Here is an 88182-nt window from a genome sequence, read left to right as displayed (position 1 = left end):
GGTTTCACTTCTGGCTCCTTCGGCTCTTTCGGATCTTTCGGATCTTCTGGTATCTTAAAATCTTCTTTTGTTTTCGGTAAAATTGTAACTGTAGGCTCAAGTGGCGGATTTATTTTATCGTCCACTACTGCTTTATTTGTTATCCCTTTACTCGGCGCTTCTTTTACCTTCGCTTTAAAAATAATACTACGTTCTTTCGTATCTGTAATTTCTAGATACTTGGCGATTACTTTTCCAAACTCCATTTTTAACTCTATTGGATTTGGCTCAGCCCCTTCAAATCTAATACTACCTTGCACGTATTCTAAACCGGCTGGAATTTCATCTTCTATTGTAACTACATCTAGTTTTCCGTTTTCCACCGTATTTTTGAAGCTAATTCGGTATTCTACTTCTTCTCCTAGCTTTGGCTCTTTATTACTTACTGTCTTCGCTGCTGTTAACTTACCATCTTTATATTCTGGCTTTATTTTCGCTGTCGGTTCTATAACTGGATGTTTCGGATCATCCACTTCAATAATCGCTTTATTTGTTATTTCTCCTCCAACTTTTGCTGTTTCTTTTACCTTTACTTTAAAGATGACACTTCTTTCTTTCGTATCCGTAATTTCTGGATACTTCACTGTTACTTTTCCATTCTCTACTTTAAGTTCTGTAGGCACAGGCTTATCACCTACGGCCTCCAGACTATCTTTCACATACTCTAAACCAGACGGAATTTCATCTTCAATCTTTACATCAACTAACTTCCCGCCATCTACTGTGCCGTTAAAAGTAATTCGATATTCAATTTCTTCCCCTAGCTTTGGTCCATGATTACTTACTTCTTTCCTTGCCTCTAGTTTCCCATCTTTATATTGCGGTGTGATTGGTATAAGTGACTCAACTGGCGGAGTCGTCGGATTATTATCATCAACAATCGCCTTGTTTACAATCTCTTTTCCTACTTGTACCGTCTCTTGTACTCTCACTTTAAAGATGATACTTCTTTTTTTCGTATCCGTAATTTCTGGATACTTTGCTGTTACTTTTCCATTCTCTACTTTAAGTTCCACCGGATATGGTTCCGGCCCATCAGACTTTATACTATCTTGTACGTATTCTAAACCGGCTGGAATTTCATCTTCTACCTTTACCTCAGTTAGTTTTCCGTTCTCTACCGTATTTTCAAAGCTAATTCGATATTCTACTTCTTCTCCTAACTTTGGTTCATGATTACTTACTGTTTTTTCTGCTTGTAATGCACCATCTTTATATTGAGGCTGAATAGAGATATTCGGTTGCTCTGGTGGATTTATTGTATCTTCCACAATCGCCTTGTTCACAATCTCTTCGCCTACTTTAGCTTTTTCTTTCACTTTCACTTTAAAGACGATACTTCTTTCTTTCATATCCGTAATTTCTGGATATTCCGCAAGGACGATTCCGTTTTTCACTTTCACATACAACGGTTTCGGATTCTCTCCCTCGGCTCTTTCACTACCTTCTACAAACTCTAAGCCAGTTGGTAATTCATCCTTAATCTTCACCTTCGCTACTTTTCCATGCTCTACTACGTTACGGAAAGTAATTCGATACTCTACTTCTTCTCCTAATTTTGGAGCTGGATTATTTACTGTTTTCTCAGCTTTTAGTTTTCCGTCCTTATACTCCGGCGTAATAATCGCTTCTGGTTTTTGCGGCGGATTCTTCGGATTGTCATCATCCACAATTGCCGTATTCACGATTTTCTTACCGACTTTTGCTACTTCCGTTACTTTCACTTTAAAGATAATACTACGCTCAGCTGTATCAGTAATATTTTCATACTTCGCTGTAATTTTCCCAGCTTCTTCTTTTAACTCTACTGGCGCTGGCTCATTACCTTCTGATTTTAAACTATCCTTCACATACTCTAAACCAGTTGGTAATTGATCCTCAATTTTCACTTCTGCTAGTTTTCCGTTTTCTACCGTATTTTTAAAACTAATTCGGTACTCTACTTCTTCTCCTAGCTTTGGATCTTTTTTATTTACCTTTTTATCAGCTTTAACTTTACCGTCTTTATGCTGCGGGGTAATTTCTACTTCTGGTCGCTCTGGTGGATTTTTTGTATCATCAACAATTGCTTTATTTACAATTGCTTTGTCCACTTCAACAGAATCTTTCACCTTCACTTTAAAGATAATGCTTCTTTCTTTCATGTCAGTGATATTTTCATACTTCGCACTAACCTTACCAGCTTCTTCTTTCAACTCTACTGGTGCTGGCTTATCACCTTCTGCTTTTAGACTATCTTTCACATACTCTAAACCAGACGGAATTTCATCCTCAATTTTCACCTCTGCCAGTTTTCCATCTTTCACCGTATTATTAAATGAAATTCGGTATTCGATTTCTTCCCCTAGCTTCGGTTTATGATTATTCACCTTTTTATGAGTAGCAATTTTACCGTCTTTATATTGCGGTGTAATTTTTGCTGTCGGATCAATTACTGGATGGTTCGGATCATCAACATGGATAATCGCTTTATTTGTGATGTCTTTACCTATTGCAACTGAATCTTTCACCTTCACTTTAAAGACGATACTTCTTTCTTTCGTATCCATAATCTCTGAATACTTTGCCATTACCTTACCATTTTCTACTTTCAACTCCACTGGTTTTGGCTCTTCACCTTCAGCCTTTTCGCTTCCTTCTACAAACTCTAATCCAGCTGGAATTTCATCTTCTATTTTTACCTCTGCTAGTTTTCCATCTTTCACCGTATTATTAAAAATAATTCGATATTCGATTTCCTCACCTAACTTCGGTTCATGATTACTTACTTCTTTTCTTGCCTCAATTTTTCCATCTTTATATTGTGGTGTAATCGGTACATAAGGCTCTTCTGGCAGATTCTTTGTATCATCTATAATTGCCTCATTTACGATTTCTTCTCCCACTTTTACGCTTTCTTTTACCTTCGCTTTAAAGACAATACTTCTTTCCTCTGTATCTGTAATTTCTGGATACTTTGCCATTACCTTATTATTTTTCACCTGTAGCTCTACTGGTTTCGGTTTAGAACCTTCTGCTGTGATGCTGCCTTCTACATACTCTAAACCATTTGGTAATGTATCCTTTATATTTACCTCTACTAGTTTTCCGTTTTCTACCGTGTTTTTAAAACTAATTCGGTATTCTACTTCTTCTCCTAGTTTCGGTTTATGATTATTTGCTACTTTCTGCGCAGCAATTTTACCATCTTTATATTGCGGAGTAATTTCCACACGAGGCTCTTCTGGCTCATTTTTTGTATCTACTACGATTGCTTTATTAACAATCTCCTTGCCTATTTCTGCCTCTTCTTTTACTTTCACTTTAAAAATAATACTTCTTTCTTTTGTATCCGCAATTTCTAGATACTTTGCCATTACCTTGCCGTTTTCAAATTTCAATTCTACCGGACTTGGTTTAGAACCTTCTGCTTGTAAACTGTTCTCCACGTACTCTAATCCAGCTGGAATTTCATCTTCTACTGTAACCTCTACTAGTTTTCCGTTTTCTACCGTGTTTTTAAAACTAATTCGGTATTCTACTTCTTCTCCTAATTTCGGTTTTTTATTGTTTACAAATTTCTCTGCTTTAAGCTTACCGTCTTTATATTCTGGCGTAATTGTTACTTCTGAAGTTGTTGGATCTTTTGTATCATCAACAACTACTTTATTGACAATGCCTTCACCAACCTTAAATTCTTCTTTTACTCTCGCTTTAAAGACGATACTTCTTTCTTCTGTATCCATAATTTCTGGATATTTTGCGATTACTTTTCCATCTTTCACTTTCAGTTCTACCGGATCTGGCTTAGAACCTTCTGCTCGTAGACTATCTTTCACATACTCTAATCCATTTGGTAAATCATCTTTTATTGTCACCTCTGCTAGCTTTCCGTTTTCTACCGTATTTTTAAAGCTAATTCGGTATTCCACTTCTTCTCCTAACTTCGGTGTTTCATTATTTACCGTTTTCTTCGCTTCCACTTTTCCGTCTTTATGCTGTGGAGTAATTTCTGCCGTCGGTGTTTCTGGCTCATTTTTCGTATCATCAATAATTGCTTTATTGACGATTTTTTTACCGATTTTCACTTCATCTTTTACTTTCACTTTAAAAGTGATACTTCTTTCTTCTGTATCCGTAATCTTTGGATACTTCGCCATTACCTTACCATTTTCAAATTTCAATTCTACTGGATCCGGCTTAGAACCTTCTGCTTTCACACTGTTTTCTACGTACTCTAAACCTTCTGGTAAAGTATCTTCTATTTTCACCTCTGCTAGTTTTCCGTCTTCTACCGTGTTTTTAAAACTAATTCGGTATTCTACTTCTTCTCCTAACTTCGGCGTTTCATTATTTACCGTCTTCTTCGCTTTCACTTTTCCGTCTTTATGTTGCGGAATAATTTCTGCTGTCGGTGTTTCTGGCGGATGTTTCGTATCGCTCACAATCGCTTCATTAACAATTGAATCGCTCACTTTACCTTTTACTTTCACTTTAAAGGTAATACTTCTCTCTTTTGTATCTGTAATCTCAGGATACTTTGCCATTACCTTACCGTTTTCAAATTTCAATTCCACTGGATCTGGCTTAGAACCTTCTGCTTTTACACTATCTTTCACATACTCTAATCCATTTGGTAAATCATCTTCTATCTTTACCTCTGTTAGCTTTCCATGTTCTACCGTATTTTTAAAGCTGATTCGGTATTCCACTTCTTCTCCTAACTTCGGCGTTTCATTATTTACCATCTTTTTCGCTTCAATTTTTCCATCTTTATACTGAGGAATAATTTCCGCTGTCGGATTAACTGGCTTATTTTGCGAATCATCAATAGTTGCTTTATTAATGATTTTTTTACCGACTGTTACTCCTTCTTTTACTTTCACTTTAAAAACGATACTTCTTTCTTCTGTATCCATAATTTCTGGATATTTTGCCATTACCTTACCATTTTCAAATTTCAGCTCTACTGAATCTGTTCCGGCACCTTCTGCTTTCAAACTATTTTCTACATACTCTAAACCTTCTGGTAGAGTATCCTCTATTATCACCTCTGTTAGCTTTCCGTACTTAACCGTATTTTTCATACTAATTCGGTATTCTACTTCTTCTCCTAACTTCGGTGTTTCATTATTTACGCTTTTCTTTGCTTTAATTTTTCCATCTTTGTGTAATGGTGTGATTTTTGCTTCTGGTTCTTTCGGATGTTTCATATCATCCACAATTGCCTTATTGATGATTTCCTTACCTACTTCCGCTTCTTCCTTCACCTTTACCTTAAAGACAATACTTCTTTCTTTCATATCCGTAATATTTTCGTATTCAGCAATGACTTTTCCATCTTTCACACTTAACTTTAATGGAGCTGGTTTATCACCTTCAGCCTTTTCACTGCCTTTTACATACTCTAAACCGTTAGGAATTGTATCCTCTATTATTACCTTTTCTAGTTTTCCGTTTTCTACCGTGTTCTTAAAGCTAATTCGGTATTCTACTTCTTCTCCTAGTTTTGGTGATGGATTATCTACTGTCTTCTTCGAATCAATTATTCCATCCTTATGTTGCGGAGTAATTCTTTCCTCCGGCTCAATCGGTGGATTTTTCGTATCATCAACAATTGCTTTATTGACAATCTCTTTATCTACTTTTGCTTCTTCCTTCACCTTTACTTTAAAGACGATACTTCTTTCTTTCATATCCATAATATCGATATACTTAGCTTTGACTATTCCATTTTCAACAGCTAATTCTACTGGTCCAGGTGCTTCTCCTTCGGCCTTGATGCTATTTTCTACATATTCAAGACCTTTTGGAATTGTATCTTCCACTCGCACCTCTTCAAGTTTTCCGTTCTCAACCGTATTATGAAAACTAATGCGGTACTCGATTTCTTCGCCTAACTTTGGCTTCTTATTATTAACTACCTTTGTAGCAGCAATTTCACCTTTTTTACTTTGCGGTGTAATAACAACCTTTGATTCAACAGGCTCATTTTTCGGATCTTTTGCAATTGCTTTATTTACGATTGCTTCCCCTACTTTTGCCGAATCTTTTACTTTCACTTTAAAAACAATACTTCTTTTTTCTGTATCCGTAATTTCTGGATACTTTGCCATTACTTTTCCGTCTTCCACTTTTAGTTCTACTGGCTCTGGTTTTATACCTTCAGCTTTCAAACTATCTTTCACGTATTCAACACCTTTAGGTAGTGTATCTTCTACTAGCACCTTTTCTAGTTTTCCGTTTTCTACCGTATTATAAAATGTAATTCGGTATTCCACTTCTTCTCCTAGTTTTGGTGTTTGATTCGTTACGCTTTTTTCAACATCCACTTTACCGTATTTATAATCCGGCGTAATCTTTTCTTCTGGATGCTCAGTTTGTCCATTTGGCTCACTCACAACCGCTTTATTAACAATTGTTTCTCCGGCTTTTGCCTCTTCTTTTACTTTCACTTTAAAGGCAATGCTTCGCTCTTTTGTATCCATAATCTCTGGATATTTGGCGATTACCTTACCATTTTCTACTTTTAACTCTACTGGATTTGGTTCAGCACCTTCAGCTCGCTCACTGCCTTGAACAAATTCTAAGTTAGCTGGAATTTCATCTTCTATTGTAACTGCATCTAGTTTTCCGTTTTCCACCGTATTTTGGAAGCTAATTTGATATTCAACTTCTTCTCCTAGCTTCGGCTTTTTATTTGTTGCTTTTTTCTTTGCAGCAATTTTACCGGCCTTATGCTGTGGTGTAATCTTCTCTTCTAGATTCTTTGGTGGATTTGTTTTATCACTAACGGTTGCTTTATTAACAATTTCTTCACCAATTTTTGCAGTTTCTTTTACTTTTGTTTTAAAGACGATACTTCTTTCTTCCATATCCATAATTTCTGGATACTTTGCAATTACTTTTCCATTTTCAAACTTCAGCTCTACTGGCTCTGGTTTTGCACCTTCTGCTTTCAAACTATCTTTCACGTATTCAAGATTGCTTGGTAATTCATCTTCAATCGTCAATACATCTAGACGTCCATCTTTTGTCTTATTTTTAAATGTAATACGATACTCTACTTCTTCACCTAGTTTCGGTGTTTTATTAGATGCTATTTTTTTAGCTTCTATTTCTCCAGGGATCTCTTTTGGAGTCGTAACCGTAATATCTGCATCATCTGCAGTTTCATAATTTACCTCGGTACTATCTTGTCCCTTTACAACAACGATATTTTTTACTGTTGTATCTGATTGTACAGAAGCTTTCACTTTTACTTTGAATGTAATAATGGCACTTTCACCAGGCTTTAAAACACCGCCGTCTTTAGCATTAGCACCTTCACCAACACGGAAATCAATTTGATTATTTACAAACTCTGCTTCATCATCGCTTGCATCATCTGTTTTATTTCCTTTATTACTTCCAGAAATATATTGTATAGATCCCGGAACATACTCTAAACGATCATCTAATTTATCAAAACCTTTTACATTCGATACCGGCGCTTGATTATTTTTCGTATCATTTTTCACTTCAATTTGATACGTAAACTCTTCCCCAGCTTTAATTTCCTTAATTTCTTTACCGGTACTATCTAATGCCTTTTTATCAACTTGTAAGTTTGGAGCATTATGTTCTGTAACAAATGTGGCGTTGTTTAATACGTAAATATCACCAGTACCAGCATATGCTCTAAAACGCATTTTTCCTTCTTTCAAATCATTCTTTACTTGAGTCGGTCCTTCAAGATGATACGTATGAATGTCAGTACTGAATGAATTTGTCCAATCCGGGTTATATCCTGGATATTTTTTTGTAACAAACTCGTTAGTACCGTCTACTTGTACTTCTGTCATAGAAGAATCATTCGCATCATTATCTTTACCGTTAATATTTTTTATCTTTATATATCCAGCGCCAAAATCATATTCTCCATAATCATAGGCATATCCATCTTTCTCAGCTGGATCACCTTGCGATGAAAAATAACTAAATTTTGCTTTAAAAGCACCTTCTTTTGGTGTGTTTATTTTATTAACACTAATATCTGTCCAGGCTGTACTTTTTTGAGAGACTAGCCCTTCCCAAATCTTCATATCTTTTACGGTTTCTTTATGGTTTTCATACACTAATATAAGATTCCAGTTGCCCCAGTAGTAACCACTGCCTTTTTCAAATTTAATTTGTGGCACATTCGCAACTGTCACCGTTTGAGAAATACCTTGCTGTGCAATTACATTTGTTACGTCAGCATATGCAACATAACCGGCACCAGCACCCGAGTAATTTGAAATATACGGTAAATAATCCGCTTTTCGTATACTATCAGCACTTACTTCAGCGTATCCTTTATTCCCCATTTTCATTTTAACGGGCTCTCTTACATCTGCATCGCTAACTCTATACTCTTTAGATGGATAAGTTGGCGTTCCCATAGCTGCTGTCCAAAATAAATAAGCCTTTTTCACTTTACTTCCAGCAGGAATGTTAGGAAAAGCTCCTGTTGACGAATTAAAAGTACTATCATCGTTATCAACGTCCACAGTCATTTTATTCGTCTTATACCCCAGACTTTGTCTGCCATAATGATCGGTCGTCAAACCAAGTGTTACATTACCAGTCTGTACTAAATTACCAGCAGTAATTGTAGAATACAGTGGATCTCCAAATCCTTGCTTATCCCCTGTTTGCATTTGAACCTTCGAAGCATTCTCTGATGCAGCTTGTACTTCTGCAACATTCTGCTTTACTGCCTCTTTTTCTGGCTGCTTCTCAGCTTCGGTTACTGGTTGTTTTGGTAGTTCTGTTTTTGATGTAGGGTTATTTTTATCTTCTACAGATACTTTTAGCTTTTCATCAACTTTTTTGATTGTATTATTAGCTGATGGGCCAACTTCTTTCTTACTACTGTCAGCCTCCTCATCGGCATTAGCTGCTACCTTTTCTTCAGAAGGGATTCCCTCAACATCTACAGACATGTTTCCTATTTGTACTTTATCTTTTTGCACACTAATCTTTTGTTTGTATTCTTTATTAAAATGCTGCGTGCGACTAGCCTTTATTAGCACAGTCATTTTTTCGTGTGATTTTAAATCTCGAATTTTAAGATTAGAAGAAAGAAGTTTTCCTCCCTTATCTTTTTCTTCTACATAGAAATCCGCTACTTTATTTTCAGGTAACTTCTCTCCGTTTACTTTCACAGATTGCGAGAGGAACGTAATTTCATTTTCATTATTTTGTTTAAGCACCAATTCTTGAATTGGTGTAGCTCCCGTATTTTCAATCGTATATTGAAATACGTGCTCCCTCTTAGCTACTTCCCCCTTATATATTTCGGCATTTACTTGCTCTGCCTTAATTTTCACATCATTTCCTTGTAACTCATCCCAGCTTTTTTTATTTATCTCTGCAAAAGCACTGGGTGAAGGCAATATGATGGATAGGAGAAGTGTGATCATTGTTACGACATTAAAACACTTCAATACTTGTTTCATATTTTTTACCTTTCTCCTTTCTATATGCTTGCTATCCGTCTACTTAATTTCGTAGCCGTATACATAGCAATATATATCCACTCGCAACAATCCGACCTACGAAAATGTATTGTTGAAATCCAAATGTCAACAATATAAATCTCATAGAATATTACTATTTTAATTTATCAAAAATAGCATATATATATCGGACACTTATACAAACCTTCACCATTTTTTAACATAGTAAAAAATGCCCTATTGTATAGGTTTATATAACAGTTAAAGGATACATAAAAATCTTAACATACTCCCAAATCTATTTATACACGAAATAGAAATTTTACCATTTTTTACTTATTTTTATTTATAATTAAAATTTTCAAAAAACTCCACATATAAAAATATGTTATATTAAAATCAGGAACAAATGTTCTTATTTTAAAGGAGGAATTTTCATGATTAACGAGCCCATTATAATGAAAAAAGAAGCTTTCCAAGCAATCGGCGTTTCAGTTACGACGACTAACGAAAGAGAGGCATCTACTAAAGGAAAAATCTCCGAGCTTTGGAACCGCTACTTCCAAGAACAAATGATGCATCACATCCCAAACAAAAAAACGAAAGCAACATTTGCTTTCTACTCAAACTACGAATCAGATGAAACTGGTACATATACATTCACAATCGGTACAACCATTTCTTCATTAGAAGACGTTCCTGAAAATATGACAACTTTAACAATACCTGCTACTACATATGCGGTATTTACAACGAGAAAGGGACCAGTTGCTGAAGTCGTTTGCGAAGCTTGGGAATATATTTGGCAATGGTCGAAAGAAAATAAACGTGCCTTCACAACAGACTTCGAGCTTTACGACGAAAGAGCATTAGACCCAAATCATGCACAATTGGATATTTATATTGCGTTAGCCTAAAAAAAGATGCCCATTCGGCATCTTTTTTTGTCGTTAAATAGCTACTGGGCAAATTCATTATTATTGTCTACAATGAGAAAGTGCAGTATAGAAATATTAGAAACTGTATAAAGTGAAACTATAATCAGTGGGGGCATCTCCCATTAAGTATTAGCCCTCACCAATCGGGCGTTTACTGGTTTTTTAGTTTAAATTTGTCACATAGAAAGGAAGCAATATGGAGGAACTACAACAAAATAAAACTGCTTTAGAAGGAAGCGGAAAACCGTTATTAAAAAATACGAATTTCCTTTTTCTTTGGGCAGCTACTCTTTTTTCAAGCTTTGCTTTAGCCTTTTTTACTTTTTCACAAACGTGGTACATAGCAAAAACATTAAACCTTGAAGCTTCACTCGGTGTTGTTTTCGTAGCTCTTAGTGTTCCAAGGCTTATTTTTATGATTGTCGGCGGCGCTGTAGCTGATAAATTCCCGAAAAAAAATATTATGTTTTACTCCAATATCATTCGAGCGATTCTTGTCGCAACCATTCTCACATGGTTTATCGTTGGTGATATAACGCTATATACATTTGCTTTATTCGCTTTATTCTTTGGACTTGCTGATGCTTTCTTCTGGTCAGCAGATGGATCTATCTTACCGGAATTGGTAGAAAAAAGCCGGTTAACACAAGCGAATTCACTTACACAAATGACGAACCAAGCATCGGTCATCTTAGGCCCTGTACTTGGCGGAATTCTCATTAAATTCACGAACTATGAGACAATATTTTCCATTACGATTTTATTACTGATTGTCGCTGCCATACTCGTTCAAAAAATACAATTTACGATGCCAGAACAAAAAGATACAGATAAAGGTATGTTCACTTCCATTAAAGAAGGAATCTTATATGTAAAGGAATCGCCATTCCTTTCAACTTTCCTTATTTGTAGCGCTTTTTTAAACTTATTTTTAATCGGTCCGATGCAAGTTGGTTTCCCGCTTTTTGTTAAAAACGTGCTGCATGGTGATTCGCTCCAGTTTAGTTACTTAGAAGCATCTGTAGGCGGCGGAATGGCAATCGGTGCTGTCATTGTCGGTTTAAAAAATATTAATCGTAGACGCGGTCTATTTTGTATTATCATGATGCTACTGTCTGGTGTCTTCTTCTTATCCATCAACTTTAGTACCGTACTATGGCAAGCATTATTAGCTGGCATGTTTTACGGTATTACAATCGCAATGGCGATTGTACCGCTTATGGCAATGATTCAATCGACAGTCAAAGAAGAAATGATGGGACGCGTAATGAGTTTACTTATGCTATCATCAATGGGCTTTATCCCGCTCTCTTATGCATTCACATCCATCGCGCTTGCAATAGGAATTCCAATCGTAACCGTTATGAAAAGCGGTGCAATCGCCGTTATTGTCTTCGTACTCTTTGTAGCGATTCGTGTTCCAGTTGTAAGAAAGTTTGATTAACTACTTGGAGTCATGCATTTACGCATGGCTCCTTTTTAAAAGGATCAAATAACGGTATCCCCTTACTTCTTCTCACAGCTGCTCCCCATTCTAATCCAACCTCTAAAAATAAATCCCGCACTGTACTATATAAAAGTGCCTTCACATTTTTACGGATTTCCCCGTATTTATACGCCCTCACAACACTTTTCACGCGCCAAATGAAATTCCCATACACTTCTTCATCAGCTAATATTTGCTCCAGTAAAACACCTTGCTCTAGTAATCCACTCTTTTTATATGCAAGTTCCACCTTACTCCAAAATATATTAATCTTCTTCGGATTACTCGTCATCGGCAGAAGTGCGTATATAAAAGGCTTCGGTATATCATGACGGCAATACGTCTCATCAAGCTCGTACGTTATTTTTCTTTTCTCTTTTATTTGTGGAATGTTTTTAGAAAGAATTGTTTCCCTTTCGCTTTTTTGCTCCTTTCCGCTACAGCCAGCTGTATAATCCTCACTTTCACATGCGGACATTTTCATACGGTCATCCATGCGGTCAATTGCAGATATAAGAAATACATATAAGTTTGCACTATATCCGCCGCGCCTATGTCTTTCTTTTGTCGCAACACGCTTTATAATTCCTAGTTCCTCTAACTTTGCAATAGAGCGGCGTACTGTACGAATACTCTTTCCAACATTTGTAGCAATCGTCTCCATTAATGGACAAGCAACCCCCACTGTTTTCTGTTTCTCATTCACTGCATACTTTCCTAAAAAATGAATAATGGTAGCATCCGTTTTATTTAATTGAAATCGATAATGTTTCAAAACTTGTTTTTGATATGTATTAAACTCTTCTTTACTTTGAAATTCACTGTATGGTTTCATTAAATTATATAAGCTTCCCATTTTTATCACCTCACTTATAAATAAGAGGCAGGAAGAAAAATTGGCGTGATAGTTAATATTTTTTTATTGGAGATGAAAATATGATCGTAATTAGTGCTTGTTTAGGTGGTATCGCTTGTCGGTATGATGGAAATGACAATCTCGTTTCAAAAATAGAGGAGCTTTTGCAAAAAGAAGATACAGTCCTCATTTGTCCTGAAGTATTAGGGGGATTACCAACACCTCGCCCCTCAGCTGAAATTATTGGCGGGAATGGCGACGACGTTTTAGACGGAAAAGCGAAAGTGATGACAAAAGATGGTGAAGATGTTACAGAAGCTTTCGTGAGCGGTGCTTATAAAGCGCTAGAACAAATTAAAAATTTACACCCAGAATATATTATTTTGAAAGAACGTAGTCCATCTTGTGGTAGTTCTACAATTTACACTGGAGAATTTAATGGCAATAAGCAAACTGGTTACGGGGTAACTACTGCTTTATTTAAAAGACACGGATTTAAAGTCATTTCAGAAGAAGAATTTGAAAGCAAAAAAAGGAATTGACCCTGTTCGTCAATTCCTTTTCTATCTGTCTTATTTCACGCCTAATTTTTCTTTCACTTTCGCTGGAAGCTCGTCTTTCTTTACTTCTTCCCAAGCTGATACACCTTTTTTATCTGAGTGATATACGCGTAGGAATGCTTCTTTACGAAGATTTTTTTGAGCTGTAAATTCTAATTCTTTCTCTTTACCGTCTTTATCAAAGCCAGTCAACTTATATTCATAATCTTTAAATTTTTGACCATTATCAGCTTTACTATGAACTTCTTTTCCATCTACTGTAATTTGAACGTAGTACTCATCTTTACCCATACGGTTTAAATCACAACCAACTAACAAGCTTGCGAATACAACTAAAATACTAAATAGTGCAATGTATCTTTTCATTTCCTTCACCTCATATGTTTTTTCTTATATTCTTATCTTAAAGCCCAGAGCTTAAAGAAGAAATTCAAAAACATGACATGAACATTACACTTTTGTAAGATAATAATTATTTCTTTACTTTGGAGACTGTCATTCCATCACCAATTGAAACGAGTACAGATTGTAAATGCGGGTCGATTTCTATCATTTCATTAAACTTCTGTATAACGTTTTTGTTTCGCACGCTTCTCAGCTACACTACCGCCAATAACGTCTTTCACGCCAATTTCGCCACTTATCACGTAATTTCCTTATACCGTTTATTACGCCTTCTATTATACCCTCAATTATAATCTCTATTACAAGGTATCTTATTAAACTAATAATAGGTTTAATTACGTATTTCCTTATGAATTCAAGAATATCCTCCATCATATTTCCCTCCTTTTTTCAAAAGGAAGCTGCTACTCCTCCGCGTCCTTTTACGTCCAATTACAATTGCTGCCCTACTGCGGTATATATCAACAAAAATAATACGACAACAACATCCACAATAACGCTATTGAATTTGGAAGAAACTTCGGTAAACACTAATACTATAACATGGCTAAAAGAATTATTTTTTCATCTATATTTGGGGATGCTCCCAAAAACTTTATAAAATCAAAGACAACTTTACTACAACTCTTCCCGTAACTAATTTATTATCGTGGTAAACCGTCTTCCACTACATCCGTAACAGTTCCATTCGGTTCAAAGATTACACGTAATGATCCTTCTCCACCATAACCAGTATAGTCATATACTGAATAAGATTTATATTTCTCAATCACATGTGGCTGTCCAATTGCAGCTTTTACCTGATTCGCGGGCATACCTTTTTTAATTTTCAAATAGTGATTGTAACTTACTGCTGCCGAATTGTTATTTACATCTTTATACCACGGTACACGATCGTTTTTTTCTTCATATTCCTTTACAGACTCTTCAATACGTTTCATAGATACCTCATTCTCTTTATCTGTACCCTTTATAGCAGTACGTTCAATATTCACAACGTAACCATATGTATTTAATTCAACCATAATTTCATATGTACCATCCGTATCTTTTTCAGTATAAAATACGCGTTTTTCATTATTATTATAATGTTTTATATTCTCACCACCGTAGTCAATCGTATTAAGAATATCCGTATACGTCATACCTTCCTCAATCTTTTGAGATTCGTCATGAGAAATATAACGCTTCTTTGATGATGGAGCATCCTCATTTTTAATACTTTCACGTTTACTCGTGGTCATAGGTGTTTTCTTCTGATCTTTTAATACTTCTTCACCTTCGGCCTTCGCTGGTTGCTTTGCTCCTACTTTTGTTAATACGTCTGTATCGCTAGAACAAGCTCCCAAAATCGATACTGTAGTCAGCGCCACCCCTACTATAAGTACTTTCTTAAATAACTTCATTCTAATCCCCCCCGGTGTTTTTTAATATCTAGTAATCAACGTATTTTAATGAATACGGAACTATTCAGTTCTATACAATTTGCTATAGCCTTCTCCCTCATACACCTTTTTTATATAAAGTGAAACTACAGCTAGTCCGAACACGATCGCCAATCATCTTCGTTACAAATATTAACATTAAATATAACTAATAAATAGTATATTTCTTCTATTTATTTACATTTCCGTTACGAAATCTTATCTTAAAACGAGCAATATGAAACTGGAATTCACAATATAAATCACATATACTATATATAATAACATTTAAATTAAATTCCAAAGTAACTTTACATGCATTTTCTGTTTTAATGCCAAAAGAAAAGACCTTTCTAACGATTTTATTCCATCGCTAAAAAGGCCTTTTCTATTTCGTCTAAAAACTTAGCACTCTTCTGGTTTACCAGCATTCGTCGCTGTACGGAAAGATGATCCACATCCGCATGATGCGATTGCGTTTGGATTGTCGATTGTGAATCCACCGCCAAGCATAGATTGTTTATAGTCAATTTTTACTCCTTTAACAATTGGAGCACTTTCTGTATCGATAACAAATTCAACACCGAAAAACTCAAGAACTGTGTCGTCTTCTTTTGGTTCTACTTCAAATCCTAAGCCGTAAGAAAGACCGCTACATCCGCCGCCGTGTACAGCAAGGCGCACATACTTCTCTCCATCTTCAGCATCTTTTAACATATCTTTAATTTGAAAAGCTGCTTGTTCTGTTACTTCAATCATGAAATACACCTTCCTTTCTGTTCTTAGTCCATTATACATCTTTACGCTTCTATCTTGTACTCATACACTCCGCAGCAAATTACTTCCGCAGGGCCTTTCATCAACACGTTTCCTTCTTCAGTCCACGCAATCATTAAATCGCCACCAGCTAAATGAACAGTAATTTCCTTACCGCGTTCCATCTTTCCATTTAAAATAGCAGCTACAACTGCAGCGCACGCTCCTGTTCCGCAAGCTTGCGTTACACCAGATCCACGTTCCCAAACGCGGAAGTTCATCTCGTCATCATTCAAAATTTCGATAAACTCAACATTTACTCGCTCTGGAAACATTTCATGTGTCTCGAGGACTGGTCCAAGTGTTGTAAGAGGTGCTTTTTCTACATCATCAACCAAAATAACCGCATGCGGATTTCCCATTGAAACAGCTGTAAATGCATAACGATGATTATTATATAAGAAGTTTTCACGAATAAATGGCGTTTCACCTTCACCAAGCATCGGTATTTCTGCACGTGTTAGACGCGGTGCCCCCATATCGATTTTCGCTAATGTCACGACACCATCTTCTACTGTTACTTCAGCCGTTACAATACCAGCTAACGTTTCAATTGTGAAAACTGTTTCTTCTACTAGTTTATGCTCATACGCATATTTCGCTACGCAGCGCAAACCATTACCACAGCTCTTTCCTTCAGAACCATCATTATTAAACATGCGCATTTTCACCGGAGCTACGTCTGAAGGGCAAATTAAAATCATCCCGTCTGCTCCAATACCAGTATTAATATTTGAAACCTTTTCGGCCACAAGGGCTAAATCTTCTTCAGGAATTTGCTCTTCAAACATATTTACATATATATAACTATTGCCAAGACCATGCATTTTTGTAAAAGAAAATTGGCTCATTTATATTCACTCCAAAAATAATTTGTTATGTTAAGTATAAAATGCATGCTTTTAGAACACAATATGAATGTCCCCCGTTTCTCATATTTGACAACGTTTGGCGATGAGCCACTCTTACACAATTTGTGTAAGAAAAAAGCCCTTCTAAAAAGGGCCTTTTTTTATTTATCCCACTATTTTCAATTGGGGAAGGCTAATAATCAGCATTAGTCTTCCCCACAAAATAAAGTTTTATCTAATGGAAAAGGTGCTGCTAATTCGCAACACCTTAAAACATTGGATTTTCATCCAAATACTCATATACATTATTAACAAGCTCTTCTACTGTTGCACCTTGTACAACTTCACCATTTACAAGTGCAAACGGTCCTTCAAAACAAATACCACAATACCCTAGACAACCGTACTCCATTACATCTAAATTCGGATCTTTTTCTAATTTTTCTAGAGCTGCTTGTGAACCACTTGCAAGGTTACCTACACAAAATTCAATTAATGGTTTAATCAAAATTCTCCCCCCTGTACTACAAAACAAATTACCTTTTCACTTTATCTATAAGAAGAAAACTAAGCTGTTTCTTGTTGTTTTCGTTACACAGTCTAAACTATTTAGTTACTTCATTACTTCACTTCAAAGTAGATGACTTCTTCTATATAACATGCTACTTCCAATGAAATAGTAACTACAAAGGAAAAACAGTTTATTTTACTTTTCTTCTTATTGTACAACAGAGTATTCATTCATGCATTGTTATTTGTTCACAAATTCGATATAATTTGATTGAGTAAAGTCAAAATATTTTATTAATATAAAATTTTATGATTAGGGGATATTTCAACAGAAAAGGGGTAATCCATCATGAAACACCTCGTAATACTAGGTGGCGGCTACGGTGGAATGAGAATTCTGCAAAGGCTACTTCCAAGCAACCAACTTCCAGATGATGTACAAGTGACATTAATCGACAAAGTACCATATCATTGCTTCAAAACTGAATATTATGCATTAGTTGCGGGTACTATTTCAGAAACGCATATTCGTATACCGTTTCCTGAACACCCACGCCTCAATATTCAATACGGCACAATAACAAATATTGACCTCGAAGAAAAAGCTGTTCATCTCGATGGCGGCGAAGCAATCCAATATGATGACTTAATTATCGGACTTGGCTGTGAAGATAAATATCATAACGTTCCTGGGGCTAGGGAATATACACATAGTCTACAATCAATTGAACAAACACGTAAAACATATGAACAATTAAATAGTCTAGAACCAAATGCAACAGTAGCTGTTGTTGGTGCTGGCTTAAGTGGCGTTGAAGTAGCAAGTGAACTTCGTGAAAGCCGTTCTGATTTAAAAATCTATTTATTTGATCGAAAAGATAGAATTTTATTCCCGTATCCAGAGAAATTAAGTAGATACGTAGAAGAATGGTTCGTAAAACATAAAGTTAATATTATAAGAAACTCTAACATTACAAAAGTGGAACCAAATATTGTGTATAATCACGATGAACCACTTGAATGTGATGCAATTGTCTGGACAGCTGGTATTCAAGCAAATGAAGTTGTTCGAAACCTTCCAGTTGAACAAGATGGTAGCGGACGGGTTGTCTTAACGAAATATCACAATATTCCAAACAACGAGCATGTTTACGTTGTAGGAGATTGCGCAGCACTTCCACATGCACCATCTGCCCAACTTGCTGAAGGTCAAGGAGAACAAATTGTCCAAATATTATTAAAACGTTGGAATAATGAACCACTCCCTGATGAACTACCTGTTATTAAATTAAAAGGTGTTCTAGGATCTCTTGGTAAAAAACACGGATTTGGTTTACTCGCAAACCAACCGTTAATGGGACGTGTACCGAGATTATTAAAATCTGGTCTTCTTTGGATGTACAAATATCATAAGGGTTAATACTTTACAGGCTGTCTACTATGTAGGCAGCCTCTTTGCATCAGTTTTTAAAAATTATCAGACACATCTTTCTCAATATTTATAATGATTTATTTTTCATTTTTATATTAAAAAATATTGATAAACATTGTATGCTATTTGTAAGTTGTTTTATTATTTCCTTGAAGACCGAATTCATTCGGTCTTATTTTTTATGTGATAAATACTTTTGTAGGAGGCATTACATTCCACTTATGAACTTATCGAAACTAAACAATCGAATAGAAGCGAAAAAGAAAGAGTTAATCTATCTCGTTGAACGATACGGATTGACTCATGATAAAGTGATTTCTTTCAGCCAAGAATTAGATCGTTTACTTAACTTATTAATAAAACTCAAGACGAAGAAAAAACGTTGCTCTTTATAACCGTTATCTTCTCTTTTTTGATACGATATAACTAGAATCAGAAAGGAGCGATTTATGTTTATATTAAAAAACGTTATATATAAAGATATACTACACATTCCTTATTTACAGATTCAAAAAGAAAAGATTACTTGCATTATCGGTGAAAGCGGAAGCGGAAAAAGCACGTTGCTTCGCATGTTAAACGATTTACAATCTCCAACATCCGGCACAATTGAATATAACGGACAATTAATTTCTGATTATCATCCTATTCAATTACGTCGTGACGTAGTTATGCTTGGGCAAACTCCACCTATTTTTGATGGAACCGTTAAAGACAACCTATTAATGGGACTTCGTCTTTCTGAAAAACCATTTCCAAATGATGATGCCCTGCGGAGTGCATTACAAACCGTTAGCTTAGACAAGCAATTAGAAGATAGCGCCTCCTCACTATCTGGCGGTGAAAAACAAAGACTTGCCTTTGCACGTATCGTACTTATGGATCCGCCTGTCTATTTATTAGATGAACCTACTTCAGCATTAGACAGTGATACAGAACGCCACGTTATGAAACAATTTACTGAACTAGCACGAAAAAAGAAAAAAACAATTATCTTCATCACACACTCACAACAACTTCCAAAAGAAGTTGCAGACGACATTATTGAGATTAGTAAAGCAAACGGTGCAACTAGAAAGGAAGTGCTCTCTGTTGAAGGGCGTTATTGAACTCCAAATTTGGCAACTTGCAGCTGCCTATATTTTTATTCTTATTTTAATTGGACTTGTAAAATTAAAAGGAATACCTCGCGAAAAACAAATCGCGCTCGCAACATTCCGTATGACGATTCAGCTCGTACTTGTTGCATATGTCCTTACATACGTATTTGAAAACAGTAATCCATTTTATACAATTGCTCTCATTACTTCTATTACTACCTTTGCAATTTTTAATATTTATAAACGAGTTAACATCCCAATGTCTAAAGAATTAAAACGAGTAGCCGCCCTTTCCATGGTCGCTGGATCAATTGGGCCACTTCTACTATTTATCTTTGTTATTATCGGACATGATCCGTGGTATGCTCCGCAATATATCGTCCCTATTACAGGAATGTTAGTTGGGAATGCCATGACTGGTGTTTCTCTCGGCGCAAATACGTTCTTAAACAATATGAAATCGCAAAGAGGTCAAATTGAAGGTGCACTTATGCTCGGCGCAACACCGAAAGAAGCAGCTGCTCCGCTCATTCGAGACGCTTTTGACTCTGCTATTTTACCAACAATTAATTCTATGGTCGGAATGGGAATTATAAGCTTACCAGGCATGATGACTGGTCAAATATTATCCGGTGTATCACCCTTCACAGCCATTCAATATCAAATCGCCATCATACTCGGTATTTCTGGAAGTACTGCCTTTGCTGTCATTATCTTTTTACAGCTTGGATATAAAACGTTCTTTAATAAGCGATGTCAATTGAAAGAAATTGACTATGGTACGAGGTGAATGGTGCGTAGTTCACGATGAATGAAATTATATTAACGATTTTTTCAATATATCTATCATAACTTGCAATATATCAACGATTTTTCAAATATATCTATCATAACTCAGAATATATCAACGATTTTGTACGAAATATCGATTTACCGACAAAAAGTGACATAATAAAAAGAGGAGGCTATTCGCCTCCTCTTCTATTTACTTACGCCTTCTTAACGAACTGTGATTTTAACTTCATAGCTCCGAAGCCGTCGATTTTGCAATCGATATCGTGATCGCCATCAACTAGACGGATACTCTTTACTTTCGTACCGATCTTCACAACTGAAGAAGTTCCTTTTACTTTTAAATCTTTAATAACAGTAACTGCATCGCCGTCTTGAAGAACGTTTCCGTTCGCATCTTTTACAACTTTCGCACCATCATTATTTTCAGCTTCTGCTTCTTGGCCCCACTCATGAGCACATTCTGGACATACGAAAAGAACGCCATCCTCATACGTATATTCTGAATTACATTTTGGACAATTTGGTAAAGTAGCCATAAATTCATTTCCTCCGTTCATTATTTATACGTAAAAATCAAAATTGATGTTTACATCTCGATAAATAAAATTTGTATAGCATTTCTTTATAGTGCCATAGTCTCACGTTATTGACAAGCCTACCTCAAATTCTCATTTTTTATTGTATTTTACAAAATTTCAATTTGTATGCCGTTTTTCTATTTGCTCTTCTACTAATTTTAAAAATCTTCGTTGTGCATTTTTATTTTTTACAAGCAATCGAACTCTTAGCTTACTTTGTAAATATGAGCGAACTTTGTAGTTCGTAATAAATAACTTTCGATACTTTTCGTCTTCATATATCATTCGAAACCATTCATACTGCTGCAAGTAAAGTATGTTAGCATCAATCTTTTTCGTGTGTAAACCCGTACTTAAACTAATCGATCCTATTAGAGCTTCTATTACTGCTGAAATCATTTCTCTCCCCCTAATAAACAAAAGAAGAACCTTCACAAGATTCTTCTTTTCAAAATGAACGAGTTCCCTCTAGAAACCCCAATTATTTTCTTCAATGTAAATTTGATATTCTTCTACTTCTTCTTCACTTAACTTCTTATTATTTTCATATACCTCTTGCCACTCGAAATAATCTTCATCGAAATAAACAGCAAATTTAATTTTCACGTTTTTCTTCTCTGTATAATCATAACCAGTAAACTCTACTACGTCATAATCTTTTTCTTTCTTCACAAACTTCCAAGTTGGATTATCAGTCATAATCTCTAAAGTAACCCCTTCGCCACTTGAACGAACAACGTTTTTAATATTCGGCTCAGTTGGTAAAAAGGACAGCCCGAACGCAGCTAATCCATACACAATCCCGACTATAATCTGTAAACCAATCATACCAGCAATACTCACGCCGCCCTTTGATTGTAAGAAATACGCCTTCTCATGATCAGACGCATCTTCTCCCTTACGAAAAACACGAACAGCCTGCTTATAATATAAACGGTTTCCTTGCCATCCAGTAAATATCATCATTCCTAATTGAAGAGCTAAACTAAATGTTACATAAATCCCATCTGGAATATCTATAAAAGGGGGTATAACTATACTAGGTATAGCCAATAACGCAAATATAATAAATAACTTATACATTTTACGATAAGCTAACCAAAAAGTTGGGAAGAAAAAGGCTACCCAATTCCATGTATTCCCTTGCGCTGGATTTTCTACTTTACCCCACTTAAAGTCATAATAAGCTGTATTCTTTTGAACAACTTTATGTAATTCTTGTGGAGAAATCGTTTCTTGTAAAACCGTGTCCTTCACGTACATCATCCTTTTCTTATTTCTATATACATTTATTGTATATGGACAAAATGAAGGAATCTAACAAAAAGTACACATATTTCATAAAAGTGAACGGAAATCGAATATATTCCGACAATTATCCGTTTCTTATTTCATTTTACTTTTAAATATATTAAAATAATCGTGTATCATACCTTTAATACACTAAGTTAATTATTTTATATATTCACTAAAAAGGATGCATCAAAATCATTTTTATACATCCTTTTTAGTGAATATATACTACATTTCCTCCCTCTTAATCACATTGAAATACTATTTTATTTCCCCCACATTCCCCTTCACTTTCTCAATAATATCTTCTATACGTTCCGCTATACATTCCAGCTCCCATTCTCCCTCACCGTGCATAGCTGTATAAACTGGACAATTCTCATCATTACTATCTACAAAAATCGGGTCTCCAAGATATGAATCTATCCCTATTACAATCCATCCTTCTTTCCAATCTCCTTCTTCATTCCCGACTAAGCTTTGTCCTTCTTCATCAAAACTATAACCAAGTTGCCCTTCTTCTATTTCTTCACTATTAAACAATTCTATCGTCATAGGTTCAGATTCATACTCTAGCTCAATTTCATTATCCTCAGCACGATCTACATGTGCTAAAAGTTGTTTAATTTTATTATGGTTAATCATGATATCTTCTCCATTCTATCTTTTAAGAATCTAATTTTATTCATAATGAGCTGCCGCAAGTAACATTTGAGCAATAAACTTCCATGAAATATTTTCTGGAAACTTCTCTCCTTGATTTATATAAACCGATTCACAAGAACCTAACCAACTATTTAATGCCTCTAAATAAGTCTCTACCTCTACATTCTCCCATTCATCTTTATTCACTTTAAAATCCTTTTGGAGGTATACAAGAAATTTTAATAAATCTTCTTTAGAATTTACGTGATCGAGGTATTCATACACATCCATACTCCGTCCCTCCCTCTATTGCGTGTTATCTAAACTAACTATAATATATGACATAAGATTCTTAAAACTATTATTTGAGGTGACCGAATATGAAGAGTACAATTTGGGCAGACGATGACTATTTAAAACTAGCACCCATTAACGATGAACTAATCAAAAAAGCAGAAGAAGTACTGAACGTAAAGCTTCCAGAATCATATATAACCCTTCTAAAAGAACAAAATGGGGGAACTCTTCGTCTCGATGTTCACCCTACTCCAAAGCCAAATTCTTGGGCAGACGATCACGTTAATGTATCTGGTTTATATGGTATTTCTTTTAATGAAAATGAATCTAGTATTTTAGAGAGCCGCTATTTAATTCGAGAATGGGAAATGCCTGAGAATATCGTACTTTTATCTGGTGATGGACATACATGGATTGCATTAGACTATCGAAATGTAGCTGAAAATCCTCCAGTTATATTTATCGATAATGAGTTTGAGGAAATTATTGAATTAGCACCTAACTTTGAAAGTTTCTTACAAAACTTAACTACTTATGAATATGACGAAGAATAAGCCTGGCTCTAAAAAGGAGCAAGATTTTATTACAAATTTACACGCCACTTTAAAACCACTCGGCTTTAAGAAAAAAAGACATACATTTTTCAAAGCTGAAAACGGATTTTATAAGCTCATTAACATACAAAAAAGCCAGTTTGGAGATGATTTTTATATAAATATAGGAGTTCACCCTATCGGTCTCCCGCAGCTTATTACGAACCAATTACAAATAAAAGAAAACATTTCAATATTCGCTTGCATTCTACAAACAAGAATAGAGCCTATACATATCAAACAGAACCAGCTATTGCACAATGTTTCACATGAAACTATCAACATTCCGAATTACCTTTCTACTATTTTCGACTGGTTTCAAACGTGGGCATCTTATGAAAATTTAGTGGAAATAAATATACATTCCATTACTCCGGTACTAGCTGTCGTTCCAATATTAGAAGAAAAAGCGTTTCTACTTCTTACCTGTTTTTCTTTCTACAAATTAAAACAGTACGAACAAGCTAATCGCTACTTACAGCAATATTTACATTGCACCGTGCATCTGAATACCGAGGAAAAAGAGCCCATATTCTTTCACGAAGTTGATATGTATATGAAAAAACTAGTAGAAAGTACAATGTAATTTCACATTGTACTTTCTACTAGTGCTTTATATTCCTCTTGTAACTTTTTAAATCGGAAACATGTTATCCCCCTACAACTCCCAAGTAATATTCATTTCTTCAAATGAATCCTTACTAACTTCCAATCCTTCGCTATCTTCCGTTCCAATCATTGCTACTTCTTCTTTAGACAACTTAATTTCCTCATTTGGACTTTGGATTTTTTTCTTATACACGAGTTGTAAAAGCTCTATTTGTTCCTCTGTCAGTTCATACTCTTCTTCTAGTCTTTCTATTGCTGATTCTGTATCAAGTAATGGAATTTCTAATAAGAATCCGCCGTGCTCTTCCATCTCTTCAAATGAATCAATTGAATACGCACCGCTATCCTCAATCCAAAATGCAGTTGTAATAAAAGGAACTGTTTCGCCTTCTACTTCTTCTAATACGTATTGAAGTGCTTCTTCTTTCGCAATATCTATTACTTCCGAAGGTGCCCCTTCAAAAAATTTTTTCGCATCAATCCACTCATCAATTCTCTCACTATTCACATCTTGAAGACATACAATCGTGTAATTCGGGTGAAACGTAATTGTCCCTTGTCCGCCTTGGCTATCTTGCATACTATAGTTAAATCCATCCCATGAACTTTCATGTGAGAAATCTGGACAATGCGCTACATTAATTGCATGGGCAATCGAATTTAAAACGCACCCTTTCCATAATTGTTCTCTATCTATATGTAATTTATATTTACTCATCATCTTCCCCCATGCGCATATTTTTTTCTATTATCTTTCCTCTACACAATGCTTGTAAATACTTTTCTATCTACTACAAAATAAAAAAGACAATACACCCCACTGTATTGTCCATTTTCTTCCCTACCATTTCTCTCTACACGTCTCAATTAAATGCAGTAAATACCTCTTCGTCATATCTGCTCTTCTCCACCTTGAGAGCATTCGCTTTTCTTTTGGATTGTGCCGTATTCTCGCTACTTCTTTTAATAAGAGCTCCCACTCTTCCGCTGAACGTTCTGACAAGTATTGCAACCCTCTATCTTTTGAAACGATTGTTTTATGATCTAGTGTATATAAAATGCGTCCCATCGTAACGACAGCTGACTCTACCCACTCTTCTATAAAAAATAAATATGGCTTCTTCGCCTTTTCACTCCAGTACTGTTCTACGTTGTATTTCATCGTATTTACTACATCATTCCATTGTATTTGCAGCGGAAGATCTTCTGCTTCTTTTCCTGTAACTGTAATGCCTTGATTTTTCAACGTCCACCATGTGACCGCATTAATGTCCCAATGACCAACATTAGCTTTACCGTCTGCACAATACACGTACTCGTTCATTTCATCATTGTATTTCCCTAAGTCAGCAAGCGGAATATACATACCGTCCATTCTTTTACCTAGCGTATTGTCACTAAGTTTCTTATGTAGTTCCACAAGCTGCTGTTTTTCAGCTTCATTCACGGAATCATTTATCACTGTAACAAAATCAACATCGCTCGTTTCCTTATGAAATGCACCTAGTGCGATGGATCCGTAAATATATACCCCGACTATTTTTTCATCCAAAAAAATTTCTTTTAATTCTACTGTGTACCACTCCATTAACCGTTGTACTTCCGTTGGTAACGCATGCTTCACTCCATTTTTCATATCTATCCCTCCAATAAAAAAGCCTTTGCAAATTCGCAAAGACTTCTTGTTTTATAAATATTTCTCGATTTCTTCATAAACATCCTTCAAACGAGGATTTCCTTCTCCAACAATTTCTCCATTTACAAGAACGACCGGATAAAATAAATCTTCTTCCACTACGCGCTCAGCGAATGCTTTTTTATCCGCATCTTCTTGTTCTTCTTGGAAATCAATATACTCGAAATTAAATTTATTTTCTTGTCCTTCATATTTACGACCAATTGCCGCTTGTAACCATTCAAACGTTTCTGTTGAAGATGGCATTCCGACGCAGCTCGCACAAATTACTTTCGTCCCATACACTTGCACATTAACCATTTCTTCTCCCCCACTTCTTGTCCCAACAGTATATTCAGATGTCTTATTACATAAGCACATCATTTTACAATCTTATCCCATACCCCTATACTGAAAAAACACGATACAATATTTCGACAATAAAACAAGAAGAGAAAAAATAGATTTTCCCCTCTATCTTGATTATAATAAAACTGATGAAAGGAGTCGATAAAAATGGAAAACCCACATATGCAAGAACAAGTATTAGAAGTATTAGATAAATTACGTCCATTCTTACTTCGCGATGGCGGAGACGTTGAATTAGTAGACATTGAAGAAGGTATCGTAAAATTACGCCTTATGGGTGCTTGCGGAAGCTGCCCAAGTTCTACAATCACACTAAAAGCTGGTATCGAGCGCGCGTTACTTGAAGAAGTACCAGGCGTTATCGAAGTAGAACAAGTATTTTAATCTAAAAGCGGAAGCGGCTCGTTCAGAACAGGAGGTCATTGGAGCTCCTGACGAAGAGGCGCTTTTTGCCTCACAAGAAGGCGCGAAATGGCCGACTGTTCTAGCCGCTGGAGCTGGATATTAATCTAAAAGCAGAAGCGGCTCGTTCAGAATCGCCTTCTAAAAGGAGACCAAATTTGGTCTCTTTTTTTATTCAAATCACATTTATCCGTTAACATCATAAAACAAAATTGGAAATCCTTCTCAAAAAATGCGATAATTAATACTATATAGTGAATCGTTCACACATATACAGTAAAAAAACATAGGGGGACGACAGATGCCAAAAATGGGGAACACTTTTGTAACAATTCAAGAACTAGAAAAGAAAAAAGAGTATTTATTAGGCCTTTCATCCGTTATACCAACATGGAATACAAGCTATCAATTTTTATTTAAAGAAATCCAGCAAGAATTATTGGGTAAAGTAAATGAAAAGCTCGAAAGGCATCAATTCGTTTTAAATATATGTACAGATCAGCAGGTAGGGGCATAATGTATTACATAAAATTGTGGTATATAAAAAAGAGGCCTCACTCGGTCTCTTTTTTATATTTTTAAGATAACCAATCTAATTTTCTAATCCCGAGCTTATCTACTGGTAAACGAAGTGAGCCATAAAAGTGCTTCATAAATTGCTCTGAGCGGTTTACATCGTGTAAAATGGCTTCTAAGCGATCTCTATATATGCTTTTTTGTTCTTCGTTTCCAGTTTGATAATATCGTTCGACCGTTTCAAAATAGTGAAGCGGGAACAGGAGCCTTGCAAATAATAAACGCCAACCAAATGAGGACAGCGAGTAATTCCGTTCATAATCTGTAACAAATTGAACGATTGTTTGATCCCAGTCTTTCTTTTTTTCAATCATCATATAGCGAATCCATTCTGCTATATCTCGAGTTGGGTGATCATACACCCAATCAAAAGGAAGTTTGAGACGCTTCGTTTGATGCCATAATAAAGGTGTGAATCGTTCTTGGCAAATTGTCGCTGCATCCGTTAGTTGCGGCGTATCATCCATTTCTGTATCAACAACATATTGAATGGCATTTTCTGCAACTCCTAAGTAATACGGGAAGGATTCAATAAACAATTGATCGAATACGTCTGTAGGGTGGTTCATCACTTGTGATTGCCAAAACTTTTCTAACTGATCGAGTCTCTTTTCCCATAACGCTTTCCATTCACCAATGCGGCTTAATTGCTCGATTTCTTCTGGAAAGAATGCACCTCGTTTATGGAATATAGAAAGTTCACTTCCTAATGACGTAGCATGTCGTTCTAACGCTCGCATACCTTTTAATAAGCAGTAATTTTGTTCTTCTATCTCACTTACATAGTAGCCGTGTATAGTTGGAACGAAAGTCGCTACAGTTATATCCCCTTGCTGGTTCATATAGTCACTGAGCTTTTTCATCTCTACAAGTACTTCTTCCTCCATTTCTCCAATTGGAACAAGTACATAAATTTTGTTGCGAATCCAAAAGCTTTTATAGGGGCCAAGGGGGATTAATTCTTTAACATGCATGTGATAATGCTCATAAATATGCTGAATCATCGCAGTCGCCACCTATGGTTTTTCTTTATATATATGAGCTTGTGCTCGCCTTTCATTCCTATGCACATGATAAAGCAACGAAACGTATACAAATACTAAAAAGAAAAAAAGGTGATAAACATGAAAGAATCAAATCAACTACAAGAAAGAGCATTACAACTATTACAAGAACGTGGTGTAACAATTGACGATATTGCTGAACTTGTTCATTTTCTTCAAAAAAAATATCATCCAAATTTAGAGATGTCAGAATGCCGTTACAATGTAGAACGTGTACTATCAAAACGTGAAGTACAAAACGCACTGATTACTGGTATCGAGCTTGATGTCCTTGCTGAAAAGGGAATGCTAAGTGAACCGTTACAAGATATTGTAAAACGTGATGAAGGCTTATACGGAATTGATGAAGTTATCGCACTTTCTATCGTAAACGTGTACGGCTCTATCGGTTTCACGAACTTTGGATATATTGATAAATTAAAACCTGGTATTTTAGAATACTTAAATGATAAATCAACTGGAAAGGTGCATACATTCCTTGATGATATCGTTGGCGGAATCGCTGCCGCTGCTTCAAGCCGTTTAGCGCACCGAGCTGAGCACTCAGAATAATAATGTTTTCTAGGCCGTCAGTTTCATGCTGACGGCCTTTCGTATTCCATAAGCATAAATTCTCTTCCGCGACTCAAAAAAATAGTCCCTTGTTTAAATCCGATATTTTTATATAACGTAATCGCTCTTGTATTAAATGTTGCTACGCTTAATCGAAACATTTTTGCATTAAACTCTTTCGTGGCAAACGCTATTCCAGCTTGGAAAAATTCTTTCCCCATTCCTTTCCCAGTTAACGCCGGTTTCATACCAAGTCCGATATCAATCAAATCTTCTCCATCATATAAATTAGCATCTCTTCCACCTGGTACTTGTGCATTTTCTCCAAAACAAAAATAGCCGATGAACTCTCCTTGATCGTCACAACAGCCATAATACGTTCCATCTAATAGCTCTTCTATTACTTCTTTCTCGCCTGAAAAACTATATAAACTATAAGGTTCCTCGTACGTCCACGTATTTATCTTCTTTGCTTCTTCTATCGTTAACTTATGTATATCCACTTTCTCTTTCCCCCTATTATATTTCTATTAACAATATTCGATATTCATCTTATAATTCATCTTTCTCAATATATTTTTTAAATTTATCGCTTCATTTTTATGGAAGATTTTTCTTATTATGTTACGATTAAACAGAATCATTACAAATAAGGTGGTGACAATTTGAATTACTTTTCTTATCTCTCCTCGGAAGAACGGCAAAATTTTTTCTATAAAGAACCTCTTAGTTTTTCAAAAAATATAGGGAAAGAACAACTAGCTTACGCACTAGGCGCCACACTATATACTCCTGGCACGAAAGAAACGATTGCGGAAGATATAATTAGAAAGAAACATGTGGATGCTACCTCAATTATTCTTTGTCTAGAGGACGCTATCAGCGATGAGGAAGTAAAACTTGCAGAGCAAAACATCGTCGTTCAAATACAGCAAATCGCTAACTTAGTCAGTGCCAACATACTAAATCAAGCAGACATCCCGCTTCTTTTTATTAGAGTTCGGCAGCCAAGTCAACTGAAGACAATTGTTACTGAATTAGGTAGTGCTGTTCATTGTTTATGTGGTTTTGTCTTTCCAAAATTCACACCGATTAACGGAAAGACTTATATCGATCAGCTTGCATATATAAACGAGTTATACTCATTATCGCTATATGGCATGCCGATTTTAGAATCCCCCGAAATTATGTATAAGGAAACACGGGCAGAATCATTATTACAAATAAAGGATTTACTAGATTCTTATCACGATTACATCTTAAATGTACGTATTGGTGCTACTGATTTTTCAAGTATATTTAGTATTCGGCGCAATAAATACACACCTATCTATCATATTACCGTTGTCCGTGATTGTATTTCAGACATTATTAACGTTTTCTCAAGGGCAACAAATGAATATATTATTTCAGGATGTGTATGGGAATATTTTTCTAATGATCATGAAGAAGGGCTTATTCAAGAGGTATCACTTGACCATGCAAATGGCTTAATCGGAAAGACAGTTATTCACCCATCTCATATTAAAGTTGTACAGGCAATGCACATTGTCACAATGGAAGATTATTTAGATGCGAGATCAATTTTACAAAATGCAGATACGTATAATGGAGTGCTAAAAAGCAGTTTTTCTAACAAAATGAATGAAGTAAAACCTCATTATGGCTGGGCTCGCAAAACCATTTTAAAATCTAATATTTACGGGGTGCTACATGAAAACAAACAATTCATCGATCTCCTTATTACAAACGCAAAGCAACACGTATAACGTTTTAAATAATATACAAGTCCATGTAGAAGTACATGATAATCCATATAATTTAGCGCTAGACAATCTTTTTCAAATGGCTGCGAGAATAAATAAGAAACGTAGTTTTTTATTTGTGAGTACAATCCTTGGAAAGCATCTTCCTATTAAACCTGCAGTCTCTCTATCAAGTGGAGTTGCTCTCGCTGCAAGATATTTGGAAATACTACATAATATTTCTCATCCATTTCAAAAAGAAATTTTAAATCTCATTTCATTAGAAATTGATGAAATCCCAGAGGAAGTATTTCGTTATCAATATCCTCTGCAAGAAGAAGTTGTGTTCATCGGATTCGCTGAAACAGCGACAGCACTTGGTCATTCTATGTTTCAATGCTTTCAAAATGCAAAGTATGTGCATACAACTAGGGAATCGATACCCCACCTAGAATCTGTCATTACATTTGAGGAAGAACATTCTCATGCAACATCGCACCGTTGTTATGTAGATGAAGGCTTTTTTCAAAACAACAACCCGATTGTTCTCGTAGATGATGAGATGACAACAGGAAAAACAGCATTAAATATTATTAGATCTATTCAAAATAAATTCCCACGAGAAGAATATATAATTGCTTCTTTATTAGACTGGCGTTCTCATACTAATAGAAAACAATTTAAACAATTAGAAGAAGAACTTCAAATTAAGATTCATGTTATTTCTTTATTAGAAGGCAGTATTCATACAACTGGCCAACCATTAAATATTGCAAAAACAGATATTCAAATTAAAGAAACAAAACCTGATTTCAAAAAGCATACCCTTACCTGTCCAAAATCACCCTATACATCAAATTATATAAAATATACTGGGCGATTTGGCATTTCAGCATATGAACAAAAGCACATTCATTCTTTCGCTCAAGAAGCAGGAAAAACTTTAAAAAGAGAAAGAATGGGAAAACGAACACTCTGTCTCGGAACGGGTGAATTTATGTATATCCCAATGAAAATTGCTGCTGAAATGGGTGAAAATATTTTATATCAATCTACAACAAGAAGCCCTATCCATCCTGTTTCAAATGATGTAAACTACGCCATTCATAATCATTTCTCATATCCAAGTCCTGAAAATTCTACTATTACAAATTACTTTTATAATATTTCACCTCATGATTACGATGAAGTATTTGTTTTTATTGAGCGTGATTTAGGAGAAGAAGCCCTGTTTCCTCTTCTACAGCAGTTACAAACAGTTATTCCTTTTATTCATATCGTCTCATTTTCAAATAGCATAGAAAAGGAAGGTTGATAATTATGGTAAAAGTAAATTCTCATATTAGTAGTTACAATCCAAATGATGCTATTTTTCTATTAAAAGATATTAGTGATTTAATGAAAGAAAGTTCCACGGAAACTAGAGAACAAGCAATTCAAGCTGGCACACATTATTCCGAAATGTTACCAATGGAATATAAACCATCTAAAGCGTATATGGATTTATTCTTTTCTTCCCTGCAACAATATAAACACAAACTAGCCATCGCTGTTGGAGTTGTCGCCGAACAGATTATACAAACTAAAGGAACTAACCTTGTCCTCGTTTCATTAGCTCGTGCTGGTACACCTATTGGCATTCTTATCAAACGCTACATACGCTATCAATACAACCTTGATGTACCTCACTATTGTATTTCTATTGTTCGCGGACGCGGTATTGATGAAAATGCACTCCATTATATTTTGGAACATCACCCTAAAGAAACAATTCAATTCATTGATGGGTGGACTGGAAAAGGTGCAATAAAAAAAGAATTAGAATATGCAGTACACACATTTAACGAACGAAATAATACACACATTTCTCATTGTATGGCTGTGCTTGCTGATCCCGGTTACTGTACTTCAATTTACGGTACACGTGAAGATTTTCTTATTCCTAGCGCTTGCTTAAATGCAACAGTCTCTGGACTAATTAGTCGCACTGTACTAAATGACACCTATATCGGTCCAAATGATTTTCATGGTGTTAAATATTATAAAGAGCTAGAACAAGAAGACTTATCAAATTTCTTCGTTGATGAGGTAACAGAGTTATTCCCTTCTGTTCATTCTCATATAGATAATCAATTACGTTATATTACTTCAACTTACACTGATCCCTCTTGGCAAGGATTAAAAGATATACAGTCTATCCAAAATCACTTTGAAATTGACGATATTAACTTAATTAAACCAGGAGTCGGTGAAACAACTCGTGTATTACTCCGGAGAATACCGTGGAAAATTTTAATACGTAAGCAAAACAATCCCGATTTAAAGCATATTTTACTTCTCGCTAAAGAAAAGAATGTCCCAATTGAAATCTATGAGAATATGGCTTATTCATGTTGCGGGCTCATTAAGCCTCTTAGGAAGGAAACAAGATGATTTTCGCCAGTGATCTTGATCAGACGCTTATTTATTCCCGGAAATCGTTTCGTGCCCCTATAGAAGATGAATCAATTCAACTCATTGAAACTATAGATGGGAAAGAAATTTCTTTCATATCACATAAAACCATTTTACTACTAAAAAAATTACAACTGCACTCACATTTCATCCCAGTTACAACAAGAACTATTAAGCAGTTTCAGCGTATTGCTTTATTCCAAAACGAAATCATTCCCGAATACGCCATTACAAGTAACGGCGGCAATATCCTTCATAACGGGAAACAAGATGGTACTTGGAACAGGAAAGTAAAAGAAAGACTATCGGTTGAATGTATAGAGAGAAACGACATACTAAAGGAATTTGGACAAATAGCTCATAAGGATTGGGTTATATCGCAAAAAACAGCTGATGATCTATTCCATTATTGCATTATTAAACGGGAGAACATTCCTTATGATGAATTATCATCCTTCACTTCCTGGTTAGACAAACAAGGCTGGAATCATTCACTTCAAGGTAGAAAGCTATACTTTGTACCAAAACCAATTAATAAATGGGACGCCGTGCAATATATAAAAGAAATTTTGCAAATAGATACGATTATTACAGCTGGGGATTCTTTACTTGATTTATGCATGCTTGAAAAGGCGAACCATGCCTTCGCACCACTTCATGGTGAGTTAGGGGCAATGCATGATAACTTACAACCCCATATTTTAAAAACAGACGCAATCGGCATATATGCCGCAGAAGAAATCGTAAATAAATCACTTCAAATTATTCACAGTTCATTACCTACCTCATGATCATCATATGCACAATTGCATACGCACAGCTATTAAACAGATGGTACAATTTATTTGAATCGCTGTTGCTACACTTCTTGATTAGAGAAAAGGCGTTAAAACGGAAATTAGCGTCTTATCAACCTCAAGCAATTGGCACATTTTGTCATCTTAAAAGACACTCGAACGAGTGTCTTTTTTTCTATATCCAACAAGGACTTACTCATTTCAAAGTATAAATACATAAAATAATGTAAATCATGACACGCATGAATCACTTTCTAAAAGTTATAAAGTAGATTCAAAATAAAAAAGCACTCTTAACTAGAGTGCTTTTTACTTTCAAACAAGGAGGCTACATATATGGATAGTACTCTCGTATTTAACTTTGGCATTGGTATTGTTATCATTTTATTCGTCTTCTTTGTACTTTGTATGAGCGGGGTATAAAAAGGCGATTTTCGAGCGTCTTTTTATACATACATATGTATTACTTGACTTCTATAAAAGTAGTAACCATAATAGTTACAGAAATACAAATAGCTATTCACATATCCACAAATAGGAGGAAGAAAAATGAAACATGTAATCGTTTATGCACACCCGAATACAGAAAGCTTCAACCATGCGATTTTAGAAACGGTAAAAAGTGAATTAGAAGGAAAAGGTCACGAAGTACGCGTTCGCGATCTATACGAATTAAACTTTAATCCAGTATTAGGCGCTTCCGATTTCATCTCATTTTCTCAAGGAAATACACCAGAAGATATTAAAGAAGAACAAGAACATATCTCTTGGGCTGACAGCATTACATTCATTTATCCAGTGTGGTGGGCGGGACTTCCTGCTATTTTAAAAGGATACGTTGACCGTGTATTCAGCCATGGATTTGCTTATGCTTACGGTGAAAACGGCATTGAAAAGTTATTAAGCGGTAAAAAAGGATTGTTATTATCTACAATGGGAAATACGAAAGAAGCATACACAGCAGGCGGCATGTTTGATGCAATGAAGAAAACAGCGGATGTTGGTATTTTTGAATTCACAGGTATTGAAACAATTGAGCATACATTCTATACAAGTGTCCCTTCTGTGGATAATGATGTGCGTAAACAATATCTTGAAGAAGTAAAAGACGTTGTGAATCGTGCATTCTAATAAAAAAACTCCGGCTTTAACAACCGGAGTTTTTTTATTTCATCATTAATTTCGGAATATATCTTTGAAGAATGCTTTCTAATTCATTCATATCTTCCTGTCTAATAAGTAAATTCACATTGTCATTCATTTTTTCTCGCCCGCGATATAAAAATATATTTTCTTTTGGATTTTCCCATGTTGATGTTTTATAGCCTTTCAATTCTTCATATGAATAAAAGTTTAATCCATCTATTACACCTTTTTCATATATTTGTACACTTTTAATAAGATGTATAGCTATTAAAGTCATAAAACAACTTGCTACAGCATGAATACCTAGCTGAATAAAAAACTGTTCAACTGTATCAATATCGCCACTTACGTACTGAGCATATATATACATACATTGTCCAATGAAATATGCTGGTCCAAGTAATGCAATCCAACGTCTTTTCACCCGAGGATACATTGCAATAAGTTTTCCTGCGCTTTTTTTCATTTCATTTATTATATATATTTTCCATAGAACAAAGAACAAAACGCATAATGTAAAAACAAGCATAATACATGACATCCAGTACATTCTTATTCCTCCCTTATATCAATACATTTAAATTTTACATTCCGCATACCTATAGTACATATGCAATTATGCATAAAAAATGCAGGTAACCTCTTCCGGCTACCTGCATTTCATTACATCTTCTCAATCCACTCCGTCAAGTTATGCACAACTTGCGTCGGTTGAACTTCGTATTCTGTTAACTTCTCCACAGTTGTGACTCCAGTGTGGACAAGAAGCGTATGCATACCAGCATTTATTCCTGCTAAAATGTCTGTATCGTAGTTATCCCCAACCATTAATGCTTCATTCTTTTCTATGCCAAGCACTTTCAAAGCTTGTTCCATAATGATTGATTCTGGTTTTCCGATAAAGATTGGATCCACACCTGTTGATACTGCTACAACTGATGTTAATGAACCATTACCTGGTAATAATCCTCGCTCAGTTGGGATGGCAATATCCCCATTTGTAGAAATAAACGTTGCGCCATTACGCACAGCAAGACATGCTTTTGCTAATTTTTCATATGTGATGTCACGATCTAAACCCACAACAACGAAATCAGGATTTTCATCCACAAGTTCAAATCCTTTTTCCACAAGTGCATCGTGTAAGCCTTCTTCACCAATCATATATACAGTTGCGTCTTGTTTACGTTCATAAATAAAGTTCGCAGTCGCCATACTCGTTGTGAATACTTGCTCTGCTTTCGCTGGAATATCGAAACGAACAAGCTTTTCTGCTACCTGTTCCGGTTTGCGAGTTGAGTTATTCGTAACGAATAAATATGGAATGCCGCGCTCTCCTAATGCTTTTACGAAGTCGCTTGCTTCTTCAATTTGTTCTTCTCCGCGATACATCGTACCGTCTAAGTCAATTAAGTAACCTTTATACATCGATTATGTCTCTCCTTCTATGCTAACGTTCTCACCTTATCATACCACTCTTATATTACCCGCTTTTCCAAAAGAAAAAAACGCTTTACCTTAAAGCGCCCCATAACGTTCATTTTTTCTCTTTTATTTGGTAAGAACAACTACAATCGCCCTCGCACATATTTGCTAGCGTTTTCACTTCTGCGTTCGTAAATAAACGCTTATACATTTCTTTTTCATCTTCACACACTTGCGGGAATCTCTCGGCAATTTCCTTTAACGGACAGTTTTGTTTTTCAATTACGAAAGATTTCTCTCCATCTCTCTTTATTTGAACCATATAACCATTTTTCTCTTGCATAGCTGCTATCTCTTGCACTTTATATGCTAAATTCTTTTGATTACTCACTCTCTTTTGTAACTGTTCTTCCATTCGCTTCGTTCTCTCTTTTAAAACGTAACGAAGTATTTTTTCATCGCCCATTCGAGCTAAATCTTCTAGCATATCAATCGCAAATTGCTTATACTCTTTCGGGAATGTATCTTCTCCCTTTTCGCTTAATCCATACAAATAAGTTGGTCTTCCGACATGTTGCCTTACCATCTTAGAATAAATGAGTCCGTCTTTCTCAAGATTACTTAAATGTCTTCGAATCGCCATTTCTGTAATCTCTAAAACGTCAGCTAGTTCCGCTACCGTGTGCTCTCCCTTTACTTTCAACAATTGTACAATCTCGTCTTTCGTAGTACGTGCTTCCCCCATACTTCACCCTTCTCCCTTTTCTTTCTCACATACAATATAAGATCCCCAAAAGGCATTCTCTGGGGATCTTATAAGCATAATTATTCTGGTACAAATGCAGATACAGGTCCTAATTCCTTTTCTAAATAACTGCGAATATTTGCTGGGTATTTCTCTACCACTGCAATATGTTTTTGAATCGTCTTATATAATTCATCATGATTCATTTGAATATAATCTTGCGTAAGCATTTTTCGAAGAAGGATAATTTCTTTCATCCCTTGTCCATCTTCTTCACTTATCACTCGCTCGTCCATTAAAATATCAATAATATCTTCATAGCTTCCTGGATCACGCATAATAAATCCATCAATCATCGCATTTCCTACATCTAATACACAATCAATAATAAGATGGGCTATGCGCTCTAATGCGTAAAATTCAAACTCGGTTTCATATATCTTTTTCTCTTGAAATGTACTTGTTGCTCGTTCTAAACATACTAGCATTTGTTCTATTTTCTTTCTGTCTACAAAATACATGAATGTCACCTACCTGGAAATTAAAGCATTTACATTTTAATTGTAACGCTTTCTTCTGAAAAAATCGACAATTTTTCGAATTCACCTTTTCTCCGTTATTTGTTATAGTTATATTTGTATGATTTTTGAAATTGGAGGAATGGAATCTTGGAACGTGAACTCGCACTAGAAATTGTCCGTGTAACAGAAGCAGCAGCCTTAGCATCCGCACAGTGGATGGGCCGCGGAAAGAAAAATGAAGCAGATGATGCAGCAACTACAGCAATGCGTGATATGTTCGATTCAGTAAACATGGCAGGTACAGTTGTAATTGGTGAAGGAGAACTTGATGAAGCACCGATGTTGTATATTGGTGAAGAACTAGGAACAGGTAATGGTCCAGAAGTAGACATCGCCGTTGATCCATTAGAAGGTACAAACATCGTTGCAAAAGGTCTTGCAAATGCAATGGCAGTTATTGCAATCGCAGACAAAGGGAACCTTCTTCATGCTCCTGATATGTACATGGAAAAAATCGCGGTTGGTCCAAAAGCAGCTGGTAAAATTAGCTTAGATGATCCAATTGAAAAAACAATTGAAATTGTAGCAGAAGCTAACAATAAAAAGATTCGCGATCTAACAGTTATCGTTCAAGAACGTGAACGTCATCAAGATATTATTGACCGTGTTCGTGCAAAAGGTGCACGCGTAAAATTATTTGGTGACGGTGATGTTGGTGCGTCAATCGCAACAGCACTACCTGGAACGGGTATCGACTTATTCGTAGGTATTGGCGGAGCTCCAGAAGGTGTTATTTCTGCAGCAGCATTAAAGTGCCTTGAAGGTGAAATGCAAGCTCGCTTAGTTCCAATGAACGAAGAAGAAGAAGCTCGTTGTCGTGAAATGGGATTAGAAGATCCTCGTCAACTTCTTATGTTAGATGACTTAGTATCTGGGGATGATGCAATCTTCTCAGCAACTGGTGTATCTGCTGGTGAGTTATTAGACGGTGTTAAATTCCTTGGCGGAGACTTAGCTGAAACATACTCTATCGTAATGCGTTACAAAACAAGAACAGTACGATTCATTAAAACACATCACCATTTAGATCATAAACCACACTTAAACTTAGATATTTAATAAAGGAGCCATGTGTATGGAAGAACGTTTCTTTCTGTACGACGATACTGTCGCTACAAAAACTCGTTTCGTTAGCTTTATGGGAGAAAATGAGCGTCACGATTTAGCGCTATTATACTCCGATCGTCATTACGGTAAAACAATTGTCCTTGATATGCAACGCAATAAATTTGCAATCATCGGTGCTGACGATTTAAACGAACCAGGCTACTTAGAGCACGCATTTTCTATGACTGAAGAAATTGCAGAAGAATTACGCTCATTTTTATTTGAACTTATATAATTTATCTTAGGCACCAGCTTTTTAGCTGGTGTTTTTCATTATAATTATTTTAAATTTTCAATCTTTTAATTATAATTAAGAATAAATCTATTTGGATGAACACTCCCCCACTTAGCAAAGCTTGAAGTGGGGGTTTCTAACGTTTCGACCTAACGGACGATTAACGTCAGGGGAGTTAACACATTAGCGAGCTGTTTCACACCTAACCCCTCTATCCCATTTGTCCATGCATTTGGGATTACTTTTCGTAAAATGTTAGCCGCAGCATTTACATCTGCATGAATTAAAGTTTTATTTGCTGAACAATATATGCCGCGCTTTATTCGTTTTCCTGAAAAAGTTGTATTTTGGTCATTTTCTCCATACGTTGGAATGAAGTCGTTATCCAGAAAACTTGCTTTCGATGTATATGATTCTTCAGTTACAATAACTTGAATGCCTACAGCATTTGCTTTGTATGTAATCATTTGAATCAATAAACTATGTGGGATATGACAAAACGATTGGTTATTTCTTTTTCCCATATTTGTTTCTTGTTTCCAACTTTTGTTTTGACCAATAACGATTTTACAAACATCTTCTTCTTGTGCTAGTTTTACGATATGGTGACTAACTTTATGGAAGACGTCTTTTATTTTCAAGTAACGTTTTTGATGAAGTTTTTCTATCCTTTTAGAAGTAAAAGGTCCTTCATTCGTTTGTTTTCCATTTCTAAGAATGCTTGTAAAATGACTCTTCATTTTGTTGTAATATTGATTTATGCTTTTGACATGTTTGCCCTTAACAAGGACAGGTTTCATACCTGTGTTTGTTACGATGGTTGCAAGGTTATCAATACCTAAATCAATACTCATATAACGAGCATTCTCTTCAATAATTTGTTGTTCAGAAGGAACATCAATTACCAATTCCACTACATATTCATTGTATTTTGGAATCACACGAACTTGTTTCAGTTTACCTTCAGTGAAACCTAGTTTCCCAATATTTAATTGCAATTTCGTCTTTGGAAACTTTAAAAATCTACTGTTTTTAATGATGCAATCTTGGTTTGTATACAGAATCTCTTTTTCAGAAGAACGAATATACTTTGGAATCCTAGGCATTCCAGCATATTTGTTTGGATTCTTTTTATAGTCTTTTAAACTAGCAAAAAAAGATTTCCAATTTTGGAACACACCTTTCATGATTGACTGGCTACATTGCGTAGGCAAAGCTCGATAATCATTTTGAATCATAGCCTTAAATAGTGCATCTAGAAAGTTGTAATCTACATAAGGTTTTTCAAAATTAGGTTCTGAAAACAAATTACATGTAATCTCTTTCTGTTCTTCTTTAGGCTTTAATTTCTCTTTTTCCAATTTCTTCTGATAGGCAAGAAGTTGTGTGTCATTCATCTTACCAATATTTTTATGAATATGATCCAGAACTTCTTTTTGCAATGGCTGTAACTCTTTTTCTTGTGTTAATCCAGTGTACACCTGGCGTATATAAAAGTTTGTAGTGTTGTACATATTCTTAGCGTTATGACAACATTCTTGAAAATAAGAATACATACGATGCCCTTTTTTAATCCAAATTTGAAGAGTTTTATAGTTTGATGGATTTTCTTTTGCCATTTTATTCACCTCCTTGTTAAGGATATTATAGCAAAAAAAGAACATACGTTTCTGTTTTTCTCAAAAATAAAATATTTCTTTCGATTCACCTCACCACCTTCACTTACGTTTAGAGGTGGGGGTCCTCTCGAAAGGCATGATAGAAAGGACGTTTACGACGTATGCCAACAACTCCTTTGTAATGGACCAGCAATTGGATAGCATTACTCTCAAAAAAGCACCGTGCTTTTTCAAGGGAGTAGTCTGCCCATTCCCATTACAAAGGAGCGTATTGCATCTGTAGTATGATGTTTACGGAGGTTCCTCTTTGGGGACCTCCTTTTATTCTTGTCTTTTTCTCATGCCTTCATACTACAAGACATCCAAATAGCTGTATTACGTTCCTTTACCACTACTATAAGAGGTGAAGGAAAATGCAGAAAGTACAACTTTCTTGGAGTTTATATGAAAACGAGCAAAACACAATCGAAAAATATTGTAAAAATTGCAGACGTACTACCCTATTTACCGACACAAATATTCGTAGGCATAACGCCAACGGAAAAAACATATACCGCTTTGCCATTTATAAATGTCCGAAAGACCATACGTGGAATCAAAAACTTCGTATTTATAAAGCATTTACTGATCACGTTGAAACAGTCGATATGACGCAGCAGGATCAGCCAGAAACAACTACTACCATTTCCATTACGCAACATCAAGAAAGCGGCATAACCGAAATCACGATCGTATTAGATATTGTTTTCGGTTCCCACCGCATCGATAAAGCCTTATCCACATATATTTCCGACTGGAGCCGTACACGCATTGTGGATAAAATTAAAAATGGGGATATTCAATTAAACGGACAACAAATGAAGCCAAATACAATACTTTCTGAAGGCGATCATATCTCGATTTGTTTGTAAGCAAAAATATGCAAAAAATCCTCTTACAATTGTAAGAGGATTTTTTTATTTCTTCACTTTTCGTAATACAAAATGTGCGCAACCGAAGTTACAGTACTCGTATAAATACTCCGTTAACGTACTAATTTTCGTATCATATGTCGCACGTTGGTTACTATCATCAAAGAATCCGCGCAATCTAAGTTGCTCATATCCCCAGTCCCCAACGATGTAATCATATTTATTTAAAATTTCTGCATAGCGCTCTTTAAATGCTTCTTCACTAAAACCGTCACGAAAGTTTTTAATTACTTCGTACTGAACATTATTAATGCTCACCGTAGCATGAATCTCTTGCTTTTGCTCCATCATTAACTTCCTCTCTAAGCATTCTTCTTTTTATCGTATCACAAAGCATAACAACCAACAATTTCAAATACAAAAAATTGCAAATTAGTACATGCTATGGAGAAGGAGGTGATACATCGTGAAAAAACAAATTTTACTTTCCCTTCTCACTCTTTCCTTATTTGCAGGCTGCCAATCAGCGAACAAAGCTGAAATGGAACGTGAAGAAGGAAGCCGTGTTCTTGTTTCCAATAAAAACGACATGTATCATACGGAAAATACAAATACAAGACTCACAAGAGTCGGTTATTCTTCTAAACAAAAGCATGAAGTATCTAACAAACAAGTAGGGGCCATTAATCGCGAGAAGGTCGCTGAAATGATTACAAGCATGACAGTCAAACTTCCTGACGTTACAAACGCTGCTACACTCGTTACTGATGATGAAGTGTTCGTTGTATACCGTGCAAACACAACGGATCCAAAACTCGTAGCGGATCAAGTATATAGAGCTGCTTTGTCCATCGTTCCTCGCTATTATAAAGCATATGTATCAACAGACCAAAAGTTGATTTCTCAAATTCAAGGGCTTCAATCTGGCGCATTAAATGATACAGAATATACACAAAGCCTCGATATGTTAAAACGAGAAATGAGTAAAAATCCTCATTTGAACAATACGGGAGATCAGACTTTGAATGATATGATTAAAAAGTAAAACAGGTGGAGAAAATCTCCACCTGTTTTACTTTTTATTTTTTATTACGATCCGCATAAACCTCCATCGCATCACACATAAACTGCGCTAATCCCTCACCAAACTTATCGATATTTTTCGTAAAGCGCTCATCAGCGACGTACATTTGACCGAGTCCTTTAAAAGCATCTAACGAATATTCACCGAAGTTTTGCAAGTAATCGTACCATACTTTAATAGCTGCCTGCGCCTCTTTAGAATCTGGTGCATCGTATCTAAGCGTTGCTAAATTTCTATAAATAGCATTAAACTCCTCTTGGTTCTCTTTTGACATACCTTTTGCATATTCGTTCGCTTTATCTACAGCTGCGTCTCCCCATTTTTCACGTGCTTCTTCTTCATATGGGTTATGGCTGAAATCGAATCCTTCAAATTTCTCTTTATTCGTCATTTCAATCTCTCCTTTTGTATGCTGAATTGTTTTATCAATCGTCGCAATCACCTTATCTAATCTGGCACGCTTTTCAAGAAGCATCTTCTTATGAAGCTGTAGTGCCTCTTCGCGATCAAATGATGGACTCATGATAATCTCTTTAATTTTCTTCAAAGGGAAGCCAAGCTCTTTAAAAAACAAAATTTGCTGCAATGTCTCTAAATTTTCATTGGAATACAGACGATATCCAGACTCTGTCGTCTCGTCTGGGGTTAACAACCCAATTTCATCGTAATGATGCAGTGTGCGCACACTAATTCCAACTAAATCAGCTACTTCTTTTACTCTCATTGTCATTTGTATCTCCCCCTTAGTACATACGATAAAGTATGACGCAACGTTAGAGTCAATAAGTAAATTCATTTTCTTTCTAAAAGTTTCATCTCTCCCCTATTTCATGCATAATAGATATGTACATATATTAGAAAGCGGTGAAAGTATGGTTTCAAATACTGTAATTGCCAGCATTATTTTTCAACTCATTATCTCGATTCTGGTCCCAATTATCGTACTCGTTTATTTCCGTAAAAAATATAATATGAATTGGAAAGTGGTCGGCGTTGGTGTTCTTATCTTTATCGGATTCACCCAAATTCTTGAAACACCATTCCACCTATTTATGCGCGGTAATCCAACAATCGCTCCATTTTTAGAAAATCCGTTTGTCTTCGCAATTTATGGCGGATTGACTGCTGGTATTTTTGAAGAATTAGGACGCTTCGTTGCCTTCTTCTTCTTACTAAAAAAATATCTAGAATATAAAGATGGCTTCGCTTATGGATTTGGTCACGGCGGAATTGAATCTATTTTAATTGGCGGTTTTTCTGCATTACAAGCATTAATCTTTGCTAATTCTATTAACGATGGTAGCTTCGCTCGACTGATTGAACAAAAACCCGAGCTTAGCATTTTACAGGATATGTTAATTCAACAACCCGCCTACTTATACTTCCTTGGTAGCTTAGAAAGAATTATGGCACTCGTGCTTCAAATCGCCTTTACAATGCTTGTTTTATACGCAGTCAAACAGAAGAAATATATCTTCCTAGTATACGCTATACTATTCCACGCATTTGTAGACTTTTTCGCGGCACTTTACCAAACAAAAACAATCAATATCTTTGTTGCCGAAGGAATTACACTTCTGTGTACAATTGGCGCTGTCGTTCTTATTCGCAAAATGAAAGAGAAATTAATGAGTGTACCGGAGTAAAAAATAAACCACCAAAATTGGTGGTTTATTTTTTATATGGATGATAACTTTTGCCCTCTTGCAGCTCCCTCTTTGTTTCTGCATCTATAACGATGTACTTATGAAACTCTTCTACTTCATTTTGAGAAAAGGAAGCGAAAAAATAAACTTGGCGATCAGGATGAACAAAAAAATCTTGAAGCATCACACTACTCCGACAACCCATGGTTGTTTTTTGTAGGAAAGAAAATTCCTCATCAGCCACTTCTTTAAATAAGATTTTTTTCCGAACACTATATGCTGCATTATTGTATTCTTTATAGATTTTCTTATCTAACTGTTTATAAAAAACATCCTCACTCACAAATGACTTATTTCGATTGCTTGGATAATTTAGTTTTTGATTCGACTCTGCATAAGTTGTGGACAAGTGTATAAAAAAACAAAGACTAAATACAATACATATCATTTTATTCATGATTGCACCTCAAATGTTCATTATCCACATTACTTTTCCACATATTTAAATCAATATGCTGTTTCCAATAAAAAGGAATTATTTCTACATTTGTCGAAGTATATAGCGTCAACTTGAAAGATGGGGATGAATTATGAAGAAAATTATTGTAATACGACATTGTTCAGCAATTGGGCAAAAACGTGATGATGAATTAACGACCGATGGAAAAGACCAAGCAAACACCCTTGCTACATTCCTCTTAGAAAATCATCTACAAATCGATCATATTATTTCAAGCCCATTTGTCCGAGCTATCGATTCCATTCGGCCCTATGCGCTCCAAGCTAACTTATCTATCCAAGAAGATGAACGATTAACTGAACGCATATTGAGCAACATTCCAATGGATGATTGGATGCAAAAACTAGAATCTACTTTTACAAATATAGATATTGCCTTTTCAGGCGGAGAGTCAACAAAACAAGCAACAGACCGGGCCCTATCGCTTATTCAAGACGTTTTACAATTAAACCATACGACAACACTACTTGTTACACATGGCAATTTACTTACGCTCATTTTAAAGCATTTTGATCATACGATTGGCTTTAATGAATGGAGAACTCTAACGAATCCTGATATTTACGAAATTACAATCGACGAACAATGTATCATAAAACGCTTATGGGAAGCATCGTCCAAGTAATATCCCTTTCCAAAACATTCAGTTGACGCCACGAGAAGAGACTGTTCTAACAATAGAAAGGGGTATCATTTCATATGTACGAAGACGTACTTGCTTTACTACATAAAACAAATGTTTCTTATGAAAAATTCGAACACGAACCAGTACTCGATTATGAGACCGATCGGATCGTACGCGAGAGACTTGGCTTACAAGGCACTCCAAGTAAAAGCTTATTTTTAAAATCAAAGTCTGGAGATTATTACGTATTTTTTACGTTAGAGGGCACAAGGCTCAACCGGGGAGAGATGAAAGAACTATCAGGAGAACGCTTATCTCTCTGTTCTCCTGATGAACTGCGAGACAAAACTGGTTGTACGCCGGGATGTGTGGCTCCTTTCGGATATTCACACGATGTAACAATTATTGTGGATAACGCTATTTATACGTACGATAAAATTTTAATTACACCTGGTGTTCCTGAATTTACAATTGAATTATCCACAGAAGAATTAAAAAAGATTTTATTAACATGTCCAAATACCGTTTTAGAGTACAAACAAAAAGAGAGCTAATCATTAGCTCTCTTTTTTTCATTATTTAGCTTCTGCTGTTTTTTCTTTTGCAGAACGTACTTGCTCGTCCGCATGGTAAGAAGAACGCACAAGTGGGCCAGCTTCACAGTGGCTAAATCCTTTGCTAAGTGCAATTTCTTTAAGCTCTGCAAATTCTGCTGGTGGATAATATTTAAGAACTGGTAAATGCTTCTTAGATGGTTGTAGGTATTGCCCAAGAGTTAAAATATCCACATTGTTTGCACGTAAGTCATCCATTGCTTCAATTAAATCTTCTCTCGTTTCACCTAAGCCCACCATAATGCTCGATTTAGTTGGAATATCAGGCTGCATTTCTTTCGCTCGACGTAAAAACTCTAATGAACGTTCATATTTTGCTCTAGCGCGAACTCGGTCAGATAATCGACGTACTGTTTCAATGTTATGGTTTAAAATATCTGGTTTTGCATCCATTAACATTTTTAAGTTTTCTTCTACTCCACCCATATCAGATGGTAATACTTCGATAGACGTGAATGGGTTTTTACGACGTACTGCGCGTACTGTTTCAGCAAAAACAGCTGCTCCCCCGTCCTTTAAATCATCACGTGCAACCGCTGTTATAACAACGTGCTTTAAGCCCATTTGTACTACTGAATCTGCTACGCGTTCTGGTTCTTGTAAATCAAGCTCAGTTGGTAAGCCTGTTTTAACCGCACAAAAACGACAAGCACGTGTACAAACCGCACCTAAAATCATAAATGTTGCTGTTTTTCTTACAGCCCAGCATTCATGAATATTCGGACATTTTGCCTCTTCACAAACGGTATGAAGATTCTTAGAACGCATCATTTTCTTTAAGCCTGTATAGTTTTCATTCGTGTTTAACTTAATTTTCAACCATTCGGGCTTGCGCTTATATTCTGTTTGTTTTGTCATGGTTATCAACTCCGCACAATATGAAATAGTTTACCGTGTTCGCTTCTTTCAATGTAACATATCTATTCTAACGTATGAAAGCGATTTGCTCAAATGAAGATTCTAAGATTTTTTCCAATCGTTCCCTATAATGAAATACTCCGTATATCCCACACTAAAAAGAGTGATGTTGTGAAAGGAGTCTATTTCATGCTTCGAAAAATTTCTCTTTTGCTTTCTATTTGTTTTCTTCTCCACCAAAACATCGCTTACGGTGAAGATAATCAGCAAAGCATATACGAAAAGCGCATGGCACTATATAAAGAAACCGAGCAGTCTTCAGGCATTCCATGGTATTACTTAGCTGCAATGGATCAATATGAAAGAAATATACGGAGCGTAAGAAAAGATATTCCGAAAAAACCAGATGCCATCATTTCCCTTTATTTCAAACCAGAAATATGGGCTGGACCTATTAATAGTAACGATACTCTCCCCCATACAATTTCTCTATTTGGCGGAATAGGTTTAGATGGTGACAAAGATGGATTTGCAAATGCAAATAGCGACCGTGATCTTCTGCATACCGCAGCGACTATTTTAAGGAAACAAGGAACGTCAGAAGACCGTATTAAAATTATGCTCTGGGAATATTATAGACGTGCAAAAACAGTTGATTTAATTAGCGAATATGCCCAAATTTATAAACATTATGGCCGTATTAATTTAGAGGGAAATGCTTTTCCTCTTCCGATCCGTAGTGACCATAGCTACCGTAGTACTTTCGGCGCTGGAAGAAGTTTTGGCGGCAGAAGGATTCATGAAGGAACAGATATTTTCGCCGGATATGGCGTGCCAGTAAGATCGACTTGCTATGGCATTATTGAAACGAAAGGTTGGAACCGCCTTGGTGGATGGCGCATTGGTATTCGTGACCTTCATAACAATTACCATTATTACGCTCATTTAGGCGGGTTCTCAAAAGAAATACAGCTTGGACAAATTGTTGAGCCAGGGAAAGTAATCGGATTTGTTGGTAGCACTGGTTATGGACCTCCTGGTACAGCCGGAAAATTTCCGCCCCACTTACATTTTGGCATATATAAAGACAATGGCTATACAGAATGGGCCTTCGATCCATACATGCATTTAAGCCTTTGGGAACGCAAAGAACGAGCAAATACAAAACGATAACCGTAGCTGCATTGCTACGGTTATTTTTTATCCATTAAAAGCCTGGCTGAGCCGGATTTCACTTTATTTACAACTAACTATCTGTTTTCTTTTTATCAGGTACAGCAACACTTCCACTTCCATAATACGTAGGCACTTCCCCTTGAACGATACGCGTCGCAATCGGAACATTTTGTTTCACCGTTATCTCTTTCGTATGAAATGGAATAATTACTTGCAATGTTACTTCCATTTCCATAACAATTTGAATCGCTGTAGTATTAATCCCATGCGGCTCAATTTTTTGTTTAATATCTGTATTCACATGCCCAATTGGCGTGAAATGAATCGGAATATCTGGTCCTATATTACCAAGAAGCGCATTATCAGTTACACGCCCAAAAGGAACTGCCATAGTCGCCCCGTTTTTTTCAGAAATACCTAGCTCCTTCAACTTCCCTTGTTCTACTTGCTGCAAATATTTTTCTATGTACATGGTCGTTGACGTTACGATTTCATTTACTTGCTTTGTATTTAAATTAATTGTAGATACTTTTCCGTTTTTATCATTCTGTACTTTCATTAATGAATCTACATCGAATCCTTCATTAATTCGATCCTTTACTGCCTTCGTCATAATTGCCGTCGCCATTTTATGCGTCTCTACTTCCCCATATTTAATTAAGGTCGGCTGAATATTATTATTCACAATCCACAACCCTTGCGTAAGTAATATAATAAAAAGAATAAACGACATAAGCAGTATATACCGAAAGGCAATAGGTCCCCTTCGAAACCGCGAGTTTTTCGAGCGAAATATACTCATAAAAAAACCTCCTTCTTATATCATTTCTATGCAAGAAGGAGGGACGATATATGCTTATCTCATTTTTAATAATGCTTCTTTTCCAATCGTTCCTGCTGGAATGCCTAATGCTTCAGCTCCAGTCGTTACCGATTCTAGCGGCGCTTCAAGAAGTTGTTCAATCGTTCTTACACCAACCGCACGGCCAGCAATAATTCCTCGATCACCTAACTTCTCATTTAAAAGACCTACATCTAATGCACCACACATAATATATCCTTTATCGCTCATTACAGCTAGCAAATTTGTCTTTGGAAGTTTCACGCTAACCGCAATAAACGTATAATTATCAATTATAATTGGCTCCACATTAACCATAGTTCACACTCCTCTCTTTCTTATCTGTATGACAAGAGAAAAATGAGTGTTACAAGTTAACTAGCCTATAGTTTAACGGAAGATTTATAAGTTATTAACATATCTGTTAACACATCTCTAAGTAGTTCTGGCATATAATATTGTTTGTCAGAAAGTGTGGATAGCTCTGGGTATAAGTAGCCAAATGTAAACATATCAATTGTTCCTACTGTATATATACGATCTAATTCCAGCGATTCCCCGTTAATTAATACATCTTCGAGTAAAATTTTATTCCCAGGAATCGTATCTGGAATGACTTCTACACCAGCATAAATCATTTTCCCCATCACTTTCCCCCGAAATCCGAATCCTTTCACCTCAAGATTCTCCATGTTCGGTTTACGTGCTTTCAAAATAACTTCTCTTAATATCTTTCCTGGAACTTTCAAAGCACACGGATTAATTGGATGTGGACAAATTCTGTGAATATCTCCGCGCGTTACAACACCCTCTTCTAGCCCTTCAAGAAGTACACCGGCGTTCACCATGCCAACCTCTGCATCGCACCATGTTTTCAGCGCACTTGCTAACATATGAGAAAACGGCGTCTCCTGAAACCAATCAACCGGTAATGACTCTTTTAAATGAACGACAGGCTCTGCCATTATATGATTACTTTCTTCCTGCAGTATTTCAATTGTGGATAACGGCTCGCTATAAGCACCTAACCGTTCCGTCTTAATCGCTCTACCGTCCTTTTTCAACAGCTTCTTCGTCTCTTTATCCACAGTAAGCTGAACGTGGCCAACGTAACGTCCCCACTTTTCACAACAGCAAAGTAAAGTATTGTTCAGTAGAACACCACGCTCAAATAAATGATGCGTATGTGCACCTAAAATAACATCTATATCATAATGCTCTGCCATATACTCATCCATACTTTTTCCAAGGTGAGATAGGACAACGGTAATATGCGCCTCATCTTTCACTTCTTCTAAAATAGACTCTAAATGGATAAGCGGATCTTCAATATGCCAATCGAGCATATGATAAAACTCTGGATAAGCTACCGTCAATCCGATAAAAGCGATCGTAACCCCATCCGTCGTTGTATGCAATTTATAAGGCCTTGCCCATGATGGACGTACACCTTCTTTTTCAAATAAATTTGCGACAAGCACTTCAAATCCAGCATCATCATAGAGCCGATTTAAATGTTCCTTCGCTAACGTAATGCCTTCATTATTTCCGATTGTTACATAATCATATAACGCCTCATTTAAAAGCTTCGTATTCCCAAGCCCATTTGTCGCTTCCGAAATACTATGAAAACGATCCACATGATCGCCGATATCAATCGTCAAAACAGTCTCTCCCGCTTCCTGTCTTCGCTTTTTCTCCCCTAGAACAAACCGAGAAATTTGCGGCCAATTTTCAAAATGACTATGTATATCGTTTGTATGATAAAGGTGGATGATTGTTTCTTTATTTGTATTCAGAGAAAAAACCTCCTCTCAGTTCCTTACTGCCATTTACGCTATGCGCACACAATAATCCTGTAAATACTTTTCGTCTTTTCTTGCTATTTTACATTGTACTCGCATTGTGAGAAAAAGCAAAAGATTGTCCTTTTTATATGAGAAACTTTTGCTAATGCAGGAAATAATTCCAGATAGTGGAGGAAGGGGTGGATTTGTCAAAAAGTTTAATAGAGAATTCAGTGGGTGGTTGTTCAAGTGGATTTGTCAGTATCTTTGTCTTAAACCTAGTCGTTCTCTGTTCTTATAAAATATTTGGGGTATGTGAGGATTTTCTTTTGTCTTATCTTGTCGACAAATCGATATTCCTTGTCGAAACGTTGATATATTGAAATAATCGTTGATATATTCCCGTTTATGATCGATATATTTGAAAAATCGTTGATATATTTAGCTGAACACCCACCCGGGTATCCTCTCCCACGCCAAGACAAATCCGCAAAACAAAAAAGCGCCCTGCACAGCAGGACGCTTTCTTCATACATATATTATCCAGTTCCAGCGGCTAGAATGTTCGGTGACTTCACTTCTTCCTATGAGGCAAAAAGCGCCTCTACGTCAGAAGCTCCATCCCCCTCACATTCTGAACGAGCCGCTTCCACTTTAAATATGTCCAGCTTCGCCTCCTAGACCCTCATGTCTAAGAACCTTCCGCACGAGAAGATAAAAAGCATCTTCTGTGCGAAAGAACCTTAGCCAACGGGTCTGAACAGTCGGCTCCGCATTTCTATTTAACCGATAGAACCTTCCATCTCAAACTTGATTAGGCGGTTCATTTCAACTGCGTATTCCATTGGAAGTTCGCGAGTGAATGGCTCGATGAAGCCCATTACGATCATTTCTGTAGCTTCTTGCTCAGAAATACCGCGGCTCATTAGGTAGAATAATTGTTCTTCTGATACTTTCGATACTTTCGCTTCGTGCTCAAGTGAAACGTAATCGTTTTTGATTTCGTTGTAAGGAATTGTATCAGATGTAGATTGGTTATCCATGATTAACGTGTCACACTCGATGTTAGAGCGAGAGTTTTTCGCTTTTGGTCCGAAGTGTACGATACCACGGTAAGTTACTTTACCACCATGCTTCGCAATCGATTTAGAAACGATTGTTGAAGACGTGTTTGGTGCTAAGTGAATCATTTTCGCACCAGCATCTTGGTGTTGGCCTTTACCAGCAATCGCGATAGATAATGTTAAACCACGAGCGCCTTCGCCTTTTAAGATAACTGCTGGGTATTTCATCGTTAATTTAGATCCGATGTTACCGTCAATCCATTCCATCGTTGCGTTTTCTTCACAAACCGCACGTTTTGTAACTAGGTTGTATACGTTGTTCGCCCAGTTTTGGATTGTTGTATAACGGCAATATGCATCTTTCTTAATGATGATTTCTACTACCGCACTGTGAAGTGAGTTAGTCGTGTAAACAGGTGCTGTACAACCTTCTACGTAGTGTACGTGTGCGCCTTCGTCTACGATGATAAGCGTACGCTCGAATTGTCCCATATTTTCAGAGTTAATACGGAAATACGCTTGAAGTGGTGTATCAACTTTAACACCTTTTGGAACGTAGATGAATGATCCACCAGACCAAACTGCAGAGTTTAATGCAGAGAATTTGTTGTCTGTTGGTGGGATTACTTTTCCGAAATGCTCACGGAAAATATCTTCGTTCTCTTTTAATGCGCTATCTGTATCTTTGAAGACGATTCCTAGAGCTTCTAGGTCTTCTTTCATGTTGTGGTATACAACTTCAGATTCGTACTGTGCAGATACACCAGCTAAATATTTTTGCTCAGCTTCTGGAATACCTAATTTATCAAATGTTGCTTTAATTTCATCAGGTACTTCATCCCAAGACTTCTCAGATTTCTCAGATGGTTTTACGTAGTACGTAATTTCATCGAAATCTAAGTCGTTTAAGTCGCCGCCCCATTGTGGCATTGGCATTTCGTAGAACTTATCCAGTGATTTTAAACGGAAGTCTAACATCCACTGTGGTTCTTCTTTCATACGTGAAATTTCTTCAACGATCTCTTTTGTTAAACCGCGTCCAGCACGGAAAATCGAAACGTCTTTGTCTTTGAAACCATATTTATAATCGCCGATATCTGGCAGTTGCTTCGCCATGTTGGTGTGTCCCTCCTTAGATAACCTCGTTTTTAGGAACCTTTAACATTACTTATCTTCGTTTAAGCCCTTTTCTAACGCTTTCCACGCTAATGTTGCACATTTAATACGTGCAGGGAACTTGCATACGCCTTGTAATGCTTCAATATCTCCTAAATCGATGCTGTCATCGTACTCTTTTCCTAGCATCATGTCAGAGAAAATTTTCGAAAGCTGAAGTGCTTCTTCAATTTTCTTACCTTTTACTGCTTGTGTCATCATTGAAGCTGAAGACATTGAGATTGAACATCCTTCACCTTCAAACTTCGCCTCTTGCACAATACCTTCTTCTACTTTCATCGTAAGTTGAATACGATCGCCGCAAGTTGGATTGTTCAAGTTAACGGTAACACTATCTTCTAACACGCCATGGTTACGAGGATTTTTGTAATGATCCATAATAACTTGACGATATAACGTATCTAAATTATTAAATGACATTTGTGAAATACTCCTTTGTCTTGATTAGCGATTCAACAAATGTATCAATTTCTTCTTTTGTATTATATAAATAGAAGCTCGCACGTGCTGTTGAAGAAGCTTTTAGCCACTTCATAAGCGGTTGTGCACAGTGATGTCCTGCGCGAACTGCAATGCCTTCTACATCTAATACAGTCGCTACATCGTGAGGATGTACGTCTTCAATATTAAATGTAACAAGACCAGCGCGATGCTTTGGACCATAAATTGTAACGCCATCTACTTCTGATAGTCTTTCTAAAGCGTATTGCGCTAATTCATGCTCATGCTTTTCAATATTATCAAGACCGATTTCTTCTAGGAAATCAATTGCTGCACCAAGTCCGATTGCATTACCGATAATCGGTGTACCTGCTTCAAACTTCCACGGAAGCTCTTTCCACGTAGATTCTTGTAAATCTACGAAATCAATCATTTCACCGCCAAATTCAATTGGCTCCATATTGTTCAGCAATTCTTTTTTACCATATAATACGCCGATACCTGTAGGTCCGCACATCTTATGAGCAGATAATGCGTAGAAATCACAGTTTAAATCTTGTACATCCACTTTCATGTGAGGTGTACTTTGTGCACCATCAACGACCATAATTGCGCCATTTTCGTGTGCGATTGCTCCGATTTCTTTTACAGGGTTAATCGTTCCAAGTACGTTTGATACTTGCATAATAGAAACGATTTTTGTATTCGGTGTAACTGTTTGACGAACATCTTCTAAAGAAATTGTACCGTCTGGTTGAAGCGGAAGATATTTTAAAGTTGCACCAGTTTTCTTCGCAACTTGTTGCCACGGAATGATATTACTATGGTGCTCCATGTAAGAAATAACGATTTCATCGCCCTCTTTTACATTTTCAAGACCATAGCTAGCTGCTACTGTATTTAATGCAGTTGTCGTTCCGCGTGTGAAAATAATCTCTTCCATTGATTTCGCGTTAATAAACTTGCGAACTTTCTCACGTGCACCTTCATACGCGTCGGTAGCTTTCGTACCGAGCGTATGAACACCGCGATGCACGTTAGAATTATATTCTTTATAGTAACGTTCTAACGTTTCAATGACTTGAATTGGTTTTTGAGAAGTTGCTGCACTATCGAAATAAACAAGTTGTTTGCCGTTCACTTTTTGATTAAGAATTGGAAACTGTTTGCGTATTTCATGAATATTCATTAGCGAACTTTCCTTTCAATTACCTCAACAAGCTGTGCCTTTACTCCTTCAATTGGAAGCTCATTAACTACAGGTGCTAAGAATCCATGGATGACTAAACGTTCTGCTTCGCGTTTTGGAATACCACGGCTCATCAAGTAGTATAGTTGGACTGGATCTACGCGACCTACTGAAGCTGCGTGACCTGCCATTACATCATCTTCGTCGATTAAAAGAATTGGGTTTGCATCACCGCGTGCTTTTTCATCTAACATAAGAACGCGAGAAGATTGTTGTGCATTTGATTTAGATGCACCGTGTTCAATCTTACCAATTCCGTTAAAGATAGATGTTGCACTATCTTTTTGTACACCGTGTTTTAAAATCCAACCTTCAGAGTGTTTACCGAAGTGAACAACTTTAGTTGTAAAGTTTTGTGTTTGGTTACCACGGCCAATTGTTACTGTTTTCGTATCAGCATATGAACCGTCGCCCATTAAGTTGGTAACATTCTCTGAAATTGTGTTTCCGTCATTCATAAGGCCTAGAGCCCAATCAATACGGCCGTCGCGTCCTACAACGCCGCGGCGGTTAACGTAAGTTGTTACGTCTTTTGCTAATAGATCAACCGCACCGAATTTCACTTGTGCGCCTTGTTCCACGATTACTTCTGCTACGATATTTGCAATACCTTTAGCATTTTCATTTGCAACGTAGTTTTCTACATAAGTTGCAGTACTGTTCGCATCAGCTACGAATAATACGTGGTTATATACGTTAGCTTCTTCGCCGTCTACTAAGAATACAGCTTGAAGTGGAGTTTCAAGAACAACGTTTTTCGGAACATATACGAATGCACCGCCGTTGATTAATGCAGCATGAAGTGCAGTTAGACGATGCTCGTCTACTTTCACGCCGTCTTTCATTAAGTACTTTTGTACTAGTTCAGCGTGCTCAGTTGCTGCTGTTACGATGTCTGTAAAAATAACACCTTTTTCTTTTGCTTCGTCTGCTAAAGAAACGAATGCAGTTGTACCAGTACGTTGCACTAATACGCTGTTATTTTCATCGATTAAGTTTTTCACTGCCTCTGGAAGTTCAGTTAAAGAACTTACAGGCTCTTGCTTAGCAGCGTCGCCTTTTCCGATAAAGTCCCATTTGTCAATTTTCGTTTTATCAGGCGTTGGCATTGGAAGTTCAGTTGCTTGTGCAAGAGCTTGTAAGCGGAACTCAGTCAACCAAGCTGCTTCGTTTACTTCGCTTGCGCGTTGACGGATTGTTTCTTGATCGAAAGGTAATGTACCGATTGTCATGTTTATGCTCCTCTCTTACGCTTCTTGCTCTGTTGTTTCGTCTTCAATACCTAATTCTTTTTTAATCCAGTCGTAACCTTCAGCTTCTAGACGTTGTGCAAGCTCAGGGCCACCAGATTTAACGATACGACCGTTCATCATAACGTGAACGAAGTCTGGAGTGATGTAGTTTAATAAACGTTGGTAATGCGTAATCATTAGGCAACCGAACTCTTCGCCGCGCATTTCGTTAATACCTTTAGATACAACTTTTAATGCATCGATATCAAGACCTGAGTCGATTTCATCTAAGATTGCGATTTTTGGCTCAATCATCATTAATTGAAGAATTTCGTTACGTTTTTTCTCTCCACCAGAGAAACCTTCGTTTAAGTAACGTTGTGCCATTTCTGGATCCATTTCTAGGAATTCCATGTTTTTATCTAATGTACGGATAAATTTCATAAGAGAAATTTCATCGCCTTCTTCACGACGTGCGTTAATTGCAGAACGTAAGAAGTCAGCGTTTGTTACTCCGCTAATTTCACTTGGATATTGCATTGCTAGGAATAGACCCGCTTGTGCGCGCTCGTCTACTTCCATTTCTAATACATCTTCACCGTCGATGATGATGCTACCTTCTGTTACTTCATACTTTGGGTGACCCATAATTGCAGAAGATAAAGTTGATTTACCTGTTCCGTTAGGTCCCATAATTGCGTGGATTTCTCCACCTTTTACTTCAAGGTTTACACCCTTTAAAATTTCTTTGCCATCAATTGATACGTGTAAGTCTTTAACCGTTAATGTAGAACCAGCCATCTCAATACCTCCATTAATCCTATATATACATTTTAAAAATTCCTAAAACGTTCATATTCTCATTTTATTCTCATTCTAATTTTATATCAAATAAAATGATATCGCAAACGACGAAAAAAAGTAACCGTTTTTTCACAAATGTATATAAGTATTTCCTTCACATCTTTCTATGATACACCTTTCTTCTTATTTATATAAAGAAAAAAGGACTGGTAATTTTCCAGCCCTTTCCTTATATTTATTCACTTACCGGAAGTACAGCACCTTTATATTCTTTATTAATAAAATCTTGAATTTCTTTTGAATGTAGCACTTCTACTAGCTCTTTAATTTCTTTTTTCTTCTCATCACCTTTACGAACTGCAATGATGTTTGCATACGGAGAGTCTGATCCTTCAATCGCAATTGCATCCTTTGTTGGATTTAATTTTGCATCAATTGCATAGTTTGAATTAATAAATAAAGCATCTCCCTCATTATTTTCATACAATTTCGGTGAAAGTCCAGGTTCAACATCTGTTTTAAATTTTAAGTTTTTCGGGTTTTCTACAACATCTTTTACTGTTGCTTTAACAACATCTACTCCGTCTTTTAATTTAATAACGCCACCTTTTTGTAACAATGCTAACATACGGCCTCGCTCCGCTACGTTATTACTCATAATCACTGTTCCGCCATCTGGTAAGTCTTTTAAGCTTTTATATTTCTTAGAATAAATGCCCATAGGTTCTAAATGGATTTTTCCTGCGTTTACAATTTTATATCCCTTTTCTTGAATTTCTTTATCTAAGTAAGGAATGTGCTGGAAGTAGTTCGCATCAATTTCTTTATCCGCTAAAGCCTTATTCGGCAACACATAATCTTGGAATTTTTTAATTTCTAATTTAATACCCTTTTTCTCTAAAATCGGCTGTGCCTTTTCTAAAATAACAGCGTGTGGCACGTTAGAAGCTCCCACAACAAGCTTATTCTCCTCTTTTCCTCCGCAAGCAGCTAATGTAAATACAGACAACGCTGTAACAACTGACAGTAGAACCTTTTTCATATGATTTCCCCTTCTCCCCAATGGTTATGTAGTTATAAAAAGAGCCGGCATACACCAGCCCTTTTCAGCAATTATTCTTTTACAGGAACAACTGCCCCTTTATATTCTTTATTAATGAAGTCTTCAATTTCTTTAGAATGCAATACTTCTACAAGAGCTTTAATCTCTTTCTTATCTTTATCGCCTTTACGAACAGCTACTATGTTTGCGTATGGTGAATCATTTCCTTCAATTGCAATTGCATCTTTTTCCGGATTTAACTTTGCATCAATTGCATAGTTAGAGTTAATTAAAACAGCGTCGCCTTCTTTATTGTTATACACTTGTGGCAATAAACCAGGCTCGATATCCGTTTTGAATTTTAGATTTTTCGGATTATCTGCAATATCTTTTGGAGTTGCTTTAACTGGATCTATTCCGTCTTTAATTTTTAAAATACCTTCTTTTTGTAAAATTGCTAAACCACGTCCATGGTCAGCAACTGAATTACTCATAATAATTGTCGCTCCGTCCGGAAGCTCTTTTAAGCTCTTATACTTTTGAGAGTACACACCAATTGGTTCTAAATGAATTTTTCCTGCTACTTCAAAGTCATATTTTTTATCTTTAATTTCTTTTTCTAAATACGGAATGTGCTGGAAGTAGTTTGCATCTAAATCCTTATCCGCTAACGATTTATTTGGTAATACGTAGTCTTGGAATTTTTTAATTTCTAACTCAATTCCTTTTTTCTCAAGTAACGGTTTTGCCTTTTCTAAAATAACAGCGTGCGGTACGTTAGAAGCACCCACAACAAGTTTCTTTTCATCTTTATCTTTCCCGCCACAAGCAGCTAACCCAAAAATTGAAGTTGAAATAAGTGCCGTAAGTAACAATTTTTTCATTTGAAGCATCCTCCCGTTTTTTATTATCGTTTATCTATTCGAGTCGTTAAACTATCACCAATCCACTGAATTAAAAATACAACTAGTAATACACAAATTGTCGCAACGATTGTTACATCGTTATTCCCTCTTTGGAATCCTTCTAAGTAAGCAAGTGTTCCAAGGCCACCAGCACCAACAACTCCTGCCATTGCTGTATAGCCTACTAAAGCAATTGTCGTAACCGTAATACCAGATACTAATGCTGGTAACGATTCTGGAATTAACACTTTCAAAATAATTGTGCTTGTTTTTGCTCCCATTGCTTTTGAAGCTTCAATTACACCTTTATCAATTTCGCGAAGTGCGATTTCAACCATTCTCGCGTAGAATGGTGCTGCTCCAATAATTAAAGCCGGCAAAGCTGCACTTGCTCCAAGAATTGTTCCAAGAAGAATCTTTGTGAATGGGATTAATAAAATAATTAAAATGATGAATGGTATAGAACGGAATATATTTACGAATGCTCCAATCACCGTATTAATTGATTTGTTTTCCCATAAATTATCTTTTGCTGTCATGAAGAGTAACAATCCTAAAATGAGTCCTAAAACAAATGTCGCAAGAGCTGCGATTGCCGTCATATATAACGTTTCACCAGTTGCTTCTAACATTTGATTCCAATCAACATTTGCAAGTAACTTATCCATGTGCAATCACCTCCAGCTCTACTTGATCTTGATGAATTCCTTCTATTGCTTGCTGGATCGCTGTTTCCTCACCATTTAAATGAACGACTAAACTACCGTAAGAACCGTTATTCGTTTGTGCGATATTTCCTTGCAAAATGCTAACTTCTATGTCACTGCGTTGCATCAATCGTTGAAGCACTGGTCTTTCTACAGCCTCACCGATAAACTGCAAACGAATTACTTTTCCATCTGGATATTTTTCAATTAAACTTTCAATCGTTTCATTTGTATCTTCAGAATCCGTTAACTGCTTTACAAATCGTTTCGTAATATCTTGCTTCGGATTACGGAATACATCAAGTACTGGACCTGTTTCTACAATCTTTCCTTTCTCCATTACCGCAACACGATTACAAATCTTTCGAATTACGTGCATCTCATGTGTAATGAGTACAATTGTTAAACCAAGGCGCTTATTAATGTCTAATAGTAAATCCAAAATTTGATCTGTCGTTTCCGGATCAAGAGCTGACGTTGCTTCGTCACATAAAAGCACTTGTGGATTGTTAGCTAATGCTCTTGCAATCCCAACGCGTTGCTTTTGTCCCCCGCTCAGCTGAGATGGGTACGCGTCTCCTCTTCCTTCTAATCCAACAAGATGAATTAATTCATCAACACGTTTTCTTCTCTTCGCTTTATCAACACCTGCAATTTCAAGTGGAAACTCTATATTTTCACGTACAGTTCGTGACCAAAGTAAGTTGAAGTGCTGAAAAATCATTCCGATTTCTTGCCTTGCCTTACGAAGTTCACTTCCTGTAATTGCTGAAATGACACGATTTGCAATTGTAATTTGGCCAGAAGTTGGTTTCTCCAACTGATTGAACAATCTAATTAAAGAACTTTTTCCAGCGCCACTATATCCGATAACACCAAATATTTCACCTTTATCTATTTTTAAATTGGCATTATCTACAGCAGTGACATCACCGCTTTTTGCTTTATATATTTTCTTTACATTCTCTAATAGAATCATGGTGTATCACCCCTTTTTTAAATAAAAAGCGCAAGCGGCTCGTTTAGAACAAGAGGGCGTTTGAATCCCTGACGTAGAGGCGCTTTTTGCCTCATAGGAAGGGATGAAACGACCGACTGTTCTAGCCGCTGGAGCTAGATTTCATAAAGATTTTAGGTCGACTCCGCAATTTTTTATTTTTAATGCGTGTAGTCCACTGTTATCATTACTTTTATTATTTGAATGTCCTCCACATTCAAACAATAAAAAAACCTTTCTGCTTTAGAGAAGCAGAAAGGTTTTTATGCGTATATAACAACATTATCCCTCTCTCTCATCTCTCAAAGCATTTGCTTTGCAGGAATTGGCACCATTTCAACATAAGTTGACGGTTGCCGGGCTTCACAGGGCACAGTCCCTCCACCTCTCTTGATAAGAGAAATCAGATTCAATTTTCGTCTGATTTGAAATTTATGAAATTGTCTATATTTTATGACTTGAATTGTATCAATATACACTCACCATGTCAACAGAAATTTTCGCAAAAAATGAAACTTCAGAATTTTAAGCACCTACTGACATCGGTTTACATATATGAAACATCGATTCCACTAATAACATCGTTCGGTACGTTCCCGAATATTGTACACGTCCATCATTCATTAGCATTTGCAATCGTACATTTCCATTCACCAATTGTTCTATATCCTTTTCATCTAAGCAAATGATTTGTTCCGTTCCTCTTTCTTCATGTACCAGCTCTATATAATCTCTTGAAATTTGTAACGAACAACTTTCATCTCCAAAACGAAAATTAACAGTTTTTTCTTCTTGTCTTAAAAGCGGTTCTAAATGATATTGAGCATTAGCGTAATTTACAAATGATTGAAGCAAAGAATATAATCTCACCCTAAATCACATCCTTCATATCACTTTCTATTACATACCATTCCCTCTCACTAAAGAGCAATCCTGTTATTTTCGCTCGACAAATACTGTATCCACCCTGCATCTCGACATATTTCCCAAGAAATATGTCGAGGCGGCAAAAATTTTGCCGCCTACTTTAATTCCGTATATAAATATTCAACCGAATGAAATGCGTATATCTTCTTCATCAGTGTCCCATTTTCAAAAACAAGTAAACAAGGTACACTTTCAATCCCATACTCTTTCGCTAAATGCGGAGCATAATTTAAATCTAACATCCCAATTTTCAAATCTTCAATTGTCATCTCAACGACTGTTAACATCTTTTTTGCTAATTGGCATGTTCCACACATTGGAGTATATACATATAATACTGTTTTTTCTTCGTTCTCTATTAGGGCTGTAGCTTCGGCTCCTGTCCAATCAATCACTTCTATCATTCCTTACCGTAAATATTCTGTATAAACGTCAATGTCGGCTCCCCATAATACATTTGCTAAGTGTGTAGATGGCGCAGTTGCCACTTCTCGGTACGAGCGATCAATATAGATATGCTCGGCTTGCGGGAATTCTTTTCGAAATTGTTTCCTTAACTTTTCTCCAGCATCATCAGCATCCACTAGCACATACACTTCCTTATCAAAAAATTGATCAACGAGCTCATCCATTTTCGACAAACCAATTGTACCATTTGTACAAACAATTTCCACCGGTTCACGAATAATAGATTCAATCTTTCTTCTATCTGATGTACCTTCTACAATAATGACTTTTTCTACATAAATCATATGTCATCACCCGATCACCATATACTATATAACCTTGAACTTAGTATATAGTATATTCGTTATTTTCATGTTGTTTCCTGTTTATTTTTGCAAAAGAAAAGCGCAAGCGGCTCGTTTAGATTGTGAAGACTTATGAAACCTTACCAAAAAACAGTTTTTCTCATAATAGCTTATTTATTTACATATAACTTGAATTTCATTATTTCACAAAAAATAAAAAAGGACAGCACAAAGGCTGTCCTTTAGTCGACTATAATTAGTCTTGGTTTGTCATTTCTGCATATTTTTCTGCAGTTAATAACTTCTCAACTTGGCTTGCATCAGAAAGTTCAACTTTAACCATCCATGCACCCTCGTATGGAGATTCGTTAACAAGTTCTGGTTGGTCACTTAATTCTTCGTTTACTGCTACAACTTTACCGCTTACAGGTGCGTATAACTCAGAAACTGTTTTAACAGATTCTACGCTTCCGAATGGCTCGTTAGCTTCGATTGTTGCACCTACTTCAGGAAGTTCAACGAATACGATATCGCCTAGCTCACCTTGTGCAAAGTGAGTGATACCGATAACAACTTCATTACCTTCAGTTTTTACCCATTCGTGTTCTTCAGAGTAACGTAAATTATTTGGAATGCTCATGACTGTACCTCCAGTGAATGTATTAATTATGTAAAAATACCTTATTGGTACTTTTTCCACACACTTTCAAACTGCTCTTCGTTAAAACCAAGTGTTACATTCGTTCCATCTGTTACAATTGGACGTTTAATCAACATGCCATCAGATGCTAAAAGCTCATACATTTCGTCTTCGCTTGCATCTTTCAACTTATCTTTTAGACCAAGTTCACGGTAACGCATTCCACTTGTATTAAAGAATTTTTTTAATGGTAATTCACTTTTTTCATGTAAATTACGTAAATCTTCTTTTGATGGTGGATTTTCAACAATATGAATCATCTCATATGCTACATCGTTTGCCTCAAACCATTTCTTTGCCTTTTGACATGTGCCACACTTTGGATATGAATAAAATGTTACTGTCATAAATTCACCTACTTTTTTACTAACCTTTACCTTTATCATATAGAAAACGTTTTATTATTTCAAACCATTATTCGCTAAACTTTTACTTATTTCGTGATAATTTTTAATAATCCTGCGAATTTTTCTTATTTTTCCGCCATTTGTTAAGAAAAAAATAAATATATAAATTTTTTAGATTCTGCACCAAACATATATCTTAAACAAGCGTTTGATTAATTCTCCATTTTCTTTCTTAACCTTTGAACTACAGGAGTTTCTTTCTACCGAACATACAGCTTAAACAAACGTTTGATTAATTCTCTATTTTTCTTTGTTAACCCTTGAGTTACATCGGTTTCTTCCTACCGAACATACAGCTTAAACAAACGTTTGATTAAAAAAATAAGAAGCCTCTTTTGCAGGCTCCTTCATTATCTATTTAAATAATCTGCAATTGTTTGAAATACGACGATATACATATTATGAATACTTTCTTCTGTATTTCCACCATTCGATAAACCAACTGCCCATTGTTGTCCTTCACCACTTCCGATATTCGCAAACCCTTGCGTATACATAGCATTTACATCTTTTCGGGCACTGTTATACTCTATCCCTTTTGTAATAAAAATCGAATATGATTTATCTTGTAAACCGATAAAAAACACTGGTTTCTTTAGTGATGAAAATACATTTTTATATTGCTCTGTTGAGGCTTCTTGAAAGTGATCTTTCATTATTAGAAAACCATCTACTTCCTTAGATTTCTTTTCCAGTTCCTCTAACTTCATTTCCTCAAACTTTATATTCCTAAACGTATCTTTCGGTTTTTCTCCAACAACTCCAATTACGAGTGCTCTTCCGTTATATTCTAATTTCTCTCCTTCTTTATCCTTTGCACACCCAGCACCGACTAGGCATATCAATATAAAAAATAAGAAATACGATAAACGCTTCATTTAGCACCCTCCCCTTCTTTTTAGTCAAGTGACAAAAACGTAAGGTTAATTCAAGAAAATGTAAGTAAAATCGATAGCCCAATTCACGTTTCTATATTATAATCAATTGAATTTACTTACATTACTAAACATAGGAGATCAACATGAAGAAATTTAAACTTTCATCTTTTCTTCCGTTAAGTTATATACTTCTACTCGTGCTCGTAAGTCCCCTTTACGACGTATTAAATAAATCGACTGTTCACGCAGTAGACGTTACAACTGTAGTAGATGATTGGATTCCATTTGTAAAAGCATTTATTATTCCTTATTTACTTTGGTTTCCATACTTATACGGCGCACTTATTTATTACTGTTTTGCTGACCGAAAGCAATATTATGTTACTTTAAGTAGTGTTATTTTTGGAAAGCTTGCTTGTTTTTCTATTTATTATTTTTGGCAAACAACTGTACCACGTCCGACTGTCGTTGGAACAGATGTATTTTCTGAACTAGTTCGCTATATTTATAGTATCGACCAGCCAGTAAACTGTTTCCCTAGCATTCACGTTCTTACTACATTTGTAATTATGTTAGCTGCCTTTAAGCGTAGAGAACAACATGCTTTTGAATATTACATCCTTACTTTCTTCGGTACACTTATTATTTTATCAACGCTATTTACGAAGCAGCATGCCTTTTTAGATGCCGTTTCTGGAATGACACTTGCAAGCATACTATACTTCGGAGTTCAGCTCTTATTAGCAAAAGAACCAATAAAAGTTCCAGTAAAACAAAATCATAAAATGTAACATAAAAAAGCAGACTGTGGCTTCAGTCTGCTTTTATCTATTATTAAGGAGATTTTCAATTTAAGATTGCGGTACAGTCATATCACCAGAATGAATACGACCTGCTTTTTTAAGAGCAATGTAAAGTATATAAGAAACAGCTACTGGAATGACGATATAAGTAATTACCATCGCCGGGAGAACTTCCCATCCTTGGCTGGAAATTAAATTAATTGGTGCTATAAGAGAACTTAATCCAAGACCTGCAATTTCCTTTCCTGCTTCCAGTTGGAAAATTAATGCTGATACTGGACCGACTATAGCACTGGCGACGACAGTTGGGACGAGAATCATTGGATTTTTAGTGATATTTGGTAACTGTACTTTCGGAGTACAAAGTGCTTGAGCTAATATGCCACCTAAATTGTTTTCTTTTGCTGAGATGACAGAGAATCCGATAAACTGAGCAACGCATCCAGCAAGAGCTGCACCACCTGCAACACCGTCTAAGCTAAGTGCAATTGCTAACGCAGCTGATGAAGCTGGAGAGATAAGTAATAGTCCCCAAACTACTGCAATGACGATAGAAGCGATGAATGGGCTACCAGCTGAGCTATCTTTAATAAACGCTCCAACTGCATTTAAAACAGGAGTAATATTATGAGATAACCAAATGCCTACTAAACCAGAACCTAATATGGCCGCAAATGGAACGAGCATCATATCTAACGCAGTTTTTCCGCTTAAACGTTTACCAATATATACAGCTAAAGTTGCTGTTAATAATGCACCGATTGGCTCACCTGTTTTAATAATTAGACCAGCTTCAGTAATCGAAATGGATCCGGCACCAATCGCTCCGGCTACCATCGCCGAGAAGATTACAAGACCGTTTGCACCGAGCATAAAAGCAATTCCAGCACCAATTGCCGGTGCCATTAGTGATTTTGCAACAACTCCGATTGTAATAAGTAATGGTATATCAACAATTCTTCCTATATTTTCGATCAGTAAACCAATTCCGAGGGATACGAAAATACCTTGTGCAATTCCAGCAGATGCTTTAAATACACGAGACATTATATATTCCTTCATTTGTTTCACCTTCTCCTATAAGTTAGTAACCAATTGTTTTCATATAATCACGTAAAATATCGTTTGATTTTGCGAATCGAGATTCTTCATCCTCTGTTAAATTGAGTTCTACAACTTCTCTTATACCGTCTCTAGTAATAATAGCTGGTACTCCTGTGCAAATATCATATTCACCGTACTCACCATCTAAAATGGCTGATACAGCAATGACACGGTGATCATCATTAAAGATTGAACTCGCAATATATGCTAGAGAATTTCCAATCCCGTAATAAGTAGTTCCTTTACGTTTATAAATTTCCCAGCCAGCTTTTGCAGTCTTCTCAACAATTTCATCTAAATCTATTTCACCAAATCGTTCTTTTTGTTCTTCTAAAATTTGCAGAATTGGCTTTCCACCAACAGTTACATGAGACCAAGCAACCATTTGAGAATCACCATGTTCTCCTAATGAATACCCATGAATACTACGAGGATCTACATGTAGCATTTCAGATAAAATTGTTCTTAAGCGAGAAGAATCTAGTGATGTACCAGTACCGATTACGCGATTTCTAGGTAATCCAGATAATTTCCACACTTCATATGTAATAATATCAACTGGGTTCGATGCAAGTAAGAAAATACCATCAAATCCACTTGCCATTACACCACCAACAACACTTTCCATAATCTTCGCACTCGCTCCTAAAGTATCTAAGCGACTTTGTCCAGGTTTTGGTGCTGGCCCTGCTGTAATAATGACAATGTCCATATCTTTGCAGTCTTCATAGCTTCCTGCATATACTTTTGTTCTTGTATTTGTAAAGTTAATGCAATGTGATAAATCCATTGCTTCCCCAACTGCACGTTCATGATTTATATCAATTAATAATAGCTCTTCGCAAATTCCTTGATTTACAATGGAATACGCACAACTTGATCCAACTAATCCAGTACCGATAATTGCAATTTTTCTTGTATGTCTTTTCATAGCAATCTCTCCTAATTGATCATATAATCTATTTCTTTTGTTCTTTACATTCTTAATTATAGAGGTTCCCACGATAGAAACCATGGATACTTTGTGAAATGTTGAACAAAGTTTTTGTCCTTTTTGTGAATTGTCATATTCCATTTTCGTCATATTTGTTACAACTGGAAAAATATTTATTATGTATTTATTGACATATACAAAAAGAAAACGAGCGAATAAATTCGCTCGTTTTCTTTTTCCTGTTATTCCGCACTTAATTGGCTTTTTAATTGCTGTACAATCATCGGATTAGCAGGTGCTGCCGGTTTGTAATAACTCTTTTGCTTTGCGTACTCATACATATTACGTTGGCGCGCCTCGTCTTGATTACGAATTTGAATTAACGTTTGATGTAACTGTTCATTATCAGACTGAGCAATATAATTTGCATAGCTTGTTAAACTTGCATTTAATCCTGCTAAATAATCATTTACCATATCTTTTTCATTCATTTTCCGCTTCCTCCTATCCTAGGAAAGTCATTAATTGCTGTTTCGTATTTCGTGCATCTTGCGCATCTTTTTGTAGCATTTGTTTCAGTTGTGGATCTGTACACGTCTGTGCATACTGCTCCAACTTGTTAATAATTGTTGCGTGTCCACCAATTAAATGACGTAAGTTTTCTACTTCAAGCTCTGTTAAATTTTGCATGGAATACTCCTACCTTTCTTTATTCGTTCACTGTTAGTATTTAGCTATTTTTTGATTGTATACATGAATTAACTTTTTCACGTGCATACAAAATAAAAGATGAATAGCTAAGCCATTCACCTTTTATACTGGTTATGTATTTATTTTTATAGAGATACAATCATACTTATACTCACAAGTAAGTTCCATACAATGTGTAAAATAATACTAGGTATAATAGATTGCGTCTTTTTGTATAACATTGCAAATACCATTCCCATAATCGTTGCTGTAATTAGAAGCCCCCCATGAAGAAGTCCAAAAATGAAGGAAGAGATAATGATACTAACTAAAAAATTATATTTCTTTTCTAAAAATCGATATAAAATACCTCGAAATAGAATTTCTTCTTTAACCGGCGTAATGATAGCAATACTTAACACATATATAATACTTTGTATGTTATTTTGAAGTCCTAAACCTCCTAATTGTTCCTTTTGTTCTGCTGCACTTTCAAAACTAAACACATGTAACATTAAATATTGTGATACTGCAATGATAATAAAACCAATTAATAGATATAAATATGTCTTCCCATTCTTCAAAACGGATACATCCCAAATGTATTTAATAAAATGAAGAACTGGTTTATAAGCTAATAAAACGATAGCAACAACAATTGCATCGAATAAGAGTAAGTAATATCCCTCTAAATTAGCACGTAATACCTCTTCTCCAAAAATTCCAAGGGCTAAAGCAAGGAATAATCCCCCTAAGAGTGAGAACCCTAGAATGCTTGCAATCGTTACAACTAGATTTTTATATGTTATGTTATCTACTTCTCTTTCTGCATTATACGCGTCTAATACTGTTTTTCTCATACTATTCCTCCATTTGTTTTCATTACCTTAACGAAAATCCTTTAATACAAATATATAGATAATATAACAATTTTTTCAAAAAGAATAATATGCAATTTTACATATTATGAAAACTTTATATTTTATAGTTTTAGGAATAGAATTGCTATGCAATAATTATTATATGAAATTTTAAAAAATACTTCCTATCCACTATAACCCTCGCATCATATAAAACTTATTAGTTAAAGGAGCAATGAACATGAAAACACATGACTTCCTTACAGAAATCCAGAAGGGCTCTGAGCCTAGTCCATATCAAGATCCTATTGCTTTTATTTTCGTTTGCCTTTCCGTAGTCATATACACATTTTTCAAACCTGTAAAATAATATCATGTAATGAGAAAAAGCCTACCGCTCTTTTCGAATTATATGCACTAAAAAACCTTAGAATCACTTCTAAGGTTTTTGTTTGCCTCGCTTCTTATTCACGTAACCCTTTAATAAACGTTTCCAACAATACATGTAAACTTATATCTAAATCTAACGGCAAACCAAATCCGCCCTGTTGTTCAATCGAAGCAAATCCATGACAAATACTTCTGAATCCGCGTGTCGCATGAAGTGCATTCTCTCCTTCTAAGCCATACTGTTGTAAAACCTGAAGACAAAGCTTTACAATTCCGTCACCTGCTTTTCTTACTTCTTCATCTCGTAAAAAAGTTGCTTCATATAGTCCAGGATGTTTTCGGACAAATGCTACATACGCTTCTCCTAAAGCATGAATTGCTTCATCCATCCGTTTATCCTCGGCAGCTTCTTCCAGTCTGTTATGCAGCTTTTTGATTCCGTAAATGCCAAGATTTTTCCGTACATCTTGTAACCCTTTTACATGATTATATAGTGAGGGCGAACGTACCCCTAACGTTTGCGCTAATGAAGCTAACGTTACTTCTTGTACTCCATTTGCATCTGCAATTTCTGCTGCTGTTTCTACAATCTTTTGTAATGTAAGTCCGATTCTCGGTGACATCAATTAACCCTCTTTTCTACTTTCTATATTCCGCTTCGCTTCTTTAATAGCAAGCTCTATGAAAGCCACTGGATCGTTTATCATTTTTCCATGTCCTGCCGCAAGCAAGGAAGGCTCATATTCTCTTAACTTCTCTGCACTTTGTAATGATATTTCTTTGCTCCACGTTGCCATCGCCGGAAACGGAAACCAAAATTTCATTTGTCCTGAAACAGCCATACCTCCTCTTGTTTGGAATGCATCTCCGACAATAAGAGCTTTATTTCTTACATCAAGAAACGACATGGAGCCTGGCGTATGTCCCGGTGTCATAATCGCAAGAAGCGATCCAACTCGGTCGCCATCTTCTAATAAAATATCAGGTACCGTTTTTAATTTTTTAGGTACACCGCCTTTTATCGGTATATTCGGTTCATCCTTTTGTAACGTCATATCTCCTTCTAACAGCTTTGCGTCCCGCTTAGAAATATAGACTGGAACATGAGGAAGTACTTCCTTTAATGCATCTAATGCACCGATGTGATCATCATGCGCATGTGTTAATACAATCTTAGTAATTGGTTTTCCTATTTTCTCAGCCACCTGTAAAATACCTTTTGCGCTATATGGCAAAGCCGCGTCAATTAAAGTTAAACCATCATCTTCCTCTACAAAGTAACAATTTACAGGAAACGCTCTTGGCAAAAATGACAATTGATATACCGTTTTTTCATGTATCATCCTCATAGTCCCATCTCCCTTTTCACAAAAACTAATACCATTAGTTTTATTATACTAATGGTATTAGTTTTATGTCACTAAAAAAATTTTTTTCAAAAAAAAGAACAGTAGCCGTATAAACGACTACTGTTCTTTAAAGATATTAAACTGTGTAACGCTCATCTTCTAAAATTTTCGCAGCGATTTCACGTTTCTTCGGAATTACGTTAAGTGGTGTGTGGCGAGTTAATTTACGTAATGATGATAACATCATGCGCAGCATGTCGCCGTTTTCAACTGCGATAAGTGTTTCTTTCGCATCTGCTTCGATTTCGTTAAATGCTTCTTGGCAGAATACTTCAGTGTATAACACTTTTTGTTTATTCTTTTCAAGACCAGTTGTTTTGATCGCTTTTTCTGTACGAAGAACAGCTGATTCCATTGCGTATAGATTGCTTACGATGTCAGCGATATTCACAAGAATTTCTTGCTCTTTATCTAATGCTTTACCGTATTTTTGAGCCGCTAATCCAGCTACCATTAAGCCGATTTTCTTCGCATTAGTTACTAAATACTTTTGAAGTGCTAATGGCTCATCGCCTACTTCTTCTGGCATCATCATCATTAACTCTTCTTGTAATTTTTGTGCTTTTTGAAGAAGTGGTAATTCACCTTTCATCGCTTTACGTAAGAACGTACCTGGTACGATTAGGCGGTTAATTTCGTTCGTTCCTTCGAAAATACGGTTAATACGAGAATCGCGGTACATTCTTTCAATCTCGTATTCTGCCATAAATCCGTAACCACCGTGAATTTGAACACCTTCATCTACTGTATAGTCTAATACTTCAGAACCGAATACTTTGTTTAAAGAGCACTCGATTGCATATTCAGCGATAGAAGCTGCTACCGCTTTACCGTCTTTTACTTCTTCTTCAGATAATGTGCTCATGCGGCTTTCGAATAAACCTACTGTACGATATACAGAGCTTTCAGCTGCATATGTTTTTGCTGCCATATTCGCAAGTTTCTCTTGAATTAATGGGAAGCGAGCGATTGGTTGTTTGAACTGTTGACGTTGGTTTGCATATTGTGCTGAAATTTCTACTGCACGTTTCGCAGATCCAACTGTACCAACACCTAATTTATAACGACCGATATTTAAAATGTTGAATGCGATAATATGACCTTTACCGATTTCACCAAGCAAGTTTTCTTTCGGTACTAACGCATCTTCTAAAATTAACGTACGAGTTGAAGAACATTTAATACCCATTTTCTTTTCTTCTGGGCTTGTAGATACGCCAGCGTAGTCTTTCTCTACGATAAATGCTGAGAAGTGCTCTCCATCGATTTTTGCATATACGACGAATACGTCAGCGAATGCAGAGTTTGTAATCCACTGTTTTTCACCGTTTAATACGTAATGTGTACCTTCTGCATTTAAACGTGCAGTTGTTTTTGCGCCTAATGCATCAGATCCTGAACCTGGCTCAGTTAATGCGTATGCAGCTAATTTTTCACCAGTTGCAAGTAATGGTAAATACTTTTTCTTTTGCTCTTCGTTACCGAATAATACGATTGGTAAAGATCCGATACCTACGTGAGCACCGTGAGTGATTGCAAAGCCGCCAGCGCGAGAGAATTTCTCTGCGATTAACGCTGAGCTTACTTTATCAAGACCAATTCCGCCGTACTCTTCTGGTACGTCAGCGCCTAATAAACCAAGCTCCCCAGCTTCTTTTAAAAGACGAACTGAACGATCAAATTCATGTTGCTCTAAATATTCAAGCTCTGGAAGAACTTCATTTACGATAAAGTCCTCTGTCGTTTTTGCAATCATTTTATGCTCAGATGAAAAATCTTCTGGCGTAAACACTTGATCAATCGTAATCTCATCAACTAAAAAGCTACCGCCTTTAACCGCATTTCCTACTGTTTTTTCCATGAAAATTTCCTCCTTCATATTTTCATGAGCAGCTTCTCTCTTTTTGAAAGAAGCTGGCTCTCCCTTTTTTATAAACCTTTGTTGCTTCCATTCTTTGCATTGGCAGCGTCTCGTTCTGAGCGAACCGCTTCCACTTTTTTTATAATCCAGTTCCAGTGGCTAAAACAGTCGGTCGTTTCACCCCTTCCTTTGAGGCAAAAAGCGCCTCTTCGTCAGGGCTTCCAACGCCCTCCTGTTCTAAACGAGCCACCTGCACTTTTTTATAATCCAGTTCCAGCGGCTAGAATGTTCGGTGGCTTCGCTTCTTCCTGCGAGGCAGAGAACGCCTCTACGTCTGAAGCTCCATCCCCCTCACATTCTGAACGAGCCGCTTCCACTTTTTATAGTAATTCAAATACTCCCGCTGCTCCCATTCCGCCGCCGATACACATTGTTACGATACCGAATTGTTCGTTGCGGCGTTTCATTTCGTGAATAAGAGATAGTGTTAGTTTTGCCCCTGTACAGCCAAGTGGATGTCCAAGTGCGATTGCACCACCGTTTACGTTTACTTTTTCTTCATCTAAACCAAGTTCACGAATAACTTGAATTGATTGAGAAGCGAATGCTTCATTTAGTTCAAATAAGCCAATATCAGATAGCTCTAAGCCAGCTAGTTTTAGCGCTTTTGGAATTGCAGCGATTGGGCCGATTCCCATTACTTCTGGTGGTACGCCAGCTACTGCAAATGAACGGAATTTCGCAAGTGGCTTCATGCCATCGCTCACTGCTTTTTCGCGATCCATTAATAGTACAGATGCTGCACCGTCACTCATTTGTGAAGAGTTACCAGCTGTTACAGAACCGCGAACGTTAAATGCTGGACGTAATTTCCCTAAAATGTCTAGCGTCGTCTCTGCTCTTACACCTTCGTCTTGTGCGAAAGTGATTGTTTCTTCTTGCAGTTTATTGTTTGATCCAACCGAGCGTAACGTTACATCTACAGGTACTGTTTCATCAGCAAAGTTTCCTGCAGCTAATGCTTTCGCAGCACGTTGATGACTTCTTACTGCAAATGCATCTTGCTCTTCACGAGAAATTCCATATTTCACAGCAACTTGCTCTGCTGTATGTCCCATACCCATATAATATTCCGGAGCCGCTTCTACAAGGCGACTATTCGGACGAACAACGTGTCCCATCATTGGAACTAAACTCATTGATTCCGCTCCGCCTGATAATACAGCTTCAGAGTGACCAAGCATAATGCGCTCTGCTCCGTAAGCGATACTTTGTAAACCAGAAGAACAGTAACGGTTAATTGTAATAGCTGGAACATCGTAAGAAAGTCCTGCTAGTCCGCCGATATTACGAGCCATATTTAAACCTTGTTCTGCTTCTGGCATCGCACAACCGAAAATTAAATCATCGATTGGTCCTTCATAATTTGCACGCTTTAACGTTTCCTTTACTACTAACGCCCCTAGATCGTCAGGACGAACTGTTTTTAATGAACCCCTCTTTGCTTTTCCAATTGGTGTTCTTGCTCCCGCAACAATGACAGCTTCTCTCATGAACGATATCTCCCCTCGTTATTAGTTACGTAATGGCTTTCCTTTTACAAGCATGTGCTGCATTCTTGCTTGTGATTTCATCTCACTTACTAAGCTAATAAATGCTTCACGTTCTACATCTAATAAATATTGCTCATCAACTTCTGTTCCGTACGGTACTTTTCCGCCCGCAATGACATATGCAAGTTTCTTCGCAATGTGAAGGTCATACTCTGAAATGTAACCAGATAAATGCATTGCTTCTGCACCAAGTGCAAGAGTTGCATATCCTGTTTCCCCAACAACTGGTATCTTTTTGCGGATTGGCGCTTTGTAACCAGCTTCATATAAAGCAAGTGCTTTCTGTTTCGCATCGTATAGTAAGTGATCACCATTCACACTAATACCATCTTTATCACCTAAGAAGTTATGAGAAACTGCTTCTTGTCCTGAAGTTGAAACTTTCGCCATTGCGACTGTTTCGAACACTTTATTTGCAACTTTTTGCAGATCAAACTCTACACCGTTTGCCATTTTGTTTAAGTGTTTAATGTATAGCTCTTTATTACCGCCTCCGCCAGGGATTAAGCCAACACCAACTTCTACTAAGCCCATATACGTTTCACTAGAAGCTTGAATGCTCGCTGCTGGTAAGCAAACTTCTGTACCTCCGCCAAGCGTCATACCATATGGTGCTGCTACAACTGGCTTAGAAGAGTACTTAATTTTCGTCATTGCATCTTGGAAGTTTTTCACAACTAACTCAATTTCAAAGTAGTTGTCGTCTTGTGCTTCCATTAAGATCATTGCTAGGTTCGCACCAACGCAGAAGTTCTTCGATTGGTTACCGATAACAAGACCTTTATAATTCTTTTCTACTTCATCAACAGCGTAGTTAATCATTTGCGTAATATCCATACCGATTGCATTGCTCTTCGAATGGAACTCTAAGCAAAGGATGCCGTCGCCTAAATCAATTAAGCTCGCTCCGCTATTTTTCTTTAATACACCATTTTTCGCTTTTAATCGCTTAAGAGAAATTGCTTTTTTATTACGCTCGATTAGCTTATATTCGCCATTATCGTAATAGTAGCTATCGCCGTTATCATGTTTATAGAAAGTAGTGAAACCTTTCTCTAACATTTCTTTCACCCAAGTAGGAACAACTACGCCGTTTTCTTCCATCTTTTGAACAGATTTTTCAACGCCGATTGCATCCCACACTTCAAATGGCCCTTGCTCCCATCCAAAGCCCCACTTCATCGCTTGGTCAATTGCAACGATATCGTCAGCAATTTCTTTATGAAGTTTTGCAGAGTATAAAAGAGTTGGTGTAATGATGTTCCATAATAACTCTCCTGCACGGTCTTTTGCGTATACAAGCGCTTTCAATTTATTCGCTAATCCTTTTTCTTGTTTACTTAACTCTACGGATGCAGCTTTTAATTTTTTACGCGCTTCGTATTCCATCGTTTCAGGATTTAATTCTAAAATTTCTTTTCCTTGTTTTAAGAAGAAGCCTTGACCCGTTTTACTTCCAAGCCATTTTTTCTCCAGCATGTCATGCATGAAAGCTGGTACTTTAAATACATCACGCTCTTCTTCTTGCACATTTTCATATACGTTATTTGCAACGTGTACGAATGTATCTAAACCGACAACATCTAATGTGCGGAACGTTGCGCTCTTCGGACGACCAATAAGTGGGCCTGTTACAGAATCAACTTCCCCAATGCTATAGCCGCGTTTTACCATCTCTTGAAGAGTAACAAGTAAACCGTACGTACCGATGCGGTTTCCAATAAAGTTTGGTGTATCTTTTGCGATAACAACGCCTTTTCCAAGAACGTCTTCGCCAAATAGTTTCATGAAGCTTAATACTTGTGGATCTGTTTCTTTCGTCGGTATTACCTCTAGAAGTTTTAAATATCGTGGTGGGTTAAAAAAGTGTGTGCCTAAGAAGTGTTTCTGGAAGTCGTCTGAACGACCTTCTGCCATTTTTTCAACTGAAATACCTGACGTATTCGAGCTTACGATAGAACCCGGTTTACGAACCGCATCTACTTTTTCAAATAGTTTCTTTTTAATATCTAAGTTTTCAACTACTACTTCAATAATCCAATCTACATCAGCTAGACGCTCAAGGTCATCTTCTAAGTTACCTGCTTCAATCAGTGCTAAATTTCCTTTCACTGTCAGAGGAGCTGGTTTTTGCTTTAATAGTTTTTGCACAGCCGTATTACTAAAACGATTTCTCACACTTTTATGTTCTAATGTAAGTCCCTTCGCTTCTTCTTCTTTCGTAAGCGCAGGTGGTACAATATCAAGCAATAATGTCGGAATACCAATATTAGCTAAGTGTGCCGCAATTCCCGAACCCATTACGCCTGAACCTAGAACAGCAGCCTTTTTAATTTGGAACATCCAATTCTCCCCCTATTCTTGAATGAATGCTCATTCAATTTTTCGACATAAGTCGCAATCAATGAGTGAGCCTCTACTAATAAATATATGATACTGTTTAAATTTTCGCAATATATTTATTGATAAAATTTTCTGAAATAAATATTTTTCTTTTATTTGCCCATGCTATATATGTATTTTCTTCACTAAAATACACTTTCCCTTTTTATAATCTGACGAAACTGGAGGAATATATATGGCAAAACTTAAGAAGAACCCTTCAAAGGCTGGAATTAGTGCAGCTAGTGTAACTGGAAACGCAGGTCCGCATAACCAGGGTGTTGAAAAAGGACGCCAAGGTAATAACCAACAATATAAAAAGCATAATATGGGCGAAAAATAACGCTATATTTTTGGGCAGAGAACGTGGCATAATGATTAATGGCTGCTTTTTCTGCCCAATTTATTTGTAACAAATGAGGGAATTATAATGAAGCGAACAATAGTTATGATTGTAATGATTGCCACACTATTTACAGGGATGATTTTCTTCTCTTATGCACAAAGGCAACAAGCTGTAAGAGCTGATCAACCTAATATTACTGGGCAATATGGAGTTACAATCGATGCAGACACAGGTGAAGTTTTGTATGGAAAACGCGAAGACGAACGCTCTTATCCGGCTAGTATAGCCAAAATGATGACAACCCTTCTTTTACTAGAGAATGTAAAAGAGGATGAAGAAATTACAGTTACAGAAAACGCAATTAAAACAGAAAGTCAAAGTAAGAAAATTAAACTTCGTGCTGGGGAAAAGTTAAAACGTGATGAGGCATTAAAACTGATGCTTATCATTAGTGCAGATCCAATAGCTGAATCCATCGCAGAACATATTGCAGGATCAAAAAATGAATTTGTGAAAATGATGAATACTAGAGCGAAGGAACTCGGTACAAAGCATGCGACTTTCAAGAACGCAAGTGGTGCTGATGCACTTGGAAATAAAGTATCGCCATATGACATTGCTATTATTACGAAAGAAGCATTAAAGTATCCAGTTGTTTTAGAATATATGAATTCAACACGTACAACTCTACATACTTCAGAACGCTCTCCAAACATCGCAAACTACGGACGAGAAGAACTATATGACGATCCATATGCGATTGGAAGTAAAAGCGGTCTATCAGCACTTGGCAAATATACAGTCGTAACAGTGGATGAAAAAGACGGTAAACGCGTCATTAACGTCGTATTATCTTCTACTCGCGCGCAACTATATCCTGATACGAAGAAAATGGCACATTATGCATTTCAGCAATTAAAATAACCAAGGAGTATTTTCTCCTTGGTTATTTTTTAACCATACCTTTTAATACGAACGCAACGTTTGCTGGACGCTCTGCTAGACGGCGCATGAAATATCCATACCAATCGTTTCCATAAGGTACGTAAACACGCATTTTGTAACCTTCTTTTACTAGCTCAAGTTGACGCTCATTACGAATACCATATAACATTTGGAATTCAAATTGATCCCTTGGAATATTATGTTCTTCAGCAAGTTTTTTTGTATATTCAATAATTGCTTCGTCATGTGAAGCAATTGCAGTATAATTTCCATTTAATAAGTGCATTTTAATAATCTTTTTATAATTGTCATCTACATCTTTCTTGTCCGGGAACGCCACTTCTTCAGGTTCTTTATAAGCTCCTTTTACAAGACGTAAATTAGGTTTATAAGCATTTAAATCCTCAATATCTTTTTCTGTACGATATAGGTAAGCTTGAATAACAGTACCAATATTATCGTACTCAGATTTTAATTGTTTAAAGATATCAATTGTTTTACCGCAGCGTGTATAATCTTCCATATCAATTGTAACGAACACACCATTTTCTTTTGCAGCTTCTAAAATACGGCGCATATTGTTCATTACGATTTCATCAGAGATATCTAATCCCATAGAAGTCATCTTTAAAGAAAGCTGCGAATCAAGACCTTCTCTTCCAATTGCACGGATCGCTTCAATCGATTGGTTAGCCATTTCATTTGCTTCCGCTTCATTATCAACGAATTCACCTAAATAATCGATTGTTACACAAAGACCTTGCTTATTTAATTGTTGAATGGCAGCTGTCGCTAATTCAATCGTCTCCCCTGCGACGAAGCGACCTGCACCAAAGCGTAAACCGTACTTTTTAGCCAGTTTTGTTAGCGCTTTATTTTTAGATAAGAAAAGAAACGAATTTCGCATTAATTGTTCCATGTAATTCACCCCTATGACTGTAATTTATCTGTTTTTTACCCCTCTTCAAAATTATATCATTGTTTAAAATTATTGGATACAAATAATTATTTAGATAATTTATAAAATACTATAAAAACATTTAAAAACCTATATTTCTGCTTATAAATATACCCGAAATATTTTTCGACATTTAGAAAAATGGAGTTTAATAGGCATAAAATAGGCATGTCGAAAATATTCGACATGCCTATAAAATCCTTTATATTCCATGTAAATTATATAAGGATATTAATACAGAAAACTTGCGATTATATTTACCTCAAGTTTTTTTATTGCTCATTTCGCTTCTCTTCATTCAGCCTTTTAATATCTGTAATTAACTGTACCATCTCTTCTTTCGCATCTGGATAAGTTTCATTCCAATGCTTTACTAAAGCTGGCATCGTCTTAGCTATGTAAGAATACAGTGCCCACTTCTGTACCTGTTCTTTTCTCTCTTCATTGCTCTCTCCAAGTAACAGCTCAGTATATTTCTCCAGTAAACCATCAAACTGCTCGTTAAACTTTTCACTCATTTTATTTACCTCCTATATGAAAAAAGCAGCGAAGATCGCTGCTTTTTCTTATAATTTTGATCGAACAGAGTTTAATTTTTTCTCCATTGTGCTTACTTTATCACGACGATCATCAATACGAATAGTTGTTGCAACACGCTGTGCACCTTTCGTATATGGAACTTCATGCATTTGTTGTATTACTTCTAGAATGACAGGAAGATCTCCTTCAATAATTGTATTCATCGGTGTTAATTGATACTTCACGCGATCCGCATTTTTCTCTAGCACCTTTTGTACTTCTGCTACATATTCACTAACACTTGGATTACCTGTTCCTACTGGAATAATCGATACATCAACAATTGCCATAGTAGTCTTCCTCCTATAATCGTTTCTTATATATCCATTGTCTATTTTACCGAAATCCTCATCATTTTACTAATATGTTACTCTTCCACTTTAAACTGCTCGACTAATCTTTCTAAATCTCTCATATGTTCTGTCAAACTTTCCATCGTGTGAGCTACCTTTTCTAAATGATTCACCTGTGATTCCGTTGCAGCATGTACCTCTTCAGAAACAGCTGCACTTTCTTGACTCGTACCAGCAATTGTATGCATTACCGCTGTAATTTCCCCTTGCTCATAACCTATGTTATGTACCTCTTCTACAATTTTTTCAACTGAAGTACTAATCGTATTTACAACTGACATAATTGTACGGAACTCCATTTCCGCCTCTGACGTCACTTTATTTTGCACATCTGCAATGTCTTTCAATTTACTTACAACTTCTACAACCCTTTTTACTTCTAATTGTACATCACCAATCATCATTGTGATTTCTCCGGTTGCCTCTTTTGATTGTTCCGCTAATTTCCGAACCTCTTCAGCAACAACCGCAAATCCCTTACCTTGCTCACCTGCACGGGCAGCTTCAATCGATGCATTTAAAGCAAGTAAATTTGTTTGATCCGAAATACCTTTTATAAGCTCAACAACATTTTGAATCGATCCAACTCTTTGTTCTAACTTATCCGATGCTTCTTCTGTATGAACAACAATCGAAGATGATTGTCCCCTCGTACGGATTAAATTCCTCATTGTATTTAATCCTTGCTTAGATGCCTCTTCCGCTTTGCCAGCCACTCCTTTTATTTCACCAACGGAGCTATTCATTTGTTCTACTGACTCCGCCATATTCTCGAGCTGAGCTGAAACTTCATCCACACTATTCGCAAGAGTAGAAGCTCCTCCGCTCACATCATCCATCGCTCCTGAAACTTCTCTACTAGCCGCTACTGTTTCGTTCGTTAAATAATGTAAACTATTCGTTGATTGTTGCACCGTTGATACGCTGTTTTTAATTTTACTTACCATTTCATTCATTTGTTCAACCATATCATTAAAGTGCTTCGTCAACTCTCCAACTTCATCTTTACTTGTCACTTTCATTCGCAGCGTTAAATCGCCTTCTGCTACTTTTTGCACGTGATTCTTTAATAGTTGCAGTGGTCTTGCTAATCTTCTTGAGAATAAGTAGGAAGCTACGATTCCAACTAATAAACTAATACATGCCATTATAATAACTGTATTTCTCGTACTATTTAATAGCCCATCGATCGTTTCTTTCGGATAAAAGATTCCTATCGTCCATTTCATCGTATCAAATGATTGACTATAAACAACTACATCTTCACCTTTTATTGTAGTGACCGCATATTTTGTTCCCTCTTTATTTAAGCTCTTTATAAGCGGCTCTTTAGAAACATCTTTCCCTATCTTTTCTGGATAAACAAGAGCCATATTTTTATCATTTATAATAAACATTTCTCCGTCATTATTGTATTGAATATTGTGAAGCAACTTCTGAATCGTCCCAAGCGATACATCCATCGCAACAACGCCTAATACAGACCCATCTTGAGCTGTAATTGCTTTAGAAACACCTACACTTAACTTGCCTGTTGCAATTTCATAAGAAGGTTGTCCCCAATGGACCTTTTTTACATCAGCCTCTGAATCTTTATACCATGGTCTTGTCGTTGGATCGTATCCTTCTGGCACTTGCCCACCTTCAGCAAGATTGGCACTTAATGTTTTTTTATCTTTCGTACCAATATATAAATCTAAAATACCAGGATGATTCTTTTTATACTCCGCAAACTCTTTCGTTAAAAACGCTTCCTCTTCCGGAGTAACCCCACCTTGAAGCATATTACGAATCATCTCACTGTTCGCGTAATACCCCATATCTTCATCCGTTCTTTGAACAAATGTCGTAAGTTGCTCTGTCACAAGATCCATCGCATTTTGAGAATACTCGTCTAAGGAGCGCACTTCCTTTTCTTTCTGTAATTGATACACAGCTGTACCCAATATTACGAACATCATAGAAATAAGTACTGAAAACACTACCGCAATTTTTAAACGTAAACTTCTTAACATTTTCCCCCAAGCATCCCCTTCGTATTAAATTAAAATCTTATTAATCATTATATTAAGTATAATAGATAAAATTAAAAAATTGAAATTAATTCTCACCTTAATACAATTAGAAAACGGACTACCACTTGTGCAAAAACAAATAGTTCATTATCCTTAAAATATAATCTCATTCGTTCGGAGGGAACTATGTTACAAAAATTCGGTTTCTCACAATATGAAAGCCAAGCTTATGAAGTTGTCGTATCAAGCAATGAACCATTAGATGCTACAACAATTGTGAAGCATTCAGGTGTTCCAAAAGCAAAAATATATGAAGTACTAGCACGCCTAATCGATAAAGGAATGGTAATGGATTCTGTTTCAGAAAAGAAAAAATTGTATACAGCATTACCACTAAAACTAGCAATTGAAAAATTAACGACAGAATTCCAATCAAATATTAAAGAACTGGAAACAAATATATCAAAAAAATCATTTACAGATGACCGTGTGTGGAGCTTAAAAATGCAATCTTCTATTCGAGTTCAAAGTAAAGAACTCATTGAAAGTGCACAAGAATCAATCCGTATTTCAGCTTGGAATGATACTCTTTTAGAATATCTCCCTTTACTAGAACAAAAAGCAAAACAAGGTGTTCAAATTGAATCCCTTATTGTTGGAGAAGTAGAAACAGACTTAGAAAACATGCATTTTCTAATCCCAGCTGAAGAACCTAATGCATTAGAGCGCTACTTGCTACTTATCGTTGACAATCGTGAAATTTTATTTGCTGGCGTAGAACAAGAGTCATGGCAAGCGATGAAAACAATGTCACAACCTTTCGTAAAGTTCTTTACAGAATTTTTCTATCACGACGTTGCACTTGCAAAGATCACCCAGAAGCACCACGATCTCTTTATGGAAGATGATGAAATTAAGAGTTTGTTGATGAAGTTGAGATACTAATTAAATAATAAAAAGGAGTCTAATTTTTCACTTAGACTCCTTTTCGTTTTGTTCCTTTATCTCCATCAACAGCTCAATGATTTTCTCATTTTGCTCTACCTGTTTCTCTGAATTTTGATAGATGAAACGAATCCATCTAAAAACAATGATAACTACAAATAACGGCAATACTGTGAATATAAAACCAATAATTGAATAATCCATATACTATCACCTCGCTATATACCCTTTTCTCCATTTACCTACTAAAACCTGCAATTTTTTACAAATAAAAAAAGAACCTATCAAACGATAGATTCTTCTTTTACGAACTGAGTAGAGCGTCCTCTCGTAATCGAGAAAATCGCGCAAAGCAGTGCTAATATAATAAAGCCACCGCCTACCCAAGCATTATATATAACAGATGATTTTTCAATAACAACTCCGCCTACTGTTGAACCAAGTGCAATTCCTAAATGAAGCGCAGAGTTATTTAAACCTTGCTGAATACCAGCTGATTCCGGTGCAATTTCAATTAAATAATTTTGCTGTGCTGGTGAAATCGCCCAGCTCAGCATACTCCAAAGTCCCATCATAATGATGAAGAGCGGGAATGAGAATGTCATTAATGGCAGTATGAAGATTGCACACGCAAATACGATAATGATAGAAATAATACTTTTCTTCGATCCCCATTTATCAGCAAGCCAGCCACCGAATCCGCCGCCGATTACTGCTGCGATTCCGAAAATAAAGTAAAACACACTAATCCAGTTTGCTTCAACATGCATAACATCTTTTAAAAACGGTGTTAAATATGCATACAATGTTAAATGCCCCGTTAAAAACAAAAATGATGTTAACTGTGCACTTACAATTTTTTTATCTTTTAAAGTAGCAAGTTGTTCTTTTATTGATAATACCGATGTCGGTGGTACCTTCGTTAAGAACAATGAAATACAAGCTATTGCCATAACTGTTAACACAGAAATTAATACAAATGGTGCACGCCATCCGTATGCATTTCCGAGTACAAGACCGAGCGGTACTCCAAGTACAAGTGATCCACTAATTCCCATAAAAATGATTCCAATTGCACGCGCACGAAAATGCGGTTCTACTACACTAGACGCAAGTGTTACAGATAGTGCAATAATTAATGAACCACTCGCCGCACAAATAACCCTTGAGAACATTAGCATTCCGTAATTCACACTAAACGCGGAAATAATATTTCCGATTAAGAAAATCGATAATGCTCCAACATACAATGTTTTTCTTTCAAACTTCCCTGTCACAGCTAATAAAACTGGACCTGACAAAGCAAATACTACCGAAAATATTGTTATAAGCTGACCAGCTGCGCTAATAGATACTCCTAAATCATTGGCAACTAAATCGAGCGTTCCTCCTATAATTAACTCAACCGTTCCGACTACGAAAGCCGCGATAGCTAAAATATAAACACGAAAATTCAAGTCTTTCCCCACGCTTTCTATTTTGGTTACTACGATTATAGTAACCAAAATAGAAAATGGACGCAAGTATAATTTTTTATAATAAAAAACTTCCCTCTTATGATATATCTCCAACATTTAAATAAAGATCCTTATCTGAAAAATTATCACTACTTCTATCCAATTTGTAATCAAACTAAGAAATATTAATAAAAAACAACGTTTATTATTAAATTTATATATATAAATTTAATTTATAATAAACTTGATTAAATTTCCTATTATTTACAAACAAATTGTACCAAATAAGATTTTTCTTTACTAGACTTGTATTAAAATTACAGAAAAATTATTATTTTCTTGTAGAGTAAATACTATACTTTACAAACACACAATAGTTTGGAATATCAAAAAACTTAGAGGGAAAAGAAATGAAAAAATTAACTGCACTAACTTTGACAGCAAGTATTTTAGCTTCAGCTGGGCTTGTGCCTACATCATCTTTCGCAGCAAGTAACGAACTTCCGTATTTAAATGAGATTAAGAAATTGCAGCCAGACGTAAGTACAGAAGAGTTAATTTCAGATATTATTGAAGTTGCAAAAAATACGGGCAATACAAAAGAAGCTTTAGCAGAACAAATTTATAAAGAATTAAAAGCAAATCATGAACAAGGAGAACGAGAAGCTACTCAACGAAATAATAAAGATACTACTAATGTTCAATATGGTGCTAGCGGCGGAAATGTAAAAGTAGGAAATTCTAATATGGGCGACTTTTATTATACTGGATCTACAACTGCTTATATGAATCACGGACATGTCGGTATGTACTATAGTAAAGACTTGATTGTTGAATCTGTACCAGACAAAGGTGTGCGCACAATTGCTACTAATAAACGCTTAGTTGATAAAGGTGATGCAGTTGTCAAATCTGTAAATACTTCTTGGCAAAATAAAAATGACGCAGCTTGGTGGGCGAAAGATCGTGTAGGAAAGGATGACTATTCTTATAATTTCGCAAACAATAGAAATACTAGCCATTATGGCGCGAAGAATTGTTCTAAATTGATATGGTCTGCTTATAAATTACATGGTGGTTTAGATTTAGATAAAGATGGTGGAGCAGGTGTATATCCTCGAGATGTTAGAGATGCGCAAAAAACATCGTTAATTCGTAATATATAATTTTAAAACTGAAAGTGAAACAATTTATTTGTTTCACTTTTTGGTTATTTGAGGAGCAGAAGTGAAAATGAAAAATCACCGGAAAATAATTCTATTTTTTACGATTATTATAACGATTGCAGTATTAGCTTACTATTTATGTATAAAAGATAAGAATGCAAACTTAATATCAGATAAAGAAATACAAAATAAAAATTTTTTAGATGATAAAAAGGCTGTGCTTTACTTCTCATCCACTGCCGATCAAGATTTAGATGGTAAAGGCATTAGTTATGCCATATTTATAAATAAACAAGGCGTTGCTAGCGGATATAAAATGGGTGGTCTAGAGCTCGGCGGTATTGGTGTATCTGACGATAAAAAACAAGTTCTATTAGAGAGTAAAAATACTATAACATTTCTAGGAGAAAATCCTACTACTCATAAAATAAAATACCAACATACCGGTGATTTTAATGGATATTTAGCAAACCAAAAGATATTTGTTACTATTTACAATTCAGGAATGGACAAAGAGAACGGGAACTATAATTCAAATGTTTTATTCGGAAATGAAAAAGTTATTCATAAAAGTAATATCCCTCATTTCATTATTAGCTCTGGATTAGATGGGGAAAATATTTTAGTAGCCACTCAAGAATTAGTTACTAATAAATACGAATTGAAAAAATTAACGTTTAATGATGCAACAATGAATATAGAGAATATTACAGCGCTTAATATAAATGGAAAAGAGGACCATGCTAATCTTTCACCTATTTTAGTAGATTCAGAGAATTACTACATGGTTATGAGTACAATTGATAAGGATGATCCGCTAAAAGGGGAAACATTCTTGTTACGTACTAATAAAGCCACTTTAGAACAAAATACAATATTTATGTATAAAGAAGAAAACTCAACTGCAACCAGCCCATTTTCATTAGATAATTCCGCATATATATATAACAACGAATTATATTTTTTAAACGGTCTTGGGGATATATATACATATAACCCTAAAAATAATACGATGAGCCATAAATTCACCATAGATTACCATGTTAAAGATGGTGTTAGATATAATGAACAAACTTATTTCGAAAACGACTCATTATATGTTCTACGTTATGATGCAAAGCGCAATAATAAATACTATATAGAAAGATACAACTTAACAAACGGAAGAAAAGTATCCGAACAAGAAATACAAGGTATAGAATCTATACTCGCCACTGTGAAAGGCGGAAAGAAAGTTTATGCTTATGACTTTAAAATGTTACTACCCAAAACAGATAATTAACTATACTTAATTACCTGTTTCTAGGTTATAGAATAGGGTAATGTAATTCCCCATAATTCTAATTTTATACTTTCAAATTTTTTCATATAAAAAACAGGCGTATGATACGCCTGTTTTCTAATTATTAAACAGCAGTTTTATTCTTCTTATTTAAATACCAATATACCGGCAGTCCCGTAAAGACAATTCCAATTGATAAGAAACAACTTAGTGGATCGTTAATAATCGCACTACCGATTACAAAGAGTGAGCCCAAAATCGCAACGATTGGGACGATTGGGAATAACGGTACACTGTATGCACGCTCTTTATTTTTATTACGTTTTCTTAAAATGAAGACACCGATAAACGTCATTACGTAGAAAATATAAATAATGAATACGGAAATCTCAGATAGCTTATTTGGATCACTAATAATCATTAAAATAATTCCTAAAATGATTTCAACAGTAATCGCATTTGCTGGTGTTTTAAATCTTGGACTTTCCTTTGCAATAAACTTAGCAAATGGAAGTTGTCCACGTTCTGCCATCGACATCGGGATACGTGGGAATGTTAAAATCTTTCCATTTAAACAACCGAAAATAGAAACGATAATACCGATACTAATAATTTTCCCGCCATATTCTCCAAGTAGCATTCCTGCAGCTGTCGCTGTTGCATTTTCTCCAAGTTCTACAATTTGCGTTGCTGGTAATACATTCAATAACGCCAAATTAATTAATACGTAAGCAGCTGTTACAATTAAAATCCCAACTGTCATTGCTTTCGGTAATAGCTTTGTTGGATTCTTCATTTCTCCACCAATTGACGCAAGTAGAATCCAGCCGTCATAAGCAAATAATGTTGCTAAGATCGCCATCCCGATACTTTGATTTTCTGATATCGGCACAACTACGTTAAAGATATCGCTATTCCCTTTCCAAAAACCTAACACAACAATTAATACGATTGGAATCATCTTCCCGATTGTCGTGATCGTTTGGACGATACCTCCGTATTTTGTTCCCATACTATTTACAACGCCAAGGAACACAACTGTTCCAATTGCGATTGGTAAATTCCATACTTTATCTAAATAGAAAAAATTAATCATTAAAGAACTAAAGTATAACCCTAACGTTCCAATAATAGCTGGCCCATACACAATTGTTTGCATCCAGCCTGATAAATATCCCCAAAAACTTCCATAAATCTCCTCTAAATACGTATACAACCCACCATTTTTCGGGATTTGCGCTCCAATTTCGGCTACTGTTAAACCACTTGCTAACGTTAACAGACCACCAATTATCCAAGCAAGAATCGCCATATTAGAACTCCCCGAGTAATCTAATACGCTGCCCGGTTTCATAAACACACCAGACCCAATAATCGTTCCTACTACGATAGAAAGTGCTACCGTTAAACCAATTTTGTTCTTCTCATCATGATGCATGCTGCGTATCCTGGTTTAAAATTCTTATAAAAATCTATAAATTGTTGGCGAACCAAGTCAAATGCCAACTACCGAAAAGGAATCTCACCTTTTTCCTGTCCGTAAGGGTTGTGACCTTTTCATCCACCT

The 88182-nt window shown here is 36.1% G+C and carries 92 protein-coding genes, 2 pseudogenes and 1 riboswitch; of the genes and pseudogenes, 31 read left to right on the top strand and 63 right to left on the bottom strand.

What is annotated here, in order from left to right; translation table 11 throughout:
• The coding region (locus BLT20_RS26460; RefSeq protein ID WP_090869595.1) for an isopeptide-forming domain-containing fimbrial protein at positions 1 to 9500 on the bottom strand (9500 nt) is incomplete at its 3' end.
• Positions 9501 to 9937: 437 nt separating this feature from the next.
• Between BLT20_RS26460 and BLT20_RS26455 the strand changes: the two genes are divergently transcribed.
• Together BLT20_RS26455 and BLT20_RS26450 are read left to right on the top strand one after the other, a co-directional pair.
• Positions 9938 to 10417, top strand: a complete 480-nt coding sequence (locus BLT20_RS26455) for a GyrI-like domain-containing protein (RefSeq protein ID WP_000606650.1) — start codon at positions 9938 to 9940, stop codon at positions 10415 to 10417.
• Positions 10418 to 10634: 217 nt separating this feature from the next.
• Positions 10635 to 11882 (top strand): MFS transporter, encoded by a 1248-nt coding sequence (locus tag BLT20_RS26450; RefSeq protein ID WP_000391935.1) that lies wholly within the window; start codon positions 10635 to 10637, stop codon positions 11880 to 11882.
• A gap of 10 nt (positions 11883 to 11892) precedes the next feature.
• Here BLT20_RS26450 and BLT20_RS26445 read toward each other — a convergent pair whose 3' ends face one another.
• On the bottom strand, positions 11893 to 12780 hold the full coding sequence (locus BLT20_RS26445) for a helix-turn-helix domain-containing protein (protein WP_000535235.1): 888 nt from the start codon (positions 12778 to 12780) through the stop codon (positions 11893 to 11895).
• 80 nt (positions 12781 to 12860) lie between these two features.
• Between BLT20_RS26445 and BLT20_RS26440 the strand changes: the two genes are divergently transcribed.
• Positions 12861 to 13322: a 2-thiouracil desulfurase family protein gene (locus BLT20_RS26440; protein WP_000635495.1), complete on the top strand. Its 462-nt coding sequence runs from the start codon at positions 12861 to 12863 to the stop codon at positions 13320 to 13322.
• 30 nt (positions 13323 to 13352) lie between these two features.
• On the opposite strand, the gene BLT20_RS26435 is transcribed toward BLT20_RS26440, so the two are convergent.
• The 7 genes and pseudogenes from BLT20_RS26435 to BLT20_RS26415 all read right to left on the bottom strand — a co-directional run bounded on the left by BLT20_RS26435 (position 13353) and on the right by BLT20_RS26415 (position 17344).
• Positions 13353 to 13706 carry a YxeA family protein gene (locus BLT20_RS26435; protein WP_000833148.1) on the bottom strand — a complete coding sequence of 118 codons (354 nt, stop codon included), beginning with the start codon at positions 13704 to 13706 and terminating at the stop codon, positions 13353 to 13355.
• Between the two features lie 106 nt (positions 13707 to 13812).
• Positions 13813 to 13987, bottom strand: a pseudogene (locus BLT20_RS30340) (methyltransferase).
• A gap of 113 nt (positions 13988 to 14100) precedes the next feature.
• A pseudogene (locus BLT20_RS31170) lies at positions 14101 to 14285 on the bottom strand (hypothetical protein).
• Positions 14286 to 14389: 104 nt separating this feature from the next.
• Positions 14390 to 15151, bottom strand: a complete 762-nt coding sequence (locus BLT20_RS26430) for a hypothetical protein (RefSeq protein ID WP_000765221.1) — start codon at positions 15149 to 15151, stop codon at positions 14390 to 14392.
• Positions 15152 to 15574: 423 nt separating this feature from the next.
• On the bottom strand, positions 15575 to 15928 hold the full coding sequence (locus BLT20_RS26425; RefSeq protein WP_000573826.1) for a HesB/IscA family protein: 354 nt from the start codon (positions 15926 to 15928) through the stop codon (positions 15575 to 15577).
• 41 nt (positions 15929 to 15969) lie between these two features.
• Entirely contained in the window at positions 15970 to 16836 is an 867-nt protein-coding gene (gene dapF / locus BLT20_RS26420; protein WP_000077399.1) for a diaminopimelate epimerase, read from the bottom strand.
• 268 nt (positions 16837 to 17104) lie between these two features.
• Positions 17105 to 17344, bottom strand: a complete 240-nt coding sequence (locus BLT20_RS26415; RefSeq protein WP_000595026.1) for a YuzB family protein — start codon at positions 17342 to 17344, stop codon at positions 17105 to 17107.
• A 351-nt stretch (positions 17345 to 17695) separates the two neighbouring features.
• Between BLT20_RS26415 and BLT20_RS26410 the strand changes: the two genes are divergently transcribed.
• The 4 genes from BLT20_RS26410 to fetB all read left to right on the top strand — a co-directional run bounded on the left by BLT20_RS26410 (position 17696) and on the right by fetB (position 20668).
• Entirely contained in the window at positions 17696 to 18766 is a 1071-nt protein-coding gene (locus BLT20_RS26410) for an NAD(P)/FAD-dependent oxidoreductase (RefSeq protein WP_000682068.1), read from the top strand.
• A 233-nt stretch (positions 18767 to 18999) separates the two neighbouring features.
• Positions 19000 to 19173 (top strand): aspartyl-phosphate phosphatase Spo0E family protein, encoded by a 174-nt coding sequence (locus tag BLT20_RS30335; protein WP_001054091.1) that lies wholly within the window; start codon positions 19000 to 19002, stop codon positions 19171 to 19173.
• 54 nt (positions 19174 to 19227) lie between these two features.
• Positions 19228 to 19887, top strand: coding sequence for an ABC transporter ATP-binding protein (locus tag BLT20_RS26400; protein WP_000470315.1), 660 nt, complete (start codon positions 19228 to 19230; stop codon positions 19885 to 19887).
• Positions 19871 to 20668 carry an ABC transporter permease gene (gene fetB / locus BLT20_RS26395; RefSeq protein ID WP_000679256.1) on the top strand — a complete coding sequence of 266 codons (798 nt, stop codon included), beginning with the start codon at positions 19871 to 19873 and terminating at the stop codon, positions 20666 to 20668. The genes BLT20_RS26400 and fetB overlap by 17 nt, the downstream gene beginning before the upstream one ends.
• A gap of 199 nt (positions 20669 to 20867) precedes the next feature.
• Here fetB and phnA read toward each other — a convergent pair whose 3' ends face one another.
• The 5 genes from phnA to BLT20_RS26370 form a co-directional block, all read right to left on the bottom strand.
• Positions 20868 to 21209, bottom strand: a complete 342-nt coding sequence (gene phnA, locus BLT20_RS26390; protein ID WP_000212737.1) for an alkylphosphonate utilization operon protein PhnA — start codon at positions 21207 to 21209, stop codon at positions 20868 to 20870.
• A gap of 159 nt (positions 21210 to 21368) precedes the next feature.
• The gene (locus BLT20_RS26385) at positions 21369 to 21650 is read right to left on the bottom strand and encodes a hypothetical protein (protein ID WP_000622366.1); all 282 of its coding nucleotides are present in this window, start codon (positions 21648 to 21650) and stop codon (positions 21369 to 21371) included.
• Positions 21651 to 21719: 69 nt separating this feature from the next.
• Positions 21720 to 22517, bottom strand: a complete 798-nt coding sequence (locus BLT20_RS26380) for a DUF2628 domain-containing protein (protein ID WP_002026505.1) — start codon at positions 22515 to 22517, stop codon at positions 21720 to 21722.
• Between the two features lie 288 nt (positions 22518 to 22805).
• Entirely contained in the window at positions 22806 to 23189 is a 384-nt protein-coding gene (locus BLT20_RS26375; protein WP_000607083.1) for a hypothetical protein, read from the bottom strand.
• A 36-nt stretch (positions 23190 to 23225) separates the two neighbouring features.
• Positions 23226 to 23480, bottom strand: coding sequence for a DUF7660 family protein (locus BLT20_RS26370; RefSeq protein WP_000383680.1), 255 nt, complete (start codon positions 23478 to 23480; stop codon positions 23226 to 23228).
• A gap of 89 nt (positions 23481 to 23569) precedes the next feature.
• On the opposite strand from BLT20_RS26370, the gene BLT20_RS26365 reads away from it, so the two are divergent.
• Positions 23570 to 24040: an SMI1/KNR4 family protein gene (locus BLT20_RS26365; RefSeq protein ID WP_002026507.1), complete on the top strand. Its 471-nt coding sequence runs from the start codon at positions 23570 to 23572 to the stop codon at positions 24038 to 24040.
• Positions 24027 to 24665: a DUF4304 domain-containing protein gene (locus tag BLT20_RS26360; protein ID WP_006918875.1), complete on the top strand. Its 639-nt coding sequence runs from the start codon at positions 24027 to 24029 to the stop codon at positions 24663 to 24665. The genes BLT20_RS26365 and BLT20_RS26360 overlap by 14 nt, the downstream gene beginning before the upstream one ends.
• A 72-nt stretch (positions 24666 to 24737) precedes the next feature.
• Here BLT20_RS26360 and BLT20_RS26355 read toward each other — a convergent pair whose 3' ends face one another.
• The 3 genes from BLT20_RS26355 to BLT20_RS26345 form a co-directional block, all read right to left on the bottom strand.
• On the bottom strand, positions 24738 to 25406 hold the full coding sequence (locus tag BLT20_RS26355; protein WP_000049705.1) for a hypothetical protein: 669 nt from the start codon (positions 25404 to 25406) through the stop codon (positions 24738 to 24740).
• A 123-nt stretch (positions 25407 to 25529) separates the two neighbouring features.
• Positions 25530 to 26324 carry a nucleotidyltransferase domain-containing protein gene (locus BLT20_RS26350; protein WP_000788489.1) on the bottom strand — a complete coding sequence of 265 codons (795 nt, stop codon included), beginning with the start codon at positions 26322 to 26324 and terminating at the stop codon, positions 25530 to 25532.
• A 51-nt stretch (positions 26325 to 26375) separates the two neighbouring features.
• The gene (locus BLT20_RS26345; RefSeq protein WP_000248588.1) at positions 26376 to 26684 is read right to left on the bottom strand and encodes a YuzD family protein; all 309 of its coding nucleotides are present in this window, start codon (positions 26682 to 26684) and stop codon (positions 26376 to 26378) included.
• Between the two features lie 195 nt (positions 26685 to 26879).
• Here BLT20_RS26345 and BLT20_RS26340 point away from each other — a divergent pair, with 195 nt between their 5' ends.
• Together BLT20_RS26340 and BLT20_RS26330 are read left to right on the top strand one after the other, a co-directional pair.
• Complete coding sequence (locus tag BLT20_RS26340) at positions 26880 to 27116, top strand: NifU family protein (protein ID WP_000431159.1); 237 nt, start codon at positions 26880 to 26882, stop codon at positions 27114 to 27116.
• 319 nt (positions 27117 to 27435) lie between these two features.
• A complete protein-coding gene (locus BLT20_RS26330; protein WP_001125507.1) occupies positions 27436 to 27651 on the top strand; it encodes a hypothetical protein in 216 nt (71 codons plus the stop codon).
• Positions 27652 to 27712: 61 nt separating this feature from the next.
• On the opposite strand, the gene yutH is transcribed toward BLT20_RS26330, so the two are convergent.
• A complete protein-coding gene (gene yutH / locus BLT20_RS26325; RefSeq protein ID WP_000614215.1) occupies positions 27713 to 28714 on the bottom strand; it encodes a spore coat putative kinase YutH in 1002 nt (333 codons plus the stop codon).
• 120 nt (positions 28715 to 28834) lie between these two features.
• Between yutH and BLT20_RS26320 the strand changes: the two genes are divergently transcribed.
• A complete protein-coding gene (locus BLT20_RS26320) occupies positions 28835 to 29326 on the top strand; it encodes a phosphatidylglycerophosphatase A family protein (RefSeq protein WP_000665103.1) in 492 nt (163 codons plus the stop codon).
• 23 nt (positions 29327 to 29349) lie between these two features.
• Here BLT20_RS26320 and BLT20_RS26315 read toward each other — a convergent pair whose 3' ends face one another.
• On the bottom strand, positions 29350 to 29829 hold the full coding sequence (locus BLT20_RS26315; protein WP_000351158.1) for a GNAT family N-acetyltransferase: 480 nt from the start codon (positions 29827 to 29829) through the stop codon (positions 29350 to 29352).
• A 162-nt stretch (positions 29830 to 29991) separates the two neighbouring features.
• On the opposite strand from BLT20_RS26315, the gene BLT20_RS26310 reads away from it, so the two are divergent.
• The 5 genes from BLT20_RS26310 to BLT20_RS26290 all read left to right on the top strand — a co-directional run bounded on the left by BLT20_RS26310 (position 29992) and on the right by BLT20_RS26290 (position 35453).
• On the top strand, positions 29992 to 31095 hold the full coding sequence (locus tag BLT20_RS26310) for an HpcH/HpaI aldolase/citrate lyase family protein (RefSeq protein WP_001106081.1): 1104 nt from the start codon (positions 29992 to 29994) through the stop codon (positions 31093 to 31095).
• Entirely contained in the window at positions 31040 to 32386 is a 1347-nt protein-coding gene (locus BLT20_RS26305) for a phosphoribosyltransferase family protein (protein ID WP_000856307.1), read from the top strand. Before BLT20_RS26310 ends, BLT20_RS26305 begins: the two co-directional genes overlap by 56 nt.
• A gap of 5 nt (positions 32387 to 32391) precedes the next feature.
• Positions 32392 to 33504, top strand: a complete 1113-nt coding sequence (locus BLT20_RS26300; RefSeq protein ID WP_000241507.1) for a cysteine protease StiP family protein — start codon at positions 32392 to 32394, stop codon at positions 33502 to 33504.
• Positions 33501 to 34316 carry an HAD family hydrolase gene (locus BLT20_RS30330; RefSeq protein ID WP_000575372.1) on the top strand — a complete coding sequence of 272 codons (816 nt, stop codon included), beginning with the start codon at positions 33501 to 33503 and terminating at the stop codon, positions 34314 to 34316. The genes BLT20_RS26300 and BLT20_RS30330 overlap by 4 nt, the downstream gene beginning before the upstream one ends.
• 555 nt (positions 34317 to 34871) lie before the next feature.
• A complete protein-coding gene (locus BLT20_RS26290; RefSeq protein WP_000683440.1) occupies positions 34872 to 35453 on the top strand; it encodes an NAD(P)H-dependent oxidoreductase in 582 nt (193 codons plus the stop codon).
• A gap of 34 nt (positions 35454 to 35487) precedes the next feature.
• Here the strand turns inward: BLT20_RS26290 and BLT20_RS26285 are convergent, their stop codons facing one another.
• The 4 genes from BLT20_RS26285 to BLT20_RS26270 form a co-directional block, all read right to left on the bottom strand.
• On the bottom strand, positions 35488 to 36018 hold the full coding sequence (locus tag BLT20_RS26285) for a hypothetical protein (RefSeq protein ID WP_000289908.1): 531 nt from the start codon (positions 36016 to 36018) through the stop codon (positions 35488 to 35490).
• A 113-nt stretch (positions 36019 to 36131) separates the two neighbouring features.
• Positions 36132 to 36896, bottom strand: a complete 765-nt coding sequence (locus BLT20_RS26280) for a TIGR01457 family HAD-type hydrolase (protein WP_000276467.1) — start codon at positions 36894 to 36896, stop codon at positions 36132 to 36134.
• 109 nt (positions 36897 to 37005) lie between these two features.
• Positions 37006 to 37638 (bottom strand): helix-turn-helix transcriptional regulator, encoded by a 633-nt coding sequence (locus tag BLT20_RS26275; RefSeq protein ID WP_000503345.1) that lies wholly within the window; start codon positions 37636 to 37638, stop codon positions 37006 to 37008.
• Between the two features lie 80 nt (positions 37639 to 37718).
• Complete coding sequence (locus tag BLT20_RS26270; protein ID WP_000274006.1) at positions 37719 to 38159, bottom strand: DUF86 domain-containing protein; 441 nt, start codon at positions 38157 to 38159, stop codon at positions 37719 to 37721.
• Positions 38160 to 38306: 147 nt separating this feature from the next.
• Between BLT20_RS26270 and glpX the strand changes: the two genes are divergently transcribed.
• Positions 38307 to 39278: a class II fructose-bisphosphatase gene (glpX, locus tag BLT20_RS26265; protein WP_000439090.1), complete on the top strand. Its 972-nt coding sequence runs from the start codon at positions 38307 to 38309 to the stop codon at positions 39276 to 39278.
• Between the two features lie 16 nt (positions 39279 to 39294).
• Positions 39295 to 39561: a DUF3055 domain-containing protein gene (locus tag BLT20_RS26260; RefSeq protein WP_000392606.1), complete on the top strand. Its 267-nt coding sequence runs from the start codon at positions 39295 to 39297 to the stop codon at positions 39559 to 39561.
• Between the two features lie 149 nt (positions 39562 to 39710).
• Here BLT20_RS26260 and BLT20_RS26255 read toward each other — a convergent pair whose 3' ends face one another.
• Complete coding sequence (locus BLT20_RS26255) at positions 39711 to 41180, bottom strand: RNA-guided endonuclease InsQ/TnpB family protein (protein ID WP_001040868.1); 1470 nt, start codon at positions 41178 to 41180, stop codon at positions 39711 to 39713.
• Between the two features lie 413 nt (positions 41181 to 41593).
• On the opposite strand from BLT20_RS26255, the gene BLT20_RS26245 reads away from it, so the two are divergent.
• Positions 41594 to 42091, top strand: a complete 498-nt coding sequence (locus BLT20_RS26245; protein WP_001174567.1) for a hypothetical protein — start codon at positions 41594 to 41596, stop codon at positions 42089 to 42091.
• Positions 42092 to 42136: 45 nt separating this feature from the next.
• Here the strand turns inward: BLT20_RS26245 and BLT20_RS26240 are convergent, their stop codons facing one another.
• Positions 42137 to 42439 carry a YutD family protein gene (locus BLT20_RS26240; protein WP_000435943.1) on the bottom strand — a complete coding sequence of 101 codons (303 nt, stop codon included), beginning with the start codon at positions 42437 to 42439 and terminating at the stop codon, positions 42137 to 42139.
• Between the two features lie 118 nt (positions 42440 to 42557).
• Between BLT20_RS26240 and BLT20_RS26235 the strand changes: the two genes are divergently transcribed.
• On the top strand, positions 42558 to 43136 hold the full coding sequence (locus BLT20_RS26235; protein WP_000744132.1) for a YhcN/YlaJ family sporulation lipoprotein: 579 nt from the start codon (positions 42558 to 42560) through the stop codon (positions 43134 to 43136).
• Between the two features lie 34 nt (positions 43137 to 43170).
• Here BLT20_RS26235 and BLT20_RS26230 read toward each other — a convergent pair whose 3' ends face one another.
• Positions 43171 to 43905: a MerR family transcriptional regulator gene (locus BLT20_RS26230; RefSeq protein ID WP_000178779.1), complete on the bottom strand. Its 735-nt coding sequence runs from the start codon at positions 43903 to 43905 to the stop codon at positions 43171 to 43173.
• A gap of 100 nt (positions 43906 to 44005) precedes the next feature.
• On the opposite strand from BLT20_RS26230, the gene BLT20_RS26225 reads away from it, so the two are divergent.
• A complete protein-coding gene (locus BLT20_RS26225; RefSeq protein ID WP_033684597.1) occupies positions 44006 to 44821 on the top strand; it encodes a YhfC family intramembrane metalloprotease in 816 nt (271 codons plus the stop codon).
• 25 nt (positions 44822 to 44846) lie between these two features.
• Here the strand turns inward: BLT20_RS26225 and BLT20_RS26220 are convergent, their stop codons facing one another.
• Positions 44847 to 45278: a hypothetical protein gene (locus BLT20_RS26220; RefSeq protein ID WP_001038434.1), complete on the bottom strand. Its 432-nt coding sequence runs from the start codon at positions 45276 to 45278 to the stop codon at positions 44847 to 44849.
• A gap of 133 nt (positions 45279 to 45411) precedes the next feature.
• Between BLT20_RS26220 and BLT20_RS26215 the strand changes: the two genes are divergently transcribed.
• Positions 45412 to 45966 (top strand): histidine phosphatase family protein, encoded by a 555-nt coding sequence (locus tag BLT20_RS26215; RefSeq protein WP_000721022.1) that lies wholly within the window; start codon positions 45412 to 45414, stop codon positions 45964 to 45966.
• Between the two features lie 74 nt (positions 45967 to 46040).
• Positions 46041 to 46520 carry a YbaK/EbsC family protein gene (locus BLT20_RS26210; RefSeq protein WP_000272746.1) on the top strand — a complete coding sequence of 160 codons (480 nt, stop codon included), beginning with the start codon at positions 46041 to 46043 and terminating at the stop codon, positions 46518 to 46520.
• A gap of 21 nt (positions 46521 to 46541) precedes the next feature.
• Here BLT20_RS26210 and lipA read toward each other — a convergent pair whose 3' ends face one another.
• Positions 46542 to 47438, bottom strand: a complete 897-nt coding sequence (lipA, locus tag BLT20_RS26205) for a lipoyl synthase (protein WP_000166372.1) — start codon at positions 47436 to 47438, stop codon at positions 46542 to 46544.
• 189 nt (positions 47439 to 47627) lie between these two features.
• Here lipA and BLT20_RS26200 point away from each other — a divergent pair, with 189 nt between their 5' ends.
• Positions 47628 to 48611, top strand: a complete 984-nt coding sequence (locus BLT20_RS26200; protein ID WP_000944663.1) for a M23 family metallopeptidase — start codon at positions 47628 to 47630, stop codon at positions 48609 to 48611.
• 73 nt (positions 48612 to 48684) lie between these two features.
• Here the strand turns inward: BLT20_RS26200 and yunB are convergent, their stop codons facing one another.
• The 18 genes from yunB to BLT20_RS26105 form a co-directional block, all read right to left on the bottom strand.
• Positions 48685 to 49416 (bottom strand): sporulation protein YunB, encoded by a 732-nt coding sequence (gene yunB / locus BLT20_RS26195; protein ID WP_033684598.1) that lies wholly within the window; start codon positions 49414 to 49416, stop codon positions 48685 to 48687.
• A gap of 54 nt (positions 49417 to 49470) precedes the next feature.
• Complete coding sequence (locus BLT20_RS26190) at positions 49471 to 49773, bottom strand: YunC family protein (RefSeq protein ID WP_000248466.1); 303 nt, start codon at positions 49771 to 49773, stop codon at positions 49471 to 49473.
• 65 nt (positions 49774 to 49838) lie between these two features.
• The gene (locus BLT20_RS26185) at positions 49839 to 51230 is read right to left on the bottom strand and encodes a bifunctional metallophosphatase/5'-nucleotidase (RefSeq protein ID WP_073340003.1); all 1392 of its coding nucleotides are present in this window, start codon (positions 51228 to 51230) and stop codon (positions 49839 to 49841) included.
• A gap of 794 nt (positions 51231 to 52024) precedes the next feature.
• Complete coding sequence (gene sufB, locus BLT20_RS26180) at positions 52025 to 53422, bottom strand: Fe-S cluster assembly protein SufB (protein ID WP_001118827.1); 1398 nt, start codon at positions 53420 to 53422, stop codon at positions 52025 to 52027.
• A gap of 48 nt (positions 53423 to 53470) precedes the next feature.
• The gene (gene sufU, locus BLT20_RS26175; RefSeq protein WP_000009523.1) at positions 53471 to 53902 is read right to left on the bottom strand and encodes a Fe-S cluster assembly sulfur transfer protein SufU; all 432 of its coding nucleotides are present in this window, start codon (positions 53900 to 53902) and stop codon (positions 53471 to 53473) included.
• A complete protein-coding gene (gene sufS / locus BLT20_RS26170) occupies positions 53892 to 55112 on the bottom strand; it encodes a cysteine desulfurase SufS (RefSeq protein WP_001020773.1) in 1221 nt (406 codons plus the stop codon). The genes sufU and sufS overlap by 11 nt, the downstream gene beginning before the upstream one ends.
• On the bottom strand, positions 55112 to 56404 hold the full coding sequence (sufD, locus tag BLT20_RS26165) for a Fe-S cluster assembly protein SufD (RefSeq protein ID WP_000152167.1): 1293 nt from the start codon (positions 56402 to 56404) through the stop codon (positions 55112 to 55114). Before sufD ends, sufS begins: the two co-directional genes overlap by 1 nt.
• A gap of 15 nt (positions 56405 to 56419) precedes the next feature.
• Positions 56420 to 57205: a Fe-S cluster assembly ATPase SufC gene (gene sufC, locus BLT20_RS26160; protein WP_000929160.1), complete on the bottom strand. Its 786-nt coding sequence runs from the start codon at positions 57203 to 57205 to the stop codon at positions 56420 to 56422.
• A gap of 238 nt (positions 57206 to 57443) precedes the next feature.
• The gene (metQ, locus tag BLT20_RS26155) at positions 57444 to 58250 is read right to left on the bottom strand and encodes a methionine ABC transporter substrate-binding lipoprotein MetQ (protein ID WP_000757013.1); all 807 of its coding nucleotides are present in this window, start codon (positions 58248 to 58250) and stop codon (positions 57444 to 57446) included.
• Positions 58251 to 58321: 71 nt separating this feature from the next.
• The gene (gene metQ / locus BLT20_RS26150; RefSeq protein ID WP_000735099.1) at positions 58322 to 59134 is read right to left on the bottom strand and encodes a methionine ABC transporter substrate-binding lipoprotein MetQ; all 813 of its coding nucleotides are present in this window, start codon (positions 59132 to 59134) and stop codon (positions 58322 to 58324) included.
• Between the two features lie 23 nt (positions 59135 to 59157).
• Positions 59158 to 59823: a methionine ABC transporter permease gene (locus BLT20_RS26145; protein ID WP_000359401.1), complete on the bottom strand. Its 666-nt coding sequence runs from the start codon at positions 59821 to 59823 to the stop codon at positions 59158 to 59160.
• On the bottom strand, positions 59816 to 60841 hold the full coding sequence (locus BLT20_RS26140) for a methionine ABC transporter ATP-binding protein (RefSeq protein ID WP_000601753.1): 1026 nt from the start codon (positions 60839 to 60841) through the stop codon (positions 59816 to 59818). Before BLT20_RS26140 ends, BLT20_RS26145 begins: the two co-directional genes overlap by 8 nt.
• 310 nt (positions 60842 to 61151) lie before the next feature.
• Positions 61152 to 61259: riboswitch (SAM riboswitch) on the bottom strand.
• 125 nt (positions 61260 to 61384) lie between these two features.
• Positions 61385 to 61729: a hypothetical protein gene (locus BLT20_RS26130; RefSeq protein WP_001242136.1), complete on the bottom strand. Its 345-nt coding sequence runs from the start codon at positions 61727 to 61729 to the stop codon at positions 61385 to 61387.
• Positions 61730 to 61881: 152 nt separating this feature from the next.
• Complete coding sequence (locus BLT20_RS26125; RefSeq protein ID WP_002008881.1) at positions 61882 to 62190, bottom strand: thioredoxin family protein; 309 nt, start codon at positions 62188 to 62190, stop codon at positions 61882 to 61884.
• Positions 62191 to 62193: 3 nt separating this feature from the next.
• Positions 62194 to 62538, bottom strand: coding sequence for a toprim domain-containing protein (locus BLT20_RS26120; protein ID WP_000640870.1), 345 nt, complete (start codon positions 62536 to 62538; stop codon positions 62194 to 62196).
• Between the two features lie 256 nt (positions 62539 to 62794).
• Positions 62795 to 63178 (bottom strand): glycine cleavage system protein GcvH, encoded by a 384-nt coding sequence (gene gcvH / locus BLT20_RS26115; RefSeq protein ID WP_000026897.1) that lies wholly within the window; start codon positions 63176 to 63178, stop codon positions 62795 to 62797.
• Between the two features lie 41 nt (positions 63179 to 63219).
• Positions 63220 to 63585 carry an arsenate reductase family protein gene (locus BLT20_RS26110; protein ID WP_000218968.1) on the bottom strand — a complete coding sequence of 122 codons (366 nt, stop codon included), beginning with the start codon at positions 63583 to 63585 and terminating at the stop codon, positions 63220 to 63222.
• A 410-nt stretch (positions 63586 to 63995) separates the two neighbouring features.
• Entirely contained in the window at positions 63996 to 64523 is a 528-nt protein-coding gene (locus tag BLT20_RS26105; RefSeq protein WP_000826874.1) for a hypothetical protein, read from the bottom strand.
• A gap of 143 nt (positions 64524 to 64666) precedes the next feature.
• Between BLT20_RS26105 and BLT20_RS26100 the strand changes: the two genes are divergently transcribed.
• Positions 64667 to 65314, top strand: a complete 648-nt coding sequence (locus BLT20_RS26100; protein WP_000713769.1) for a phosphatase PAP2 family protein — start codon at positions 64667 to 64669, stop codon at positions 65312 to 65314.
• 60 nt (positions 65315 to 65374) lie between these two features.
• Here the strand turns inward: BLT20_RS26100 and BLT20_RS26095 are convergent, their stop codons facing one another.
• From BLT20_RS26095 to BLT20_RS26040, 10 genes are all read right to left on the bottom strand, one after another.
• Positions 65375 to 66388 carry a PTS sugar transporter subunit IIC gene (locus BLT20_RS26095; RefSeq protein WP_000666172.1) on the bottom strand — a complete coding sequence of 338 codons (1014 nt, stop codon included), beginning with the start codon at positions 66386 to 66388 and terminating at the stop codon, positions 65375 to 65377.
• Between the two features lie 22 nt (positions 66389 to 66410).
• Positions 66411 to 67514 carry an L-lactate dehydrogenase gene (locus BLT20_RS26090; protein WP_002164639.1) on the bottom strand — a complete coding sequence of 368 codons (1104 nt, stop codon included), beginning with the start codon at positions 67512 to 67514 and terminating at the stop codon, positions 66411 to 66413.
• A 92-nt stretch (positions 67515 to 67606) separates the two neighbouring features.
• Positions 67607 to 67855: a spore coat protein gene (locus BLT20_RS26080; RefSeq protein WP_001002981.1), complete on the bottom strand. Its 249-nt coding sequence runs from the start codon at positions 67853 to 67855 to the stop codon at positions 67607 to 67609.
• A gap of 13 nt (positions 67856 to 67868) precedes the next feature.
• A complete protein-coding gene (locus tag BLT20_RS26075) occupies positions 67869 to 68054 on the bottom strand; it encodes a hypothetical protein (protein ID WP_001180555.1) in 186 nt (61 codons plus the stop codon).
• A 146-nt stretch (positions 68055 to 68200) separates the two neighbouring features.
• On the bottom strand, positions 68201 to 68914 hold the full coding sequence (locus BLT20_RS26070) for a CPBP family intramembrane glutamic endopeptidase (RefSeq protein WP_001232994.1): 714 nt from the start codon (positions 68912 to 68914) through the stop codon (positions 68201 to 68203).
• A 464-nt stretch (positions 68915 to 69378) separates the two neighbouring features.
• Positions 69379 to 69927 carry a TetR/AcrR family transcriptional regulator gene (locus tag BLT20_RS26065; protein WP_000074925.1) on the bottom strand — a complete coding sequence of 183 codons (549 nt, stop codon included), beginning with the start codon at positions 69925 to 69927 and terminating at the stop codon, positions 69379 to 69381.
• Positions 69928 to 69930: 3 nt separating this feature from the next.
• Positions 69931 to 70653: an MBL fold metallo-hydrolase gene (locus tag BLT20_RS26060; RefSeq protein ID WP_001242329.1), complete on the bottom strand. Its 723-nt coding sequence runs from the start codon at positions 70651 to 70653 to the stop codon at positions 69931 to 69933.
• A gap of 136 nt (positions 70654 to 70789) precedes the next feature.
• A complete protein-coding gene (locus tag BLT20_RS26055; RefSeq protein ID WP_000416291.1) occupies positions 70790 to 72574 on the bottom strand; it encodes an acyl-CoA dehydrogenase family protein in 1785 nt (594 codons plus the stop codon).
• Between the two features lie 380 nt (positions 72575 to 72954).
• Positions 72955 to 74127 carry an acetyl-CoA C-acetyltransferase gene (locus tag BLT20_RS26045; protein ID WP_001206324.1) on the bottom strand — a complete coding sequence of 391 codons (1173 nt, stop codon included), beginning with the start codon at positions 74125 to 74127 and terminating at the stop codon, positions 72955 to 72957.
• Between the two features lie 21 nt (positions 74128 to 74148).
• Positions 74149 to 76530 carry a 3-hydroxyacyl-CoA dehydrogenase/enoyl-CoA hydratase family protein gene (locus BLT20_RS26040; protein WP_000486379.1) on the bottom strand — a complete coding sequence of 794 codons (2382 nt, stop codon included), beginning with the start codon at positions 76528 to 76530 and terminating at the stop codon, positions 74149 to 74151.
• A gap of 235 nt (positions 76531 to 76765) precedes the next feature.
• On the opposite strand from BLT20_RS26040, the gene BLT20_RS26030 reads away from it, so the two are divergent.
• On the top strand, positions 76766 to 76912 hold the full coding sequence (locus BLT20_RS26030; RefSeq protein WP_001096346.1) for a YuzL family protein: 147 nt from the start codon (positions 76766 to 76768) through the stop codon (positions 76910 to 76912).
• An 87-nt stretch (positions 76913 to 76999) separates the two neighbouring features.
• Positions 77000 to 77839 (top strand): D-alanyl-D-alanine carboxypeptidase family protein, encoded by an 840-nt coding sequence (locus tag BLT20_RS26025; RefSeq protein WP_000831463.1) that lies wholly within the window; start codon positions 77000 to 77002, stop codon positions 77837 to 77839.
• Positions 77840 to 77861: 22 nt separating this feature from the next.
• Here BLT20_RS26025 and BLT20_RS26020 read toward each other — a convergent pair whose 3' ends face one another.
• The 4 genes from BLT20_RS26020 to BLT20_RS26005 all read right to left on the bottom strand — a co-directional run bounded on the left by BLT20_RS26020 (position 77862) and on the right by BLT20_RS26005 (position 81765).
• Positions 77862 to 78779, bottom strand: coding sequence for a proline dehydrogenase family protein (locus BLT20_RS26020; RefSeq protein ID WP_000436783.1), 918 nt, complete (start codon positions 78777 to 78779; stop codon positions 77862 to 77864).
• 311 nt (positions 78780 to 79090) lie between these two features.
• The gene (locus BLT20_RS26015) at positions 79091 to 79336 is read right to left on the bottom strand and encodes a YusU family protein (protein WP_001290594.1); all 246 of its coding nucleotides are present in this window, start codon (positions 79334 to 79336) and stop codon (positions 79091 to 79093) included.
• A 48-nt stretch (positions 79337 to 79384) separates the two neighbouring features.
• Entirely contained in the window at positions 79385 to 79687 is a 303-nt protein-coding gene (locus BLT20_RS26010; protein ID WP_001018860.1) for an MTH1187 family thiamine-binding protein, read from the bottom strand.
• 77 nt (positions 79688 to 79764) lie between these two features.
• On the bottom strand, positions 79765 to 81765 hold the full coding sequence (locus tag BLT20_RS26005; protein ID WP_000946359.1) for a methyl-accepting chemotaxis protein: 2001 nt from the start codon (positions 81763 to 81765) through the stop codon (positions 79765 to 79767).
• 186 nt (positions 81766 to 81951) lie between these two features.
• On the opposite strand from BLT20_RS26005, the gene BLT20_RS26000 reads away from it, so the two are divergent.
• Positions 81952 to 82710, top strand: coding sequence for a TrmB family transcriptional regulator (locus BLT20_RS26000; RefSeq protein ID WP_000939483.1), 759 nt, complete (start codon positions 81952 to 81954; stop codon positions 82708 to 82710).
• A 27-nt stretch (positions 82711 to 82737) separates the two neighbouring features.
• Here BLT20_RS26000 and BLT20_RS30640 read toward each other — a convergent pair whose 3' ends face one another.
• Complete coding sequence (locus tag BLT20_RS30640; protein WP_000386583.1) at positions 82738 to 82914, bottom strand: hypothetical protein; 177 nt, start codon at positions 82912 to 82914, stop codon at positions 82738 to 82740.
• Positions 82915 to 82994: 80 nt separating this feature from the next.
• On the bottom strand, positions 82995 to 84179 hold the full coding sequence (locus BLT20_RS25990; protein ID WP_002026529.1) for an MFS transporter: 1185 nt from the start codon (positions 84177 to 84179) through the stop codon (positions 82995 to 82997).
• 398 nt (positions 84180 to 84577) lie between these two features.
• Between BLT20_RS25990 and BLT20_RS25985 the strand changes: the two genes are divergently transcribed.
• A complete protein-coding gene (locus tag BLT20_RS25985) occupies positions 84578 to 85333 on the top strand; it encodes a YiiX/YebB-like N1pC/P60 family cysteine hydrolase (protein ID WP_000736809.1) in 756 nt (251 codons plus the stop codon).
• Positions 85334 to 85400: 67 nt separating this feature from the next.
• The gene (locus tag BLT20_RS25980; RefSeq protein WP_000788577.1) at positions 85401 to 86615 is read left to right on the top strand and encodes a hypothetical protein; all 1215 of its coding nucleotides are present in this window, start codon (positions 85401 to 85403) and stop codon (positions 86613 to 86615) included.
• A gap of 124 nt (positions 86616 to 86739) precedes the next feature.
• Here BLT20_RS25980 and BLT20_RS25975 read toward each other — a convergent pair whose 3' ends face one another.
• On the bottom strand, positions 86740 to 88053 hold the full coding sequence (locus BLT20_RS25975; RefSeq protein ID WP_000546301.1) for an APC family permease: 1314 nt from the start codon (positions 88051 to 88053) through the stop codon (positions 86740 to 86742).
• Between the last annotated feature and the right edge of the window lie 129 nt (positions 88054 to 88182).

Source organism: Bacillus sp. cl96 (assembly GCF_900100505.1).
In the GTDB taxonomy this organism is placed as follows: Bacteria; Bacillota; Bacilli; order Bacillales; family Bacillaceae_G; genus Bacillus_A; species Bacillus_A cereus.
The sequence above is the reverse complement of the archived record's forward strand: the minus strand, read 5'-3'. Positions and strand labels throughout refer to the sequence as shown.

Bases quoted from the DNA above. Each gene is read 5' to 3' on its own strand.
- BLT20_RS26110 (WP_000218968.1), bottom strand. From the start codon at position 63,585: ATGACAGTAACATTTTATTCATATCCAAAGTGTGGCACATGTCAAAAG.
- BLT20_RS26105 (WP_000826874.1), bottom strand. From the start codon at position 64,523: ATGAAGCGTTTATCGTATTTCTTATTTTTTATATTGATATGCCTAGTC.
- BLT20_RS26455 (WP_000606650.1), top strand. From the start codon at position 9,938: ATGATTAACGAGCCCATTATAATGAAAAAAGAAGCTTTCCAAGCAATC.
- BLT20_RS26020 (WP_000436783.1), bottom strand. From the start codon at position 78,779: ATGGAACAATTAATGCGAAATTCGTTTCTTTTCTTATCTAAAAATAAA.
- BLT20_RS26005 (WP_000946359.1), bottom strand. From the start codon at position 81,765: ATGTTAAGAAGTTTACGTTTAAAAATTGCGGTAGTGTTTTCAGTACTT.
- BLT20_RS30330 (WP_000575372.1), top strand. From the start codon at position 33,501: ATGATTTTCGCCAGTGATCTTGATCAGACGCTTATTTATTCCCGGAAA.
- BLT20_RS26230 (WP_000178779.1), bottom strand. From the start codon at position 43,905: ATGACAATGAGAGTAAAAGAAGTAGCTGATTTAGTTGGAATTAGTGTG.
- metQ (WP_000757013.1), bottom strand. From the start codon at position 58,250: ATGAAAAAGGTTCTACTGTCAGTTGTTACAGCGTTGTCTGTATTTACA.
- BLT20_RS26320 (WP_000665103.1), top strand. From the start codon at position 28,835: ATGAAAGAATCAAATCAACTACAAGAAAGAGCATTACAACTATTACAA.
- lipA (WP_000166372.1), bottom strand. From the start codon at position 47,438: ATGACAAAACAAACAGAATATAAGCGCAAGCCCGAATGGTTGAAAATT.
- BLT20_RS25975 (WP_000546301.1), bottom strand. From the start codon at position 88,053: ATGCATCATGATGAGAAGAACAAAATTGGTTTAACGGTAGCACTTTCT.
- BLT20_RS26450 (WP_000391935.1), top strand. From the start codon at position 10,635: ATGGAGGAACTACAACAAAATAAAACTGCTTTAGAAGGAAGCGGAAAA.
- BLT20_RS26275 (WP_000503345.1), bottom strand. From the start codon at position 37,638: ATGGGGGAAGCACGTACTACGAAAGACGAGATTGTACAATTGTTGAAA.
- BLT20_RS26030 (WP_001096346.1), top strand. From the start codon at position 76,766: ATGGCAAAACTTAAGAAGAACCCTTCAAAGGCTGGAATTAGTGCAGCT.
- metQ (WP_000735099.1), bottom strand. From the start codon at position 59,134: ATGAAAAAATTGTTACTTACGGCACTTATTTCAACTTCAATTTTTGGG.
- BLT20_RS26095 (WP_000666172.1), bottom strand. From the start codon at position 66,388: ATGAAGGAATATATAATGTCTCGTGTATTTAAAGCATCTGCTGGAATT.
- BLT20_RS26355 (WP_000049705.1), bottom strand. From the start codon at position 25,406: ATGAGTAAATATAAATTACATATAGATAGAGAACAATTATGGAAAGGG.
- BLT20_RS26410 (WP_000682068.1), top strand. From the start codon at position 17,696: ATGAAACACCTCGTAATACTAGGTGGCGGCTACGGTGGAATGAGAATT.
- BLT20_RS26370 (WP_000383680.1), bottom strand. From the start codon at position 23,480: ATGGATGTGTATGAATACCTCGATCACGTAAATTCTAAAGAAGATTTA.
- BLT20_RS30640 (WP_000386583.1), bottom strand. From the start codon at position 82,914: ATGGATTATTCAATTATTGGTTTTATATTCACAGTATTGCCGTTATTT.
- BLT20_RS26040 (WP_000486379.1), bottom strand. From the start codon at position 76,530: ATGTTCCAAATTAAAAAGGCTGCTGTTCTAGGTTCAGGCGTAATGGGT.
- BLT20_RS30335 (WP_001054091.1), top strand. From the start codon at position 19,000: ATGAACTTATCGAAACTAAACAATCGAATAGAAGCGAAAAAGAAAGAG.
- BLT20_RS26245 (WP_001174567.1), top strand. From the start codon at position 41,594: ATGCAGAAAGTACAACTTTCTTGGAGTTTATATGAAAACGAGCAAAAC.
- dapF (WP_000077399.1), bottom strand. From the start codon at position 16,836: ATGAGCCAATTTTCTTTTACAAAAATGCATGGTCTTGGCAATAGTTAT.
- sufD (WP_000152167.1), bottom strand. From the start codon at position 56,404: ATGACAATCGGTACATTACCTTTCGATCAAGAAACAATCCGTCAACGC.
- BLT20_RS26025 (WP_000831463.1), top strand. From the start codon at position 77,000: ATGAAGCGAACAATAGTTATGATTGTAATGATTGCCACACTATTTACA.
- BLT20_RS26225 (WP_033684597.1), top strand. From the start codon at position 44,006: ATGCATAATAGATATGTACATATATTAGAAAGCGGTGAAAGTATGGTT.
- BLT20_RS26360 (WP_006918875.1), top strand. From the start codon at position 24,027: ATGACGAAGAATAAGCCTGGCTCTAAAAAGGAGCAAGATTTTATTACA.
- BLT20_RS26125 (WP_002008881.1), bottom strand. From the start codon at position 62,190: ATGATAGAAGTGATTGATTGGACAGGAGCCGAAGCTACAGCCCTAATA.
- BLT20_RS26400 (WP_000470315.1), top strand. From the start codon at position 19,228: ATGTTTATATTAAAAAACGTTATATATAAAGATATACTACACATTCCT.
- BLT20_RS26375 (WP_000607083.1), bottom strand. From the start codon at position 23,189: ATGATTAACCATAATAAAATTAAACAACTTTTAGCACATGTAGATCGT.
- BLT20_RS26260 (WP_000392606.1), top strand. From the start codon at position 39,295: ATGGAAGAACGTTTCTTTCTGTACGACGATACTGTCGCTACAAAAACT.
- phnA (WP_000212737.1), bottom strand. From the start codon at position 21,209: ATGGCTACTTTACCAAATTGTCCAAAATGTAATTCAGAATATACGTAT.
- BLT20_RS26425 (WP_000573826.1), bottom strand. From the start codon at position 15,928: ATGATTGAAGTAACAGAACAAGCAGCTTTTCAAATTAAAGATATGTTA.
- BLT20_RS26065 (WP_000074925.1), bottom strand. From the start codon at position 69,927: ATGTCACCGAGAATCGGACTTACATTACAAAAGATTGTAGAAACAGCA.
- BLT20_RS25985 (WP_000736809.1), top strand. From the start codon at position 84,578: ATGAAAAAATTAACTGCACTAACTTTGACAGCAAGTATTTTAGCTTCA.
- yunB (WP_033684598.1), bottom strand. From the start codon at position 49,416: ATGAGTATATTTCGCTCGAAAAACTCGCGGTTTCGAAGGGGACCTATT.
- BLT20_RS26220 (WP_001038434.1), bottom strand. From the start codon at position 45,278: ATGAATAAAATGATATGTATTGTATTTAGTCTTTGTTTTTTTATACAC.
- BLT20_RS26015 (WP_001290594.1), bottom strand. From the start codon at position 79,336: ATGAGTGAAAAGTTTAACGAGCAGTTTGATGGTTTACTGGAGAAATAT.
- BLT20_RS26435 (WP_000833148.1), bottom strand. From the start codon at position 13,706: ATGAAAAGATACATTGCACTATTTAGTATTTTAGTTGTATTCGCAAGC.
- BLT20_RS26330 (WP_001125507.1), top strand. From the start codon at position 27,436: ATGCCAAAAATGGGGAACACTTTTGTAACAATTCAAGAACTAGAAAAG.
- BLT20_RS26445 (WP_000535235.1), bottom strand. From the start codon at position 12,780: ATGGGAAGCTTATATAATTTAATGAAACCATACAGTGAATTTCAAAGT.
- BLT20_RS26300 (WP_000241507.1), top strand. From the start codon at position 32,392: ATGGTAAAAGTAAATTCTCATATTAGTAGTTACAATCCAAATGATGCT.
- BLT20_RS26345 (WP_000248588.1), bottom strand. From the start codon at position 26,684: ATGGTTAATGTGCAAGTGTATGGGACGAAAGTAATTTGTGCGAGCTGC.
- BLT20_RS26090 (WP_002164639.1), bottom strand. From the start codon at position 67,514: ATGACGAAAATGGAATATGACAATTCACAAAAAGGACAAAAACTTTGT.
- BLT20_RS26070 (WP_001232994.1), bottom strand. From the start codon at position 68,914: ATGAGAAAAACAGTATTAGACGCGTATAATGCAGAAAGAGAAGTAGAT.
- BLT20_RS26010 (WP_001018860.1), bottom strand. From the start codon at position 79,687: ATGGCAATTGTTGATGTATCGATTATTCCAGTAGGAACAGGTAATCCA.
- sufS (WP_001020773.1), bottom strand. From the start codon at position 55,112: ATGAATATTCATGAAATACGCAAACAGTTTCCAATTCTTAATCAAAAA.
- BLT20_RS26240 (WP_000435943.1), bottom strand. From the start codon at position 42,439: ATGGAGCAAAAGCAAGAGATTCATGCTACGGTGAGCATTAATAATGTT.
- BLT20_RS26255 (WP_001040868.1), bottom strand. From the start codon at position 41,180: ATGGCAAAAGAAAATCCATCAAACTATAAAACTCTTCAAATTTGGATT.
- BLT20_RS26060 (WP_001242329.1), bottom strand. From the start codon at position 70,653: ATGAGGATGATACATGAAAAAACGGTATATCAATTGTCATTTTTGCCA.
- BLT20_RS26210 (WP_000272746.1), top strand. From the start codon at position 46,041: ATGTACGAAGACGTACTTGCTTTACTACATAAAACAAATGTTTCTTAT.
- sufU (WP_000009523.1), bottom strand. From the start codon at position 53,902: ATGTCATTTAATAATTTAGATACGTTATATCGTCAAGTTATTATGGAT.
- BLT20_RS26080 (WP_001002981.1), bottom strand. From the start codon at position 67,855: ATGAATGAAAAAGATATGGTAAATGATTATTTAGCAGGATTAAATGCA.
- BLT20_RS26305 (WP_000856307.1), top strand. From the start codon at position 31,040: ATGAAAACAAACAATTCATCGATCTCCTTATTACAAACGCAAAGCAAC.
- BLT20_RS26045 (WP_001206324.1), bottom strand. From the start codon at position 74,127: ATGAGAGAAGCTGTCATTGTTGCGGGAGCAAGAACACCAATTGGAAAA.
- BLT20_RS26365 (WP_002026507.1), top strand. From the start codon at position 23,570: ATGAAGAGTACAATTTGGGCAGACGATGACTATTTAAAACTAGCACCC.
- BLT20_RS26200 (WP_000944663.1), top strand. From the start codon at position 47,628: ATGCTTCGAAAAATTTCTCTTTTGCTTTCTATTTGTTTTCTTCTCCAC.
- BLT20_RS26215 (WP_000721022.1), top strand. From the start codon at position 45,412: ATGAAGAAAATTATTGTAATACGACATTGTTCAGCAATTGGGCAAAAA.
- BLT20_RS26440 (WP_000635495.1), top strand. From the start codon at position 12,861: ATGATCGTAATTAGTGCTTGTTTAGGTGGTATCGCTTGTCGGTATGAT.
- BLT20_RS26055 (WP_000416291.1), bottom strand. From the start codon at position 72,574: ATGGAAAAAACAGTAGGAAATGCGGTTAAAGGCGGTAGCTTTTTAGTT.
- BLT20_RS26340 (WP_000431159.1), top strand. From the start codon at position 26,880: ATGGAAAACCCACATATGCAAGAACAAGTATTAGAAGTATTAGATAAA.
- BLT20_RS26350 (WP_000788489.1), bottom strand. From the start codon at position 26,324: ATGAAAAATGGAGTGAAGCATGCGTTACCAACGGAAGTACAACGGTTA.
- BLT20_RS26000 (WP_000939483.1), top strand. From the start codon at position 81,952: ATGTTACAAAAATTCGGTTTCTCACAATATGAAAGCCAAGCTTATGAA.
- BLT20_RS26100 (WP_000713769.1), top strand. From the start codon at position 64,667: ATGAAGAAATTTAAACTTTCATCTTTTCTTCCGTTAAGTTATATACTT.
- BLT20_RS26430 (WP_000765221.1), bottom strand. From the start codon at position 15,151: ATGAAGTTATTTAAGAAAGTACTTATAGTAGGGGTGGCGCTGACTACA.
- sufC (WP_000929160.1), bottom strand. From the start codon at position 57,205: ATGGCTGGTTCTACATTAACGGTTAAAGACTTACACGTATCAATTGAT.
- BLT20_RS26190 (WP_000248466.1), bottom strand. From the start codon at position 49,773: ATGGTTAATGTGGAGCCAATTATAATTGATAATTATACGTTTATTGCG.
- BLT20_RS26380 (WP_002026505.1), bottom strand. From the start codon at position 22,517: ATGATGTACGTGAAGGACACGGTTTTACAAGAAACGATTTCTCCACAA.
- BLT20_RS26145 (WP_000359401.1), bottom strand. From the start codon at position 59,823: ATGGATAAGTTACTTGCAAATGTTGATTGGAATCAAATGTTAGAAGCA.
- gcvH (WP_000026897.1), bottom strand. From the start codon at position 63,178: ATGAGCATTCCAAATAATTTACGTTACTCTGAAGAACACGAATGGGTA.
- BLT20_RS26280 (WP_000276467.1), bottom strand. From the start codon at position 36,896: ATGTATAAAGGTTACTTAATTGACTTAGACGGTACGATGTATCGCGGA.
- yutH (WP_000614215.1), bottom strand. From the start codon at position 28,714: ATGATTCAGCATATTTATGAGCATTATCACATGCATGTTAAAGAATTA.
- BLT20_RS25980 (WP_000788577.1), top strand. From the start codon at position 85,401: ATGAAAAATCACCGGAAAATAATTCTATTTTTTACGATTATTATAACG.
- BLT20_RS26075 (WP_001180555.1), bottom strand. From the start codon at position 68,054: ATGCAAAATTTAACAGAGCTTGAAGTAGAAAACTTACGTCATTTAATT.
- sufB (WP_001118827.1), bottom strand. From the start codon at position 53,422: ATGGCGAAGCAACTGCCAGATATCGGCGATTATAAATATGGTTTCAAA.
- BLT20_RS26290 (WP_000683440.1), top strand. From the start codon at position 34,872: ATGAAACATGTAATCGTTTATGCACACCCGAATACAGAAAGCTTCAAC.
- BLT20_RS26285 (WP_000289908.1), bottom strand. From the start codon at position 36,018: ATGTACTGGATGTCATGTATTATGCTTGTTTTTACATTATGCGTTTTG.
- BLT20_RS26120 (WP_000640870.1), bottom strand. From the start codon at position 62,538: ATGATTTATGTAGAAAAAGTCATTATTGTAGAAGGTACATCAGATAGA.
- BLT20_RS26140 (WP_000601753.1), bottom strand. From the start codon at position 60,841: ATGATTCTATTAGAGAATGTAAAGAAAATATATAAAGCAAAAAGCGGT.
- BLT20_RS26270 (WP_000274006.1), bottom strand. From the start codon at position 38,159: ATGTATTTTGTAGACAGAAAGAAAATAGAACAAATGCTAGTATGTTTA.
- BLT20_RS26385 (WP_000622366.1), bottom strand. From the start codon at position 21,650: ATGATTTCAGCAGTAATAGAAGCTCTAATAGGATCGATTAGTTTAAGT.